The sequence below is a fragment of the Flavitalea antarctica genome (assembly GCF_054461535.1).
This window is the reverse complement of the sequence record NZ_JBTLQG010000003.1, coordinates 1-115,343: the sequence shown is the minus strand read 5'-3', so window position 1 is coordinate 115,343 and position 115,343 is coordinate 1. Positions and strand designations below refer to the sequence as shown.

The 115,343-nt window shown below is 44.7% G+C and carries 91 protein-coding genes (1 of these 91 running past the window's edge); 32 read left to right on the top strand and 59 right to left on the bottom strand.

What is annotated here, in order from left to right; genetic code table 11:
- Positions 1-926 carry the 5' portion of an aminopeptidase P family protein gene (locus ACX0G7_RS04925; RefSeq protein WP_458922318.1) on the bottom strand. 370 nt of this gene lie to the left of the window's left edge, so only the first 926 of its 1,296 coding nucleotides appear in the window; its start codon is at positions 924-926; its stop codon lies beyond the left edge, outside the window.
- A gap of 311 nt (positions 927-1,237) precedes the next feature.
- Between ACX0G7_RS04925 and ACX0G7_RS04920 the strand changes: the two genes are divergently transcribed.
- Positions 1,238-1,798, top strand: a complete 561-nt coding sequence (locus ACX0G7_RS04920) for a DUF922 domain-containing protein (RefSeq protein WP_458922317.1) — start codon at positions 1,238-1,240, stop codon at positions 1,796-1,798.
- A gap of 121 nt (positions 1,799-1,919) precedes the next feature.
- On the opposite strand, the gene ACX0G7_RS04915 is transcribed toward ACX0G7_RS04920, so the two are convergent.
- The 3 genes from ACX0G7_RS04915 to trpS all read right to left on the bottom strand — a co-directional run bounded on the left by ACX0G7_RS04915 (position 1,920) and on the right by trpS (position 5,224).
- Complete coding sequence (locus ACX0G7_RS04915) at positions 1,920-3,407, bottom strand: sulfatase-like hydrolase/transferase (RefSeq protein ID WP_458922316.1); 1,488 nt, start codon at positions 3,405-3,407, stop codon at positions 1,920-1,922.
- Positions 3,408-3,415: 8 nt separating this feature from the next.
- A complete protein-coding gene (locus ACX0G7_RS04910; protein WP_458922315.1) occupies positions 3,416-4,051 on the bottom strand; it encodes a deoxynucleoside kinase in 636 nt (211 codons plus the stop codon).
- A gap of 177 nt (positions 4,052-4,228) precedes the next feature.
- On the bottom strand, positions 4,229-5,224 hold the full coding sequence (gene trpS / locus ACX0G7_RS04905) for a tryptophan--tRNA ligase (RefSeq protein ID WP_458922314.1): 996 nt from the start codon (positions 5,222-5,224) through the stop codon (positions 4,229-4,231).
- Between trpS and gatC the strand changes: the two genes are divergently transcribed.
- Genes gatC through ACX0G7_RS04890 form a run of 3 tightly spaced genes read left to right on the top strand, consistent with a single transcriptional unit; the run spans position 5,223 to position 6,999 of the window.
- Positions 5,223-5,663 carry an Asp-tRNA(Asn)/Glu-tRNA(Gln) amidotransferase subunit GatC gene (gatC, locus tag ACX0G7_RS04900; RefSeq protein WP_458922313.1) on the top strand — a complete coding sequence of 147 codons (441 nt, stop codon included), beginning with the start codon at positions 5,223-5,225 and terminating at the stop codon, positions 5,661-5,663. The two genes, trpS and gatC, sit on opposite strands and share 2 nt — an antisense overlap.
- 54 nt (positions 5,664-5,717) lie before the next feature.
- Positions 5,718-6,422, top strand: a complete 705-nt coding sequence (locus tag ACX0G7_RS04895; RefSeq protein WP_458922312.1) for an ABC transporter ATP-binding protein — start codon at positions 5,718-5,720, stop codon at positions 6,420-6,422.
- 16 nt (positions 6,423-6,438) lie between these two features.
- Positions 6,439-6,999, top strand: coding sequence for a cob(I)yrinic acid a,c-diamide adenosyltransferase (locus ACX0G7_RS04890; protein WP_458922311.1), 561 nt, complete (start codon positions 6,439-6,441; stop codon positions 6,997-6,999).
- A gap of 5 nt (positions 7,000-7,004) precedes the next feature.
- Here the strand turns inward: ACX0G7_RS04890 and ACX0G7_RS04885 are convergent, their stop codons facing one another.
- The gene (locus ACX0G7_RS04885; protein WP_458922310.1) at positions 7,005-7,658 is read right to left on the bottom strand and encodes an ABC transporter ATP-binding protein; all 654 of its coding nucleotides are present in this window, start codon (positions 7,656-7,658) and stop codon (positions 7,005-7,007) included.
- A 182-nt stretch (positions 7,659-7,840) separates the two neighbouring features.
- Here ACX0G7_RS04885 and ACX0G7_RS04880 point away from each other — a divergent pair, with 182 nt between their 5' ends.
- Positions 7,841-8,062 carry a DUF2795 domain-containing protein gene (locus ACX0G7_RS04880; RefSeq protein WP_014221625.1) on the top strand — a complete coding sequence of 74 codons (222 nt, stop codon included), beginning with the start codon at positions 7,841-7,843 and terminating at the stop codon, positions 8,060-8,062.
- A 118-nt stretch (positions 8,063-8,180) separates the two neighbouring features.
- Here the strand turns inward: ACX0G7_RS04880 and ACX0G7_RS04875 are convergent, their stop codons facing one another.
- The 6 genes from ACX0G7_RS04875 to ACX0G7_RS04850 all read right to left on the bottom strand — a co-directional run bounded on the left by ACX0G7_RS04875 (position 8,181) and on the right by ACX0G7_RS04850 (position 14,819).
- A complete protein-coding gene (locus ACX0G7_RS04875) occupies positions 8,181-8,570 on the bottom strand; it encodes a VOC family protein (RefSeq protein ID WP_458922309.1) in 390 nt (129 codons plus the stop codon).
- A 42-nt stretch (positions 8,571-8,612) separates the two neighbouring features.
- Complete coding sequence (locus ACX0G7_RS04870; protein ID WP_458922308.1) at positions 8,613-9,425, bottom strand: enoyl-ACP reductase FabI; 813 nt, start codon at positions 9,423-9,425, stop codon at positions 8,613-8,615.
- A 96-nt stretch (positions 9,426-9,521) separates the two neighbouring features.
- Positions 9,522-11,180, bottom strand: a complete 1,659-nt coding sequence (recN, locus tag ACX0G7_RS04865; RefSeq protein ID WP_458922307.1) for a DNA repair protein RecN — start codon at positions 11,178-11,180, stop codon at positions 9,522-9,524.
- Between the two features lie 94 nt (positions 11,181-11,274).
- Entirely contained in the window at positions 11,275-12,777 is a 1,503-nt protein-coding gene (locus tag ACX0G7_RS04860; RefSeq protein ID WP_458922306.1) for a tetratricopeptide repeat protein, read from the bottom strand.
- A gap of 108 nt (positions 12,778-12,885) precedes the next feature.
- Positions 12,886-13,641 carry a zinc ribbon domain-containing protein gene (locus tag ACX0G7_RS04855; protein ID WP_458922305.1) on the bottom strand — a complete coding sequence of 252 codons (756 nt, stop codon included), beginning with the start codon at positions 13,639-13,641 and terminating at the stop codon, positions 12,886-12,888.
- A gap of 80 nt (positions 13,642-13,721) precedes the next feature.
- Positions 13,722-14,819 carry a Nif3-like dinuclear metal center hexameric protein gene (locus tag ACX0G7_RS04850; RefSeq protein ID WP_458922304.1) on the bottom strand — a complete coding sequence of 366 codons (1,098 nt, stop codon included), beginning with the start codon at positions 14,817-14,819 and terminating at the stop codon, positions 13,722-13,724.
- 147 nt (positions 14,820-14,966) lie between these two features.
- Here ACX0G7_RS04850 and ACX0G7_RS04845 point away from each other — a divergent pair, with 147 nt between their 5' ends.
- The 8 genes from ACX0G7_RS04845 to ACX0G7_RS04810 all read left to right on the top strand — a co-directional run bounded on the left by ACX0G7_RS04845 (position 14,967) and on the right by ACX0G7_RS04810 (position 24,595).
- Entirely contained in the window at positions 14,967-15,542 is a 576-nt protein-coding gene (locus ACX0G7_RS04845) for a hypothetical protein (protein ID WP_458922303.1), read from the top strand.
- A 61-nt stretch (positions 15,543-15,603) separates the two neighbouring features.
- Positions 15,604-15,945: a DUF3817 domain-containing protein gene (locus ACX0G7_RS04840; protein WP_458922302.1), complete on the top strand. Its 342-nt coding sequence runs from the start codon at positions 15,604-15,606 to the stop codon at positions 15,943-15,945.
- Complete coding sequence (locus ACX0G7_RS04835; protein WP_458922301.1) at positions 15,942-17,471, top strand: carboxypeptidase M32; 1,530 nt, start codon at positions 15,942-15,944, stop codon at positions 17,469-17,471. Before ACX0G7_RS04840 ends, ACX0G7_RS04835 begins: the two co-directional genes overlap by 4 nt.
- 17 nt (positions 17,472-17,488) lie before the next feature.
- Entirely contained in the window at positions 17,489-17,896 is a 408-nt protein-coding gene (locus ACX0G7_RS04830; protein WP_458922300.1) for a hypothetical protein, read from the top strand.
- 208 nt (positions 17,897-18,104) lie between these two features.
- Positions 18,105-22,433, top strand: coding sequence for a gliding motility-associated C-terminal domain-containing protein (locus tag ACX0G7_RS04825; protein ID WP_458922299.1), 4,329 nt, complete (start codon positions 18,105-18,107; stop codon positions 22,431-22,433).
- 34 nt (positions 22,434-22,467) lie between these two features.
- Entirely contained in the window at positions 22,468-23,520 is a 1,053-nt protein-coding gene (locus ACX0G7_RS04820) for a PorP/SprF family type IX secretion system membrane protein (RefSeq protein WP_458922298.1), read from the top strand.
- Positions 23,521-23,581: 61 nt separating this feature from the next.
- Positions 23,582-24,052 (top strand): redoxin domain-containing protein, encoded by a 471-nt coding sequence (locus ACX0G7_RS04815; RefSeq protein ID WP_458922297.1) that lies wholly within the window; start codon positions 23,582-23,584, stop codon positions 24,050-24,052.
- 198 nt (positions 24,053-24,250) lie between these two features.
- Positions 24,251-24,595: a T9SS type A sorting domain-containing protein gene (locus tag ACX0G7_RS04810; protein WP_458922296.1), complete on the top strand. Its 345-nt coding sequence runs from the start codon at positions 24,251-24,253 to the stop codon at positions 24,593-24,595.
- 22 nt (positions 24,596-24,617) lie between these two features.
- Here the strand turns inward: ACX0G7_RS04810 and ACX0G7_RS04805 are convergent, their stop codons facing one another.
- From ACX0G7_RS04805 to ACX0G7_RS04785, 5 genes are all read right to left on the bottom strand, one after another.
- A complete protein-coding gene (locus ACX0G7_RS04805; RefSeq protein ID WP_458922295.1) occupies positions 24,618-25,790 on the bottom strand; it encodes a class I SAM-dependent rRNA methyltransferase in 1,173 nt (390 codons plus the stop codon).
- A 48-nt stretch (positions 25,791-25,838) separates the two neighbouring features.
- Entirely contained in the window at positions 25,839-27,479 is a 1,641-nt protein-coding gene (locus tag ACX0G7_RS04800) for an FG-GAP repeat domain-containing protein (RefSeq protein WP_458922294.1), read from the bottom strand.
- Positions 27,480-27,500: 21 nt separating this feature from the next.
- The gene (locus ACX0G7_RS04795) at positions 27,501-31,067 is read right to left on the bottom strand and encodes a VCBS repeat-containing protein (protein WP_458922293.1); all 3,567 of its coding nucleotides are present in this window, start codon (positions 31,065-31,067) and stop codon (positions 27,501-27,503) included.
- A gap of 296 nt (positions 31,068-31,363) precedes the next feature.
- Complete coding sequence (locus ACX0G7_RS04790) at positions 31,364-33,100, bottom strand: RagB/SusD family nutrient uptake outer membrane protein (protein WP_458922292.1); 1,737 nt, start codon at positions 33,098-33,100, stop codon at positions 31,364-31,366.
- 20 nt (positions 33,101-33,120) lie between these two features.
- Positions 33,121-36,360, bottom strand: coding sequence for a SusC/RagA family TonB-linked outer membrane protein (locus ACX0G7_RS04785; protein WP_458922291.1), 3,240 nt, complete (start codon positions 36,358-36,360; stop codon positions 33,121-33,123).
- A 686-nt stretch (positions 36,361-37,046) separates the two neighbouring features.
- On the opposite strand from ACX0G7_RS04785, the gene ACX0G7_RS04780 reads away from it, so the two are divergent.
- Complete coding sequence (locus ACX0G7_RS04780) at positions 37,047-37,607, top strand: nucleotide exchange factor GrpE (protein ID WP_458922290.1); 561 nt, start codon at positions 37,047-37,049, stop codon at positions 37,605-37,607.
- Between the two features lie 26 nt (positions 37,608-37,633).
- Positions 37,634-38,797, top strand: coding sequence for a molecular chaperone DnaJ (dnaJ, locus tag ACX0G7_RS04775; protein WP_458922289.1), 1,164 nt, complete (start codon positions 37,634-37,636; stop codon positions 38,795-38,797).
- A gap of 1 nt (position 38,798) precedes the next feature.
- On the opposite strand, the gene ACX0G7_RS04770 is transcribed toward dnaJ, so the two are convergent.
- From ACX0G7_RS04770 to ACX0G7_RS04745, 6 genes are all read right to left on the bottom strand, one after another.
- On the bottom strand, positions 38,799-40,580 hold the full coding sequence (locus ACX0G7_RS04770; RefSeq protein WP_458922288.1) for a YfbK domain-containing protein: 1,782 nt from the start codon (positions 40,578-40,580) through the stop codon (positions 38,799-38,801).
- 5 nt (positions 40,581-40,585) lie between these two features.
- The gene (gene hpt / locus ACX0G7_RS04765) at positions 40,586-41,125 is read right to left on the bottom strand and encodes a hypoxanthine phosphoribosyltransferase (protein ID WP_458922287.1); all 540 of its coding nucleotides are present in this window, start codon (positions 41,123-41,125) and stop codon (positions 40,586-40,588) included.
- Positions 41,126-41,142: 17 nt separating this feature from the next.
- A complete protein-coding gene (locus ACX0G7_RS04760; RefSeq protein ID WP_458922286.1) occupies positions 41,143-42,141 on the bottom strand; it encodes a glucosaminidase domain-containing protein in 999 nt (332 codons plus the stop codon).
- A 5-nt stretch (positions 42,142-42,146) separates the two neighbouring features.
- Positions 42,147-42,788, bottom strand: a complete 642-nt coding sequence (locus ACX0G7_RS04755) for an O-methyltransferase (protein WP_458922285.1) — start codon at positions 42,786-42,788, stop codon at positions 42,147-42,149.
- Positions 42,789-43,080: 292 nt separating this feature from the next.
- Positions 43,081-43,779, bottom strand: coding sequence for an LOG family protein (locus ACX0G7_RS04750; RefSeq protein ID WP_458922284.1), 699 nt, complete (start codon positions 43,777-43,779; stop codon positions 43,081-43,083).
- Positions 43,780-43,956: 177 nt separating this feature from the next.
- Positions 43,957-45,477 (bottom strand): sodium:solute symporter, encoded by a 1,521-nt coding sequence (locus ACX0G7_RS04745; RefSeq protein ID WP_458922283.1) that lies wholly within the window; start codon positions 45,475-45,477, stop codon positions 43,957-43,959.
- Positions 45,478-45,605: 128 nt separating this feature from the next.
- On the opposite strand from ACX0G7_RS04745, the gene ACX0G7_RS04740 reads away from it, so the two are divergent.
- Positions 45,606-46,145: an LOG family protein gene (locus tag ACX0G7_RS04740; RefSeq protein WP_458922282.1), complete on the top strand. Its 540-nt coding sequence runs from the start codon at positions 45,606-45,608 to the stop codon at positions 46,143-46,145.
- An 82-nt stretch (positions 46,146-46,227) separates the two neighbouring features.
- On the opposite strand, the gene ACX0G7_RS04735 is transcribed toward ACX0G7_RS04740, so the two are convergent.
- The 4 genes from ACX0G7_RS04735 to ACX0G7_RS04720 form a co-directional block, all read right to left on the bottom strand.
- Complete coding sequence (locus ACX0G7_RS04735) at positions 46,228-46,815, bottom strand: hypothetical protein (protein WP_458922281.1); 588 nt, start codon at positions 46,813-46,815, stop codon at positions 46,228-46,230.
- Positions 46,816-46,982: 167 nt separating this feature from the next.
- Positions 46,983-49,076 (bottom strand): ATP-dependent DNA helicase RecG, encoded by a 2,094-nt coding sequence (gene recG / locus ACX0G7_RS04730; protein ID WP_458922493.1) that lies wholly within the window; start codon positions 49,074-49,076, stop codon positions 46,983-46,985.
- Positions 49,077-49,139: 63 nt separating this feature from the next.
- Positions 49,140-50,042, bottom strand: a complete 903-nt coding sequence (locus ACX0G7_RS04725; RefSeq protein WP_458922280.1) for a sugar transferase — start codon at positions 50,040-50,042, stop codon at positions 49,140-49,142.
- A 34-nt stretch (positions 50,043-50,076) separates the two neighbouring features.
- On the bottom strand, positions 50,077-50,457 hold the full coding sequence (locus ACX0G7_RS04720; RefSeq protein ID WP_458922279.1) for a response regulator: 381 nt from the start codon (positions 50,455-50,457) through the stop codon (positions 50,077-50,079).
- Positions 50,458-50,878: 421 nt separating this feature from the next.
- Between ACX0G7_RS04720 and ACX0G7_RS04715 the strand changes: the two genes are divergently transcribed.
- A complete protein-coding gene (locus ACX0G7_RS04715; protein WP_458922278.1) occupies positions 50,879-54,538 on the top strand; it encodes a gliding motility-associated C-terminal domain-containing protein in 3,660 nt (1,219 codons plus the stop codon).
- A 123-nt stretch (positions 54,539-54,661) separates the two neighbouring features.
- Complete coding sequence (locus tag ACX0G7_RS04710) at positions 54,662-55,813, top strand: PorP/SprF family type IX secretion system membrane protein (RefSeq protein ID WP_458922277.1); 1,152 nt, start codon at positions 54,662-54,664, stop codon at positions 55,811-55,813.
- 10 nt (positions 55,814-55,823) lie between these two features.
- On the opposite strand, the gene ACX0G7_RS04705 is transcribed toward ACX0G7_RS04710, so the two are convergent.
- The 11 genes from ACX0G7_RS04705 to ACX0G7_RS04655 form a co-directional block, all read right to left on the bottom strand.
- Positions 55,824-56,510, bottom strand: a complete 687-nt coding sequence (locus ACX0G7_RS04705) for an NUDIX hydrolase (protein ID WP_458922276.1) — start codon at positions 56,508-56,510, stop codon at positions 55,824-55,826.
- Between the two features lie 122 nt (positions 56,511-56,632).
- Positions 56,633-58,135, bottom strand: a complete 1,503-nt coding sequence (gene araA / locus ACX0G7_RS04700; protein WP_458922275.1) for an L-arabinose isomerase — start codon at positions 58,133-58,135, stop codon at positions 56,633-56,635.
- A gap of 14 nt (positions 58,136-58,149) precedes the next feature.
- Complete coding sequence (araD, locus tag ACX0G7_RS04695) at positions 58,150-58,857, bottom strand: L-ribulose-5-phosphate 4-epimerase AraD (RefSeq protein WP_458922274.1); 708 nt, start codon at positions 58,855-58,857, stop codon at positions 58,150-58,152.
- A gap of 40 nt (positions 58,858-58,897) precedes the next feature.
- Complete coding sequence (locus ACX0G7_RS04690) at positions 58,898-60,562, bottom strand: ribulokinase (protein ID WP_458922273.1); 1,665 nt, start codon at positions 60,560-60,562, stop codon at positions 58,898-58,900.
- 80 nt (positions 60,563-60,642) lie between these two features.
- Positions 60,643-61,296: an HAD family hydrolase gene (locus tag ACX0G7_RS04685; RefSeq protein ID WP_458922272.1), complete on the bottom strand. Its 654-nt coding sequence runs from the start codon at positions 61,294-61,296 to the stop codon at positions 60,643-60,645.
- 47 nt (positions 61,297-61,343) lie between these two features.
- Positions 61,344-62,189 carry a CvfB family protein gene (locus tag ACX0G7_RS04680; protein ID WP_458922271.1) on the bottom strand — a complete coding sequence of 282 codons (846 nt, stop codon included), beginning with the start codon at positions 62,187-62,189 and terminating at the stop codon, positions 61,344-61,346.
- A gap of 99 nt (positions 62,190-62,288) precedes the next feature.
- Positions 62,289-63,005 (bottom strand): head GIN domain-containing protein, encoded by a 717-nt coding sequence (locus ACX0G7_RS04675; RefSeq protein WP_458922270.1) that lies wholly within the window; start codon positions 63,003-63,005, stop codon positions 62,289-62,291.
- A gap of 64 nt (positions 63,006-63,069) precedes the next feature.
- A complete protein-coding gene (locus tag ACX0G7_RS04670; RefSeq protein WP_458922269.1) occupies positions 63,070-64,875 on the bottom strand; it encodes an STN and carboxypeptidase regulatory-like domain-containing protein in 1,806 nt (601 codons plus the stop codon).
- Positions 64,876-64,965: 90 nt separating this feature from the next.
- Positions 64,966-65,946, bottom strand: coding sequence for a FecR family protein (locus ACX0G7_RS04665; protein ID WP_458922268.1), 981 nt, complete (start codon positions 65,944-65,946; stop codon positions 64,966-64,968).
- Positions 65,947-65,956: 10 nt separating this feature from the next.
- Positions 65,957-66,529, bottom strand: coding sequence for an RNA polymerase sigma-70 factor (locus tag ACX0G7_RS04660; RefSeq protein WP_458922267.1), 573 nt, complete (start codon positions 66,527-66,529; stop codon positions 65,957-65,959).
- A 137-nt stretch (positions 66,530-66,666) separates the two neighbouring features.
- Positions 66,667-67,563, bottom strand: a complete 897-nt coding sequence (locus ACX0G7_RS04655; protein ID WP_458922266.1) for an aldo/keto reductase — start codon at positions 67,561-67,563, stop codon at positions 66,667-66,669.
- Between the two features lie 188 nt (positions 67,564-67,751).
- Between ACX0G7_RS04655 and ACX0G7_RS04650 the strand changes: the two genes are divergently transcribed.
- On the top strand, positions 67,752-69,140 hold the full coding sequence (locus tag ACX0G7_RS04650) for an amidohydrolase family protein (protein WP_458922265.1): 1,389 nt from the start codon (positions 67,752-67,754) through the stop codon (positions 69,138-69,140).
- Positions 69,141-69,362: 222 nt separating this feature from the next.
- Here ACX0G7_RS04650 and tamL read toward each other — a convergent pair whose 3' ends face one another.
- On the bottom strand, positions 69,363-71,636 hold the full coding sequence (gene tamL / locus ACX0G7_RS04645; RefSeq protein ID WP_458922264.1) for a translocation and assembly module lipoprotein TamL: 2,274 nt from the start codon (positions 71,634-71,636) through the stop codon (positions 69,363-69,365).
- Entirely contained in the window at positions 71,633-76,645 is a 5,013-nt protein-coding gene (locus ACX0G7_RS04640; protein WP_458922263.1) for a translocation/assembly module TamB domain-containing protein, read from the bottom strand. The genes tamL and ACX0G7_RS04640 overlap by 4 nt, the downstream gene beginning before the upstream one ends.
- A 157-nt stretch (positions 76,646-76,802) precedes the next feature.
- Between ACX0G7_RS04640 and ACX0G7_RS04635 the strand changes: the two genes are divergently transcribed.
- Complete coding sequence (locus ACX0G7_RS04635) at positions 76,803-77,438, top strand: VOC family protein (RefSeq protein WP_458922262.1); 636 nt, start codon at positions 76,803-76,805, stop codon at positions 77,436-77,438.
- A gap of 238 nt (positions 77,439-77,676) precedes the next feature.
- Here the strand turns inward: ACX0G7_RS04635 and ACX0G7_RS04630 are convergent, their stop codons facing one another.
- Both ACX0G7_RS04630 and hemH read right to left on the bottom strand, forming a co-directional pair.
- Positions 77,677-78,213 (bottom strand): CopD family protein, encoded by a 537-nt coding sequence (locus ACX0G7_RS04630; RefSeq protein WP_458922261.1) that lies wholly within the window; start codon positions 78,211-78,213, stop codon positions 77,677-77,679.
- A gap of 69 nt (positions 78,214-78,282) precedes the next feature.
- On the bottom strand, positions 78,283-79,332 hold the full coding sequence (hemH, locus tag ACX0G7_RS04625) for a ferrochelatase (RefSeq protein WP_458922260.1): 1,050 nt from the start codon (positions 79,330-79,332) through the stop codon (positions 78,283-78,285).
- A gap of 156 nt (positions 79,333-79,488) precedes the next feature.
- Here hemH and hemA point away from each other — a divergent pair, with 156 nt between their 5' ends.
- From hemA to ACX0G7_RS04590, 7 genes are all read left to right on the top strand, one after another.
- Positions 79,489-80,739, top strand: coding sequence for a glutamyl-tRNA reductase (hemA, locus tag ACX0G7_RS04620; protein ID WP_458922259.1), 1,251 nt, complete (start codon positions 79,489-79,491; stop codon positions 80,737-80,739).
- A gap of 3 nt (positions 80,740-80,742) precedes the next feature.
- Positions 80,743-81,672: a hydroxymethylbilane synthase gene (hemC, locus tag ACX0G7_RS04615; RefSeq protein ID WP_458922258.1), complete on the top strand. Its 930-nt coding sequence runs from the start codon at positions 80,743-80,745 to the stop codon at positions 81,670-81,672.
- Between the two features lie 227 nt (positions 81,673-81,899).
- Positions 81,900-82,931, top strand: a complete 1,032-nt coding sequence (hemE, locus tag ACX0G7_RS04610; RefSeq protein WP_458922257.1) for a uroporphyrinogen decarboxylase — start codon at positions 81,900-81,902, stop codon at positions 82,929-82,931.
- A gap of 74 nt (positions 82,932-83,005) precedes the next feature.
- Positions 83,006-83,938 carry an oxygen-dependent coproporphyrinogen oxidase gene (gene hemF / locus ACX0G7_RS04605; RefSeq protein ID WP_458922256.1) on the top strand — a complete coding sequence of 311 codons (933 nt, stop codon included), beginning with the start codon at positions 83,006-83,008 and terminating at the stop codon, positions 83,936-83,938.
- A gap of 11 nt (positions 83,939-83,949) precedes the next feature.
- Positions 83,950-84,933, top strand: a complete 984-nt coding sequence (gene hemB, locus ACX0G7_RS04600; RefSeq protein ID WP_458922255.1) for a porphobilinogen synthase — start codon at positions 83,950-83,952, stop codon at positions 84,931-84,933.
- Between the two features lie 24 nt (positions 84,934-84,957).
- Entirely contained in the window at positions 84,958-86,244 is a 1,287-nt protein-coding gene (gene hemL, locus ACX0G7_RS04595) for a glutamate-1-semialdehyde 2,1-aminomutase (protein WP_458922254.1), read from the top strand.
- 158 nt (positions 86,245-86,402) lie between these two features.
- Entirely contained in the window at positions 86,403-87,470 is a 1,068-nt protein-coding gene (locus ACX0G7_RS04590) for a helix-turn-helix domain-containing protein (protein WP_458922253.1), read from the top strand.
- Between the two features lie 22 nt (positions 87,471-87,492).
- Here ACX0G7_RS04590 and ACX0G7_RS04585 read toward each other — a convergent pair whose 3' ends face one another.
- The 10 genes from ACX0G7_RS04585 to ACX0G7_RS04540 all read right to left on the bottom strand — a co-directional run bounded on the left by ACX0G7_RS04585 (position 87,493) and on the right by ACX0G7_RS04540 (position 100,145).
- On the bottom strand, positions 87,493-88,392 hold the full coding sequence (locus tag ACX0G7_RS04585; protein ID WP_458922252.1) for a glycerophosphodiester phosphodiesterase family protein: 900 nt from the start codon (positions 88,390-88,392) through the stop codon (positions 87,493-87,495).
- Positions 88,393-88,582: 190 nt separating this feature from the next.
- Positions 88,583-89,344, bottom strand: coding sequence for an SDR family NAD(P)-dependent oxidoreductase (locus ACX0G7_RS04580; protein WP_458922251.1), 762 nt, complete (start codon positions 89,342-89,344; stop codon positions 88,583-88,585).
- 30 nt (positions 89,345-89,374) lie between these two features.
- Positions 89,375-90,466 carry a metallophosphoesterase gene (locus tag ACX0G7_RS04575; RefSeq protein WP_458922250.1) on the bottom strand — a complete coding sequence of 364 codons (1,092 nt, stop codon included), beginning with the start codon at positions 90,464-90,466 and terminating at the stop codon, positions 89,375-89,377.
- A 39-nt stretch (positions 90,467-90,505) separates the two neighbouring features.
- Positions 90,506-91,630: a formylglycine-generating enzyme family protein gene (locus tag ACX0G7_RS04570; protein WP_458922249.1), complete on the bottom strand. Its 1,125-nt coding sequence runs from the start codon at positions 91,628-91,630 to the stop codon at positions 90,506-90,508.
- A gap of 114 nt (positions 91,631-91,744) precedes the next feature.
- The gene (locus ACX0G7_RS04565; protein WP_458922248.1) at positions 91,745-93,271 is read right to left on the bottom strand and encodes a sulfatase family protein; all 1,527 of its coding nucleotides are present in this window, start codon (positions 93,269-93,271) and stop codon (positions 91,745-91,747) included.
- On the bottom strand, positions 93,271-94,695 hold the full coding sequence (locus ACX0G7_RS04560; protein ID WP_458922247.1) for an arylsulfatase: 1,425 nt from the start codon (positions 94,693-94,695) through the stop codon (positions 93,271-93,273). Before ACX0G7_RS04560 ends, ACX0G7_RS04565 begins: the two co-directional genes overlap by 1 nt.
- A 36-nt stretch (positions 94,696-94,731) precedes the next feature.
- Positions 94,732-96,279 (bottom strand): sulfatase family protein, encoded by a 1,548-nt coding sequence (locus ACX0G7_RS04555; protein WP_458922246.1) that lies wholly within the window; start codon positions 96,277-96,279, stop codon positions 94,732-94,734.
- 24 nt (positions 96,280-96,303) lie between these two features.
- Positions 96,304-97,674, bottom strand: coding sequence for a sulfatase family protein (locus ACX0G7_RS04550; protein ID WP_458922245.1), 1,371 nt, complete (start codon positions 97,672-97,674; stop codon positions 96,304-96,306).
- A gap of 27 nt (positions 97,675-97,701) precedes the next feature.
- On the bottom strand, positions 97,702-99,006 hold the full coding sequence (locus tag ACX0G7_RS04545; RefSeq protein ID WP_458922244.1) for a Gfo/Idh/MocA family protein: 1,305 nt from the start codon (positions 99,004-99,006) through the stop codon (positions 97,702-97,704).
- Positions 99,007-99,086: 80 nt separating this feature from the next.
- Entirely contained in the window at positions 99,087-100,145 is a 1,059-nt protein-coding gene (locus ACX0G7_RS04540; RefSeq protein WP_458922243.1) for a GDSL-type esterase/lipase family protein, read from the bottom strand.
- A gap of 218 nt (positions 100,146-100,363) precedes the next feature.
- Here ACX0G7_RS04540 and ACX0G7_RS04535 point away from each other — a divergent pair, with 218 nt between their 5' ends.
- From ACX0G7_RS04535 to ACX0G7_RS04515, 5 genes are all read left to right on the top strand, one after another.
- Positions 100,364-100,948: a TetR/AcrR family transcriptional regulator gene (locus ACX0G7_RS04535; RefSeq protein WP_458922242.1), complete on the top strand. Its 585-nt coding sequence runs from the start codon at positions 100,364-100,366 to the stop codon at positions 100,946-100,948.
- A gap of 171 nt (positions 100,949-101,119) precedes the next feature.
- The gene (locus ACX0G7_RS04530; RefSeq protein ID WP_458922241.1) at positions 101,120-102,385 is read left to right on the top strand and encodes a TolC family protein; all 1,266 of its coding nucleotides are present in this window, start codon (positions 101,120-101,122) and stop codon (positions 102,383-102,385) included.
- 17 nt (positions 102,386-102,402) lie between these two features.
- A complete protein-coding gene (locus tag ACX0G7_RS04525; RefSeq protein ID WP_458922240.1) occupies positions 102,403-103,659 on the top strand; it encodes an efflux RND transporter periplasmic adaptor subunit in 1,257 nt (418 codons plus the stop codon).
- A 59-nt stretch (positions 103,660-103,718) separates the two neighbouring features.
- Positions 103,719-106,913 carry an efflux RND transporter permease subunit gene (locus tag ACX0G7_RS04520; RefSeq protein WP_458922239.1) on the top strand — a complete coding sequence of 1,065 codons (3,195 nt, stop codon included), beginning with the start codon at positions 103,719-103,721 and terminating at the stop codon, positions 106,911-106,913.
- 139 nt (positions 106,914-107,052) lie between these two features.
- A complete protein-coding gene (locus tag ACX0G7_RS04515) occupies positions 107,053-109,728 on the top strand; it encodes a glycoside hydrolase family 3 C-terminal domain-containing protein (RefSeq protein WP_458922238.1) in 2,676 nt (891 codons plus the stop codon).
- Between the two features lie 74 nt (positions 109,729-109,802).
- Here ACX0G7_RS04515 and ACX0G7_RS04510 read toward each other — a convergent pair whose 3' ends face one another.
- The 8 genes from ACX0G7_RS04510 to ACX0G7_RS04475 form a co-directional block, all read right to left on the bottom strand.
- Positions 109,803-110,186 (bottom strand): hypothetical protein, encoded by a 384-nt coding sequence (locus ACX0G7_RS04510; RefSeq protein WP_458922237.1) that lies wholly within the window; start codon positions 110,184-110,186, stop codon positions 109,803-109,805.
- Positions 110,186-110,809 (bottom strand): hypothetical protein, encoded by a 624-nt coding sequence (locus tag ACX0G7_RS04505; protein WP_458922236.1) that lies wholly within the window; start codon positions 110,807-110,809, stop codon positions 110,186-110,188. Before ACX0G7_RS04505 ends, ACX0G7_RS04510 begins: the two co-directional genes overlap by 1 nt.
- Positions 110,787-111,425, bottom strand: coding sequence for a LolA family protein (locus ACX0G7_RS04500; protein WP_458922235.1), 639 nt, complete (start codon positions 111,423-111,425; stop codon positions 110,787-110,789). Before ACX0G7_RS04500 ends, ACX0G7_RS04505 begins: the two co-directional genes overlap by 23 nt.
- Complete coding sequence (locus ACX0G7_RS04495) at positions 111,418-112,191, bottom strand: polysaccharide deacetylase family protein (protein ID WP_458922234.1); 774 nt, start codon at positions 112,189-112,191, stop codon at positions 111,418-111,420. The genes ACX0G7_RS04500 and ACX0G7_RS04495 overlap by 8 nt, the downstream gene beginning before the upstream one ends.
- Positions 112,185-113,240, bottom strand: coding sequence for a beta-ketoacyl synthase chain length factor (locus tag ACX0G7_RS04490; protein ID WP_458922233.1), 1,056 nt, complete (start codon positions 113,238-113,240; stop codon positions 112,185-112,187). Before ACX0G7_RS04490 ends, ACX0G7_RS04495 begins: the two co-directional genes overlap by 7 nt.
- A 1-nt stretch (position 113,241) precedes the next feature.
- Positions 113,242-114,456 (bottom strand): beta-ketoacyl-[acyl-carrier-protein] synthase family protein, encoded by a 1,215-nt coding sequence (locus tag ACX0G7_RS04485; RefSeq protein WP_458922232.1) that lies wholly within the window; start codon positions 114,454-114,456, stop codon positions 113,242-113,244.
- Positions 114,456-114,719: a phosphopantetheine-binding protein gene (locus ACX0G7_RS04480; protein WP_458922231.1), complete on the bottom strand. Its 264-nt coding sequence runs from the start codon at positions 114,717-114,719 to the stop codon at positions 114,456-114,458. The genes ACX0G7_RS04485 and ACX0G7_RS04480 overlap by 1 nt, the downstream gene beginning before the upstream one ends.
- A gap of 100 nt (positions 114,720-114,819) precedes the next feature.
- Positions 114,820-115,343 (bottom strand): hypothetical protein (locus ACX0G7_RS04475; protein WP_458922230.1); only part of this gene is annotated, 524 nt, incomplete at its 5' end.

Genomic DNA, 115,343 nt, shown 5'->3' with positions numbered 1-115,343 from the left:
GGCTTCAAAATGCTTTTGGCATAGTTGTGCAGGTGCAGGCAGGCATTATATACCTCTTTCTGACGGGCACTAAACTTACCACTCACTGGTATAGTGCGCGTCAGGTCGGCATTGTAACCACCATATGATGCTCCAAAGTCCATCAGAATAAGTTCACCTTCTTTGCACTCCTGGTTGTTGGTGACATAATGAAGTGTCCTGGCGCGATCGCCGGATGCGATGATGCTTGAATAAGCCGGACCGTCTGAACGCTGAGATATAAAGGAATGATATATTTCCGCCTCGATTTCGTATTCCATAACACCAGGTCGAACAAATTTCAATACACGGTCAAAAGTATTTTTCGTTATATCAACCGCCTTTTGGACTACCTCAATTTCGAAAGACGATTTTACTCCACGGAGATCCTTTAGGAGGCGGGCACTGCGGCGGTAATTGTGCAGGGGGTATTTATCTCTCATTTCTTTGGCGAAACGGTAATCTCTCACCGGCACCGAGTTCGACTTCCTGTCGTTTTCATTAGAGTTGAGATAGATATTATCTGCCAGGTGGATCCACGTTTGCAGTGGTGCTTCCAGTACATCGAGCCACATTACACTTTTTATTCCTGATATGGCTTTGCCCTCATCTGCCCTTAACCTTTTACCATCCCATTTCTCTTTTAACTCGTTAGGACGGACAAGAACGAGCACCTCTCTGTACAAGGGATCGGGATTGTCAGGAAAGAGAATCAGCATCGTGTCTTCCTGTTCTATACCTGTAAGCCAGTATAGATCTGAATTTTGCTTAAACCGATGGAGCGCATCCCCGTTCATCGGTAATTCGTCGTTAGAATTGAAAATGGCTATTGAGTTTTTCTCCATCCTTTCGATAAAGCGCTTCCTGTTCCCAATAAATATCTCCGGATTAAGGGGCAAATGTCTCATCTCTTGATTTTCAAGGCTGCAATTTATCTAAAAAAATGTGGATCACAGGCTTTATGATGAGCCGGCCGGGCGTTTCAAAAATATAAATGATAGCAAATGCACCGAATTCCAGATTTTTTGTGGATATTAGACGCCAGTTTTAAAGTTTTTCCGGTCTCAACGATTTCTGCCATAGGAACTCCATCAATCTTTGATGGAGTTTTTTTGTTTTAAGGGGCGATGTTTGGGGTCGACATGGTCGGTTGTCAGAATAAATTTTGTGAAATCTTTTAATATTGATTAATAAATTTTGCCGTTAGTATTACACATCTATGAATAGTCTCATTATTTATCTCTTCCCCTTCCTGTTGTTTGTTTTTGGTGATCCTGATCAGAAGGACCTGATCGAATGGAATAGTGCGAAACGCCTTAACTGGACCGACTTCAAGGGACGGGTGCCGGCGAACGCCTCCAATGCGGCACTTACGAACACCGCCATCAATGTAGAATTTGGTTTTAGTAAGAAGGGCATGACTTATTCAATTAAATGCCGGTTTGACAAAACGAAATCATGGGTCAGGATCAAAAATGACCTGGTGCTGGGGCATGAACAAGGGCATTTTGACATTGCTGAATTGCACGCGCGGAAGCTGAACAAAGCGCTGAAAGAATACAAATTCAACAGCAAGACAGTTAGTGATGATGTGAATAAGATCTATGAAAATATAATGAAGGATCATCATAGTTATCAAAGCGAATATGATCAGCAAACTGATTTTTCGAGAAAAGTTGATAAGCAGATGGAGTGGTTAACAAAGATCGAGAAAGACCTGAAAAGCCTCGATGTCTACCGTGCCTATACGCAGGAATTAATGCAGGAATCATCTAAATAAAACATTGCCCCTTGCAATAACCGTTGGGCCTGGCGGCAATCTTCCACATCCGGGGTGACAGATTTTGACACGCTTACAACAATCTTCCTGCGGCTATTTGTCACTCCATTGCAACTACCACTTATCGCACTATACTGTCTTTTTGCAGAGGAACCTTCAGCCCAAACACTGTATTGAACAACAATGGAAACACATTTACATTGCTTAATGCAGGATACCAGGACTCATAACTTCGCGAAGGAAGATATATAGCCTGGAGATTATTATAAGCATAAAAAGGACTCTTCCTGGCGAGGTGCCTTGAGCCATGATCACTCAACAGCAGAATGATCGCGCTGTCTTTTGTATTAGCCTTCAGGGTATCTATAAAATGTCCGATTTTATTATTCGAATAAACGAGGTATTGGAGATAAGCCGAATCTACCTCTCCTGCTTCCCTGGCGCTCCCATAATTTGTAAGTCCTAAATAATTGCCCATGCTGTCGCGCACCAATGGATCATGGGGCATCATCAGGTGCAGATAAGTAAATGAAGGGGCCTCGTATTGGGTTGCCGACTGTTTCAACACTTCACTCATCATCAGGTTATTGTTTTCGTCTGCGAGCGCCGCATTTCTTTCGGCAATATCCCGCATTCCGAATTTTTCAGCCATAATATCGGGTAGCGCTTTTGCCACCCGGTAGTACATAGTCTGATGTTGTACCAGGTTCATTTTATCGGGCAGCAGGCCATTTGAGTAGGCCGGTGCCTGTCCACCGAAATAAAAAGGAGATTTGTTGATCACGCGGTAACCCATCCCTCGGAACATCTCACAGGTCCTGTTCTTATCCAACGCCTGAAGGGCCTGTTTATACGCGTAATGATTTGAAATCACCGCCGGCGCCGCATACGGGAGGAGTTCCATATTTAAGAGGGAAGCCATTGAATAGATGGTGAGCTGATAATTGCTGGACGGGTTGCTTGTTATATGAAAGTTATGACCAGCCAGTTTATCCCTGAACGCATTGTTTGGATATCGGTAATAGGAATTGAGGCCTTCATTGCCAACATATTCATCCAACAAAATAAGATATACAGAGGGCTTGCCTTTGCCGGTGGAAGCCGTATTGACCTGGTCGGTGATGCCCGAATTTTCAGGAGCCGGTCCGTTAATGTTTGTCCGTGCAAAACTGAACAGGTCCACGAACAAATAAATAAGCATAAGGATGGTAAGAAACATCCTGGACCTGCTGAAAGAGGACCGTGATCTTCGCACGAGGAAAAAACCGGTAATGAGAAAAACTATGCTGAAAGGAAAAAAGATGGTCAGTCTTCCCAGTGTTGCTATTGCTCTTTGACCGGAGACCATGTCCTGGAGCACTCCGAAGAAAAGTATGATCAATAACAGGAAAGCAGTATATATGGTTGCTTTGCCCTCGTTTTTGAAAACGAGATTAAACAAGCGTTGAAGGAAAAGCGAAACGGCAATCAATACCAGTGATAATAAAACCAGGCTTCCGGAAGGAACAGAACCAAAATGCACGACGTAACCATGAAATGCGAAGTAGATTACAATAAGAATGATCAGGCCCTGGTGAAGGAAAAACTTCGAGAATGTTTCCCGTTTCATTTCAAATATTAAAACAACCCGTAAATCTGCGCATCTATTTTGGAGATAATATCACCAAGATGCTCTTCATTTTCAGGAAACTTGTTTTTATCAACGTCGATCACAAGTAATGGACCTTCACGGTAACTCTCGATCCATTTGTTATAATAATCATTAAGACGTTTCAGGTAATCGAGTCGTATGTTTTCTTCATATTCACGGCCACGTTTCTGGATCTGGGCGACCAGCGTAGGGACAGAGGCTTTCAGATAAATCAGCAGATCCGGTGGTTGAACCATCGATTTAAGTGTTTCAAAAAACTGAAAGTAGTTGTCATAGTCACGTTTGTTCATAAGCCCCATCTCGTGAAGGTTTGGCGCGAAAATGTGTGCATCTTCATAAATGGTCCTGTCCTGGACAATTGTTTCCGTACCCCGTTGTATATCCAGCAACTGATTAAGGCGGCTGTTCAGGAAATAAATCTGGAGGTTAAAAGACCAGCGTGGCATGTCTTCATAAAAATCAAAAAGGTATGGATTATGATCCACGTCTTCGAATTGCGGGATCCATTTATAATGTTTACTCAGTAATTCCGTCAGCGTTGTTTTACCGGCACCTATGTTTCCTGCTACTGCTATATGCTTTGGTTTCTTACTTTTTGCCATTTTGAGCGCCTGTTTTCAATTTTGTTTTGTCAAGATATGAATTATTCAACCTTTACATCCAATTGGCAGAAACATATTCCTCCGGTAACAATTGGTCAATTTGTCCCCCCCACTTAAAAAAATCGGTCAGCTTGTTCTGCCGGCTTAGTAACTGATTGCTCGGCTTGTTCTACCTGATTAATAATAATTAAGTCCCATCGCTTCCCGCACGATTGACATAGTTGCGGCGGCGCTCTTAGTCGCTTTTTCGGCCCCTTTTTCCATCACTTCCCGGAGATATTTTTCATCATTGCGGATCGCGTCTGCCTTTTCCCTGATTGGCGAGATAAATTTTACCATGTCCTCTGCCAGTTGCTTCTTCATATCACCATAACGGATAGTGCAGTTATTGAAAGCCTCTTCAAAGCGGGCAGTTGTATCTGCATTACTTGCCAGCTGCATAAGCTGGAACAAATTCTTAATATAGGGTGGCTTTTCAGCATTCTGCTCCGTCGGGCCACTGTCAGTCTGTGCTTTTTTTATTTTATCTGTTATCACCTTGTCGCTGTCCGACAAATAGAGGGTTGCGTTCTGATTCTCACTTTTGCTCATTTTCCCCGTGCCATCCAGGCTTGGCACCTTCGTTAATTCAACGCCATAATTAAATGCAAGCGGTAATGGAAAAATTTCTCCATACCTGTGATTAAACCGGGTAGCAAAGGTCCTGGCCATTTCAAGATGTTGCTCCTGGTCCTTACCGACAGGTACATACGTTGCACGATGTAACAGGATATCTGCAGTCTGAAGCACCGGATAGGTCAGCAAACCGGCATTTGAATTATCAGGCTGCAATCTTACTTTTTCCTTGAAGGTGACCGTTTTTTCAAGCTCTCCTTTATAGGCAAGCATATTCAGATAGAGGTACAATTCAGAAGTCTCGACTATATGACTCTGGCAGTATAGGGCCGCTTTGTCGGGATCAAGGCCGCAGGCAAGATATTCAGACAAAACACGCCTGACATTAGTTTTCAACTCCCTGGTATCGGGATGCGTTGTGAGTGAATGGAGATCAGCGATCATAAAATAACATTCGAACTCATCCTGGAGACGAACGTAATTTTTTACTGCTCCGAAGTAATTTCCCAGGTGTAAAAATCCGGTCGGCCGGATCCCACTCATTACGATCTGTTTCATGCGTTCATTGATGTTTTATCCGAAATCCCTGTCCCGGATACGTCAGGGAAATCTCCTATTCTTCAAATGGACGGCGAAGATAGAGATAAAGCAGTTTTTTGTTATTTTTGTTTTCATGGAAGTGAACGACAAAATGATTGAAAACCTCGCTAACCTGGCTAGGCTTGAATTCAATGATCAGGAGAAGACAGATATCAGGAAAGATCTCGAAAAGATGATCAGGTTTGTAGAAAAACTCAATGAACTCGATACTACCGGCGTAGCCCCGCTGCTGCACATGTCCGGAAATCTTAACATATTAAGGGAAGATACGGTTAAGGGCTCCGTAAGTCTTGAAGATGGTCTGAAAAACGCCCCCGACCACGATAGCCGTTTTTTCCTGGTTCCAAAGGTTATCTCGAAGCCCGACAATGCCGAAATTAATTCGGATCAACCGTAATAATTGCTTTTCTTTACGACCCATGTATTGCATTAATCAAATCAAAAAGTCCTGATGACCCCGATCATACATCTTGAAGATATCCGCAAAAGTTATTACATGGGTAAACAGGCAATTTCTGTTTTGAAGGGAATAAACCTGGATATCTTCAAAGGGGATTATGTGGCTTTGATGGGACCTTCCGGCTCAGGAAAAAGTACACTGATGAATATCTTAGGCTGCCTTGATACTCCCACTGCCGGAACCTATATTCTGAACGGACATGATGCCAGTAAGATGGCTGATGATAATCTTGCCGAGATCCGTAACAAGGAGATCGGCTTTGTTTTTCAACAATTCAACCTCCTTCCACGCCTGACCGCTGCCGAAAATGTGGCGCTTCCACTGGTTTATGCCGGCATTCCGAAAAAACTAAGGACGGAGATGGCCATGGACGTTATATCCAAGGTTGGCCTGCAGGATCGTAGTCACCACAAACCGAACGAACTGAGTGGTGGTCAGTGTCAGCGTGTTGCCATTGCCAGGGCACTTGTAAATAGTCCCGCACTGATCCTTGCCGATGAACCAACGGGTAACCTCGACTCTAAAACTTCCGTTGAAATTATGGAGATCTTCAATGCGATACACGCCAGTGGTAACACAGTTGTACTCGTTACGCATGAAGAGGATATTGCGAATTACGCAAAACGCGTTGTAAGGTTAAAAGACGGGCTTATTGAAAGCGACCGATTAAATACTGAGAAATTGGTTCATGCATAAATAGTTCCTCCACACCATGGCATTCAAGATCTACACTAAAACCGGTGATTCCGGTACCACCTCATTGATTGGAGGAACTAAAATTTCAAAAGCAGATCTTCGGATAGAAGCCTATGGAACGGTCGACGAGTTAAACTCATATATAGGCCTTTGCCGGGATCTTATCGCTGATGAGCACTCTAAACTAATACTCCAGGAGATCCAGGACAGGTTGTTTACGATTGGTTCATCGCTTGCGGTCGATCCGGGGAAAGAATCCAAATTAATGATCCCTGACCTGCATGAAGCGGATATTAACCTGCTGGAACAGGAAATTGACGTTATGAATGAAGCCCTGCCAGCGATGAAAAATTTCATACTCCCCGGCGGGCACGTTACCGTTTCGAATATTCATATCACCCGTTGTGTCTGTCGTCGTGCAGAACGGCTAAGTGTAAGGCTTATAGATGTGACCCATGAAAATTACCCGCTTGTGATAAAGTACCTCAACCGGTTGAGCGACTATCTTTTTATCCTGGCGAGATTTATAGGGAAGGAACTGGGTGCTCCTGAGATCGCCTGGAAGCCAAGGGTCTAATAAATTTATTCGACAATTTTTCCATCTTTCATGTGCAGGATGCGGTCACTCATAGTGGCCAGTTCCTCGTTATGGGTAACCACCAGGAAAGTCTGACCCATACGGTTACGCAGATCAAAGAAAAGCTGGTGCAGTTCCCTGGCATTGCCAGAGTCGAGATTGCCCGTAGGTTCATCGGCGAAGATGATCGCGGGATCATTAATCAGTGCCCTCGCGACTGCGACACGCTGTTGTTCCCCCCCGGAAAGGCTGCCAGGTTTGTTTTCAACCCGGTGTTTCAACCCAAGCGTTTCAAGTAGTGAAACTGCTTTCTCCGCAACTTCCTTTTTCTTTCGTCCCGCCATCCAGCCGGGTATGCATACGTTTTCGATAGCGCTGAATTCGGGGAGAAGGTGGTGAAACTGGAAAACAAAGCCAATATGTTTATTCCGGAATGCTGCCACCTCCTTCTCGCGAAGGTAATTCACCACCTGCCCATTGATGACTACTTCCCCCGCCGATGGTGCATCCAGCGTACCGAGGATATGCAGAAGGGTGCTTTTACCTGATCCCGACGGGCCGGCTATGCTTACGATCTCGGACTTGGCTATCTCGAGGTCCACACCTTTTAACACCTGCAGCTTTCCGTAGAATTTTTGTATGTTGACAGCTTTTAACATAAGTCTTTATCAGCGGCGTAAATTACTACAAACCAGTCGGTTCAGGAGGCTAAAAGGAAAATTAAAATAAATATGATACCATTTTTCAATATTAGATTTGGTTATATCGTTTAGAAATTTACTTTTGCGAAAAAATTACGGGGAGAATTCAATTCCCGGATCAAATTAAAACGGGTATAATAATGTTTTGGACACTCGAATTAGCATCCTATCTCGAAGACGCACCCTGGCCTGCTACCAAGGATGAACTTATTGATTACGCGATCCGCAGCGGCGCACCCATTGAGGTGGTTGAAAACCTGCAAGAGCTCGAAGACGAAGGTGAAATCTATGAGGGCATCGAAGACATCTGGCCGGATTATCCCAGCCAGGATGATTTCTTTTTTAATGAAGACGAATATTAAGAAGCAAATTATCAGAATAACAAAAGCGGACCATTGAGTCCGCTTTTTATTTAAACCGTTATCTTGTTTACACCGTTTACTTGTCTGAACCGTTCACTTGTCCGAACCGTTTACTTATTCAGACAGTTATCTCGATCCTGTTCTTTTCGGGGTCCAAAAACACACATTCGTAATATCCGTCGCCCGTGATCCTTGGTCCATCCAGCAATTCAAACCCATCGCCGATTAACCTGTCTGCCATATCATCTACTGCATGCGCTGACCCAACAGAGATGGCAAAATGTACCAGGCCCGAGAACTGCCTGTATGGATCATTAGCGGAGGCAGGAATACCAGGCATTTTCATCAACTCAATCCGAGGGCCATGGCCGAAAGTCAGGAAAATCGACTGGAACTGCTTCACGGGGTTTAAGTAAACCGGGCCGGCAGTCGCGCCAAAATACTTGCAATAAAACGCTTTCATGCGCTCCAGGTCCGATACCCAGATCGCGAGATGTTCAATATGCATCTGGACAGGATGTTGATTAGAAAGTATAAAGTTGGATGGTGATTACTTTTCCATCTGTGTAATTACGCCTTCCGTTACGCCCATTGTCGAAAATCCACCATCATGAAATAAATTCTGCATGGTAACCATCTTCGTAAGGTCACTGAAAAGAGAAACACAATAATCTGCACACTGATCCGCTGTGGCGTTTCCAAGAGGGCTCATTTTCTCTGCATAACCAATAAATCCGTCAAATCCTTTAACCCCTGAACCAGCCGTGGTTTTGGTCGGAGACTGGGAGACGGTGTTGATCCGCACCTTTTTTCTTAACGCATAATGATAGCCAAAACTCCTGGCCACACTTTCAAGTAAGGCTTTTGCATCGGCCATTTCACTATAATCAGGAAATACACGTTGGGCGGCTATATATGAAAGAGCAACAACACTACCCCACTCATTGAGCATGTCCATGTCCCATGCAGTTTTCAAAACCCGGTGCAGCGACATTGCCGAGATATCAAGTGTTTTTTGATTGAATCCATAATCGAGGTCAGTATAACCACGTCCCTTTCTCACATTCAGGCTCATCCCCACGGAATGCAGGATGAAATCAACACCACCATTGAAATGAGCCGCTGCTCCTTCGAAAAGTTTCTTCAGGTCATCCATATTCGTCACATCGGCCCCGAATACAGGTGCGTTTATTTGCGCTGATAACTTATTTATTTCCCCCATACGAAGGGCAACCGGTGCATTAGAAAGTACGATACTCGCGCCTTCTTCATGACAACGCAATGCGGTTCTCCAGGCCATCGATTTTTCATCTAACGCTCCGAAAATAATTCCTTTCTTCCCTTTTAAGAGATTGTACGACATAGTGGATTTTTGATAGTGATTGAAATGTTGCGGTAAAAATAAGGGATTATAGCGAAGTAATACTTTCAGCAGACAGGCCTGTTATCCAGGATCAGATCAGTTGTTTACCATTTCACGTGCATTCTCCAACGCAGCTGCAGTTGGCTTTTCGCCGCCAAGCATTTTTGCAATTGCCGTTATCCGTTCTTCGTTGGACAGCATCCTGATATTGGTTTTGATCGTATCGCCCTTGATCTGTTTATAAACAAAAAAGTGTGCATCCGCCCGACTTGCTATCTGCGGCTGATGTGTTATCGATATCACCTGGCGTTTCCGTGCAAGGCCTTTCATGATTATGCCCACCTGTTTTGCTGCTTCACCGGAAATTCCGGTATCGATCTCATCAAATATCAAAGTCGGCAGGTCAAGTGATTCGGCTACCAGTGACTTAATGCACAACATCAGCCGGCTTAATTCTCCACCTGAAGCCACCTTCCTGATAGGTTCAAACCGGTTGCTCTTATTCGCATCAAACAATAATTCTATCTTGTCAAGTCCATCCTCCCCCAATGATGGCAGTGCAGAAATACGGACTTTCAGCCTTGCGTTTGGCATACCAACCTTTGAAAGCAGGTCGTTTACGTTTTTTTCAAGCGGAGCGACCTGTCTTGTTCTGTTTATGGTCAGGTCATTGGCAATACCCGTGGCCTCCTTTTGTAAATTATTCATCAGGACCTGGGTCGTGGCAATCGATTCATCAATATTCAGAACATCCTGGAGTTTTTCCTGCAATTCGTTTTTGATCATAAGGAGATCAGCAGTTGACTTGACCCCATGCTTTTTCTGCAGTTTATAACCCACCGCAATTCTTTCATTGAGTTCTTCAATCCGGCGGGGATCATATTGTACATGGTCACTAATGTTCTCTACTTCATCTGCAATATCCTGGAGTTCTATCTGGGCAGATTGGAGGCGACTAAGGATATCCGGCAATTTTGCATGGTACGATGAATAGGTCTGCAGCTGGCCGCATAAAGATTTCAGGGATGAGACTACAGGCTCCTCCCCCCCGGTCAGATCATAACTCAACTTGTTAAGCACGGCCTTTATGCCTTCTGAATTTGATAGGAGATTGAGCTCAGCGTCTGCTTCTTCGAGTTCATCTAGCTTCAACGCCGCCTCTTCCAATTCATCAAATAAAAATTTATTGTAATCAAACTCTTTGGTGAATTGTTCCTTTTTTGAGTTAAGCTCAGCGAGTTCCCTGACAGCGTTTGTCCATTGACGATATACTGCCGTATAATTGTTGAATACCCGCGCATGCCCAGCCAACGCATCAATCACCTCCAGCTGGAAATCGGCGTCACCAAGTTCCAGCGTATCAAACTGCTGATGCAGGTCCACCAACATAGAACTCAGCCTGCGGAGCTGTTCAAGATTTACGGGAGTATCATTTACGAATGCCCGCGATTTTCCGTTTATATTTATTTCCCGGCGGATAACAAGTTCGTCTTCGACATCAAGATCTTCGGCCTTCAAAAACTCCCGGATGTCCTTTTTTTTCTCCGTTGCAAAAACTGCTTCAACAAAACATTTTTTTTCCCGGTTTTGCAGGACAGTCAGATCTGCACGCTCACCAAGAATCAATGAAAGTGCGCCCATCAATATTGATTTTCCTGCCCCGGTCTCCCCGGTTATGATATTTAGTTTGCCGGAGAAATCAATTTCTATGTCATCTATGATTGCGTAATTCTGGATATGAAGTCTGTTAAGCATATATTTTATTCCTGCTGATCAATGCTCGCTGATAAAAACTGAAAATTAGCTATTTCGCCTTAGTAATCATGGTGAAAATGCGAGAAACCACAGGTTATTTTCCACCATCTTTCACCGCCACCCCGCATCTGTCAATACCCGCCTTGGCACGCTGGTCGATGCCGTTCTTGTAGTCGTGATCCTTCATCGCGATACAGGTTTTGAACCAGCCCAGTGCCTCTTCATAGTTTTGTTGTTTCTCGTAAATGAATCCAATCTGTAAGGCAGCCCTGGCCGCAAAATATTCCTGCCGGTCCTTGCCATCACGGATGGCAAGTTTATAAAAATTTATAGCTTCGGTATCTCTGCCCAGGTCATCGTAAATTCTTCCCGCACGATAATAGAACTCGGTTTTTTCTTCAGGTTTTTGAAAATCGGCGGCCGATTTTCCATGTAACAGGCGTAGTGCCTCACGGTGATAACCACCATCGCTATAAAGTCTTGCCTGCAACAACAGTTTGTTTGGCCAGGAATTCGTCTTCGCTTCTTTTTGTGCCTGTTTGTCGGCTTCACTGTCGGTGTTGCCTTTGGTAAGTATCAGTTTTCTTATACCATCCGCTTTCACCTGGTCACCTTTCATATAATACAGCCAACTGATTTTCTGTAGCGCATCCTTCATATAAAACCTGCCTTTGAAAGTTGCAGCAAAACGTTCGAGATAATACAGTGCTTCGGGGGAACCTTTGTACAGTAAGATGTAGCCTCTTTCGAGGTCCCAGACGGGTGATTGCAGGTATCCCGGCGCGGTACTTCTTTTATCAAGGATGTCGAGGGCAGTCTCCGCCTGCTGGTTATGTGTACTAAGGTTGGCCGCGAGATATGAAAAAAGATGATTGTTTACGAGATCAAGTTTCTGGCTGCGGACATATGCCAATACACCTTCCTTATCATTTTCGATATAGTATGAAAGATAGCAGTAATAAAATATTCCTTCATTGCGGTAAAGCAGGGCTCCGCGGTCCGGCGACTGAAGGAATGTTCGCAACTCCTTCATGCCTGATTGAATACTGCCGCGTATACCCATCATATTGGTGAGCCATCTGTAACCGTCGGGTATAGTGCCGGCAGCCACCTGCATGGCACCACGGTACATTTGATTAGGAAGGAACTGCGGATATCTTTTAGCGTTATCTTTTACCTGTATAAAAGAGCGACGGAATTCCCAGCCCGCATCCCAGTTATGGCCGAATTTAATTTTGATAACGGCCCATTGGAAATGGATTGTGGCTGTACTAAAAAGATAGTAGGGAGAATTAGTGGGACCTTTACCGAGCAGGGTCAATCGCTTATCGCGGTTTGACACGCGCCGGGTATACTCATCCGGATCTTCATTAAAAAACAGCGTAAAGAAATCAATGTAATTTTCAAGCAAATGCGGAATCAGGTTTTCCGGGTGTCTCTTTTTCTCCAGGTCGATAAGATGTTGTCCCGATTGCAGTCTGAGCCTGAGGATTTCCTGGTATGCCTCCTGACAATCCTTGTTAAAATCGAATATCTTTTCCGCGTGAAGCGAAGCCAGGTTGAGTAGCAAAAATAAAATGGAAAATATCCGCTTCATAAGGACTGCACCATGTTCTTTAATTCCATCTCTCAATATAAAAAATAAAGGTGTTCATTTTCACGAACACCTTCAGATATAAATTATGCCAGTATAGCTCCCTCAGGATCATTTAACATCAACACTGTCGAACAGGTCGCGATCAACCAATATACGACCGCAGTTCTCACACACGATGATTTTCTTGCGTTGTTTGATCTCGCTCTGACGCTGGGGAGGAATTGCGTTGAAGCAACCACCACAGGCATCACGTTCAACCGGAACAACCGCTAAACCATTGCGGTAATTTTTACGGATACGATCATAAGAATTCAGGAGACGCTCTTCCACTTTTTCACGGGCATCAGAAGAAAGTTTACTGAAATGTTTTTCTTCTTTTTCAGTGGATGCTATGATTTTTTCAAGTTCACCTTTTTTTGTCGCGAGCACGCCTTCTTTTGCAGCAATGTTCTTTTTCGCACGATCGAGCAGAATTACCTTTTCACCTATTTCTTCATTTGCATCTTTTATATGCTTTTCAGCAAGCTTCATTTCAAGCTGCTGCATTTCAATTTCCTTGTTAATTGCCTCGAATTCGCGACTGTTTTTTACATTCTCAGATTGTTTCTCATACTTTTTTATGAGAGCTTCTGCATCCTTTATCAGGTTTTTCTTGCTATTGATAAATTCCTGGATCCCGTTGATTTCTTCTTCTATCCTTGTTTGCCTGGCATTCAAACCGGTTATCTCATCTTCCAGATCACTCACTTCCATTGGTAATTCGCCTTTCAGGATCTGGATCTCATCGATCTTTGATTCTACCTTTTGCAGGGCTACCATGGAGGCTAATTTTTCCTCAACAGAATAATCTTTTACGTTGGCCATATTTTGATTGATGTTTTAGTGTTAAGGCCTGAAACAATTGGTGGATCAGAACCAGTTCCCCTGTCACCAGGTTATGGTGATCACAAAAAGTAATGGACCGGGTTGGTTTTTACTTTTGTTTTGAGGACGGCAAAGTTAGTAAATTTTTCGCGCAAAATATCATATAGGAGGTCAATCGTGTACTGCTCGCTTTCGAAATGCCCTATGTCGCAGATCATCATCCGGTCATTGGCGTCAAAAAACTCGTGATATTTTATGTCGCCCGTCAGATAAACATCAGCTTTCGCAGCTAATGCCTTATTAATCAGGAAGCTACCCGATCCACCACAAAGGGCGACCACATTAACGGCTTTGTCCGGTGCAGTTGTGTGCCTCAATACCTGAAGGTCGAAAGCCGCTTTAACTTTCCCTAAAAATTCCTGTGGCGGTACGGGAACCTCCAATTCGCCGATCAGCCCCGAGCCCACCCTGTCATATTCGTTAAGTAGCCTGACAACGTCGAACGCAACTTCTTCGTAGGGATGCACCGCCCTCATAGCCTTAAGGAGCCTGGCTTCCAGGTAAACCGGGAAGATAACCTCAATGCGGCGTTCGTCTTCCAGGTGGCGTTCGCCCGGTTTGCCCACGTATGGATCCGTGTCCTCGCCTCCCTTAAAACTTCCGGTGCCAGGCGTACTGAAGCTGCATTCGCTATAGTTCCCGATACTGCCCGCCCCTGCTTCAAACAAAGCATCTTTTAGTTTTTCTTCGTGGGCAGCCGGTACAAATACATACAATTTTGCCAGCTGGTCTCTTTTAGGAGAGAGCACTCTCCCGTTAACGAGCCCGAGTTTATCTGCCATTTGTTTGTTCACCCCGCTTATTATGTTGTCGAGGTTGGTATGAATAGCATAGATCGCTATATCATGTTTTATCGCGAGGATAATAGCCTTCCCTACATAATTTTCCCTATTCAGTTTTTTCAAACCCTGGAAAATGATGGGATGATGGGCCACTACAAGATTTGCACCGGCATTAATGGCCTCATTTATTACTTCGGCTGTTGAATCCAGGCAAACAATTACACCTGTACATGGTTGATTTGAATCACCGGTTATTAATCCCGCATTGTCATAAACTTCCTGCAAAGAAGGAGGAGCGATTGTTTCCAGGTGAGCGATAACTTCCTTGATGTTCATACCGTAAAGGTAAAGCCCTGAGCGCAATGCAGGAGCTGTAGCGGCAACAGTTTCTGTCTCTCCGATTCTTACCGCACACTTTTGAGAGAGCAAGATAACGGGTATTGTAAATATTGCCTAGATTTACGAGCACCTTCAACACTTAATATGCGCACAACCTGGATCATTTTGTTGCTGACCATTGCTGCCGCAGCTGGTTTATATTTTTATTTTAGCCGTAAACCCAAGCCTGCTGCATATGACACTATCGCGTTCAGGAACACGCCGGATTCTATCCTGCAAAAAGTAAAAGTGTATACGGCTGACCGGCCGGTAGAGGTGTTTTATAATGACAGTTCGTGGACATTAGCGGACAGCACGCCACTCACAAGGATAATGACGAATCGTACAACCGATTCAATCACTAAACGTTATGCAGAAAAAACGTTGATTGTCACTTATGACGAAAAGTTTTTTTATGACATGGACCTTCGCAAGGCAGATTCCAATGCCGCTTATACCATAAACCTGCAACTGGTGCCCGTGTCGGATAGCATGATGGTCTATGGCAGCATAGATCAAAAAGATGCCGGCGTTATCAATTTCCGGAATCCAATGGCAAGCATGTTCAGAGCATTTGTGATTACGTATAGTGACAGGGTACCCGACTCTCTTAAGACCGACACGGCCGGAGGGGGACCACAGACCAAAGCCACAAAGATCATAACAGTACTCAAGCCCTGAAATTCGTTGGGAAGAGGGAAATTGAATCGTCAACTTCGACATTCGTGGTTATTTTTGCCGGATGAACGGATCAAAAACCGGCATATTAAGTTTACTCAGGAAAATCGGTTTTGCTGAAGGCTTATCATGGCTTCTCCTCCTGGGTATTGCTATGCCATTGAAATATCTGGCGGGGCAGCCCTTACCAGTGAGAATTGTCGGGTGGATACACGGCCTTCTTTTCATTGCATATCTCGTTCAGCTTTACCGGGTCCAGCGGGCTTATAGATGGCCATTGAAAAAAACGATAGCAGGGTGCCTGGCAGCCTTTTTGCCTTTCGGCACCTGGGTCTTTGATGCTCAATTGAAAAAAGAACAGGATCCTTTACCCTTAATCGATTCAAAACCACGAACTTATTCATGACGCACCTGGATCAGAACGAATTATATAGTCAGTACAAAACGGCCATGAGCCGGATTGCCGACCTGCGCTTTTCTTCGGCATTGTTACAATGGGATCAGGAAACTTATATGCCGCCTAAAGGGGCCGCGTTGAGGGGCCAGCAGATCGCAACCCTCACGGAAATGGCCCATGAACTTTTTACAAGCAAAACATCCGGGGATCTTTTCACTCATCTCGTTGAATCGTCGGTTACTGACAACCGGGAGAAACGAAATGCGGAGCTCAGCCTGGAGGATTATACAAGGCTGCAAAAGATACCAGCAGCCTTTGTCCGCGAACTCTCGGAGACGGTTAGCCAAAGCTTCCACAGCTGGATGGAGGCAAGAAAGGCTAATGATTTCAACCTGTTTGCCGGTGATCTTGCGAAACTGGTATCACTCAAAAAGCAGGAGGCAGGCTATCTTGGTTACGACAACCATCCATACGATGCGTTGCTTAATGAACACGACAAAGGCACAAATGTATTACTTCTTGATGCGGTGTTTACACAGATCAGGGGGCCACTGAAAGATCTGCTGCAGCAAATTGTGAACTCCGCACCGGTAGACGATTCTTTCCTACGCCGGCATTATCCCCGCGACCGGCAGTGGGCGTTCGGGATGGACCTGCTGAAAAGACTCGGCTACGACTTTGAAGCAGGCAGGCAGGATGTTTCGGAACATCCTTTTAGTGTGAGTTTTAATAACCAGGATGTGAGGATAACCACGAGGATCGATGAAAATGATCTGTCGTCCATGACGTGGAGTTGCATACACGAACTGGGGCATGCGCTCTATGAGCAGGGTTTGCCGGGAGATCAGTATGGCTTGCCGGGGGGCGAGGCGGCGAGTTACAGTATTCATGAGTCGCAGTCGAGGTTGTGGGAAAACCATGTTGGTCGCAGCGAATCATTTTGCGCAGCCTTCTTTCCCCTGTTCAAACAATACTTCCCTGAACAGCTTGCCGATATCGAGGTCGAACAGTTTTACAAAGCAATCAATAAGGTGCAGCCTTCCCTGATTCGTACGGAAGCAGATGAACTAACCTATCATTTTCATATCATGATAAGATATGAACTCGAAAAAAAGCTGCTGGAAGGGAGTTTACAAACCGTTGATATTCCGGCATATTGGGCAGAACAATACAAGTTGTATCTCGGTGTGGATGTTCCTGATCACAAGCGGGGCTGCCTGCAGGATGTCCATTGGAGCCATGGAAGCTTTGGTTACTTTCCAACCTATTCGCTTGGAAGCTTTTACGCCGCCCAGTTTTTCCATTGTGCCATTGAAGGCGGCCAGGATAAAAACGAAAATAGTAAAACCATCCGGGAAGCGGTAAATTCGGGTAAGTATGAAGCGTTACTTGCCTGGTTAAGATCAAACGTGCACACAAATGGCAGATTGTATACCAGCGAAGCACTTTGTGAGGTGATTTCCGGGAAAACGCTGGACATCAATTATTTTTTATCGTATTTGCTTGATAAATACAGGAAAATTTACAACTTTTAAGGTCCAATCCATTTCCGATGATCAGATTTATCCCAATACTGCTTATATGTCTCTGCACGATCTCCTGTAAAAAGGCAATTGAGCAGAAACAGGAACAGATTGTGATGGATGCTATCACAAGCGGGCTTTGGATCGTAGATTTATATTCAGAAGATGGTGTGGTAATGACGGCGGACTATGCGGGTTACGAATTTAAATTCAATGACAATGAAACCCTGAATGCCCTGAAATCCGGGTCTACTGTATCGGGAACATGGAAACCGGATATTACTCAATATACTATCACCACTAATTTTCCTGGAGCTACTGTTCCCCTTGCCAAACTCAGCAGCACCTGGAAACTAACTGACAGCGACTGGGATTATGTCAAATCCGAATCATCCGTAACCGGTGTAAAAAGAATATTACATCTGCGCAAAAAATGATACACAATTGTTTTTTGAATCACGGATTGAAATTTGATAGTAAATACCGCCTGTAGACTTCATCCTAAAACCATGGTCCAAATAAATCCAACGCGGGGAGTATCCCTGACGTATCTAGTAATTCATTGCGATAAGCCAACGTTTCCGGCCATCCAACATTCCTGATGAAAACCGTAATGATCTGTAACTACAAAAGCATTTGGTTCTAATGAGGAAATTGTGGCTTTTTTATTTTTTGATTTTTGTCTCCCAGGTTCTGAGTGCCCAGAACCCTGTTGCTAATTTCACCGCTACGCCTCGCACCGGTTGTGCGCCACTAGTCGTCAATTTTGCTGATCAATCTACCGGGAACCCTACGAACTGGGACTGGGATCTCGGAAATGGCCAGCTCGTAACCGGACGGAATCCTGTAGTTGTTTATAATGTTCCCGGTGTATACACAGTTAAGCTGGTTGTCCGAAACGCGAATGGGATTGCCCAGGAAGTAAAGACCGATTATATCAGGGTCAACCCGGCACCTTTACCGGCTTTTACAGCTAGTACTACCACGGGTTGTGCACCAAATACAATAAATTTTACCGATAACAGTGCTGCTCCCGGTGGCACCATCACAGGCTGGTTATGGAACTTCGGAGATGGAGGAACTTCCACCGCACAGAATCCATCCTACACTTACGCTACCCCGGGATACTATGATGTTACCTTACAGATAACCAGCAACCAGGGATGTAAGGCCACGACGAACCGTTTACGTTATATCAGGATTGTTCCCGGTGTTGTTGCGAGTTTCAATGCTGTTCCGGCAAACACATGCCAGGCACCATTTAATGTTTCGTTTACCAATGAAAGTTCGGGGCCCGGCAACCTCAGTTATATCTGGGACATGGGAAACAAGGCGTCATCTGTTAGTCCGACCCCCTCCACCGTTTACAATGATACCGGCACTTACCGTGTATCATTGATAACAATTAGCGATTATGGCTGCTCCGACACGCTGGAGAAACTGATCCCGCTTAAAAACAATTCCACACAGTTCAGCGCGCCGGATACCGCGTGTCTGAACGTAGCAGTCAATTTCACAAACACTTCTTCCCCCGCCCCCGTTTCAAGCCGTTGGGAATTTGGTGATGGTGGCGTTTCAAGTTCGCGGTCGCCATCTTACACCTTTGATAGCGCGGGAGTGTATACCGTGAAGCTGGTTAACCGTTACGCGAACTGTACAGATTCTGTGACGAAGACCATTACAATCGGTCCGAAACCTTTGGTAGATTTTTCGTCCGTGAATCATGCCAGTTGTAAGGCTCCGTTTACGGTTGACTTCAAGGATCTCACACAGAATTCCACCGCCTGGTTCTGGGATTTTGGTGATGGTACCAACTCAACAGAAAAAAACCCTAAACACACTTATAACCGATTGGGTCAATACGATATTACGTTGACTGCTACCTTCGGTGGAGGATGCCAGAACACGGTTACGAAGCCGGTATTTGTACAGGTGGTTGAACCCACTATCGGCGTTTCGAATATCCCGGCCGGCGGCTGTATACCATATACCTTCAGCCCTGTTCACAGTGTGAAAGCGGTTGATGGTGTGGCAAGCTGGCTTTGGGATTTCGGCGATGGATCCACTAGTACGGTGGCCAACCCTTCACATGTGTATTCCACTGCGGGTAAATTCAATGTCAAGCTCAGGATAGTCACCAATTCCGGTTGTGTAAAAGATACCACCTTTATAGATGGAGTAAAGACCGGCTCACCGGTTACTGTTGATTTCGTGGCCGATAAATTTGATGTCTGCGCATCGGAAGCTGTACAATTCACAGAATTGTCAAATGGCGCGGATGAATGGTTCTGGGATTTTGGTGATGGTACAACTTCGATTGAACGCAACCCATCCCATGTTTTTGTGGATACCGGGTATGTGACCGTGACCCTGACAGCTTTCCGTAACCGGTGCCCAACCAATGTTATCAAAACAAGATACCTTCGGATCACTCCACCCGTAGCCCGGTTTTCTTATACGGTAGATTGCAACAATAAGCTGCAGGTAAATTTCAGGGATAGCTCTATCATAGATCCGGCGCTTGGAAACGTTTCCTATAGCTGGAATTTTGGAAACGGCGCGGGCACCTCCAATGCTAAAAATCCAACTTTTACATTTGGTTCATTTGGTTCACACCCGGTAACACTCACAGTTACCAATGGTCCGAAATGTACCTTCACATATGTGGGTTCTGTTTTGTTGCTTGATGAGCAGGCAGCATTTACCAGCTCAAAAACGAATGTTTGCAAGGATGAAGAATTTATCCTTACGGCTAATCCGGTAAATGCCAATAATATTAAATTTTATGAATGGACGGTAGGTAATGACCTGCCCATTATGGACACATTGCCGACACTGAAATACCGCTTGTCTGACAGTGGCTCATACAATATCCGGCTGGTTATTATCGATAGCAATTTCTGCCGGGACACACTCGTGCTCACCAATTATGTGCGTGTGGTGGGACCTGAACCGGATTTCGCCCCAAATGCAAAAGGTACATGTCCCAATACGCTTATAACCTTCACCGATAAAACTGTCACTGCTGCACCTGTTGTAAAATGGACCTGGGAATATGGCGACGGAACCGTTCAGGATTATACCGCACCCCCATTCAATCACCGGTACAAGAATGTAGGAGTATATTCTGTTAAGCTAACGGTCACGGACAACCGCGGATGTAAAGATTCCAAAACGATTACTGATACTGTTATCGTTACGGCACCAAAAGTGGGTTTCATTGCTGACTCCATTTATTGTCCCGCAGTTAACCTGCAGTTCGTTGACACATCATCAGGAAGGAACCTGAAGTATTTCTGGAACTTCGGTAATGGCAATACTTCTACAGCTCCAAATCCCACCCAGGCTTATGCGGGCGGTGATGCCAGTTATTCTGTTTCTTTGAAAATTACAGACGAGTTTGGTTGTTCAGATTCAGTGAGTAAGGCTTCTTATATAAAAATCCGTTCTCCAAAGGCTGCCTTTACCGCTGTTGATACAACAAGCCTTTGTCCACCATTGGAAACCAGGTTCACACTTGAAGCGAAAGATTATGCATCTTATTATTGGGATTTCGGCGACGGAACTTCTCAATCAACGGTGCCAAATCCAAGACACTTTTATAATGGCTACAACGTGTATACCGCTACGTTAGTGGCCGTGGGTTATGGCGGCTGTGTTGATTCCGCCACTCATCGTGTTACGTTGAGTGATCCAAACAGTACCAGGCTCAATTATACACCGCTGGAGGCCTGCAACACACTGACCGCCACATTCGACCTGAAACCTCCACCATATTCAAGGTATGTTTTCTATTATGGGGATGGACTCACCAACACATCACAGGATACGGCATTCTCACATTTCTATCGTGGACCTGCTTTTTTCTACCCCTCAATATTTTTAACGGACAGCTCTGGTTGCCAGTTCAGCCTGGCGAATTATCAGCCAATCCGTGTAATTGGGGCGAAACCATTGTTCGGAGCAGATAAAACCGAATTCTGTGATACTGCTAACGTAGCTTTTACCAATTTTACGATATTCAACGATCCGGTTGTTTCTTATAACTGGACCTTCGGCGACGGAGCCACATCAACAGCGTTGTCTCCCTCCCATTTCTACTCCCAGCCTGGGGTAAATCTGGTGACTTTAAAAGTGGTTACAGAACAGGGATGTACCGATTCTCTTACAGATACTATCCGTGCATACCGTACCCCCGTCGCAACTATAGGCACTCCCGACACGGTTTGTATAAATACGCCATTGTTGTTCAGGGGAATGCTTGCTGTGGCCGATACTACGGCTATCAACTGGCAATGGACTTTTGGGAATGGACAGACTTCAGCTTTACAGAATCCTTCAGCCACTTATAATACCGTCGGCAGTTATGTTGTCAACATGAAATCAAAAGTTCAGTTCGGTTGTGCCAGTGATACCTCGAAGCGGATTTATGTTGCGCCGGCCCCGACGGCAAATATTGGCAACGACATGCAGATTATTTCGGGTGGTGGAGTTTACATTCCCGCCGACTACACCGGAGATATCAGGGACTATCAATGGTCACCGTCACAGCGCCTCGATTGCGACGACTGCCCGACTCCATATGCGAACCCGGCAAAAACAACTAAATACAAGGTAACGGCTACAGACCGGTATGGATGTGTTGCCACTGCTGATGTTACGATTTTTGTAGTGTGTGCAGACCGGAATCTGTATATCCCCAATACTTTCTCTCCTAACAATGATGGCACAAATGATGTATTCTATCCGCGCGGGACAGGTGTATTCACGGTTAAGTCATTGCGCGTTTTCAATCGTTGGGGTGAAACAGTTTTTGAGAAAACAAATTTCAGCGCCAATGCTGCGTCTTCCGGATGGGATGGAACCTTCAAGGGACAAAAGGCACCGCAGGATACTTATATTTATACAATGGAAGTGGTGTGTGAGAATTCGGAGATCAATACTTTCAAAGGAAACGTGACATTGATCAGGTAAATCCAGGTAAGCGACAGACAAAATAAATTGAACAGTGAGTAATTTCAGGACATACAGATTTTTTCCACGGATGGGTGCAATTTCACTTTGCATGCTTGTTATGGCCCTGCAATCCGTGGCCCAGGATCTTCACTTTTCACAATTCTTTGAAGCTCCGTTACTACGTAATCCATCACTGGCTGGAATCTTCACCGGAGACTACCGGGTTCAGGGCGTTTACCGGGACCAATGGAACAGTTTCACCAATGCGTACCGGACCGGTTCACTAAATGCAGAATATAAAATGCCAGTCGGGAAAGGTGATGATTTTATTACAACAGGCATTCAACTGTTATTTGACAAGGCGGGCACCGTAGGCCTCACCACGACACAGGTTTTACCTGCACTGAACTACCATAAATCCCTCAGCGATCAGAAAGTAATGTATTTATCATTCGGGGTGATGGGGGGCATGATCAGGAAAAACGTTGACATGTCGAAAATGACCACGGATAATCAATACGGCCCCGGTGGTTTTGATCCTACCCTGCCAACAGGCGAAATGTTTATTGCTCCAAATTTCACTACCTGGGATGCCAGCGCCGGACTCAGTTTCAATACTACTTTTGGTGCGGGCCAGGTGAACAGCCTGTTTTTCGGCGGGGCATATCATCATCTGAACCGGCCCAAAAATTCTTTTTACAGGGATCCTGAGATCGAGTTAAATGCGAAGTATGTGTTTTCAGCAGGTGTAAAGTTGAATGTCGACGATTATTCTTATTTCAATCTTCAGGCTGACCATAGTATGCAGGGCAGTCATGTGGAAACTATCGCGGGGGCACTTTATTCTTACAAACTCGGTGATAGTCCTGATAACCCCATTTATACGGTACATGCAGGCGGATTTCTGCGATGGAAGGACGCGATCATCCCCGTCATAAAGATAGACAAGCATCCCCTTTCTATAGCCATCAGCTACGACATAAACATCTCTCCACTCAAAACAGCCAGCATGGGCAGGGGTGGAATCGAACTTTCTGTGTCATATATTGGTTTTGTAAAAAGAGACAACAGCAGCCAGTACAAAATGCTTTGTCCAAAGTTTTAATACAACCAGGCAGGGAATTACTTTTTACAAACAACATTCATCAATTCATCATTACTCAACTATGGCAATTTCAACAGGAGAGCAGGCACCTGATTTCGCTTTGTACAACACCGAAAAGCAGAAAGTGAGCCTTGAAGATCAAAAAGGCAAAAATGTGTTACTTCTTTTTTTCCCGCTTGCGTTTTCGAGCGTATGCACCGCTGAGCTTTGTGGTGTAAGGGATAACATCGCAGCTTATAATTCCGCAAATGCTGTAGTTTTTGGAATAAGCGTCGATTCTCACTATGCCCTTCGCAAGTTCAGGGAGGAACAACATCTGAACTTTGATCTGCTCAGTGATTTTAATAAAGAGGTCTCCACGAAATACAATGCGATCCATGAAACATTTGGAATGGACATGCGGGGTGTTTCAAAAAGAGCTGCATTCCTTATTGACAAGGCAGGAATAGTCCGTTATGCAGAAGTCTTGGAAAACCCTGGCAAAGTGCCCGATTTTGACAAAATCAACGCCACGCTTAAAAACCTCGATTGATTTTCCGGGCGAGGTGATTAGATCTCCGCGAGATTCAGACTTCACTTGATAATTAATAGTTTACAAAAGTTAATCAAATCAAATATGACTTGCATGAGCTAAGATATTTCCCTTAGTATTTGCATTAATATCTCAAATCATTTGTACATTTGGATTAATGGAAATATCTTGGCACATAATCGTAAAATATCATCTTGCATGAAGATTTTTTACATCCTGTGCATTACTCTTATTGTTTCATTGCAGGCGAACAGCCAGGAGCGTTCGAGGCAAACTCCTGCCCAGGAGCCTGCGGCCAGGATAGTTAAGTTTTATCCGAACCCGGCTACCTCCATTATTAATTTTGACTTCCAGAAAAACGCTGATAAAAATTACAATTTCCAGATCTACAGTCTTACCGGGAAAAAGGTATTTGAACTGGCAAAAGTGGATCAAAAGACCACTGTCAATCTCAGTGATTTTTATCGTGGTATCTACATCTTTCAGCTGAAAGATCAGTTTGGTAAGCTTGTTGATTCCGGGAAGTTCCAGGTTACCAAGTAATTTCTTCACCTTTCCTGACTCCTCACAGCACCTGCATGATCATAAACTTCAGGTAGTGGGTGTTTTCGAGGTCCCTTACAATTGGATGATCGGCAGATTGTGCCTGGAAGCAAACCTGTCTTAATTTTCGTTTCGCATCTTTTGCCGCCATTTGCATTATGTCCGCAAACAGGTCAGGAGGCACCAGGTTTGTACAGCTGGAAGTAACCAGGAATCCGCCAGGCTTCACAAGCTTCATTCCCCGGAGATTGATTTCCTTATACCCGGCAATAGCTTTTTGTATGTTTTCCCTCGATTTGGTAAATGAAGGAGGATCCAGCATCACCACATCGTATTGTCTGCCTTCTTTGGACCAGTTCTTCAGAACGTCGAAAGCATTAGCCACTTCGAACTTGCAGATATTCTCGTACCCGTTAAGGGCCGCGTTGGCATTTGCCTGCTCAACCGCATTTTCAGAAATATCGAGCCCTAGCACGGATTTCGCGCCATAGTGGGCGGCATGAATTTCAAAAGTGCCCGTGTATGTGAAAACGCCCAGGACCTCGGCTCCTTTTACAATGTGTTGAATAGCTCTCCGGTTGTCCTGCTGATCAAGAAAATATCCTGTTTTCTGGCCCTTGTCTATGTCGACCCAAAATTTGAGTCCGTTTTCTATGATTTGGATCCTTGTATCGAATGGAGCTGAAAGAAATCCTTTTTGTTGAGGCAATCCCTCAAGTTCACGGACAGGTACATCGTTCCGTTCATAAATACCTTTTGGAGAAAATATCGTCTCAATGGCCTTTACTATAGCGGGTTTCCAGACGTCTATACCAAGCGCCAGGGTCTGAATCACAAAGTAATCGTTGAATTTATCGATGATAAGCTGAGGAAGATCATCGGCTTCGCCGAAAATGAGTCTGCAGTTTTCTAAATATCCAAGCTGGCGGCGGTATTGCCAGGCGCTGAGAATACGATCATGAAAAAATGCTTCGTCAATTCCTGTATTTTTATCACGCGTAAGTAAGCGGATAACTATCTGGGACTTTGGGTTGAGATAACCCTTCCCAACAAATTTTTTATCATGAGTGTAGACGTCTACGATATCACCCGCCTTCGACTCCAAATCTATCTCCCTGACTTCATTATTAAATATCCAGGGATGTCCGTTGGGCACACGCTGGCTGATCTTTTTGTTTAAGAACACATTGGCCATAACCTGCAAAATTAATGGAATCGATCAAGCAAAGCCGGGTGTTTACTGTTAATCCCGGTTTATGTTTCGGAGCAGGATGAATGCCGGGCCCTTTTTCCAATCGTTTTTCGCTTGTATCTCCGTGGGCCTGATTGAGAAATTACCTAAAACAATATCTGTTTTGCCGTCCCCGTCTACGTCGCCGGCATCCATGGTGAGCCACCGGCCAAATTCGCTTTCCGGGAAAGTATATGCCTCGAAACCGTAGTTCCCCTTGTTTTGGAGATAAACAAAGCCTTCTTCAGGTTGATTGGCAAAGTCTGCAAAAAAAGCGATAGTGGCGAGATCCTGGTCGCCATCATTATCAAAATCCCTGGCGATAGCCTTGAAACAGCCATGAATAGGAAAGAAGTATTCCTGACGGAACTTGTTTTTACCATCATTCTCAAAAATGTATACACCATGATAGGGCTTAAGAACCATGGAAAAATCAGCATTGTCCCCGCAGGTATACACTATATCCGGATGACCATCTTTATTGAAATCAGCCAGTTCGAAATAAGATGAACCATAAACCGAAGGAAAACTCAATACTTTTTCCTCCTTGAAACGACCATTCCCGAGGTTGGTGTAAACAATAACACCTTCACTTCCCTGTGAAAAAAGCGCCCAGATATCGGGCAGTCCATCTTTGTTATGGTCAACGATATAGGCCTTGATGGCGCCGGGCAGAGGTTTTAAGACATGGCGGGCAAACTTCCCATTGCCCTTGTCTTCCAGCCAGGTAAGTGCGCCGGTAAGGTTGCCGAATTCGCAGACAACATAATCTGGTCTTCCGTCTGAGTTCAGGTCGCCGGAAGTAAGTGCTACCGGCCGGGCCAGGTTTGTTGCCACCTTCATTAAATGAGCACTGTCGCTTCTGAGAGTATCACCCGCACCAATAGATAGGGAGCCAAGTGAAGCATTGGTCGGATTCAACTGGCCGATATCACAGAACACAAATTTATCCCTCTCAACAACCATATCAACGAGATTACCTGGAGAGGGCAGAGACCGGGGTGCTGATACAGGATCAGTAACAAGGAAGAGCCGTTGTTTGATGATGTCGTTGAATGTTAATTTCGGACCCTTATCCTCATTAATTTTTATAAATGACAAAGCAGGTGTGTCCAATTTTATCGGAGACTGCAGAACAGAAAAACCAGGTAACTTCTTGTTAATTATGCTCTGCCTGTCCTGTGGTGGCAACGTATCGGGCGAGGTTGCGAGGTAATAATCCAATATCTGTTGCCACTGCCGGGCATCGATCAGTGGCTGTGACGGGTAATACCCGCCATCCAGGTTCGGATCATTTTTGAAGGAAGGATAATATTTGAAATTATGTTTGAATATGCCTAATCTAGGTCCCATCTGGGGCAGGACCCCCTCTTCCCAGCTGGTGACATCCAACAGCGAAGGATCTGGGAAATCATGACAGGATTGACAGTGTATCCGGGCAAGCTTTTCACCTGCCCTGATATTTGCCTCTGGGATATTTTTGTAAGATTTATTACGCTGATAATCTTTGCACGAGGTGATCGACACCACGGCTGAAAATATACAGCACAGGATCAATGTCCCGACCCTGGCCAGCTTTGGAATGGGCCAGTTGTGATCTGTTTCCTGATATTGGCTCTGCAGCTCCGGGGATGATTTTTGTTTTGAGATCATTTTGCTTTTCGGAATTCCAGTCTATTCAACAGGTATGGGTCTGACACTGCCCTTACTATCACTGATCTCAATACTCTGCACATTTGAATCAGTCAATAGAAATCTTGCAGATTGCGATAAAAACGAAGATCCGTAACTGAACTCGCACTTCCTTGTCTTTCCATTTTTCAATTTGATCAGAGCGGTGACATCTGTCGCAAGTGCTGGTATTAGTTTTCCTTTATTGTTCAACTCCAGGACCTTCAATGGTCCCTGGTTTTCACTCGCTGCCAGGAGGTATCGACCCTGGGTACTTCTCAATTTGACCAGTGCCTTTCCATTGCCTGGAAAATAGATGCCACTCTGCTGAATGGATAAAGGTGTAAAATTGCCAAGTCCGTCTCCCTTTAAAAAAATCCCATTTAAGGCATCGTATCTCCCCATGGCCAGTTCGGTGCCAAAATCATTACCCGTAGCAACAAGATCAAGGTTGCCATCATTATCAAAATCTTCAGCGACCATTCCATTGAGGACTGAGATCTGCGCCGCGGGCGGCAGTGGCTTTTGCCTGAATTTTCCTTTCCCGTCATTTTGCAGATAGTACGAACGCAGATCTGTCACGTGGAGTTTCAGTGCACCTTCCAGCTGTTCCGGGGCTAACAAAGTCTGCATTGTTGCCTCAGCATAATCTTTATAAGTATTAAATCTTGCCCTGGTTTTTACAATCTGCTTTATCATATCATCACGAAGGTGAACCGGTACTTCTCTTCTCTCCGGGTCCAGCGCAGACTGGGGCAGAAAAAATGAGGTAATTGCATCAAAACTGCCATTCCCGTCAAAGTCTTTTGCAACAATATTTACCGGGAAACGATCGCTTGGTTTGTAAAATGAGTTTGTTCCGAAATTTCCAACAACATAATCCATATCGCCATCATTATCGAAGTCGCCAGGCGTTATCGAGTTCCACCAACCATAGTCTGCAGCTGCCCCGGTGTTAGCGGAAACATCCTCGAATTTACCCTTGTTACTTTTTAAGAAAGTTACCCGCATCCACTCGCCAAGTAATATGAGATCCTGCCATCCATCATTATCGAAGTCAGTAAAAAGTGCATCACAAACCAGTCCGATCCCTGAAAGTTTGGGTGCAGCTGTATTGGAGATATCAGTAAACTTAACGGCACCGTTTTTTGAATCGTTACGGTAGAGAAAACTTGAAACTGGTACCGGGTATTTTCCCGGTTCAACCCTGCCCGCAAGAAACAAATCAATGTCGCCGTCCCTATCAAAATCTGCAGCCCTGGCGCAGGATTTACTGGTAAGATTCTGGGGGAAAGCGGTGGCGTTTTCAACGAAGTTGCCTTTACCATCGTTTAGATAAAATACATCCCGATACGAAGGTGAGTTTGCAGCTGCCTCAAAACCTCCCCTTGATATATATATATCCAGGTCGTTGTCACCATCAGCATCAAACAAAAGAACACCCATGTCTTCCGCATTTTTTGGAGCAACGTGTGACGATTGCTGGTTGACGACATTTGTACCTGCTATCGACGGTTTCTGGTCCACACCATTTGGGTTAGCAGTTGACGATTGCTGGTCCACACCATTTGGGTTAGCAGTTGACGATTGCTGGTTCACACCATCAGGAATGCTTTTACGGTTGAACTTACCGTCTGCCTGCTGCAGAAAGATTTGTGGATAGTAAAAAAATGAGCCCCCGCTAATAATATCGTCCAGGCCATTACCGTCTAAATCGCCAACTGCGAGAGCAGGACCATATTGTGAGAGCTTATGCGGTAAAAGATTTTGAATATTAAAATCAACAAAATCCTTGTCTTCATGAATATAATCAATACCTGCCCGCTCCGTTACTTCTGTAAACAATGGCTGCACATCCTGAAGATCTGAGCCAGGAGTGAACATCAGCTTCGCATCCGCTTCTTTCACCAGTAATGTTTTGTTAGCGGCCTGATCTTTTATAATCTGCATTCTCCCGTTTGGCCATTTGATCACCACTGAATCAACAGCTGTATTTTCCCCGATACCAAAATGCGCGAAATTGATCACCGATGAAAGATAACCACGGTAAGGTGTGTTTTCGTACACTTGTTTGTGGTTTGATCCAATATAAATCTCCGCCAAGGCTCCAACGCCATTCACATTTTTGGGGTCTCCCTGGAATTTGATGTCCAGGAAATTGCTTCCCTTGGGGTTGTTTTCCCGAAAATTGTTTCTGTATAGAAAAGCCTCGTCGTTGATATTGTTGATAACAAGATCAAGATCCCCATCATTGTCCAGGTCAACATAAACACCCCCGTTTGAGAAACCGGGAGTTAACATGCCCCAATCTTTGGTAACATTCCCGAAAGTCAGATCACCCTGGTTCCGATATGCGTAATTGGAAATTTTTACCTCGGGAATCTGATCAAGGATATCTTTTTTCGCTGACAGTGCTGAGGCCTGATTTCTGAAGGCCATAAAATCATGATCTGTCACATCTTTGGGAAAACCATTCGTAATGATAATGTCCCTGAAACCATCATTATCAAAATCTGCAACAATAGGAGCCCAGCTCCAGTCTGTCTCCGCTATACCAGCATAGAAACTAATGTCCGTAAACGCCGGTCGGCCTGTTGTATCGCTTTCACCCGCTACCGGTCCCTGGTTAATTTGTAACACGTTCCTCACGTACTGATATTGATACCCGAAATAATCGTTGTTGGTATAACGCTGATACCCTATCGGGTTCATCATCATCTTTTTCCGGTAATTATCCTCGGGATTCATGTCGAGTTCGATAACATCAGCCAGGCCATCGTTGTTTATGTCGATGACATCCTGGCCCATGGCATTCTCAGCAGTATGCTTGAAATAGGCATCAATTTCGTTTTTGAACTTTCCATTTTTCTGATTGATATAAAGCAGGTTGAGAGACAGGAAGTCGTTGGTCACATAAACATCTTTCCATCCATCGCGGTTTATATCCACGATGTTTACTCCATGACCGTAGCCTTCTATCGTGACACCCGACTCAAGGGAAACATCTCTGAACACACCATGCTTAAGGGTGTCATTCCACTCATTCCGGAAAAGTTTATCAGTGTTCCGGTGCTCGCGGTTCTTCAGTTGTGGTCTGAATGTATTTGGTGATTCATGTTTTACAATTTCATTGACCAGGAGATACATGTCGAGGTCACCATCATTATCATAGTCAAAAAATGCGGCCATGGTTGAATGAGAAGTATCCGCTAATCCGTATTCAACAGCCTTATTTTCAAACATGGGAATTCCGTCGGCATTATTGCCTTTATTGACATACAGAATATTCTCTCTTTTGCGCGGGTCCGGAGATAAAGAAGCCGACAGATAAAGATCAAGGCGCCCATCGTTGTTTATATCAACTACACTGGCACCTCTTGCCCAACGGCCATCACCGCCAGTATTGGCTGCCTCAGTTACATCATTGAAACGAAAATCACCCTTATTAATATACATTTTGCCCGGCACCATGTTGCCGGTGAAGTATAGATCGGTAAGTCCATCATTGTTGAAGTCGCCGACTCCTACCCCACCACCGTTATAAATGTTTTCGACATCAAGGATATTCATGGAATCACTCTCTGTAACAAGGTTGCTAAACTTTATGCCTGACTCTCCTGAATTGATTAGCTCAAAACCAGTTTTTGATCTGCATGAAATTAATAGGACAACAGTGGTGAAAAACAAAATAACCCGGGTCATAAGTCAAAAAGAAATAAGAAGGAAAAATTATGTAAGGGAAGCAATGGATCTCCCAGGGCGCTGGCAGGCAGCCTGGTGGGCCAAGGTACTAAAAAAGTAAACCACCTATTAAGGTGGTTTACTCAATTATTGCAATAATGTATGATTAGAAACCAGGACTCTGTTTAATAGCCAGGATTCTGTTTAAGTGTTTCCTTACCATCTTTTATACTCCTGGTAATAGCAAATTCAGGAATAGGAAGGTACTCATGTTTGCCTTTGGTAAAGACAGAACCTGCGAGTGCACTTGCCCTGCGGGCATTTTCTTTTGCAAAATACTCATTGTTAAGTACAACGTCTGCGATTCCCCATCTAACAAGGTCAAAGAACCTGTGGCCTTCCATGCCAAGTTCGAGCTTTCTTTCGAAACGCACGATCTTACGGGCATTTACCTTGTCACCAAGAGTGGTATAATTTGACACTTCATAATTTGCAGCAGGTGCTCCACCATTCAGTACCGGGGAGTTAGCCGCCCTGGTCCTTACCCTGTTGATATAAGTAAGTGCAGTCGTTAAACTTCCTACCTCGATCTCAGCTTCCGCAGCCATCAGCAACACGTCAGCAAAACGCATAGGAGTAAAGTTCAGTGCGTTGTTCGCGAAACCCCAACCCACAGTACCAGCTAAGGTTCCGATATCGGCTTTGTAATAAGTATTTTTCTTGGGAGAATATGGACCGCCATAGGAAACTACACGGATCCAGTCCCTGCCCGGGTGCAGACCCCAGTCATAATATGGAATACCCCTTCTGCCAACTGTCCAGTCAAGACGTGGATCTAGAGGACCAGAATAAGGCGTAAATGGCTGAGCTGAAGTAACATTTTCATCACTGGTAACATCAGTATTGTTGTAAGTATCCAGTTCCGGGAGACCAGCACTTGTTTTGAATGAATTCACAAGGTTCTGAGACGGCTGAAAAAATCCGCAACATGCACCTGGCTTGTCAGTCAAAGCACTACCTCCGTGGGGATAATTAAGCGTGTTGTCATAGTTACCATTTGTGTTTGCACCATCTCCGTAAGAAGCCTGGATAGAGAACACGGTTTCCGCATTGTTTTCTGAAGTAACGCGGAAGTTAGCATGGTAGTTTGGCATCAGGGTATATGGAACACCCTCGCTGTTCTTACCGTTCAGGATAATAGCATCAAACAATGCTTTAGCTTCTGTAAACTTATTCTGGAACATATACGCTTTTGCCAGGTAGGCAGCAGCAGCCCATTTGTTAACCCGTCCCTTGTTCGGACGTTTTTCATCCAGGTTGTCGTAAGCTGCTTTGAAATCCGCTTCAATTTGCGGCCAGATGTTAATATAAGCACCACCAGCGTCTGTGTTGGGAACTTTGAAGTCAGTGACTTTCTCATCAATGTATGGAACGTTGTTAAAGCCTTTTTTTGCTTCAAAGTGCATAAAGCCCCTTATGAACCTCGCTTCGTGCTGAATTTGTTTGGCATCTGCAGCAGAAATATCCTTTGCCATAGGGAGAACAGTCAGTACCGCGTTAGCAGCACCAACTCCATCCCAGATACCTGTCCATTTGTTTGTGAGCTGCCCGTTACTCGGGAGGATCTCAAAACGCATTACCGGGTTGGCATCCACCATATCTGAAGCCTCGGTTCCCTTATATGCATCACCCCCGCGGATACTGCCCCAAAGCCAGTTGGAAGCGCCTCCGTTTTGCTGATCCTGGCGACCATCCAATGTCGCATAAGCGTTGATCAGCAATCCATCAACACCCTTTTTATTGGATAAACTTGCAAGGTCATAAACACCCTGTGGCGGGAGCTCCAGGAATTCCTCCTTGCAACCGGAACCTAGTGTCGTGCCGGCGATTGCAGTGATTAATAATAAAACTTTCGTCTTCATATTTTTATTTTACTATGTAATTAAAAATTTGCAGTTAAACCAAAGATGAACTGCTGGGGATTAGGGAAACCGCCAAGGTCAACGCCCATGTAATAATCCCTTGCACCATTTGGATCTCTTGAAATAAGTTGAATGTCTGGATCAGCACCAGTATAGTTGGTAATCGTGAACAGGTTCTGAACCTGGCCATAAAAACGCACATTGCTTAGTTTTGCTTTAGTGCTGATTTTGGTAGGAAGTGTATAACCAAGCTGGATTGTCTTAGCACGGAAATATGAACCATCTTCAACGTAGTATGAATTTGAAGTACTTGTTGTAAATCCGGTAAATCCGTTGGTAGCACCTACACCTAACTGTGGAAGTTTGGCATTTGTATTTGTAGGGGTCCAGCTATCATTCAACACTCTTGTACTAACACCACCGATAAACACGCGCATGTCCGTATAGTACTTTGTATAGTTGAAGATTTCATTGCCCTGGTTCCAGAAAAAGAATGCTGTAAAATCGAAGGCTTTATAGTTGAATTTCAGATTAAGTCCCAATTGGAAATCCGGGTGTGGATTACCGATAAAGGTTCTGTCAAGATCTGTGATTTTTTTATCACCGTTAAGATCTTTGTATCTCCAGCTTCCTACAACTGCTCCGTTCATTGCAGGACCAGCAGCGATATCAGCAGCAGAATTAAAGAATCCATCAAGTACATATCCATGGAATGATGAAAGAGGCTGTCCGAGTTCTGATCTTACCACGTTGCTCAACCTTTCAAGACCGATAATTCTCGGAGCATTTTCATCATTCAATTTTGTCAGTTCGTTTTTGTAATGTGAGAAAGTAACACCAACTGAATAATTGAATTCCTGACCCTGGTTTCCGTTATAATTCAAACCAAGATCAAATCCTGTATTTCTCATGGTACCGATGTTGATATCGGGCTTTGTGATCTGGGGTTCAAGGCCATTTAACACACCTGCAACCAGGAGGTCTTTGGTATCTTTCTGATAAACATCGAAACTGAAATCAATCGCTCCGTTGAACAAAGTTGCATCCACCCCAAGATTGAGGGTTTCAGTAGTTTCCCACTTAGTATTTGGGTTTCCTTCGCGGTCTTGCCTGTAACCCTGTGCAGATGAAGTGTTAGCACCATTGATATCATAGTTTGTACGGGGAGGATTAGAGATGTAAGTAAAGAACTGGTTGTCCGCGCCAACGTTTGACTGGCTTCCCATCTGTCCCCATCCACCACGTAGTTTCAGGTCAGTTATCCATGAAATGTCTTTCATGAAAGTTTCATCCGAAACTCTCCATGCTAAACCGAAGGAAGGAAAGTTTGCATAGCGAACGTTAGGTCCAAACCTTGAACTACCATCACGACGAAAAGTACCTGTTAACAGGTATTTGCCTTTGAAAGCATAATCCAATCTTGTGAAATAAGAGAACAATGAAGAGCGACCAAGGTTATATGTTGTTATGGTCCTGTCACTCAAACTTCCGGCATTCGCTGTATTAAGCGTGATAAAATCAGGGGATGCGAGATCGAAGTTCTGACCAAATGCTCTTGTACCCCTTGAATTATTTTTAACTGCTTCAGTACCGGCGATCACCTTTAAATCATGATCTCCGAACACTTTCTGAAAATTCAATGTGTTTGTCCAGGTCCAGTTAGTATAATACCATGCTTCTTCAGTAAGCTGTGTATTACCCTGGTTTTCAGAACGCTCATATGTTTGGCGTGAAATATTCTTTACAAACTGGGTTCCTGCATCAATACCAAATGATGAACGGAAACTAAGCCAGTTCACGAATGGGATTTCTGCAAACACATTACCAAAAGCCCTGGTGAATCTATTGGTATTGTCTCCCTGGCGCTTAAGGTTAGCAACAGGGTTACTTCCGTTTCCTGATTCACCTACACCGTTACCGCCGAAACCACCTTTGATGTCATAAACGGGTACATATGGTACCATACGGAAAGAACTTGCCCATGCATCACCTTCACCGCGGTTATCACCGCCACGACGATCTTCATAACTAAACTGAAAATTTTCTCCTATACGAAGGAAACTAACAGGTTTAAAAGACGTGTTAACCCGTACGCTGTACCTTTTGTAGAAAGTTTCTACAAAAGTTCCTTCCTGGTCAAAATAGTTTAATCCGAGTGAATATGTTGATTTCTCACTACCCCCGCTGGCAGAAACCTGGTGATTTTGCTGAAGAGCGTTTTGGGTTACTTCCTTGAACCAGTCTGTACCCAGGCTTGTTTTTGAAATTTGATACAAAGGACCAGCGCCAACATTGTATAAATCAGGATTTGCCCTTGGATCACTTGCAGATACACCACCTTTGAATGGTCCGCTGGTGATATAAAAATCAGGAATGGCAAATGAACCTTTTGTTCCAAACACGGGGTGTCTGTATCCATCTGCAGAAGTTCTCTGCAGGTACTCCATGTATTGGGTAGTATTAATCATGTCGGGCATCATCTTGTCAGTGACTTTCTGAACCCCTACATATCCATCGTATCCAACACTTGTCCTTCCCGCCTTTCCTTGTTTTGTTGTAATGATTACCACACCATTCGAAGCTCTTGAACCATAGATAGAAGCCGAAGATGCATCTTTCAACACCTGCAATGATTCGATATCATTTGGGTTGAGTTTAGATCCATCATCAGTAGGTACTCCATCAATTACATACAATGGATTGTTGTTACCTGCAGAAGCGAATCCACGGATTCTCACTACCGCGCCGGCACCTGGCTGACCAGAAGATGTAACGGTGACACCCGCGGCCCTACCCTGCAATTGTACGGCAAGGTTAGCAGCAGGGGTGATTTTCAGATCTTCCGAGCTGACCACCGATACAGCACCAATAATGTCTTTTTTCTTGGCGCTTGTATAACCTAATACAACCACTTCATTAAGGTCTGAAGTAGCTGAAGCTAAATTTATATTGATTGTTGCCTGATCTCCCACTGTCCTTTCCTGTTCCTTAAATCCGACGGAAGAAATGACCAGGACGGCGTTGTTATTGGGAACGGTAATGGTGAAATTACCTTCAGCATCAGTCTGGGTTGCTGTGGTAGTTCCCTTGATGCTTACGGTAACTCCCGACACGGGAGCTCCAGCTCCATCCGTAATTTTGCCGGATACCGATTTTTGTTGAGAAAAGGCGAAGGTGCCGAGCAGCAGTAGCAAGGCAGTCCACACCGATCGTAATGCAGCTGTTTTGAAAATCATAGCGGTTAATTTTGTTTTTTTCATTTGTTTTAGCAGGAGAGAAATTTAAAAAAAGGCGTTTGATTCGTTTAATTCGTGTTGTTGCACTCTTTACATCGAAGTGATGTGTCGTATGGGTTGTTTGGGTTAAGAAAACGTTTTCGTAAACTCTATGCGAGAATACCTGCATAGAATTAACTAAGCAGGTATTTGCTTTTATTATGAGATGTTCAATGTAAAAAATGGAAATCTGGGCAGACCGGGGCTGACGCCGGTGTTGGTAAGGTGGCAAGTCTTAATCATAATCGCTAGCGTTTGGTTTGGCTTATTAATGGCTCGATAAATTTAACATTAAAATAGGGGTTATTGCAAAAAAAACTTTCATTTTTTAACGGTGGCACATCAAATGGATGGCATAGAAGCTAATATGTCGTTATATTGCATATATAGTCTAATGGTTTTTAAATTTTTACGATACCAAGCTGCATCATTTTTTCCATCTCCGGCAATGCAAATTTTTTTCAACACCAGAAATTAATTCTCCATTAAAAATCACGGTACTGTGTGGCCACCATGTTGCCGGTTTGACCTGTCAGGTATTACTTCCAGTCAGCCGATCCGGTCAATTAAGGACAATTTGACCTGTTAATACCGCTTGGCAATATTCTTGACATTGCTACCTTTGCCGACAATTTTTCAAGAAAAGGAATCATTTGTATAATAATATAAATATGACAGATCCAAGAGAACAACAGGACATGGACAGCAATTCATCAACGATGAATATTAATGCGGATGAAAACCAGGACGGATCAAGCCATCTTAGTGAGCCCTTGCAGGAAAGTGAAACTGATAAGCTAAGGGCGGAAATCCAGGAGCTGAAAGAGAAGTATATCCGGCAGGCCGCAGAATTTGATAACTTCCGGAAACGTAGCGCAAAAGAGCGGCTTGAGTTGATACAAACCGCTAACCGTGAATTGATGGTATCGCTACTGCCTGTATTGGATGATTGTGAACGTGCCGAAAAACAAATGGAAACCAGCACTGACGTAGCTTCGGTGAAGCAGGGCGTAAAGTTGGTTTTCAATAAACTGAAAAACACACTCACCTCAAAAGGGCTGAAACCCATGCAGAGCATAGGATCCGAGTTTAATCCTGATGAACACGAAGCAATTACTGAAATCCCGGCTCCTTCGGAAGACCTGAAAGGTAAGGTGGTTGATGAAATGGATAAAGGCTATTACCTGGGCGACAAAATCATCCGGTTTGCGAAGGTTGTGGTAGGTAAATAATGCAGTCTGACTATCAAATAAAATAAATGTCTAATAAAAGAGATTACTACGAAATTCTTAGTGTAACCAAATCATCATCTGCGGATGAAATCAAGAAAGCCTACCGTAAGGTGGCCATGCAATTTCACCCGGACCGGAATCCAGGCGATAAGGCAGCAGAGGAGAAATTTAAAGAAGCGGCCGAAGCTTACGAAGTGCTTAGTGATGCGGACAAGAGAGCCCAATATGACCGTTTCGGACATGCGGGGGTAAGCGGCGCTTCAAGGGGACAGGGTTCTGGTAACATGGATGATATATTCAGCCAGTTCGGGGATATTTTCGGAGATGACATCTTCGGTAATTTCTTCGGAGGAAATGGCGGTGGTCGCGGGGGCCGGGGTGGTCAGCGTACGAGGGGCACAAGGGGTAGTAATCTCAGGGTGAAGATCAAACTGAATTTTGAGGAGATCTCAAAAGGTGTTACCAAACAGATAAAAGTTAAAAAGCATGTGAGCTGCACCACCTGTAGCGGCTCTGGTGCAAAGGACAAAAACAGTGTGCAGAATTGCGGTACCTGCGGGGGAAGTGGCCAGGTGAGAAGAGTCACCAACACCTTCCTTGGCCAGATGCAAACTGTTACCACTTGTCCTACCTGTAATGGGGAAGGAAGTACGATTACTTCAAAATGTACGTCGTGCAAAGGTGAAGGAAGGGTTTATGGCGAGGAGACTGTATCCATAGATATCCCGGCCGGAGTTCAGGAAGGCATGCAACTGAGTGTAGCAGGCAAGGGTAATGCCGGCGAGAGAGGTGGTTCACCCGGCGACCTTATAGTGCTGATCGAAGAAGAAGCGCATAAGGAGCTGCATCGTGATGGGCTTAACGTGGCTTACGAACTATATATCACTTTCCCTGATGCCGTTTTTGGAACGAATCTCGAGGTTCCAACCATAGACGGTCGCGCAAAAATCAAGATACCACCCGGTACACAGAGTGGCAAGATTTTCAGACTAAAAGGCAAAGGTTTCCCGGCTATCAATTCATATGAAAAAGGAGATCAACTAATACATGTGAACATCTGGACGCCTCAGCAGGTTTCAGCAGAAGAAAAATCCATGCTGGACAAGATGAATGGCTCTGACAATTTTAAACCACATCCCGACAAGTCTGAAAAAAGCTTTTTCGATAAGGTGCGGGAAATGTTTACATAGTCTATTCCCTGCTCCGCTTCTTGTATTTACTGTAGATTTTTTTTGCCTTCTCTACCATGGTGATAAACTCCTTTTGAACCGCATCCTTGCGGTTATAGGAGTTATTTGCCAGGATAATAACGTCGTTCCAGCCAACCTGCCGGTAATACTTTGAATTTTTCAACAATGCACCAAACATCGTGACGGAAGCCGCGAAACGGTAGCATTCCGGTAGTTCGCTAAACTCATAAAAGGTATTAGCGGCTTTATATGAAGTTTGTCTCACAAGGGAATCTTCCGGGTTACGATAACTCAGCACTACATTGGCCAGTTCTCCTGAGCGGCTGAATTTATCCTGGAGCAGCCTTGCCGGGGAAATCTCGAACATCGCCAGCAGGGAATGACCAGATCCGATCTCCCCTCCTTCCAGGTGACTCGAAGAATCAGCCAGGGCTTTCATTTTGTTATCATAGCCTATCAGGCGGTAGTCCCTGACAGCTTCCGGATTGAACCGGATATTGAGGTATGCATCGTCTGCTACCGTGTACATAGTTTGTGTGAATTCCTTCACCAGGATTTTTTCGGCTTCCCTTTCATTGTCGAGGTATGAAAAATTGCCATTACCCTTTTTTGCCAGCACCTCGAGTTTCGAATCCTTGTAATTACCCATACCAACCCCAAGACAGGTGAGATAAATACCGGATTCCTGGTGCTTGGTGATCAGTTTTTCCAGCTCATCTTCCGAAGACTGGCCCACATTGAAATCGCCGTCGGTCGCCAGGATCACACGATTATTGCCGTTTTTTATAAACTGGCTCTTTGCAACCCGGTAGGCAGCAAGGATACCTGCTTCGCCCGCTGTGGCGCCCCCGGGATATAAGTCTTCTATGGCTTTCCGGATCTTTTCCTTTTCAATACCTGAGGTTGGTTTTAGCCACACACCGGTCGCACTGCCATAAACAACTATTGACACCGTATCTTTAGCCCGCAGATTTTCAATAAGTAATTTGAAAGCCGACTTTAATAAAGGCAGCCTGTTCGGCATATCCATTGAACCCGAGACATCGATTAGAAACACCAGGTTACTTGGTGGTATTTTTTCAGGATCAATTTTCCTGGCACTTACCTGGAGCATGAAGAGTTCATTATCTACGTTCCAGGCACACTCAGACACAAAAGAACGGAAGCAAAATGCGCTGTCTTTTTCCGGCTGACTGTAGCCGAAATTGAAATAGTTCATCATCTCTTCCGTACGAACCGCATCCGGGGGAACAAGTGTATTCATATTGAGAAACCGGCGGATATTACTGTAGGAAGCTTTATCTGAATGGATAGCAAATCCTGTTTCAGGATATTTCCTGGCCGATACCGGTTCGTTTTCGACCAAAATAGTATACGTTTCACCCTTGAGGGTCCAGTTACCCCGGTCTGTTGGCTTGAGATTTTTTGTGAGCGAGGAAAGATGATTCACGGGATTACTTACGGCCAGGTATAGCGATTTCAGTACATAGACCTGGTATTTGGATGACTCAGCCTTCACCGACAACGGCTGATAGCCCGTTAAACTGATAGTGATGGAGTCGGTTGGTTTAGGCAAAATGATACCAAATGAGCCACTGCTTCCCGAGAAATAGACATATCCGGTTGAACGGACAAGTATCCTCGCATTGGACAAAGTGGCCCCCTTCTCATCCCTGATTTCGCCGCGGAGATAGTTTTGAGCTTTCAGGGAAATGGAAGAAAACAGTAAGAAAAATATAATGGCAAGGGTTTTCAATGGGATATAAAGGGTGGTTGTTTTCAATCTCGTCAACTTTCCATCAGCTTATATATCTCCGGAATGTTTCTTCCGAGGCCGTCATAATCGAGCCCATAACCAACAACAAATTTATCCGGTATGGTAAAGCCGAGGTAATCGATCTTCAGGGGGAACAAGGTAGCTTCGGGTTTGTGAAGAAGTGCCACAATTTTCATGGAAGCGGGCTGCTGGTGCTGAAGCTGGGGAAGGAACTGGCTCAGGGTTTTTCCGGTGTCTACTATGTCTTCGATGATCACTACATCCCGGCCAATCAGATCGATGTCTAACCCGATTGCCGTAATAACGTGACCTGTTGACTTTGTACCCTTGTATGATGCGAGCTTAATAAAACAGATCTCAGCTTCTATTGTCAGTTCCTTAAACAGATCTGAGGCAAAGATAAATGACCCGTTCAGGATTGCGATAAACAAAGGTCGCCTTCCTTCGTACTCACTATTTAAAGATGCTGCAATTTTTTTGATTGCCTGGGCGATATCGTCAGCGGATAAGTATGGTTCAAAGTTTTTATCGTGTACCCGTATTACAGACATCAGGGGTTATTTATTTATTACTTGACAGCATTGTCATTCACCCTTGGACGGGACGGTGCAACTGACCTCAGATTTAATTTCTCACCAACTACGGGTTCATCATAAACTTTCAGATGGTTGTATTCGACAAGACTTTCAAGTCTTAGTCCTTCTACCTGGCACACATCATACAGCGTTTCTCCGGGTTGTACGATATGAACTTCATTGGCACCTGTCTTACGTTTCCGTTGAAGGTAAACAAGCTGATCTTTACCGAGAACATCAGACTTAATATCATTGAACTCGAGTAGCCTTGCCAAAGGAACATCATACTGCTGGGCGATGCTCAACAAAGCTGTTCCGCCTTCAGCAAAAACAACCCTGGTATTATTTATCATAAACTGACCACGGGGATAAGAAGGTTTCGGAGCAACATTTTCCTGCGGAACGTTAGCTGCTGCGCTTGCTAAGATTGACTTCGGTTTTGCTGTTGCTGCGAGGTTGGCATCCTGTTGGATCTTGCCCATTGCAATCAATGAATATTCCTGGAGATTATAGTCCTCGATGAGCTTTATAATAATTTGAGAATATTTAATGTTGGTTGCATAACCCGCTTTTTTTAGTCCATAGGCCCAACCTTTATAATCAGCCGGATCCATTTCAAACAAAAACGAGTAGCGCTGGCCACTTTTCAGAAAATCTGAATGATCCCTGTAAGAATCAATAGGTGATGCATAACTGCGAAAGCATTCACCGCGTGCATCATCATCATGATAGACCTTGTTACCGGTCCACACGGATTTGCATTTGATACCGAAGTGATTATTTGATTTAAGAACCAGGACACTTGTCCCAGCCATGGTTTCATGGATCCCCTGGGCGAGCTTGATAGACGCCGGCACCCCGGTTCTTTTCATTTCTTCCATGGCCAGTTCCTTGTATGCATTGATGTACTCCTGGATTACTCCGGCAGGCTGAGATGTTGCTACGGAGCAAACAAATAGTAAAAGCAGCGGTAATAGTCTTTTTAACATCATTGTACTTATCCCTTTTTTCTTATCAGCAAAAGTCCATCCCTGATGGTCAACAAAACGTTCTCTACCCTTTTATCCTGATCAAGATAATCATTAAATTCCTGGATAGCCTTTGCATTCTTCCCCTTAACCGGCTTTTCCAAAACCTGTCCGTGAAACAAAACGTTATCCGCCAGGATGATTCCGCCCGGTTTAACCGACGGAAGTATTAAATCATAATATGCGATATAGTTGGGCTTATCGGCGTCAATAAACACCAGATCCCAGGCCTCATTGAGCGTTGGAATGATGGTTAACGCATTCCCCTGGTGTAAAATTATCTTATCTGAAAGATTTGCCCGTTCAAAATTAGCTAAAGCAATGGCAGAATCGTCTTCCCTGAGCTCAATAGTATGCAGCCTGCCATCATTTAACAATCCTTTTGCAAGGCAGATAGCACTGTATCCTGTAAAAGTGCCCACTTCGAGGATACGTGAAGGTTGGAGCATCCTGCTTAATAATTCAAGAAACTTACCCTGCAGATGACCACTCAGCATATGAGCCTCTGAATGAGTCCGGGCGGTTTCCTCGGCTATTTGTTTCAACAGGGCATCTTCATTGGCAGAGTACCTTTCTGCATAAACCTGTGCAAGCGGGTTGATTATATCCAATGATGACTTTTTGCAAATATACACAAGCTATGAAACTTGCTCATTCTGCATTCGCTGCACAATCAAAAAAAAGCCCCTGGCCAATTGGCGGGAGCCGGGAAAAAATGATCCTTCACCTTCAAAGATTCCCAACCCTTCACCAATGACCAAGGGGCTATAACTATTGTAATCCGGAAAACCAACAATAAGGGTCCTATACATGGACCTTCTGAACCTCCCCTCCTCTAGTTTCAGTCACCTGATAATGTCAGAGTTAGTTTAAGTTAAGCAAAACGGATGAAAAAAACCGGGATTAGAAATTCGGTTGTAGCGGATTTTTGGAGTAAAAGTTCAAAACGTGCTGAGCTACCTCTTCTGCGGTATCTGCAATTTGCAGCAGGTTAATATCTTCAGGTGATACATATCCAACTCTTTCCATCATCACTTCCTGCATCCAGGTGACCAATCCCCGCCAATAATCATTTCCCACAAGTATCAGTGGCACCTGGAGCATTTTGCCCGTTTGTATGAGGGTTGCCACTTCAAAAAATTCGTCCATTGTACCAAAACCCCCGGGCATCATTATAAAACCCTGGGAATATTTGGTAAACATTGTTTTCCTTACAAAGAAATATTCGAAGTTGAGGTTGGCGTCACGGTCAATAAAAGGATTGGAGTGTTGCTCGAATGGCAGCTCAATATTTAATCCCACCGATTTGCCTCCTCCTAGCTGGGCGCCCTTGTTTGCGGCCTCCATTATCCCTGGACCGCCACCGGAAATAATACCAAATCCTTCTTCTGCCAGCCTTTTGGATATATCCACCGCAAGTTCATAGTGCGCATGTCCGGGCTGTGTACGGGCCGAACCAAATATCGAAATACATGGACCCAGCTTGGCCAAAGCTTCAAAGCCGTCCACAAACTCTGCCATTATTTTAAAGATCTGCCAGCTGGAGTGTCCCTTGGACTCTGACCAGCGGCGTTGTTTTGACATCCTGATTGATTCTTTCATTATTTCATTGATTTAGGGTACAGCAACCATTGATATTTTGCTTCTGCAGGCTGTTTCCCGCCAGCCTGGCAATCTATCAACCTCATGTTGAACAGCTGTGTTCATAGTTGCTGTAAGACAAGCAATGCCATCACGCAGATGGCATTATTTATTAAACGGAGAACATATTAATTTAGTTTACACTTTTTCGGGTTTTTTTGAAATCAATAACAAGCCAAGATAAGTGAGTATGCCGTTATATATCAGGAGCTCGTATCCTATCCTGAAAGACCCGAAGAAGGATGCAGAGAAGTTTTTAACACTGGCAAGCCAGTTGCCCGAAAGATTTAGTTGTTTAACATACCAGTCAACATTGTTCACGAAATCAATGCCAAGAATCAACAGTGGAGCAATCAGGCAAACCACCAGGGCATATTTATCATTAATAATCCGTTTCGTCAGAATGCCGAATGCAAACAAGCCAAGCAATGGTCCGTATGTAAAGCCCGCAACCTTCAGGATCACGTCAATGATGGATTTGTTGTCCATATATTTGAACCCAAGGACCAGCAGAAAAAATACAAATGCGAAAAGGAAATGAACCGTAAGCCGGATCCGTTTCCGTTTTTTCTCGTCCCAGTCCTCCTTACGTTTCAGACCGAGAATGTCAATACAAAATGATGATGTGAGAGCCGTTAATGCCCCGTCAGCACTTGGGAACAAGGCAGAAATTAAACCTATGATAAAGATAATGGAGACCCAGGTTGGGAGGTGATATAGCGCAATGGTCGGAAACAGATCATCAGCCGGAACGTTGATGTTTTGCCGCGCCGCATACAGATAAAGCAGACCACCCAACAACAGGAACAGGAAGATCACAATAGCCATGATTACAGTAAAAGTCATCATGTTCTTTTGGGAATCCTTAAGGTTTTTTACACTGATATTTTTCTGCATCATCTCCTGGTCAAGTCCTGTCATGGCCACAGTAATTGCAGCACCTCCAAGAATATGTTTTACAAAAAATGCAGAGCTGTTTATGTCAGTATTGAATATCCTGGAAAGCCCTTTCTCATTCAACTCACCCATCACAGATCCAAAAGATCCACCCATGTTCTGCATGATGTAAATGATGGTAACAATCAGACCGAGAAGCATGAATGAGGTCTGCAGGGTATCCGTAAATACAATTGTCTTAACACCGCCTTCAAACGTGTACAATAATATCATCAGCAGGATGATAAAGGTGGTAGCACCAAAAGGAATGTTTAGCTTATCCAGGATAAATATCTGAAGCACGTTTATAACAAGATACAATCTCGCTGTTGCACCAAGTGTTCTCGAGATGATGAAAAACAAGGCCCCCGTTTTATAGGAAACGATACCAAATCGTTGCTGCAGGTAATGATAAATAGAGGTGAGATTAAGACGGTAATAAAGTGGTAACAGCACAAAAGCGATGAGCACATAGCCGATAACATAACCAATCACCACCTGGAAATAAGCGAAACCGGAAATTCCAACTGTCCCGGGCACAGACACAAATGTCACTCCCGACAACGAAGTACCGATCATTCCGAATGCCACAAGCATCCAGTTTGAATTTTTGTTACCAATAAAAAATGAATCGTTATTTGAGTTTCTGGAGGTAAAATAAGCAACCACAAGCAGGATGAGGAAATAGCCTATTACAAATGAAAACAGCAAGGTAGCAGACATAGATAACTTTTAAAATACGATTCAGCAAGTTAAGGAGTAAAAAGTCAAAACGAAAAGCAAATTCATTTGTTGCTTTTGCTGCACTGCGTCCATTTGAATTTTCAGTGATTAGTTTCTACATTTAGCCAATGAACATAGATGCGGTAGCAGTATTCTGCGGGTCGAAAAACGGGGTCAATCCAATTTACAGTCAGCATGCTGCCGAACTTGGCAAACTGATCGCAGTTTTAAACCTGAAGCTGGTTTATGGCGGAGGTAAAAAAGGACTGATGGGGATAATAGCAGATTCGGTGCTGGAAAACGGGGGCCGGGCTACAGGCGTAATTCCAAAGGTTTTGATTGAATGGGAACAACAGCACGATGGATTAAGTGAACTAACGGTTGTACCGGATATGCATACCCGAAAAAAGATGATGTATGAACTTTGTGATGTGGCTATTGTAATGCCGGGAGGCTTTGGAACTATGGATGAACTTTTCGAAATGTTAACCTGGAACCAACTGAAGATTCACGATAAAAAAATATACATTCTCAATTCAGACGGATATTATAATCACCTGATGCATCATCTTCATCATGCGAGGAGAGAGGGCTTTCTGTATGAGTTACCCGAAGAAAGGATAATCTTCTGCAATTCGCCAATCGAGATCTTCAACAGGATTGAATAGCATGGCAGGTAACTGCAATTGCCAGGACACCTGCCATAATGAAATGATCAACTATTCTACGAATTGAACACAGAAAAATGTGTCAGAATCCTATATTATAACCGATACTGAAAAAGACTTTGTTACCGTAAGGGGTACGTTCGTTCTGCAATATGTCGTAGTGCCCCATAATGATCATAGCCCCGGCGCCGCCCATAGGTATTGCCCCCCCGGCACCGAGTAATATCGATGGAACTACCTTACCATCGAGTTTAAATTCCTGGGTGGGATCGTAGTATTTTACTTTACCCCACACATAGTTGCCCTCTGGCTGAACTTGCAGGATAACCTGTTCAATAGGGTAAAATCTACCGAAAACATTCAGACCTGCCACTCCGTATTCCTCCCTTGAAACCGTTGAACCATCATAACCATTGACAGTTTTGAAAGACGAGTACTGCCCGTTGACCCCAACACCTGCAGCAAGATAACGGTTGAAACGATAACCAACCTGGGGCGAAATATTGATGATTGTTATGTTACCGAAACTCAGCGCGAAACTACCCCCGCCAAACAAACGACTTTTATCAAAGCCTTGTTTTTCTACGGGTTCATCATACTGCGCTTTCGAAGCTCCCGCAAAAACACAGAGCAGAATGGTCACCATCGCAATTTTCTTAATCGCTTCCATGTGGATGATTTATGATTATTCCAAAAATACGTTTCTTTTGATTCGGGAGTTTGTAACAGGCAGTTTTAACAATCAGGAAATTTTGCGTCAGAGGTTTTACCAATTCAAAATTTTGCTCCAGACCATGGTGATAATTATCCAATCAGGCTTCGGGGCAATTTTCATAATTAGGAAATTTTACTCCAGGCCGTTTTTCCTGACACTGATTGAAGATATTCCCTGAGACCGCTATTTTCTGTTTTGCCCAGCACCGGGTCATCCGTCAGCAAACGCTCAGATATGTCTTTTGAAAGATCAAGCAAATGCTTGTCCTGGGTAATGTTGACCAATTTAAAATTCATCAGGCCACTCTGCCTGGTACCGCTGATATCACCCGGGCCACGGAGTTCAAGATCCTTTTCAGCGATCTTAAAACCGTCTGAAGTTGAGGCCATTGTTTTCAGTCTTTCCCTCGCTTCATTGCTGAGCTTCGTGCCCGTAAGCAGTATACAATAACTTTTATCGCTTCCCCTGCCTACCCTGCCCCTCAGCTGATGTAACTGGGAAAGTCCGAACTTCTCGGCGCTTTCGATAACCATAACGCTCGCATTGGGTACATCAACCCCAACTTCTATCACGGTTGTGGAAACCAGGATTTGAGTGTCGCCCTCCTTGAAACGCTTCATGTTGGTTTCCTTAACCTCATTAGGCTGGCGGCCATGTACCATGCTGATATAAAACTTCGGCTCAGGGAAATAAGCTTTTACATTTTCATAGCCTTTCATAAGATTTTCATAGTCCATCTTTTCGGACTCCTCGATCAGCGGAAATACAATATAGGCCTGCCTCCCAAGGGCAATTTCCGCGCGTATAAAACTCATTACCTGTGAACGCACGGTTTCGTAACGGTGTACAGTGATTATCGGTTTCCGGCCGGGGGGTAGTTCGTCGATCACACTATAATCAAGATCCCCGTATGCAGTCATCGCAAGTGTTCGCGGAATCGGAGTCGCCGTCATAACCAGTACATGGGGCGGAATTACGGACTTTGCCCAGAGTTTGGCTCTCTGCGCCACCCCGAAACGATGTTGCTCATCAATAACGGCCAGTCCGAGATTGGAAAATTTTACCGCATCTTCTATCACGGCATGTGTGCCTACGAGAATGGAGACAGTGCCATCTGCAAGGTCCTTGTGTAGCTGCTTCCGTGCTGCGGATTTTGTTGATCCGGTTAACAGGCGGCATTCAACCGGGAGATCTTTCAGCAGGCGCTGAAGATTTGCAAAATGTTGTTGCGATAGAATTTCGGTCGGAGCCACCAGGCAGCTTTGAAAGCCATTATCTGCCGCGATAAGCATCACTGCCAGCGCCACGATGGTTTTGCCGCTTCCGACATCACCCTGTAAAAGCCGGTTCATTTGTTTGCCGGCAGCAGTATCCTTCCTGATCTCCTTAATAACCCTTTTTTGTGCGCCTGTTAGTTCGAAGGGAAGGTTTTTTTCGTAGAATGTATTAAACAGCGATCCCACTTTTTCAAACACAACTCCCCTGGAGGAACGGTGGCGCTGGGACCTGATCATCCCTAACCTTACCTGGGCTATAAAGAACTCCTCAAACTTTAACCTGTTCAGCGCTTCCTCATGGGCAATTGCATCGGGAGGGAAATGTATATTGGAGAACGCCCGGAACCTTGGAATGAGCTGGAGTTCCTCTAAAACCGGGGCAGGAATGTTTTCGGGCACATCCTTTTCACTGATCATGGTAAAAAGAGCATAAACCAGTTTGGCAATTTGTCTTCCCCCGAGACCCCTGACCTTTAATTTCTCTGTGCTTGGATAAACCGGTTCAAGGAAGTTTTTGCCGGTGGCTGAAGGTTCAGTACTTGCTTCTATTTCCGGATGAGTGATCTGGGGTTTACCCTGGAAAAAACTCACTCTTCCGAAAATCATGTAAAGCTGACCGGTTACCAGCATCTTTTCAATGCCGTTAATACCCTGGAACCATACCAGTTCCATGATGCCAGATTCATCCCTCACCTGTGCCACGAGCCGCTTTGCCCTGTTTTCGCCCATGATTACGATACTCAGCAACCGCCCCCTGATCTGCACATAGTCGTTTTCAGGTTGGATGTCCCTGATAAGAATCACAGCGGTTTTGTCGATATGCCGGTATGGGAAATGTTCGAGGAGATCCCGGAATGTGTATATGCCAAGTTCTTTTTTGAGTAACTCGGCCTTATGAGGACCTACACCCTTCAAATATTCAATAGGGTTTGCTAATATCTTGGAAAGGTTACTGATGCGGTTTTTGCCGCAAAAATAGCTGAAAAATTACCATCTACCGGGTTAACGGTGCCTGATAAATGAGATATCACCTGCCAGGATATTGAAAAGAGCAGGCAATTCGTCAAGGTTCGTTGCCCGGAGGAATGAACCGACCTTACTCATCTGGTTTCCTTTTACCTGGTAAGATGCACCCTGGTCCTCAGAGAGCATATACTGGTTTATATGGCATAAGTCAGGGAAATGCTGTTGGTTGTAGTTTAATTCGGTGCGGAACCTGATATATCGGAAACTGCGGTAACGCAAACCACGCTCAGCACTGAATTCAAAAATGGTTGATCCGCCATCCAGTTTAACAAGTATTGCAAGCAGAAGCATAAGGGGAGAAAGCAATGCGATACAAACCGAAGAAAAAAACAGGTCGAACACCCGTACTAAGCCGTATGACTTTACCAGGTTCCAGCTTAATCCCTGATGAAGTGCCTTTTCCGCGCGAGGATCTTCTTTGCTGATCTTGTTATAAAACACGGCCTTTTCGAAAAGTCCGTTTTTCGTATCAATCTTCACCAGGTCGGTAATACGTGGTTCCTGGGAAAGCTGGGCAATCATATCCTGGCGACAATTTTTTACCTCTCCAAGTATGGTAAGGCCTCTATAAGCTTCATCTTCACTTATCCTGCTAAGGAATTTCCGGGTTGCGATTATGTCATTAGCCCCGTCAATAAGTATCACGGAAGGTAAATGACCGGCCTTTGCAAGCCGCTTAAGCAGTTTTAGTGCTTCATCAAATGAAAAAAGAAAATAACTGGTTTCAAACCCTTCGTGGAGGGCCAGCGATGCTTTGAATCTATTGCCGATATACAAATAAGTCAGACCAGCGGGAACCGGCGTTTTTTCTGGCGAAGCCGTTATCCGCCGGTAAGCGTAAACTTTTTTTGTTGAAACCTTGTTTTCAGTACGAACCATAAGGGTAGATTTGAGATGCAACGATCAGGGGTAACTAATATATTTTTTCTTTGCTCAGTAATTCATCAACTAATTCGATTAGTTCCACAGGATTGAATGGCTTGGAAAAAAAATAATCTATTCCGTAGGTTTTACATTTGGATTCGGTTTCTTCTGTGTCTTGCGAGGACAACACTATCGCAGGTATAGGTTGATATAAGAAACTGTTCTTCAGATTTGCAACGAATTCCCAATTATCTACATCAGGAAGCTGGGATTCCGTGATGATCAATTGTGGCATTTTTTTCTTTGACAGCCAGTACATCGCAGACGATGCATCGGAAGCGGTAACAACCTGGTATCTTTTGCCAAAAATTGACTGAAGCAGGAATCTTATAGCTTTGCTGTCATCCACAGCCAGTATTATTGGTTTCATTGCCTTTGAGATTAAGTAATAGAATGGGTATTTCAGGGGACTTAATCTTGGAACCAATTATTCAAAGGGATGGATAACAACAAGTAAAAAACCGGGTTGGATAATGGATGAGCTCGGTCTGTTTCAGGGGATAGAGGAAGGCTTGATAACGCCGGATAAACTTACTGCTAAGATAATCATAAAAGCCAGAAGTGCAAATGCCCGGAAACTGAATGTTATCCACCTCAAATCACAAAGAAAACGTAAAACTGCTGCTAACTCATATGACTGCCAACCACACAGGCAATGCACACGTAAATAAATTGTGCAATGATTGGTAACGGTGTGCAGGCTTTTTCCTGACCCTATTTAAATTTTAATTAAATTCAATACATACATAAAATCTACCCTTACCATTTGAGTACTTTGTAAAAAATATATATTGACTTACCGAAGAATATTTTTGTCTTTTTTCCTGCTGATAACCACCCTGACCATTACGGCGCAGTCAGAAATGACAACATTTGATTTTATTGAGAACAAAGGCCAATGGGATTCCCGCGTAAAATTCAAGGGGCCGCTTTCTGCTGGGACATTCTATCTGAACAATAACGGATTTATGGTAGTGCTTCATAATGAAGACGATCTCAGGCAGGTGATGGACCGGCACAGTAGCGTGGCTTCTACAAGCCGGGGCACCCAGAAACCATGGGAACCTGACAGCAACGCCACTAAGTTTCCCCAGCCGCCCGCTAATACCCTGAAATCTGTAAGGTCACACGCATACAGCGTCGAGTTTGTCGGAGGAAACACAAATCCCATGATCGTCCCGGACAAAGTGTTACCGACCTATAACAACTATTTTATAGGGAGTGATTCCACCAAATGGAAATCTCATGTCAGGATTTTCCAGGCTGTAGTATACAAAAATGTTTATCCGAATATTGATGTCCGGTATTATTCCGAAAACAGCCAGCTCAAATATGATTTCATCATCCATCCCGGTGGTTCTGTGAATGACATTGTGATGAAATTCCAGGGAGCTGACAAACTTTCGATCCGGAACAGGGAACTGATCATCAAAACTTCAGTCGGAGAAGTAAGAGAATTATCACCCTACAGTTACCAGTTTGACAATGTAAGAGGCAGGAAACCGGTAGACTGTAATTATGAGCTCACAGGTAATATGGTGCGCTTCAGGGTAAAAAATCATGATACTAAAACCACGCTGATCATTGATCCCACTCTCATATTTTCATCGTTCACCGGAAGCCGGGCTGATGAATATGGCTTTACTGCCACGCCGGGTCCCGACGGATCGTTATATGCCGGGGGCAGGGTTACAGGCACCGGGTATCCTGTTACTACCGGCGCCTACCAGGTAAACTTCGGCGGAGGCACAGGAAACAATGGTGTAGACATCGGGATCACAAAATTCAGCGCCACTGGTACACAGCGTTTATACGCGACCTATCTCGGGGGTACCGGAAACGAGTACCCGCACAGCCTCATTTCTGACCCGGCCGGTAACCTGGTGGTGATGGGCAGAAGTTATTCCGGCGATACGTATCCGAAAACGGTTCCTAAGGCCGGAACCGGCGGAGGAGCAGATATCGTGGTTTCCAAATTCACCTCGAACGGAGCTTCCCTGATCGGGTCAATGATCATTGGCGGAGCAGAAGATGATGGAGTCAACATCAACGATGTAGGAAATGGCGCCGCCGTCGGTCAGAGTTCCCTGTTAAGATTTTATGGTGATGATTCCAGGAGCGAAGTGGTAATGGATGCCCAGGGAAACATCTATATCGCGGCTCAAACCAAATCACTCAAATTTCCGGTAACACCGGGTGTTTTCCAGGGAACATTGGGTGGCGCACAGGACGGTGTTGTTATCAAACTAAATCCAAACTGTAATGCCATCACCTGGGCATCATACATCGGTGGAACCGCAAATGATGGCGCTTTCGTTCTTGAGATAAGACCTACTACCAACGAGATATATGTGGGGGGAGCCACTGCAAGCCCGAACTTCCCGGGAAATAAAGCCGGCAGTCTGACCGGAACATTCCAGGGCGGGGATTGTGATGGATTCGTGAGCGTTATCGCCAATGATGGATCATCTATTACCAAGACCACTTATCTTGGCACAAACACCCCGGATGTTGTTTATGGGATCAAATTTGACAAACTCGGTTTTCCATACGTTATGGGGATCACCGGGGGTACGTGGCCGGTAATTAATGCCACTGCGTTTACAGCGAATTCAAGCCAGTTTGTGTCCAAACTGCAACCAGATCTTTCAGCCTATATTTATTCAACAGTCTTCGGAACGGGCAACCGCAAGCCAAACATGTCGCCGGTGGCATTCCTGGTAGACAGGTGTGAAAACATATACATTTCCGGATGGGGAGGATGGATACAAACAGGTAATGACCCCTATCTGACTGCAGGAGTAGCGGGTATGCCGGTTACACCGGATGCAATAAAATCAGTTACAGACAACCGCGACTTCTATTTTATTGTACTTAAGAAAAATGCTACCGAGGTTTTATATGGTACTTTTTTCGGGCAGGATGGTGCCGAAGGTGAACATGTGGATGGCGGAACCAGCCGTTATGACCAGCAGGGTGTGATTTACCAGGCTATCTGTGCCAACTGCTTCCAGAATGGTCCCGGCCAGATTACCAAGCCCTACCCCGTCACTCCCGGGGTGATCGGCCCGGTAAACGGGGCGGGAAGGAATGGATGCAATCTTGGTGCACTGAAGATTTCCTTCAATTTCTCAGGAGTAGCAGCAGGACCAAAGGCCTTTGTGGGAAATGATCCTGATTCAACCGGTTGCGTGCCGTTCGCGGTTACTCTCCGCGATACGGTCCGGAATGCGAAACGATATATCTGGAGTTTTGGAGATGGTTCACCGGATGTTACTACAGACAGCTTCGAGGTAAATCACGTTTTTGGATCTGTCGGGAACTTTTTAGTAAGACTTATCGCGATCGATTCTTCGTCCTGTAATATTCGCGATACCGGGTACACGACCATTCGTGTAAGAACTGACCGGGCGAATATTGCCATGAACATAGCGAAGTTGCCACCTTGTGAGGACCTGAATTACCGCTTTGAAAACCGGTCAACCGCTCCCCCGGGCAAACCATTTGGACCCAATAGTTTTATCTGGGACTTCGGTGATGGGTCTCCGCGGGTCTCAGCAGGCGCAGCATCGGTGGACCACAGGTATCCCGCAGCAGGAACTTACTATGCCAGGCTGATACTTGTTGACACCAATTACTGCAATGCACCAGACTCGCTGATTGATACCCTTCGGGTCTCACCGCTTGTGAAGGCACAGTTCACCGTCCCTTCACCTGCGTGCGCGCCGTTTAATGCAGTGTTCGTTAATAACTCTTTAGCCGGTCAAACATTCTTCTGGGATTTCGGGGATGGAACAACCTCAACCGCCACTAATCCCGTCCATCTGTATCCTAATGTTGGAACGTATACCGTGAAGCTTATCGCCAGGGATCCCAACACCTGTAACCTCGTAGACTCCATTGTGCACACGATCAATGTGACGACGAAACCCACTGCTGATTTTAATTATGCGCCAAGTCCGCCCGAAGTAAACAAACCGGTGGTCTTTACAAATCTTTCAATCGGCGGGGTCCGATACAAGTGGTTATTCGGTGACGGCGACTCAACGGTTACCACCACGTTGAGCACAGTATCGCATCAGTATAATTCAACCGGCACATTTAACGCATGCCTGGTTACTTTTAATCAATACGGATGCACAGATACAATCTGCAAACCGGTTCAGGCCGAGGTGGTTCCTTTGCTTGATGTACCAAACGCTTTTACTCCAGGCCGGTTTGGAAAAAACAGTACGGTAAAGCCGGAAGGTTTCGGGATAAACCGGATGATGTTCAGGATTTACAACAGGTGGGGACAAATGGTCTTTGAAAGCAATGATCAGAGATTTGGTTGGGATGGCACATTCAATGGCAAACCCCAGCCGATGGAAGTATATGCTTATGTACTTGATGTAGAATTCAGTGATGGCACGAGAACGAGAAAAACAGGGGATATTACTTTGATAAGATAGATATTGAAAAGATTGAGTTTTGATAGGATAGCCTAAGCACAATAAATCAACGATTGTGTGTAATAACACACAAAGCCAAACCAAAACCAACTGCCGGAGAATTTATTCTTAACAGTAACTTACATGACGATGCTGACAATCCAGGGTTGGAAGAACAGGAACAAGCGCACTGCAATAGTAGCATCCCGAGGGGATGTTACCCCATCAAAACCAGGAGCCCGGCGTAAGATTGGGCTAACCATAACCGTTATCACGGTCTGCTTTGGCTCGATGCTGACTTATCAAGCCCAGGCACAGGACCTCCATTTTTCGCAGTGGTTCAACTCACCACTCACTACGAATCCTGCGAATACCGGTTTTATTCCTGATGCAGATTACAGATTAGGGGCCAATTACCGGAATCAATGGTCCAGTATCATGAGTGTACCATATAAAACTATGAGTGTCTGGGGTGATGCACAGGTATTCCGCGACCGGATTGAAAGCGGATGGCTTGGATTGGGCGGCGTCATACTTCGTGATGTGGCCGGATCTGGCAGCCTTACTTCTACCAAAGTGTATGGGTCAGTAGCTTATCACCAGATGCTGGGGGAAGCACACCTGCTTTCAGTTGGCTTCAATGTAGGCTGGGCCAATAAAAGGATCAATACAACAGATCTTATGTTCCCTGATCAGTTCGATGGTAAGTTTTTTGACAAAAATCTCCCTACAAGCGTCACCTTTAATTCAAACGCTGTTAACTATTTTGATATGCAGGTTGGGTTAAACTATGCATTTTTCCCAACGGAAAATTTGTATATCAATGCCGGTGTTTCTGCCCATCATATCAACAGGCCACGCGAATCCTTTTTTTCAACTGATCCGTCAAGCTTCGACAGTCTTAATTTTGACAGCAGGATAGCACCAAGATATACCGCCTTTGTGAATGCAAGTATCAAGATGAGCGATATGGTTATACTTAACCCGATGGCTTACTATACAAACCAGGCGAGTTCCTCTGAAGTGGTTGGGGGCTTGAATCTCCAGTACAATCTTTCCGGAGATGGGGAAATACAACTGGTCGGTGGACTTTACTACAGACCCGGGGATGCAGTAATACCCATGGTGGGTTTCTCGTGGAAAAATGTCAGGCTTGTATTTTCTTATGATGCCACTTCATCTTCCCTGAAACAATACAACAACTCCCGTGGTGCATTCGAATTTGCCCTGCTCAATCATGGATTTTACACAGACTATAACGGGAATAAAAGACAGTCCTGGTGTCCGACTTTTTAAGGAAAAGTGACTAAATAAATTTTAGTCCTTCGTTTTCAAGTTTGGTATATTTTTCTTTGTCAAACACATAAAGAAAAGCACCTTTTTTTGAAGTTGATTTTTCTTTTTCATCAAGTTTTTCGAGGATATCAAGTGATAGGATCTTTCTGGTAAAATTTCTTTTGTCTACAGGGTTTTCATAAATCGCTTCATATAAAGATTGCAGCTGTGGTAAGGTGAACTTTGCAGGGAGCAGTGCAAAACCGATCGGATGGTTGGCAACCTTTTGCTGTAACCGGCTTTTTGCATTTCTGACCATTTCTGCATGGTCAAAAATCAGGGGAGGGAAATTATCGAATGAAAACCATTCCGCCTGGTGCTCTTTAAGTAATTTGTCGTTATTATTTATGCTGATCAGCGCAAAGTATGCAACAGAGACCACCCGGCCCCCGGGGTCACGGGCAGGGTCACCGTAACAATGTAATTGCTCCATGTAGATATTATCCAGTCCTGTCAGTTGCTTAAGTACCCGCTTTGCCGCCTCGTCAACACTTTCGTTATTTTTAACGAAGCCACCCATAAGCGACCATTTACCAATCTCGGGCTCAAAACCCCGCTTGATCAGCAAACTTCTGATCCGTTGGCCGTCAAACCCGAATATAATACAGTCAACTGCCAGCAGCAGCCTGTCATAGTCTTTGTATTGGATGATACTCATGGGCACTTTGATTGGACTGGCAATATTTTACTAATAGATCTTTAGTTTCCGGCGATCGTTGAAAAACAGGTTGAATATAAAATAATTAATATTAATGAGCTATTAAAATCAAATCAATATGATCAATACCCTGACCCTATCTTAAAATAGACTTCATTCCATCTCAATTCATTTCTAAACGCATTCAGATTAGTTTCTTTATCAATTACCACGCACTCAATGCCGGCCATATCTGCAAAGTCGCGCATATGCGTACTGGTTAAATTCTGGCTATAGCAGGTATGATGTGCACCACCTGCATAGATCCAGGCTGTACAACCAGTTTTCATATCCGGCATTGGCTTCCACATTACTCTCGCTACGGGAAGTTTGGGCAGCGACTCGGGCGCAGTTACGGCTTCCACATCATTCACCAGTAAACGAAAACGATTACCCATGTCAATCATACAGGCATTAATGGCAGGGCCCGCAGCCACATCAAACACCAATCGCACCGGGTCGGATTTACCGCCGATCCCGAGCGGATGAATCTGGCAGGAGGCCTTTCCTTTGGCAATTGATTCGCAGATCTCGAGCATATGAGACCCAAGCACCATCCTGTTAGCCGGATCAAAATGATAGGTATAATCCTCCATAAACGAATTGCCACCATCCAGCCCTGCTCCCATCACTTTCATCGCCCGCACCAGGGCCGCGGTTTTCCAATCACCCTCTCCCCCAAAACCGTAACCCTCGGCCATCAGGCGCTGCACCGCTATACCCGGCAGTTGCGAGAGCCCATGCAAATCTTCGAAAGTGTCCGTAAATCCCTTGAAGTTACCTTCATGCAGAAAATACCTGAGACCCGCTTCAATACGTGCTGCTTCTTTCAATGACTCATAGCGTTCACCATCTTTTTTAAGGGTTGAGGTCAGTTCATATTTATCCTCGTAATCTTTGAGAAGGTTAGCAACCTCATTATCGCTGACAGCTGATATCACTTTCACGAGGTCCCCGATCCCGTACCCATTTACTGAATATCCAAATTTCAGTTCCGCCTCCACTTTGTCACCCTCGGTCACCGCCACCTGCCGCATATTATCTCCGAACCTTGCAAAGCGGGCCCCCTGCCAGTCGTTCCAACCGGCAGCAGCCCTGCTCCAGCTATTCACCTGGTTAATTACATCGCTATCTTCCCAATGACCGGTAACTACGCGCCGGTTAAGTCGCATCCTTGTCATAATAAATCCAAACTCGCGGTCGCCATGTGCACTTTGATTCAGATTCATAAAGTCCATATCGATATCGCCCCAGGGAATATCGCGGTTAAACTGTGTATGAAGATGAAGCATGGGTTTGCTCAAAACCTTTAGTCCGCCTATCCACATTTTAGCCGGGGAAAAGGTGTGCATCCAGGCAATGATGCCGATGCAGTTTTTTGCATTGTTAACTTCCTGGCACAGATGGTAGATCTCGTCGGGAGTTTTAACTACGGGCTTAAACACTATACTAACGGGAATGCTTATGTGAACGTTAAGCGACCTTGCAATTATATCAGCATGTTCACTAACTTTATTTAGAGTTTCCTCTCCATATAAGTGCTGGCTGCCGGTAATAAACCACAATTCAAATTGTTTTAGATCCATATCTGTCCATTTATTTAATTAGTAACCTGTCCGTAATATGAATCAGGACCATGCTTTCGTTCATAATGTTTCCTGATCAGTGACTCCTTCATGCGCTGAGCGCCTGGGTTTATTTTTTCGGTTATATATGCCAGTTGTGCGATCTGCTCCAGCACTGCGCTGTTATAAACAGCTTTCTGCGAAGTTTTGCCCCAGGTGAAGGGGGCATGATTTCCGATGAGAATCATCTCTACTTCCCGGTAATCAAATTCCAGCGATTGAAGGTGATTGATAATCTGGTAGCCCGTTTCGTACTCGTAATTTCCTTTGATATTACGATCGTCCATCGGCGGAGCACAAGGCAGATCTACCGAAAGATGATCAGCATGTGTGGTTCCATAGACCGGTATATCTCTTAATGTTTGTGCCCAGCTGGTAGCGTATAAAGAATGTGTATGACAAATACCGCTTATCGCCGGCCAGTTTTTGTATAACACGGCGTGTGTGAGTGTATCTGATGAGGGTCGCAACGAGCCGTCTACTACTTTGCCATCGAAGTCAACAATCACCATGCTCGCCGGTGTTAACTGATCGTAAGGAACTCCGCTTGGCTTGATCGCAAAAACTCCTTGTGACTGATCGGCGGCACTTACGTTTCCAAAAGTAAACACTACCAGGTTTAGCACCGGTAATTGCATATTAGCAGCATAAGCCTGTTCTCTCAGATCTTTAAATTCCATCATCAGTACATTTATTGTTGTGGCTTCGTATAGTTTGTTCCTATTAATTTTCTTCGATCAGTTTTGACAGTCTGGTAAACCTGGCAAAGCGTTGCTCCAGTAAAGAAGTTTTTGATGCCTGGGGTTTGTATTCGGTTTCGAAGCCACTACCCATTGCCAGCATTGCATCTTCCACTTTTTTATATCTGCCTGCTACAGTGGCAGCAAACATAGCAGCGCCCGTAGCACAAGCCTGTTCGGATCGGTGAATGCGAATTGGCATATTCATCACATTAGCCATCAGTTGCATGATGAAAGGCGACTTCCTGGCAACTCCACCCAGGCCAATCAATCCCTTCACCGGCACACCTTGTTCGTTGAAGCGATCAACAATCATTTTTGCACCAAAACAAGTGCCTTCAGCCAGCGCATAGAAAATTCTTGGTGCATCGGATGCGAGGTTCAGCCCCGTTATAACGGCCTTTAGTTCCTGGTTAGCGTCCGGCGTTCTGCGACCGTTGAACCAGTCAAGCGCGAGTTCCGAATCTTCATGAATAATTAATGCTTCGGCCTGTTCACTCAGGTGCGCGATCATGCCTGACCTCAGCTCTTCTTTAAGCAGCCTGGCCGTGTCCGGGTCAACCAACTTAGATTTCGTCAGAAGGGAATCAAATGGCCAGCTAAGTAGATCGCGGAACCATGCATAGGTATCGCCAAAAGCAGATTGGCCGGCTTCAAGCCCGGTCATCCCAGGGATTACCGACCCATTAACCTGTCCACAAATGCCCCTTACCAGCTTATTATCTATGTCGGCAGCGGGAGCCACGAGCATATCACAGGTAGAAGTTCCCATTACCTTGCTTAACTGGTATGGAGAAATCTGGCCGCCGACGGCACCCATATGAGCATCGAAGGCACCCACCCCTACTACAACAGCCGTTGATAAACCGAGTCGGTTTGCCCATTCTTCCGACAGGTTGCCGGCAGGCTGGTCAGCCGTATAAGTATCAGTATACAACCTGCAGGTAAACCCGTCGAGCAGAGGGTCCAGGGAGGCAAAAAAATCATTCGGGGGAAGGCCTCCGAATTCAGGTGCCCAAAGTGCCTTATGCCCCGCAGCACAAACCCCTCTTTTCATTTTATTAATGTCGTTGCCGCCGGTTAACAGGTATGGTATCCAGTCGCAGTGTTCAACCCACGAATAACAGGCATGCCGAACCGAGTCATCTTTGCGTAGAATATGTAATAGTTTAGCCCAGAACCATTCCGAAGAATAGATTCCACCCACATAGCGCAGATAATTTGTCGGATAATTTTTTGCGTGAGCGTTGATCTGGGCAGCCTCCGGCGTTGCACAATGATCTTTCCATAACACAAACATTGCGTTTGGATTATTTTCAAAACCTGGCGTGAGTGCAAGTGGCCTGCCTTCCTTATTAACGGCTACAGGAGTCGAACCGGTAGTATCAATCGAGATCGCGACGATATTTTTTATGACGGTTTCACCCGCCTCCCTTAAGCAACTAAGAATGGTTGACTCTATTCCTTCCACATAATCCAGTGGATGTTGCCTGAACTGGTTAATTGCGGGGTTACAGTATAACCCATCCCGCCATCTCGGGTATTTAAAAACTGCAGACGCAACGATTGTTCCATTATCAGCATTGAGTATTATGGTTCTCACGGAATCTGTACCGTAATCGACCCCGATAACAAAATGGTCAGGCATAAAATATGGCAGGCTTTCGGATGAACCTCCAATATACCGAAATTTTTAATTTAAGTGTATATCGTACATTTATCTGCCACTTAAAATAATTGTTCAAGCTGCGGATCATTGTAATCCCTGATGAAACATAACACGTTATCGTAGTCAGCAAATTCTTCTTTTTCATGAGCGCTCATGATAACTACCGCTTTCATTCCGGCGTTTAGGGCTGCCTCAACACCTTTGGGAGCATCTTCAAATACGATACAGCCGGCGGGTGGCACCTTCATTAACCTCGCACAGTTAAGGAATGTTTCAGGATCAGGTTTGCTGTTTTTAACGTCATCGGCACTAACTATTGCACCGAAGAATTTCCGCAGGTCAAGATTGTCGAGGATAAAATCAATGTTGAACATAATGGCAGCTGATCCTATCGACATGGGGATATTCCGGGCTGCAGCTTTTTCGAGGAAATTGTCAAGCCCGGCAATCAGTTCCAGTGAGGGTTTATAAGCCTGCTGATACCTTTTCTCTTTTTCAAAAGAATACCTGTCCATCTCATCGCCTGTAAATTTATCAGGGCCAAACACCCTTACCAGCAGCTCGCTGTTTTTGCCGTACATTTCCTTTTTTACCTGCTCCCAGGTCAGGTCAGCTTTCAAATCCTTTGTAAGAATATCAAACCATGCCTGGTTATGAAAATGCATATCATCGATGATCGTGCCGTTGAGATCGAATACAAAACCTTTTGTCATAAGCTGCAAATTACCAAAAGCCCCCCGTTTTTGGCGGAGGGCAGATTTTATGTTAATTCGTTTTCATCAACCAGTTTAATACCGGTTTTTGTAAATATAATTTTTCGTTCCTTGAATAACTTGCCGGTGGTCATTTTAAACGTTTTCTTACTCATCGAGAAAAATGAATAAATATCATCCGGGTCTGATTTGTCATGGTATGGCAGATAGCCATTATTTTCCTTCAGCAACCTCAGGATTTTACCGGTCTCGTCTTCCACTCTCTGGTAGCCGGGCCTGCCGGCAACCACATCGATCCTGTTATCAGGCCCTATCTTTTTTATAAAGCCCTCAAGCTTATCCCCGGTTTCGATAACACGAAACACCTCATTGAAATGAAGAACACCGGTATGTTTGTTATTGATGATGACAAGATACCCGATATCGGTACGCCTGTAGATGACAAGGTTCACAACATCCATTTCTTTAACGGTGAGCGTGTCGTTGCTCAGGAACTGATCAATCTTTTCAGTAGCGGCAATGCGACCCGTTCTTTCATCAATATAGATTTTCACCAGGTATTCACCGCCCGGTATCATGCGAAGCAACTGCTGAGACTTCGGAACAAAAATATCTTTCATTAGTCCCCAGTCAAGGAAGGCGCCTTGTTGTGTAACATCAACTGCCCTAAGTTTAACGATATCACCCACTACCCCTTTTGGCTCAAGGGTTGTTGCAATCATCCTGTCTTCAGAATCATGGTAAATAAACACGCGCAACTTATCACCTGCCTGAACGCCTTCCGGCACAAACCGCCGGGGCAGTAATATCCCTTCATTTTCGTCATCCAGGTATACTCCAAAGTCGACGATCCTTATTACTTCCAGCTCATTGTATTCTCCAACGCGAACCATTGTTTATCCCATTTGATTAATGATAGCATAAATGCTGTTATTAATCTGCAATAATAATCCTTATCCGATGAATGGGAGGCCAGAATTGTGAATTTCAGGCTACAATGGAATCACCCGACCTGAACCGGAGATGTTGGTGCTGACACGGGGATTGCCTTTGTACATAACCACGCCACTACCGGAGATCCTGCAATCGAGTGTCGAAGTCACATTTACCCGCATCGTGCCCGAGCCGCTTGTGTTAGTGCTTGCGTGACCCGCTGATAAAGCAGACAGGTCAATGAGACCGCTCCCGTTGATCGACAGACTTTCACTGGCAACACTGCCTTCATGAACCTGGATATTGCCGGAACCACTGATTTTTGCCTGCACCTGTTCAGACACTAATTTTGCAACAACTATGTTCCCTGATCCGTTTACCGATAACGTCGTGGCTGCGGGTTCAAAAGGCTCGAGTACCTTGATATTTCCCGAACCCTCAATTTCAAGAAGGCTAACCGGGGGTGCAGTTATTTTTATGGTCAGAGGATCGTGCGATTTCAGGTTTACGTTGTGTTTTACTTTTACGCGCAATATGTTTTCCAACACATAAGTGTCAATCACATCAAGGATATTTCGTTGACCCGTGATCTCAATCTTAAAAGTATTACCCTGGGTGTAATACAGGTCTGCCGGAACGCCCATCTCTATACCTGTAAAATTTTCAGTCGACCTGGTTTCGACGACAGCCGGACCTTCACCAGAAACTTTTCGACAGGAACTAAGGCTTATGACACAAAGAATAGATAATAAAAGTGCCAGGTTGATTTTTTTCATACAATGTTTTATTTTTTCATAATGACAACTTTCTTTTCCTTCACCCCTATGCGGGTTTAAAAAATTAAAACAAGCTGATTCCCGCATTCCATCCGAACCAGCCTGTGACGTACTCCCCGTATTTGTATGTTTTAGAGGGGCCGACTTCAAATTTGAAATCAGGGACAGAAGAAGGCTGGTTCGAATAATAAACATTGAATGCAGGTCCCGCGAAGATGGAAAAGTGTTTACCAAAACGAACGTTAAGATTAAGGTTTGCTTTATTTAAAAGGTTGAGATGTTCCCATGACCCAAGATAGAGGTACTGGGAGGTGATCTCAGGACTAATGCTGAACCACTTGCCAATGTATCTTTCAGTTCCCAGGCCATAACCAAATGAATAGATCAACTGTTTGTTGTCCGTATTCATGCCGCCCAGTAAAATGCTGTAGAGTTTCCTGTTACCTGTTTTGAATGCGAAGTTGGCCGTGATAACATCGTTGCTGGAAAATACCAGTTTATGATACCCTGTCCTGACGATATTGATGAGCCCAAGACTATACCCTTCTGATGTATCACATACGTTTATCAGACCAACCTGCAGACCGGTGAGTTTACGCGTATAATTGAATACCGCACTTACCTGCACCCCTTTTGTTTCTGCAGGCGTGATGTTAGCAATACTTGTGAGTTGCATTCCTCTCATTGTTTTATTGCTGTAGTTGGCAATTCCGCTCACCTGCATGCCATTCAGGCGACCACCTGCATGATTATATATGCCACTGATCTGTAACCCGGTGAAGCTTCTGCCAATCATATTGTTGATACCGGCCACCTGCAAACCATTACCAAAACCCATGGCGGAGTTGTGAATACCTGCCACCTGCACGCCGTCCATATCTCCGCCTCCAACGTTAAAGATCCCTGCCACCTGCACATATCTTACATCTTTCTTGTTGATATTAAATAAGCCGCCCAGCTCAAATCCATTTACTCCACCTGAGTACCCGCCGAACACGTTAAACGAAACGTTATTGATAACCTGGCTATTCAGTTTGCCGTTTGTACTCAGCCCCGGTGCAATAGAAACCTGATACGGTCGTGCAGTAAAAAAGCGGCTGAGATTAATCGTCTGGAACTTCAGTTTAGAACTGATGAGCCAGTCTCCCACTTTTGTTTTTTCTACCCTTACTGAGTCTGCTTTTTTATAAGTGTACAACCATTGAATACTGTCATTGGTACGAACAGCGATCACGATAGAATCCGGTGCTTCATAATTCTTAGGACTGATGATCACTGATTGCTCCGTAATTTCGACAGGCATAATGGTGATAGTGATCTGCTGGTTAAATCTTGGTTCTATAATAACGGTAGTATCTTCATAGAACTCTTTGCTAACAGTAAGAGAAGCAGTTTTGTACCTGCTCTTCAGCTTAATTTTGAAATAACCTTCTTCATTGGACATCGCTGAGGCAAGGCGTTCTTTTTCGTAGATACTGGCATAACTCACCTTTTCACCGGTCTGATCATCCACGATATAACCACTTACCGTATAAATCTTATTCTCGCTCACTGCCTTTGTCGTTACAAGTGTGAGCTTGATCGGGGTGCGCCTGATGATAATATAATTCCCACTTTCCCGGAACTCGAATCCTGCCTTAAAGATCATTTCCAATATTTGCTTTACCGTTTTGTTATTTTCCGAAAGGGTGATCAATGTATCACGGGGCACTATATTACTGTTATAGGAAAAGTAGAAATCTCCTTTATTGCTTAAGATCTCCAGTACCTGGTCAACAGGCTGTTTTGAAACTGTCAGTGCAATAGTTTTATTAAGATTGGACTGGCCGGACGCCGGGGCTGACAGCAGTGTAGTCAACAGAACTAACACAATACATATGCTGATTGATCGCTTCATTGGTGGTTGCTGGGATGTTAGGGATTTTTATCGTGATTTTATATTTAAAGTATAGCTCGAAACTTATCTTAAAATTATCTGGTTACCTTTTTTGGATACAGTAAGCTCAAAGGTTTCTGCGATAACGGAAACTATGTTTTCAATCGGTTCATTATAAAAAGTGGTGGTCAGCAGTTCTTTTTTAGCCGATTCATTTTCAATGATGATGGTTGTATCATATGCTTCGTTCAGCACCTGTACTAATTTCCATAACGGTGTTTTATCACAAACAAATTCGCGGCTCCTGTAATAGTTATATAACTGATCATCATTTTGTTTTTTGTCGGGTATGCTACCGGTACGGGGAATCGTCAACTTTTCACCCTTTTGAAGCGTCACCATTTTGTTTTCTTTTGAAACAGATACAACCCCGCTTTCAACGATGATCTCGGTTACATCAGCCAAACTCTTGATATTAAAAGAGGTACCCACAACTTTTACCTCTATACCATCTACCTCAACAAAAAATGGTTTTGACTTATCTGGTTTCACATTAAAGAAGCCTTCACCCTTTAGTATGGCTTTGCGATATGGTTTAATACCAGATTGCTGGTGGTAACTGAGGGTGGAGTTTTTGTTTAACGTGACCACAGAGTTATCAGGTAAAGTGTCACTTAGGATCACATCATTGCTGGCTAGTTCCAGTTGATTGTTTTTTGTATTGGTTGCCAGGTAGAAAACAGTGGCCACTGAAATAGTGATAATAAAGGCAGCGGCAACACGCAGCCAGTTGAACTTTTTCTTAAATGGAACTACAATCGCAGGTGCACTATTTTTTTCGACCCTTTTTTTAAATCTTTCCCAGGCGGCGTTTTCATCCATCGCCGTGGATGCTGCGAGGACCTTGCTTTGTTGCCAGATTAATTCAAAATGATTAAAGTATTTTTCATTTGCCGGCTCCAGGCTGATCCAGCCCTTTACCTTTACGCGCTCGTCCTCGGTAACCTCGTCAAGCAGGAACTTCACCAGCATCTCATCGTCCATATTTTGTAAAAATTCTTTCAATGAAGTCTGTTTATAGGTTAAGAAAACTTAAGATAGCTGCAGGCAAAAAGTCTACGAGTTTCAGCCTTAGCAGCTTCAGGGCTTTCCCCATTTGGTTTTCGATAGTTTTTATCGATAAGCCCATTCTATCCGCAATTTCCTGGTACTTCAACTCTTCGAAACGGCTCATCTGGAATATCGTACGGCATTGTTCGGGTAGTTCACTCAGCGCCTGGTTCAACCTGGATTCCAGGTCACCTAATAAGATCTTTTTTTCAGCATGATCAGTAGCATTTCTCATCTGTGATTGGGCGTAACTGCTATACGCCGCCCGCACTTTCAGGTGTTTCAGATAGTTAAGACTTTCATGGTAAACTGACCTGTAGAGATAGGCCGTGAGCGACACCTGGATCTCGACCCTTGATTTTTTCTCCCAAAGCCGGCAAAATACATTTTGAACGATCTCCTCCGCCATGATATCATCCCTTATTATGGTGCAGGCGTAAGCATGCAGGTTTTTAAAGTTGGCTTTAAAAACCTGTTCAAATGCTTGTTCCCCGGTTTCGCCCAGGGTGTACAGCCCTCTACTGTCTTTAACTTCCATTCTTAGGTTTTGATATCCTGTGCTGTATTTGAGGGCTTCGGCCAAATTTGGATTTTGATATAAGACATCTTCGGCGGAAGGAACCCCTATTTAAATGATTAATTTATTTTGATCCGCTGTTAGTAGTTGCCGGGCCCCTATCGGTGCTCTTCATAAAAATTCTGGTGGAGTATCTGGCCGAGGTACGCCAGCTCCTGGGATGTGAGGGGCAAGGTATCCGTAACCGCAAGCGCCTCATCAAGCTGGCTCATGGTCCTGATGCCTATCACCGCAGATGTAACCGCATGATTTTGAAGAACATATCTTACAGAGGTTTGCATTTCACTCCTTTGCTCGCTGCTGAGACTCCGGATTGCGGTCGCCAGGTTGTACACGTCAGCTTTATCATAATTCAAAAACTTATCAGCCGGTTTGCCACCGAGCAGCCCCTTCGCAATACTGCCACGGGCCAGGACACCGATTCCTGATGCCTCCAGTAAAGGCAGGCAAAACTCTTCGGGGCGGCGATCCAACAGGCTATATTGCATCATTACCGAAACAATGGACGAGCGTTGAACATATTCGCGGATAACATTAGGACGGATCGATGAAATTCCATAATACCTGATCTTCCCCTGGCTTTTCAGTTGTTCGAATGCAGAGATTGTTTCATCAATGGGGTCCCCGATAGTGCCTCCATGCAACTGGTAGAGATCGATATAATCAGTATCCAGTCTTTGAAGACTGTTTTCCACCTGGCTTATGATATACTTTTTTGAAGGGTTCCAGTCCCAGCCAGAATGATCAGGCCGCCACTGATTGCCGACCTTTGTAGCTATAAATACCGCTTTTCTGTAGGGTTTCAAGGCCTTTCCTACTATGAGCTCGTTGGCACCCTGGTTATAAAGGTCTGCTGTATCAAAGAGATTTATCCCTCCGGCTACGGCCTTTGACATTAATTCGCGGACGAGAGAATGATCGTCTGGTAACGACATGCAGCCAAAAGAAATCTCGCTGACTGCAAGCTCAGACTTGCCTAGTTTTCGATATTTCATCGTGCAATCTTCATAATGTTTTTCAATCAAGTGTTACCGATAATAAAAATCACATGAAAATCACACGCCCGGGGTTGTGCCTCAGGGACACCTTAGTTTGTCGGGCACTATAAAATTATTGTAAATTTAGCAGGTACAAGTTCTCCCGGCAGGTTCGTCATTTACTGTGTCCCAACAAATTAGCATATATGAAAAGGCCCTTCAAAGTATTTACAAACTCCGCGTTATTCGTATTGGTTGTTGTCCTTGGGCAGATTGCCCATGGTCAACAACTCATGGACTCCCGAAGCAGGGACCTGGTATTCAAAAACGTTAATGTGATTGCCATGGACAGCGACCGGGTGATCACCAATCAGACGGTGGTAACCAGGAACGGCAAAATCGTCTCCGTTTCAGACGGATCCAAAGCCAGGGTGGCGAAGAATGCTTTAATAATTGATGGTAAGGATAAATACCTGATGCCAGGGCTTGCAGAGATGCATGCGCATGTTCCGCCTGTTGATGACATTGAGCCAATGAAAAACGTACTAATGTTATTCGCTTTAAATGGAGTCACCACAATCCGGGGTATGCTTGGTCATCCCCGCCATCTTGAACTGCGCGCTAAGATCAGAAGCGGTGAAATTCCTGGCCCACACTTTTATACCTCGGGACCATCATTTAACGGCTCGACAGTAAAAACAAAAGAGGAGGCTACTGCACGGGTGAAAGAACAAAAAAAAGCCGGTTATGATTTTTTAAAGATTCATCCGGGTCTCACCCTTGAAAACTTCAATGCGGTTGCACGGACGGCGAAGGAAGAAAATATTCCCTTTGCTGGACACGTGCCATTTGCAGTTGGTGTTTGGAAAGCTATTGACGCGGGATATGCTACCATAGATCATATGGATGGATTTGTAGAGAGCCTGGTACCGGGACTTGATACTATTCCTGAAAACAGGACCGGCCTGTTTGGAACTTTTATTGGTTACAGGGCAGATACCAGCCGGATAAAAACATTGATAACGGGTCTGAAGAACCGAAGGATCTGGGTGGTGCCCACACAGGCTTTAGCTGAACGGTGGATTGCTCCCGGTGCAGAAGCCGATATGCTCGCCAATGCCCCTGAAATGGTTTACATGGATGAGCAAACGGTGAGCGACTGGGTGAAATCAAAAAAGAACCTGGTTGGCAATCCTGCCTATAACCCGGAGCAGGTAAATGAGTTTCTCAAAATAAGAAGGCAGATTATTGCGGCATGTAACCGGGGCGGAGCGGGACTCCTGCTGGGTTCCGACGGCCCACAGGTTTTCAATGTACCTGGCTTCAGTGTTCATCACGAGTTAAGATACCTTGTTGATGCTGGCCTGACACCTTTTGAAGCAATCAAAACGGGCACGGTAAATGTCGGACAGTTTTATAACGAACCGCTGCAGGGTACTATCAAGGCTGGTGCACCCTCGGACCTCGTATTACTTAGCGGAAACCCGCTGGAAGATATTGATCAGACCAAAAACATCGAGGGCGTGATGATTGGTGCCAGGTACATGAACAAGCCATATATAGAAGCTGGTCTTAAAAAATTAAAAAAACGGTAACGTATGGATGAACCTGAATTCGTCTTGACCTGATGTGAATGGTTAACCGGACAGAGCATTCTTGAATGAATAACCAGACACTATAATTTAAAGACGATAACCCATACCTCTGTTTAGAATGGATAACACAACAGCTCTGTTTAAATTGAATAACTCAATACCAACCTTTTTGAATAAATACCAGCAGCCACATTTTAGATGGGATAACGCAGTAGCAATAATTTAAAAAGGATAACCGATAGCTATGTTGAGGATGAGATTATCTTTCCTCCATTCGTTACTTCCAAAGGATATCTTGTCAATTACCCATCTTTCGTCCTCTGGCAACCAGGGCTTGCGCAATGGGAACGCAAGATCAAATCTGACAATGATAATAGAAGCATCGAAACGTAGACCAACGCCCGTCCCAACAGCGAAATCCTTCCAAAATCCTGAAAGACCACTACCTGGTTTCTGCGGATTTTCTTTCCTCAACCAAATGTTACCGGCATCTATAAATGCAGCCGCATTCACAATACTAAACAGCTTCATTCTCATCTCAGTGTTGATCTCGGCTTTCACTTCCCCGGCTTCACTCGCATAGCTCTGACTTATTTCAGAATAATAACTACCCGGTCCAAGGGTTCTTGCTCTGAAAGCCCTTATACTGTTGCTACCACCGATGAAAAATTGTTTGACATAAGGCATGAATTGCGAGTTACCATAGGCATAACCGTAACCTAATGATACCCGGTTGGCCCAGGTTAAACCGCGACCGGTAAGTTTCCAATAGTTACTGGCTTCCGTACTGAAGCGCAGGTATTGGGCAAATGGTATCCCGAGCAACGTTTTTGTTTGAGACCCCTGCTTAAATGCACCTGTTGCCAGACCAAGTATATTGCCTGCAACGTCAACATTGAACCTGATATTTGTTGCGTTCCATTTTTGTGTGGTCGTCGATTCATTATAAGTAAAAGTATAATTGCTACCAATAATGAACTGTTTCTCGAATGCCTGTTGAAGGCTATAGTCTTGTTTTAGTATAGAATCAAACCTCGGTGTAATATTCGATGGCTGCGTGTAGGTAAAGCCCAATAAAGACAGGTCGTGTTCGATTTTTCTTGACTCGCGCCACACATAGCCCAACCCACCACGTACTGCATCCAGCCGGTACAGATCTTTCCGGTTCAAAAATTCGAAGCCAAGATTGAACCTTGTGCGCGGGACGTATTCAGTACGGGGATTTATTATTCTGAAAGGCACTATGAAGCGCGGTACAAATAAGTTAATATCACCGGTAAGCGTCGTACCATTTGTTCCGTATTGTTGACCACCAACCTGTTTTTCGAAACCACCTGCAAGAGAAATATCGAGCAATTCAGCACCCCGCAAAAAATTGCGGTTTTTCATATTGATCTGGATCTGCGATCCGACAAAGTTGTTCGACTTGGAAGTGCCGTTCAGTTGAAACTGCAATGAACGTTTTTCAGTTGGAGTGAGATAAAATGAAGCGTTCAGCTTAGGCGTTGAATCGCGCAGCTTTTCAAAGGAAGCACGGATGTACTTAAAGGTACCCAGGTCAACCAACCTCTTCAATGAAACGTTGTGCGCTTCTCTTGAGTAGATGCTATCCTGGTTCAGTGTGACGATATTCTGAAATAATTTGGGTTTGAACAGCTTTTGCGTATCAATTACTTTGTAATTGGGATAATTGACCAGCTCTTTCCACGCAAGCAAAGTATCAACCGTTGTGCGATAGTTAGCGTAAATGTAAATATTCTTGATGTCGTATGGAACCAGGGCTGATCTCGGACTGCGTTCTTTAACTTTTACAAACAGATTCACATTACCTTTAAGAGTACTGTCAACCTGCACAATCAGGTAATCCGGATTGAAATAAAAATATCCATGATTCTTAAGTTCACTATCTATCCTGCTTCGTTCGTCTTTGATATCGTCGAGGTTGAAATATTTTCCGCGCTTTAATAAAGTACCTTTTTGTTGTGCCTTTATGAGCATTCCGAGTGCAGAACTGTCTTCAGGGAAACCAACCGTATCTATCTCGTACCTGTGCCCCGCACGCACATGATATTTTACTTTGGCGGTCTTCTCGGTTAAAATAGATTCCGCCTCTGTTACAGATTTAAAGAAACCATGGTTCCACATATAATTATTGAGAATCGTTGATGTATTCTCCGGTTTAACACGACTGTACAGAACAGGAGGTTCTCCCCACTTGTTTCTTAAGAGGTGATTCAACCCTTTCTTTTTTGTAGGCTTGCCCATGTTATAAAGCGAAAGCCGGATCCGCATTCCAAGGATCTTGCTGTTGGGCACGGGCCTGAGCAATTTTTCCAGTTCACCCTTTATTTCCTTTTTGTCCTTAACCGGCTCATCAAATACGATTGCTGCACCGGTATACAATTTTTCCCCGGCAGGCAACTTTTTAAGATTACTGCACGCGCCCAAAATCAATCCAGTGATTACAATTAATATCAGTTGATATCTTCTCTTCATTTCGTTGGTTGTGAAGGCGGTCTCGCAACTTGGTTCCGGTATCGCCGGTCACGCCTGCTTTTCTGAAATATTTCCTTGAACTCATTGTAGTCCATCACCAGGGTGAATCCGACACCGGTTTCGAGCACATCACCATCAATTATGCTTTGATTATCATTGCGTCGGTATATTTTTAGCCTGTACCTGCCATCCCGTGTGATTTTATAATCAATAGCAACGTTACCCGTAAGACCAGAGGAGTTTTCTGTCGATCCTTCAACAGGTATACCCGTTCCGACCGTTACCGTTGTGCGATCATTAAACAGGCTCTTAGACACGCCCACATTGAGGTTGGTGGAGTTTTGCTGAGTTCCGCTGGTATAATCTTCTCTTTGTTCAAAATCAAAATTGACATCTACGCCTTTGATTAGCTCTCCGGCAAGATTGTTTAGTTGCTGAGCCAGAATCTTACCTGCTGCACCTATTGCCATTGTTTCAGCACTCGTGCCTGAGGAAAGACTACTGAAAGGATTGTTGCCGATGAAGTTGTTTAATATCAGCAGGCCCATTACCTGTTTGTTCAATTCTGATTCATCATTATTTATGAGTTTGATCCTGTTATAGACCACTCCATCAAAAATGTTCCTTTCCCGTTCTGGCATATCAATCTTAAACCCAATGATAGGCTTGAGCATCTCACCATCAAGATTCAGGTAAACCAAAAACGGCAGCTTCTGCCTCAGGGCACCCGGAGGAACGCTGGTTGTTGCTGACAAGAGGGGTTCGGCGGTGGTTGTAGCAGTGTATAGCGCTGACAAGTCAACTGTTGCCGAGGTGGGATCACCGGTCCAGGTGATTGTACCGTCTTTGACAATATCAAATTTCCGCTTGATAAACTGGTTTAATGATAATATATAAGCCCCCTCACTTACCGTGTACCTGCCAGTCATGCTTGTCTTCCCGCTGGGGTCAATGGTCATATTTATTGTTGCTGCACCGTTAACTCTAAGACTATCCCCGTTGTCCTCATCAAGCACAATGGTTAGTGATGTTTCAGGGGTAATTTCAGCACTTATACTTAAGGAAAGCCCTTTGATCACATCTTCAGCAAGCGTATCTTCCGGGTTAATATTAGCAAGCAGAGAGGAATCAACCGGGTTAGAAAAATCCACAAACTGGATAATACCACGCCTGGTTTCAACCTGGGGATCTTTAGAAGGAAGCACAAATGTAATGGATGAATTATCTACGACCCTGACGCGGCCCTCGATCACGGGCAGGTTCATGTCGCCCTTTACTGTCAAACGAGCGTTAATGGACGCCGGACCATATATCATCTGTTCAGGCCTGAGACGGTTGTCAACAGCCCTGAATTCCCTGGCATTTAAACTGAGATCAAAACGGTATTCCTTATAATCAGTAGTGAAGACATTACCATCGATGATTGCTTCATGACCAAGTGAATCTGTAATAGTAAATTTATCGAGTTTGATTCCCTGTTCGTTAAATACAATTGTTTCATCAGGAATACGTAACGAAGTTCCATAATCGTTATAAACCAGTGACGCCTTCTGTAGCGAAAGTGAACCGCGTACAATGGGCTTAGAAGCACTTCCCCTCAGCGTTATGTTTCCATTTGCCATTCCCGACAAATTCGAGATTATATCTCTGACAAAAGGCTGAGCTGCGGCCAGGGAAAACCCGGGAATATCGATGACAAAATTCAGGTTATCATCACCCGTAGTTGTATAATCTCCCTTTACAGTAAGGTCAACGCTATCCCCGGTGAGCGCTGCATTCACATTAAACACATCCGGTGAGCTGTTGCTGGCATCCAGCTTGAGCGTGCCAATCTGCTGACTGAACGCTTTTATACTGTCAATGGAAAGATCGGCTACGAATGAAAACGGCGAAGCCTGCTTCAAAGCAATATTGCCATTGATCAGGCCATCGGCCACGAGGGTGTCACTCTGGACCATAGCAGCAATTGTTGCAATCGAAAAGTTCATAAACTGCAGGCTGATCGGATAGCCGCCGCCGGCACCGGTACCGTTCAGTTTCAACCCGCTATTGCCGTTCATGATCGCAAGGTTTGCAGACTTAATACCATTGCTATCTAACTGAACAATATTATTTTCATTTGTTGTCCAGGTTGTTTTATTGATCAGCAATTCAGGAAGTAGCCTTAGTTCGGAAACACCCTGTGTCGTGTTATAGGTACCCCCTAAGAAATATTTATCTTCATCCTGCTTGTCGTCAAGATCCACATTCCAGCCTACCTTGCCTTTGCGGAGACCGCCATATATTGTTGTTTTATACAACGGCGTCGTTGGATGAATCACCTGCTTCACCCTTATGCCATAAATAAGGCTGTCGTTTTGCGAATTAGCGGCAAGGTTGAAAGAGTCAATAATGTAATCTGCATAGCGTAATGTCTTCATACCTGCAACCACCTGCAACAGGTAGTTTTCGGAGTTCATATTAACCGCAAAATTCAGAGGAGTGAACCTGCGCATGTCAGGCACAAATGATCTTATGATCGGATGACTGGTTAAGGTCCCTGTGAGCCGGAACTGATTTGCTGGCACACTTGTATCGGAAAAAGAACTGTCGCTCATGTAATGCGCCATCACGGCCTGTATCGATTGACCCACAGTCGACACTTTGTATTGCCCCCGCATGTTGGCAACGAGCATCGGTGTCTCAACGGTTATATCTGCACTATCCCCTACCCTGCCTGCTATCACTTTCAACGAATCGAGCGGGTAAATTCTGTCTTTATGTGCAATCTGCAACCCCGTTATAAATACATTTCCATCGAGCTGATCAGGATCAGCATTTACAAGATCCACATCCATCTTTGCTTTTACGATGAGATGCTCGCTCGAAAAACCTAATTTCTGAAAGTTAATCCTCATATCATTTGAGTTAACCTTCAACTGGGGATTTGCCGGATCCATGTTATAACTTACTGCGAGATCGGCCAGCAGGTTTGAATCCGGTGAATTAAGATTTGCCTCCACCTTGTTATTTGCAAGCTTACCCTTCAATTTTACATTATTATAGGTATAGCCCTTAGCCTGCAGCTTATTCACCGTACCATCCAGGGTTATATCTGCTGTTTTTACTGCGTAACCGCGACCCCTGACCTTGAAATCAACCGATGCCATACCCAGCGACGTATCGTTCAAAAACTTGTTCAATTGAAGGTTCGTCGAGGTGATGTGTGCATCGTAAACGGCTCTTAAACTATCAGAGGCGTTTTTAATTTTACCCGCAACGGTTGCATTTCCACTACTGGTAAATACTTTAATATTCGCACGCATATTATCCGGAGTTCCATCATAGGTTCCACTGATCGTGAAGCTTTCCGGAATATGCACTGTTGATGGAATCAGATCTTTAGGTAATAAACTTAAGAGGCCCGAACGTGTGCCACTGAAGTTATTAAGCCGGAGATCGATCTTCATCTTTTTTGCGTCAGGCAGCCCAGTAACCTTTGCTGAAGCATTTAATGCTGTGGACCCCTGACGGATTACGAGTTGTTCTACATCAAGGTTATTCACTTTGCCTTTTACACTCGTATTCAACTGGATATTTTTGTTCAATAAAGGCTGAACATATTTATTAGCAGCAAGGGAAGGCTGAAAATACAGGAGGTCATTCAGCACAAGTGTTGTATTTGTGAAAGCGGCATCTAAGCCAACATCTCCGGGATTCTTCCCCGCCGCTTCCAATGATTCATATGCTGCCCTCAATGATCCGTTTATCAAAGTCCGGTTGGTCTGGATAACAATCTCATCGAGGATCACTTCCTGTTCACCATAAACCACGTTAGTACTGAACTGCTTTAGCCGGAAACCGCTTTTTTCATTAAACGTTAAAGACTCGATATCCGCTTTATAACCGGTGCCGTCAGAAGCCAGTTGTTTTATGGATGTGTTCAGGTTATTAAGTTTCATATGCGAAAAGTCCATCTGTGGTCCGCGAACCACTGGCCTGGCAACATCATCATACTGAACCGTATTATTTTCAAGCGCCAGGTTTTCGACAGTGAATTTGAACGGATCGGATTCGAGAGAATCTTTTATCTCGGCCACTTCCTCTTTATCGGGTCTTTTCGAATTTGTTGTGAAGACGGTGGAATGATCAGCCAGGCTGAGGCTATTGATATTGGCGTTATTTGTATTAAGATCTATTCTGAAATCAGAGATCCCCAGTTTGCCTGCAATGGTGTTGAGGTCAATAGCACTGTTATCATCTTTATAAATGATACGGGTGCCCGTAAGCAATATGCTGTCGGCCCTGATAAGAGGCATGGGACCAGCTGATGGCATGGTATCCTTTGCAGTAGTATGTTGTGAGGGCGTGAACCTGATACCCGCTGCAAGGTTCTGGGTATATAGATGACCGAGACGGAAGTCCATCGAATCAAGATTAAACTTGTCGATGCCAATGTCAATACTGGTAAAAGTTAAGGTAAAGTCCTGGCCGTTGTAAGCGTCATTATAATGAATGTTTGCCTTCGATAAGGCGATGTCACCCAGGTTAAACTTCATCGCTGTCCCGGAAGACAGCGTATCCACCATCTTTGTAGTATCTGCTGACGCAAATGCCTTGCTGATAAAGTCGTAGTTAAAGAGGCTGTCGGTTTCCGAATTGTGCACATTTAATTTGAGACTGTCTACCTGGAGGCTTGAGATAGTGAGGGTGTTATCAAGGAGATCGAGAAGTTTGTATCCTGCTTCCAGCTTTCCGATATACACAAGCGGTTCCTTTGCACGATCCTCCACATAAACCCCATCCAGTTCAAGATGGTAGAGGTAATTTATGGATAAGCGGGCGATGCTGACCCTGGTATCAAGTTTCTTTTCAAGAAAATTTACTATTTCCTTCCTGATAATATTCTGGGCCCATTTGGTCTGGAGCACGAACCACAGCACAACAAGCAGGAGAATGATGCTACCTATCACTATTCCCACCCACTTAAGAATGATCTTAACCCAGTTTTTCTTTTTTTGCGGCTCCATGCTTGTCGATCAACTTATTTGCTTCCCTGGATGAGAACGGTTTCGAAGTTCTTACAGTTAAATACTCGTAAACAAAATTTGCTCCAACCAGCGTCCTGATTGAAAATTTTGATAATTGTGGCTATTTATTATGTAAATACCACACATAGCTACATAAATGGGCATTCCAGGCGTCATTTATCAGCAACGAAATCAATTTTTTGGAAATGGCTCAGCCTTCGGAAAATACAAAGATGGCGTATTGTGGAGTAATCTCCACATCCATCTGGGGGAATATGCCTCGCCGTGGTTAAACTTTGAGTATGATTATAATCCTTTGTATCTTAAAGCCATGAAAAGGATTCATAAGATTGCATTATTTGCCACCTTCTGTATTGCCGGCCTTGCCAATACTACCTCTGCGCAGTCAAAAAAAGCTGCACTTAATCACATTGCGCTTTCAGTGGTGAACCTCAAGAAAAGCACGGCATTTTACATGGACGTCGTTCAACTGGATACTATACCCGAACCGTTCCACGACAACAAACATACCTGGTTCGCGATAGGGCCTAAAAGTCATCTTCACATCATTGAATCTGCCAAAGAGATCTCCAGCCACAACAAAAACACCCACCTGTGTTTTACGGTTCCTTCCGTTGATGAATTTGTGGCAAGGCTGAATAAGATGAAGGTACCATTCGTAAACTGGCAGGGAGAAAGCGGGAAAATAACCACAAGGGTCGATGGCGTTAAACAGATCTATTTTCAGGACCCGGATGGCTTCTGGCTTGAAATAAATGATGCGAGGGACTAAGGTTGTAAACCAGGCTCTTTGCATCCGTGAGCCTTCTTGCATCAGTGAGCCTTCTTGCATCCGTGAGCCTTCTCGTGTCAGTGAGCCTTCTTTCATCAGTGAGCCTTCTTTCATCAGTGGGCCTTCTTGCGTCCGTGAGCCTTCTCGTGTCAGTACGCCTCTCGTGTCCGTGAGCCTTCTTCCGTCAGTGAGTCTTCTCGCGTCAGTGAGTCTTCTCGCGTCAGTGAGCCTTTTTTAGTCAGTGAGCCTTCTTGTTCGTTCTAACCAGCTTATATATGCGCACAGCGCTCATCAACAGCAGTGCGAACGTTACCAGGCCCCCAAGTCCCCACCATAGACTCATGGCCTGCTTTACTTCTACAAGCATCACTATCGCAATCAGAAAAATGGTAGCAAGTTCGTTCCACAGCCGGAGTTGAGTACTGGAATATTTATAAATTCCCTTCATCTGTTGCCGGTAGATATTATGAAGAGAGAGATGATAGAGATAAAGACCAACAACAAATGCAATCTTAATTTCCAGCCAGCCGGGGACGGATCCAAACAGGTATAACATCCAGGAACCGAATACAAGCGTTAACACTGCTGAAGGCCATGTGATACCGAACCAGAGCCGCTTTATCATTATAGAAAACTGCCTGTTTAATATACTTTTTTCAGGTTCAGTTTTTTCCGATGCCTCCGTATTATAGATAAAAAGCCTGACGATATAGAACATGCCGCTGAACCAGGTAACAATAAAAATGATATGCAGGGCTTTGACGTATTCGTACATAGATGAGAAAGATAAACAATCCGTTCACTATTTCCGGCTATCCGGGCACATCCGGCGGCTATCCCGCTTTTATGCAAGAACCATTTCTTTGCTTCCGGATATTGACCTCTTCATCCAGCCCGCGATCGTTTCAATCAGCAGCGGATGAGTATTCAGGCAGGGAATCAATTGAAAACTTTCTCCCCCGGCATGCAAAAAGATCTCTTTGCCTTCCACTGCCATTTCTTCTAGTGTTTCAAGACAATCGCTCACGAAAGAAGGGCAAACCACTAATAGCTTTTTTATCCCTAAGCCCGGTAATTCAGCAAGGCGCAGAGCAGTATAAGGCTTGAGCCACTCTTCTCTGCCCAGCCTGGATTGGAAAGAAATATCATATTTCTCAGGAGGGATACCCAGCGCTTCGACAACTGCTTTAGTCGTTGATACACACTGGTGGCGGTAGCACTGTTTGTGGGCCGGCGAAGCAACATTGCAGCAGTCAGCCACCTTCAGACAATGGGAGCCGGTAATATCTCCTTTAGTAATATGCCGCCTGGGAATGCTATGGTAGCTGAACAGGATCTGGTCGTATTCCTTTTCAAGAAACGGCCGGATGTTCTCCGCCATAGCGTTAATATAATCGGTGTCGTTATAAAATGGCTTAATGAATCTCAGTTTGAAGGGATATTTGTTCTTTTTGTGCACTTCTTTGGCATATTCCACAGCCGTTTCATAGGAAGACATCGCATAGTGCGGGTAAAGCGGCAAAGCGATCACTTCTTCAAGCGCGGGATTACGTTTCATCAGGTTATCGAACGCCGTGGCCGGATGTGGTTTTCCATAACGCATCGATAGCTCAACCGGCTCCTCCATTACTTTTTGGAGAGCATCCCGCAATTGCTGTGACAAAACGATCAGCGGGGACCCTTCCGGAAGCCAGACAGATTTATATGCTTCAGCGGATTTTGGCGCTCGCCTGGGCGTGATGATCCATTCTATCAGTATTTTCCTGAACAGCCACGGATAATCTATTACCCGGCGATCCATCAAAAACTCGTTCAAATAACGCTGTACGTCCTCTACTTCCGTGGATTCCGGCGATCCAAGGTTCATAAGCATAATCCCCGTTCTGGTCATCATTTTAAATTGATTGGCGAAATTACATTTGTGCTTCAATAAACGCAGTCGGTTTCTTTTTGTTTGCATTTAAGGTGAATAATATGACATTACAATGACTTGGAAAATGTGGATTGAGGCTGACACCTAGTATTTTTGCAGTTGAACAGCAGTACTTTAATGAACGGAAACACGACAAGACAGATTTTCAAGTTTCATGTAGCAGGGATCAACTATAAAAAGACTGACGCTTCCATCAGGAGTCAATTCGCTATTGGTAAAGAACAATATGCTTCCATCCTGGATCTGGCACCTTTTTATGGCGTTGGAGAATTATTTATTTTGTCGACTTGTAACAGAACTGAAATCTACGGATTTGGCGAAACCGCCCAGGAACTCATCCAGCTACTCTGCACACAAACGGTAGGAGAAATTGAAACCTTTAATTCCCTAGCATATATCAAAACCGGTACGGCTGCCGTTCAGCATCTTTTTGAGGTCGGCGCAGGACTGGATTCACAGATCCTTGGTGACTACGAAATTATTGGCCAGATAAAACAGGCCGTGAAATTTGCCCGGGAACACGAACATAAATTTATAGGTAATTTCCTCGACCGTCTTGTCAATACGGTTTTGCAGGCTTCTAAAACAATAAAAAATCAGACCCAGCTTAGCAGTGGAACCGTGTCGGTTTCCTTTGCGGCAGTTCAATATATCAAGGACAAAGTTAAAGACATTGCACAGCAAAATATTTTGCTGATCGGTACGGGTAAGATCGGCCGGAATACGTGCAAAAACATTGTTGATTATCTTGGAACAACAAACGTTACCCTGGTAAACAGGACAGATTCGACCGCCAGCGATTTGGCGGGTGAGCTCGGCCTGAAATCGGGTAAACTAAGCGATCTTCAGCACCTGGTGAGTGAGGCCAATATCATCCTGGTGGCTACCAACTCCCAGACACCAACCTTACTCTATTCCCACCTCTCGCCAGGCGCGTCCAAACTGATCATTGATCTTTCGATTCCTTATAACGTTGAACCAAATGTATCCGAACATCCGGGTATCACGCTTATCAATGTCGATGAACTGTCGCGCTTAAAGGATGAAACCCTGCAGAAACGACAGGCAGAGATGCCAAAAGCAGTGGCAATCATCGAAAAACATATCGGGGAATTTCTCGAATGGTACCAGGTGCGTCGCCGGGTACCTATGCTTCGCGCTGTGAAGCTCAGGCTGGAAACCCTTCCTTCCTGCAGACTGTATACATCCTATTCATCGCTCCATAGTTTAACTTCGCCTATTATTCATTCTGACGAAAAAATTCAGCAGGTAATAAATAGTATGGCTCTTAAGATGCGTAGCCAGGATCTTCACGGCTGCCAATACATCGAAGCTGTGCACGATTTTATTTCCCGCCCCAAAAATTAAGGCATGAACAGATCTATCAGGATAGGCACCAGGCAAAGCGAACTAGCTACCTGGCAGGCTAAACAAGTTGCTGCCTTACTCGCGGAGAATGGTTATCAATCAGAACTGGTATTCGTGAAAAGTGAAGGTGATATCGATCTTCAAACTCCATTATACGAAATGGGTGTGCAGGGCATTTTTACAAGAACGCTCGACATTGCCCTCTTAAACGACAGGATCGACGTTGCAGTCCATTCCATGAAAGATGTTCCTACCCAATTACCGAATGGGATCCAGCAGGCGGCCGTGCTGCCAAGGGCTTCATGGAAAGACTTATTAGTGCTGAGATCCGACTCTTCGTTTATGGATGATCGTTACACCACCGCCGTCATTGCAACAAGCAGTATCCGTCGGCGTGCCCAGTGGCTGAATAAATACCCCAATCACACCCTCGTAAACCTCAGGGGCAATATCAATACAAGGTTAGCCAAGGTGAAGGAAAGCGAATGGCACGGGGCAATATTCGCCGCCGCAGGAGTTGACAGGATAAATATCCGTCCTGAGAACGCTCTCGAGCTGGACTGGATGTTGCCGGCACCTGCGCAGGGAGCCATCATGGTCGTCTGCCGTTCCGGAGATAACTTCACTGCTGCTGCCTGCGCATTATTCAATGATAAGGAAACGGAAATCTGCACAAAGGTTGAAAGAGATTTTCTCAGGCAGCTAATGGGTGGTTGTTCAACCCCTATTGCAGGGCTATGTGAAGTGGTGAATGGCGAAGCGCAGTTCAGGGGCAATATTTTATCTGCTGATGGCTCGAAGAAGATAACCATAGAAAAATCCGTAACCGTTGAGAGTGCCGGCGGGCTTGGGATTGAGGCGGGAAAAGAAATCCTTGATAACGGCGGCAAAGAGATCATTACAAGATTGATGGCCTCAAACAACCTGGCTTGATATTCAGGAATTAGCCTGACGTTCAGCAATCAAACTGACGTTAAGCAATCAACGTCATGTCAGCAATCAACGTGGTATTCAGCAATCAACCCGATGTTCAGCAATCGAAATGAAGAGTACTGATGTTCAGCAATCGAAATGAAGAGTACTTTTTTGATCGGCTTCAGCCGGAAGGACCTTCTTTTACAAATACATAAATACGTTATAAAAGTATAAGTTTAATTAGCATGGAAATGATCAAAAACGACCTGGTTCTGAAAGTGCTCCGTGGAGAAGAAGTAGACAGAACCCCTGTCTGGATGATGCGCCAAGCAGGAAGATACCTGCCGGATTATATAAAACTCAGGGATAAATATTCTTTTTTTGAAAGATGTCAACGCCCGGAACTCGCAACAGAGATCACCTTACAACCAATCGACCAGGTAGGGGTTGATGCAGCAATTATATTTTCGGATATCCTGGTAGTACCTCAGGCGATGGGTCTCGAAGTACAGATGGTCGAAGGCAAAGGCCCCTTTTTACCTCAGACCATTAAAACACAAACAGATCTCGAAAAATTGCAGATCCCTGATGTTAATGACAGACTTTCCTACGTTTTTGAGGCACTGACCATGACCAAAAAAGCATTGGCCGGACGGGTGCCGCTGATCGGTTTTGCCGGTTCACCGTGGACACTGCTTTGTTACATGGTTGAAGGCAAAGGTTCGAAAACGTTTGACCAGGCCAAGGCGTTTTGTTATACACAACCTCAGCTCGCCCATGCTTTGCTCAACATGATCACTGAAACGACGATTGCTTATCTGAAAGGGCAGGCAAAAGCGGGAGCTGATATACTTCAATTATTCGATAGCTGGGGCGGCTTACTCGGGCCGGAAGATTTCGAAAATTTTTCACTACAATATATGCGCAGGATCGTGGCTGCTTTTAAAGGCGAAGTTCCATTCATTCTATTTGCAAAAGGGGCATGGCACTCATTGAAGGAAATGGCCGACACCGGCGCAAATGGGCTGGGCATCGACTGGTGCATAAAACCTTCGTTAGCCCGGAACTTTGCCGGAAATAATGTTGCGTTGCAGGGTAACTTCGATCCGGCTAAATTGTTGTCGCCTATTCCGGTGATAGAAAGAGAAGTTAAGGCGATGCTGGCGGCTTTTGGAAAAGGTAAACACATTGCAAACCTTGGTCATGGCATCCTCCCGAACGTACCCGTGGATCATGCCAAAGCGTTCGTAGAAACGGTAAAAAGTTACCGGTGGTAGCTATCACAAGTTGTCACTGACCGGATTAACAAATTGTCACTGACCCGCTGGAGGGTTATAACAAAAACTCATTTATGAACACTATCCCGATCATTGATCACTCTTTACGAGATGCCTGGGTGGCAAACATTCATGATCTCCAGGATCTGATTTGTACCCAACTCGAACTGGCAGATGGAAAGGAAAGATTTATAGAGGATGCCTGGTCGCGCCCTGAGGGCGGATCAGGTAAAACAAGGGTGATAGCAAATGGAAATGTATTTGAAAAAGGCGGGGTAAATACCTCGGTAGTGTATGGCGATGTTACTCCCGCCATGCGCACCCAATTAAAAATCGAGGGAGATAAATGGTTCGCCTGCGGAATCAGCATAGTCATTCATCCTTTCAATCCATTCGTTCCAACAATACACTGCAACTACAGGATGTTTGAATTGTATAACTTTGATGGTATCCTCACAGACCGGTGGTTTGGCGGAGGAACTGACCTGACTCCATATTATCTCTTTGAAGAAGACGCAATTCATTTCCATAAGACTCATAAAAATATCTGCGATAAATTCAACGCCGCATTTTATCAGACATTCAAAGTTGAATGTGATAATTACTTCGTGAACTGGCACAGGGACGCTGAACGCCGCGGCATCGGAGGAATCTTTTATGATTATCAGCGCGAAGGAGAGATGGACGTAAACTCGTGGGTAAATTTTGGGAAAGCGTGTGGCGAAAACTTTTTAACCGCTTATCTTCCATTAGTTCAAAAAAGAAAGAACACACCGTTTACAGAGGAAAATAAAAAGTGGCAGGAAATCAGGAGGGGAAGATATGTTGAATTCAATCTTGTTCATGATCGTGGAACCTTGTTTGGCCTCAAAACAAATGGCAGGATTGAAAGTATACTGATGAGTCTGCCCCCTACTGTAAGATTCGAATATAACTATCATCCATTACCCGGTAGCGCAGAAGACAAACTGGTACAGGTTTGTCTGCACCCGAGGGACTGGATCTAAACTTTTTTATCATGCAACTTATAAGACGAAACAGGATACTGCGGCAATCACCGGCTATCAGGTCATTGGTAGCCGAAACCATTTTACACCCTTCCGATTTTATCGCGCCGTTATTCATAGACGAAGGAAATTCAACCCGTGTTGAGATCGCTTCAATGCCTGGATATTTCAGGATGTCGCTTGACCTCGCAATACTCGAAGTAAAAGAATTGTTTGACCTCGGCATCCGTAGCGTTCTTCTTTTTATCAAATGTGAAGATGCATTGAAAGATAACACGGGCCAGGAAGCCTGGAACGAAAACGGCCTGATGCAACGTAGTATCAAAGCTATTAAAGATGCCGTTCCTGAAATGATCGTAATGACCGACGTGGCGCTTGATCCGTATTCCTCATACGGCCATGACGGAATAGTTGAAAACGGGGAGATTGTAAATGATGCAACCGTTGAGGCGCTGGTTAAAATGAGCTTGAGCCACGCAGAAGCGGGTGCAGATTTTATGGCCCCCAGCGATATGATGGATGGTCGTATCATGGCAATACGACAGGGCCTGGAAGAGAGTGGTTTCACCCGGACAGGTATCATGGCCTATAGTGCGAAATATGCTTCCTGTTTTTACGGACCTTTTCGTGATGCCCTCGATAGTGCCCCGGGTTTCGGGGACAAAAAGACTTACCAGATGGATACTGCAAACCGCCGCGAAGCTATAAAAGAGGCCTTGATGGATGTTGAAGAAGGAGCTGATATTGTAATGATAAAACCGGCCCTTGCCTATCTCGATATCATTCGTGAAATTAAGGAACAGGTAGCCGTGCCCGTTAGTGCCTACCAGGTGAGTGGCGAATATGCGATGATCAAAGCCGCCTCACAACGTGGATGGTTAAACGAAGAAAAGGCAGTCATCGAAACCCTTACTTCTATAAAACGAGCAGGTGCGGATCTCATTGCAACATATTTTGCACGTGACGCTGTCAAACTTCTCAACCGTACCTTTTGATTTCTACCGACCGAATAATTCATTATGAATACCATAAAAAGTAATACCCTGTTTGAACGTGCCCAGCAATCCATCCCCGGCGGAGTTAATTCGCCGGTACGTGCCTTTAAAAGTGTTGGTGGAAACCCGATATTTATTGAAAAAGCGAAAGGCGCATACCTGTTTGACGCAGATGGCAATCAGTATATAGACTACATAGCAAGCTGGGGTCCGATGATTCTTGGCCATGCTTATGAACCGGTTGTAAAGGCAATTGCGGAAAAGGCCACTTTATCCACTTCGTTTGGTGCACCAACTTCGCTGGAAGTGGAGATGGCCGAGCTGATCAAATCAATGGTACCTAATGTGGACCTGGTAAGAATGGTGAACAGCGGCACAGAGGCCTGCATGAGTGCACTCCGGCTGGCCAGGGGTTATACAGGTCGTAACAGGTTTATCAAATTCGAAGGCTGTTATCATGGGCATGCTGATCCATTCCTGGTGAAGGCCGGCAGCGGCCTGGCCACTTTCAATATACAAACAGTGCCCGGAGTTACTGCCGGTGTTTCGAATGATACGCTCACCTGTGCTTATAACGACCTGGATGGGGTTGAGAAACTTGTGTCGGAGAATCCCGGTGCCATCGCAGCCATTATCATAGAACCCGTAGCGGGAAATATGGGTTGTATACTGCCTGAAAAAGGCTTCCTGCAATCGCTGCGAAGAATCTGCGACAGGGAAGGCATCGTTTTTATTTTTGACGAAGTAATGACAGGTTTCCGACTATCCGCAGGGGGCGCTCAGCAAACCCTGCATGTTGATGCTGACCTGGTTACCTATGGTAAAGTGATAGGTGGTGGTTTGCCGGTAGGGGCCTTTGGGGGGAAAAAAGAAATCATGCAAAAAATTTCTCCGTTGGGGAACGTTTACCAGGCCGGAACACTCAGTGGCAATCCCCTGGCCATGATTGCCGGTTTTACGATGCTGAATGAATTAAAGTCAAACCCTGCAATCTACCAGGAACTTGCTGATAAAACAGCTTACCTGCATCGTGGGCTTGACAAGGTTTTTGCTGCCGCCGGTAAGCCATATGTTATCAACCGGATCGGCTCTATGATCAGCGTACATTTCAGCAATGCACCGGTCACTAATTTCGAAGCTGCGGCCGCAGCTGATAATGAAAAGTTTAAAAGGTATTTCCATTTTATGCTCTCCAATGGTGTCTATCTGCCTCCTTCACCATTTGAAAGCTGGTTCCTGAATAATGCCCTCACAATTGCTGACCTTGACAAAACAATCGGCGTCACCGAACGTTTTGTTGTCGGGGAATGATCGGCTGCGCCTGAAAGGTACAAGCCTGCCCTGAATTCACGGTTTTTGAAAAAAATGAATTACAGGCAAAATAATGCCAGATTATCCTCATCTTTAAGGATAGATGATCCTGATAGATGCCGGGAATAAACCGACCGACACCTCAAATAAGCGTACATATGAATAAAGAAACAGTCACAATGAAGGATCATCTCCTTTCGCCGGAAAAAACGACAAAAGAAGCATCGCACTTCTTTCATGACTTTGCCGGTCTTTCAAACCAGCAATCTTATGAAAGGGGAGGCAATTTTCTTGTTGGCACAGACTGTGGGTACTTTCAAATGTTCGGTGCACACGGGCTGCACATCTGGGATGGAAATATTGAAATCACTTCAAACCGAAAGATCACCGTCCAGACCGCGAAAGCTGCTTTTCAAATGATCTTTTGTTTAGAGGGAAAGATCGGCCATCATCACGGATCAGAAAATAACAATCTCGAAAAATCCCATCATAACTTGTTTTATGCCCCTGCAGGCGAAACACGGCTGGACTGGCAGGTTACAAAATGTACCCGTCTTGTCGTTATATCATTAAGCGAAGAATTTTTTCTGAGAATGATTCATTTAAACGATGGAGAACTCTCAGAGATGCGGCAACGCGTAAAAAATCATAGTCCATGCTGGCTGTCCAAACACAATATGCATATCAACCAGCACTGCCTTCTTATTCTTCAGCACCTTGCCGGTGGGCGAAGTGAATCATCGCAGAGGAGGCTATTCATTGAAGCAAAAGTGCTTGAATTACTGGGATATCAGCTGGAGCAGTTCCAGGAGACGAAAACCAACGGGCATTCGAATATGCTAAAGGCAGCTGAAGTTGAAAAAATGTACCTGGCAAGGTCGATAATACTTGAAAATCTGTCTAAGCATTATTCTCTTGTTCAACTCGCCCACCAGGTAGGAACCAACGAATGTTATCTGAAAGACCATTTCAAAAAGGTGTTTGGTACTACCGTCTATGCATTTACTCAGCAAGCAAAGATGGATAAAGCCAGGGAGCTGATCATGGCTGGCGGAAAAAAGATCTCAGAAATAGCAAAATCAACCGGGTATAAGTATACTTCTCATTTTACAAGCAGCTTTAAGAAACATTTCGGTGTGTTGCCGAACAAGATCAAGCTGTTAATGTTCCTTTTTCAGGAGGAGCTTGAATGCGTGACTATGGTGATGTATGAAATGGCGATTTAATCTTCAGTTCATAGTCTGACTATCACTTACCAGCAGGAATAAGATCCGGGTAATCTGTAATTATCCCGTCCACCCCCAGCAGAATCAATGCATCGATTTCATTTCTTGTATTTACTGTCCATGGAACCAGTTTCATCTTGTGCTTCCTGCAGTCCGCAACAGTCTGAGCCGTTACCAGTTTATAATGTGGACTATATATTTCAGGCGTGTATCCCAGCTCCCGCAGGTTTTCATCCACAGACATTGTTTTTGAATCAACGAGGTAAGCAGTAACAACATCCGGATAAGATTTGTGGGTTTCCTGGATCTGCCTTTTATCAAATGACTGAATGTAGAATCTGTTGCCAATGTTTTTTGATTTTACAACTTCCATCACAGATTTTATAATAGTAGCCGCATCAGGCTGATAAATTCCGTCAAATTTTGGATTGGCCTTGATCTCAATATTATAGATCACCGGCTTTTTGCCGGCCCTGGTATAGGATTCGATCGAATCAATCAATTCTCCCAGCAACGGCATATAAGCAGGTTGCTTCACTTGCTGCGGAAATGCCGGATTGCCTTTGCTGCCGACATCTATTCTGCGGATATCAGTATAGTTCATCTGGTGCCAGGTATAGGCTTTTGCACTATCGGCACTGATTTCGTTTAGTCCCGGTATGGTGGAAATCGAACGGTTAACATAGGGATCATGCGCAATGAGGACCTGGCCATCCCTGGTGATATAAACGTCAACCTCAATTACATTTACCCCCAGGTCCACTCCCTTTTTCATGGAAGCAATTGTATTTTCAGGCACGTATCCCCTGGCGCCACGATGTCCCTCTTTCAGAAATACCGGATAATTGTCTATTGGTTTTGACATACGAGTAGTGGCACAAGCAGTAAAAATAAACATTGCAACAGCGAACAGCATTTTCATCAGCTCATATTTTTTATGGATGTTCTTCACTGATAGGTGTGTGTGATAATGATAAGTGTGTGTGATAATGATAATTGGATCATGATAACTGCATCTTTGATAAGGCTTGTCGCTAAACCGACATTTAGCCGGGGATTGATCAACAGGAGCTAACCAGGCTGATATCCTTTTTTGATCAGCGATAAAATGATCAGTACGGTGAAGGACTCACTGAGGTCCAACCGCCATCTACAATTAGGCTTTGCCCGGTAATGTGTCTTGCAGCGCGCGACACCAGGAAAAGCGCAGCCGAAGCAATATCGTTCACATCAGCGGGTCTGCCCATTGGAGTAATACGTGACCATGTCGACTCATAGTCTTTGTCTTCGATGGTCCGCTCGGTTTTGGTAGCGCCGGGTGCAATAGCGTTTATAGAGATTTTGTACGGTGACAATTCAACCACCAGCGTTTTTGCAAGCATTTCAAGTGCGGCCTTGGTCATTCCATATGCCGCCAGGTCTTTGTGAGCCTGATGCCCGGTCACCGACGACATTAAAAGGATGCTTCCTCCAGATCCCTGTTCTCTCATTTGAATGGCCGCTGCCTGGGTAAGAAAAAAACTACCTGCCAGGTTCAGGTTCATTACTCGTTGCAAAGCGTCGGGTTGGTAGGTGTAGAAATCACCGAAAAGGGTTATCCCTGCGTTCGCTATGGTCACATCGAGTCTCCCGTACCTGGCTTTGGCAAAGGCAACCAGATCTTTTATAAAAGACAAATCAGACGCATCGCCTGGCAGCGGCAAACATTCTCCGCCTTCATCTCTTATTTTGGCAGCAGCAGTATTTGCAAGTTCTGCATCGTAATCATTTAATACTACCGAGGCACCGCGCTGAGCCAGCTGACGGCAAATCTCAAAGCCAATGCCCTGGCCGGCCCCCGTAACGATCGCTACCTGTCCATTGAAATCATTCATAATAATATTTTTCCGGGAAAAGAGTTGCGGTTAGTCGAATGTAAAAGTAAATTCATTCCAGGTATCATGTTGCCATGCGAATTGTTGGGTAGTAGGTGAGATCGCAAAGAATGGCGAAAAAGTTTTGACTTTCACTGTTTTGTCATCCCCTAAAAATTCAAGGATCCTCAACCAACCGTCACCCCCGTTGCCGTTCCAGCCCCCTCCCATTGCCTGTGCATTAAAGGCAAGCTGGTTAACGGTTTTACCCCCGGCATTTTTATCTGTCCGGAAACCAACATGGGCCCTGAAGTCATCCGGCTCGCATATATGTCCTGACAGAACCAACTGTATGTTTGTTGAAGGCGCAATGAGTTTTTTCCAGATGGCTGCCGAAAAGTTACCATCAACCTTATAGTTTTCCTTTTCGGGGCGCTCATTTTTAGCATTAAGGTATGAATGGGTCAACACCACAACAGTGTAATCCTTATAAATTGGTCTGGCTATAAGCTTGCTGGCCCAGGAAAGTATGGTATCCCGGGGGGCAAACTCTAATGAAAGAATCAGGAACCGTCGGCCTTTTGGGGAAACGATCTCGTATGCGGCATTTTCAAGCGTTGGGATCCCTTCAGCATTATTTGCAACATCCCTTAAAACCTGTTGATTTTTGAGATTTTTGTTTACCGGGAAATAGGTATTCAGGTTTGACTTTCTGACGGGACCGGCGTTCACATAACCATAATCATGGTTACCCGCAGTAACCACATATGGAATCCGGCCATCAAGTCTTGAAAATGCGCCTGAAACAGATTTCCATTGCGCTATACTATTTTGGTTTCCGTTTTGTTGATCGGGCACCATAAGCTCGTTTTGTTCAACGAGGTCACCGGTGCAAACCGCCACCTTTATGTTGAGGGTGTCAATGTTTTCCTGGATCCATGCCGTCATCAACTCCAGGATAGGTTGATTGCGGCCGAACTTGACGTAGTTCTGTGGATCAGGGATCATAATCATTGACCACGAATCAGGACTGGTCAATGCCGGCTTTTTAAAAGTATTTTGTGCATTGACTGTGTTTACCGTTACTAACAACCATGCAAAAACAATAAACCTTAACCTTAAACCACCTGTATATTCCATCATTGTATCAATTCATTTCGGGGTAAAAATTATAAGTGGCGATTAGTTTGCAACGCATCTGAACCCGGTATGTTCGAGCCCTGTATCGGGGGACGTTTTCATCCTTGCAGATACCCGATAGCTTGCGCAATAAGAATCATGGCAAAGAAAGGAGCCACCACGGACCACTCTTTTTGGTACACCTGGTTCCTGCGGATCGTTACTTGACGCGGGTCCCCTCGGATCAACAGTTGTTCCTGCCGCAACGGCAGTATAATATGTTTCATCATACCAATCTGAACACCATTCCCAGACGTTGCCGGCAATATCATAAAGTCCATAACTGTTAGGCATAAACGATTTAACAGGAGCTGAGCCGGTGAACCCATCCTGGGCTTTATTATCATCAGGAAATCTGCCCTGCCAGATATTAGTTTTCTGTTTTCCCTGGTTAACGGGTTCATCACCCCAGGTATATATCTTGCCCTGCATTCCTGACCGGGCAGCGTATTCCCATTCGGCTTCAGTAGGCAATCGCTTGCCGGCCCACTTTGCATATGCATTCGCATCGTCCCATGAAATATGTACAACCGGATGGTTTTCTTTACCCTTAATATCACTTCCGGGTCCCTGCGGATGTTTCCAGTTTGCACCTGTGGTCCATCGCCACCATTGGGACGCATCGTGAAGTGGTATCGGCGTAGATGAAGCGGCAAACACAAGTGATGAAGGAACCAGCAGGCTGTCGTGTGGTTTAGGCGTGCCAGCCGGTACTTGTTTTTTTATCTCCTCCCAGTCAGGTTTTTGTTCAGCGGTGGTAATGTAGCCGGTTGCTTTCGTAAAAGCGGCAAACTGGGCATTGGTTACCTCGGTAACATCCATCCAGAAGCCCGCGACCTTAACCTGGTGCTGCGGATATTCATCCTGCCTTCCTTGTTTGTCGGAAGCACCCATCGTAAACTGTCCTCCTTCAATCCAGACCATGCCTTCCCTGGCCGCCGAATCTGCGCCCCGGAATGTGGTGTCCGAAGAAGCTGATGCAAACCGGGATGGCAATGGCGTCGCACACAGCGCAGCGCTATCTTTCGCAGCTATAAGCTTAGATTCCTCATCACTGCCGGTGGGTCCGGATCCACAGCCGATAAGCATCATTCCCGCACTGACAAGTCCCGTGAGACATTTTTTCATGACTACAAATTTAATCTTCCGGAAGGTTGAGTAACTAAATATAATTCAAACATCTGCCCGAACTTATAAAGCTGACCCTACCGCGGTCCGGGGGGTGTTCCCGATCAAATCAGGTTAGTAATAGCCCTGGTAAATATGATCATTTCGTTTCTCATAAATTTTCTTCAGGGGGATCTGAAGACCACCTGTTTGTTCCAGCCAGTCCCATAACTCTTTTTTAAGTTTGGCCGCTGTCTGCTGGACAGCCTGCTGCCGGATGAGATTATTCATTTCATATGGATCACTCTGCAGGTCATATAGCTCGTTTGCATCCCATACACCCTGGTTGAAGATATATTTATAGCGGTCCGTCCGTATCGAAAATATGGTTGGAGTCTGTGGAAACGAGTATTCCCAATAGTATTCGTAAAAGATCTTGTCCCGCCATTTCGAAGGAGTTTGTCCCTTCAGCAATCCAAGAAAAGAATTACCCTGCATATTTGCTGGTTTAGCAATCCCGGCAAGCTCAAGAATTGTCGGAGCTATATCAAGGTTCAGTATCATCTGATCAACAACAAGGGGCTTTCTGATAAGCGATGGGCTCCAGGCCAGCAGTGGTACGCGCATGGACTCCTCATATGCATGTCGTTTATCAATGAGACCATGTTCACCAAACGAAAACCCGTTATCCCCCATATAGATGACAAGGGTATTTTCCGCAAGCCCATTTTCTTCCAGCCATTTGGTGACCTTACCAATGCTTTCATCAACCGCGAGCAATGTTTCACAATAACGGCGGTAAAAGTTATCAAATTTAAACTCACCATGATACATATAATCCACCCCATGCCAGCTGTAACGTTGCTTTTCTACCCATGATGGCATGTCGGCTTTATTAACCGTGGTTGCAGGCTCAGTGATAGTGCCATATTTTTTGCTGCTGTCCGAGGCGGTGATATACATGGAAGGAGGCGAAACAATTTCGCGGTCAGCATACTTATTTTTATGCCGCTCAGCCGGTTCAAACATAGCATGCACCCCTTTATGCGAGAGATAGGTAAAGAATGGTTGATCTTTTTTCAACGACTTCATCCATGAGAGTGCGTAATCGGTCAGTTTATCCGTTGTATATACGCTTGCATCCTGCTTTTCCTGCTTTCCATTTACGTTGAAAGTGCAGCCATAATAAATGCCCTGTCCCTTAAAGCTAACCCACTGATCAAATCCTGGTTGCGGCGGGTCATCCGTATTCCCCATGTGCCATTTGCCAAAAAAGCCGGTTTTGTAACCTTTTTTCTGGAGGTAAGATGGGAAAAATTTCAGCCCGTCAGGCAAAGGTGCATTATTGTCAACCACGGTATGAGTATGTGCATACTGACCCGTGAGGATGGACGCCCTGCTGGGCGAACAAAGAGCCGTTGTTACGAAAGCGTTTTTTAGATGAGCACCCTCCGCCGCCATCCGGTCCATGTTCGGCGTTTCCAGCCATGGCACCTTTTTCATAAAACCCATGAAGTCGTACCTGTGATCATCGGCAAGTATGAACACAACGTTCATTGGTCTTATAGTGGTCTTTTGTTTCTTGTCAGCCTGTGCTGCTGCCGTCATGGAAAAAGCAATAAGCAGCATCGGGCAGAGGTACTTAAAGATTACCTGTTTCATTATTCTTTCTTTTTTGTAAGCGGAAAGTCATCATTTTCGACATGCTGCTGGTCAATAACCACGCGCATCCGGTTAACAATTTCGGGAAACTTTTTTGCAAGATTTGTTTTTTCCGCCGGGTCTCTTTTAAGATCGTATAATTCTATCGGGGGGTTCGGATCATTCAATACGTTTTGCCTCACACCTTTCCATTGATCCATGCGCAAGGCCTGCCGGCCACCTCCTTCGTGAAACTCCCAGTATAAAAATTCATGTTCGGGCTGTTTCCTGGCAATTAATTCGGGTAAGAATGAAACGCCATCAGTGTACTCATTCAATTTATAATTCGTTAATTCAGCGATAGTTGGTAAAATATCCCAGAATGCGCCGATATGCTGAGATGTTGAACCTTTTTTTATGACAGGAAGCCAGCTCACGATCAATGGTGTACGAATACCACCTTCATAAAGATCTCTTTTATATCCACGGAACCCCATGTTGCTGTTGAAGAAGTCAGGATCATTTCCGCCTTCACGATGGGGGCCGTTATCACTGGTAAACATGATGATCGTATGCTGATCAAGCCCCCTTCTTTTTAATTCATTCACTACTTCACCAACATACCTGTCCAGGGTGGTGACCATGGTGGCATAAGCAGCACGTGGATATGGCTGAGGCGCATAACCTTCCCCGGTCCAGGGAGTCTTAACCGCAACGGGGAAGTTTGCCTTGTATCGGTCAAACGTCGCAGTGTCTTTTACCTGCAGCGCGGCATGGGGCAATGTGTAGGAAAGATACAGGAAGAACGGTTTTGCCGCATTCCGGGCAATGAATTCAAGCGCCTTTTCCTGGATTACATCAGGCGCATATACGTTGAAGTTGTTGAGGCTATTTCCTGCAAACTTAACCTGCCGGTCCTGGTCCCACAGATGGTCAGGATAATAGTTATGTGATTGTCTCTGGCAGTTGTAGCCAAAAAAACTGTCAAACCCCTGTTTCAACGGATCACCGGTTGAACCTACCGGGCCAAGACCCCATTTACCGAAATCACCTGTGACATATCCTGATTTTTTGAGGAGCTCCGCAATCGTAAAAGCATTGGACGGCAGTGGGAACTGGCCTTCTGGTTGTAATTCCTTGTTACCCCTTACGGCAGTATGACCGGTATGCAAACCAGTAAGCAATGATGCCCGTGAAGGAGCACAAACTGAAGTACCGGCATAAAACCGGGAGAACTTCATACCATTCGAGGCAAGCGCGTCGATGTTTGGAGTTTTGATTTTTTTCTGACCATAACAACCCAGATCCCCGTTACCAAGATCATCGGCAACGATCAGCACAATGTTCGGAAGCCGGTTACCCGTGCCATCCTGGGCATACATGAAGCTGAATGAATAACCAAAACAGACCAAAGCAAGTAATCCTCTAATCAGACCAAATCTCATATACATTATTTCAGGAACAATAGAACAAGCACGAAACTAACGATTCAATTTCTGGTCGCGGATCTCCTGGAGTAAAACTGATAATTCCTTAACAAGTTCCGGCCTGGAGGCCGCGACATTATTTTTCTCTCCCGGATCACTTGCGAGGTTGTATAGCTGGGGGACCGGTTTGTTGCCGGTTTCAATATTCACCTCTTTGCTCAATGCAGGACCGGAAGATGGTTCAATATATTTCCAGTTTCCCTTTATAACCGAAAGACTATTGGCGTGTTCCACCAGGAAAGGACGCGCCACCCGTTTTTCGCCGGTTAATGTCATTGATAAATCATAACTATCAGGAGCCTCATCATTTTTAAGTGTTTCCCCGGTGATCTTTGCCAGGGAGGCAATAAGATCTATATGACTGAACAAAAGATGTGATGTTCCCCCGGATTTTATCCTGGACGGCCAGCTGATCAAAAATGGCACCCTGGTGCCACCATCAAAGGAACTGTACTTTCCCCCGCGAAGGTGGCCTGCAGGTTTGTGTCCATTGAGTTTTTCAACAGCATCATCACGGTAACCATCGTCCACTACCGGGCCGTTATCACTTGTGAAAATGAATATTGTATTTTTTGTTAATTGCAAGCTGTCAAGCTTTTCAAGAATTGTTCCTATTGCATCATCCAGCTGGAGAATAACATCACCACGGGGTCCCATCATAGACTTTCCGGCAAAACGGGGATGCGGAACCCTCGGTACATGAATATCATGAGTTGTGATCAACAGGAAAAATGGTTTGTTTTTATTTTCGTCTATAAATTTTAAGGACCTCGAGGTGATGACGTCAGAAATGTCTTCGTCCGACCACAAAGCGCTTTTTCCTCCTGTCATAAAACCGATCCGGCTGATACCATTTACTATCGTTTGATCATGACCGTGAGAAGGGAACATTTTTAGCAATTCAGGATTTTCTTTTCCTGTTGGCCAGTTACCAATCTTGTTTTTGTAACTGACCGTAATTGGATCCGAACTATCCAGGTTTAATACGTGATGGTTTTCGACATACACACATGGCACCCGGTCTACTGTGGCAGGAAGTATAAATGAATAATTAAACCCGATCTCTATCGGCCCTGGCTTTATTTCTTTATTCCAATCGGGACCTCCCGTTGGACCCAGACCGAGATGCCATTTACCAACCACCGCGGTTGTATAACCGGCTCTTTGCAGCATTGAAGGCAAGGTCACTTTGTCTGTTGGAATTATCAATGCAGCGTCGCCAGGGGCAATACCCGTTCCCTTTTTTCTCCACGCATAGGTTCCGGTAAGCAACGAAAATCTCGACGGGGTACAGGTAGCAGAGGTTGAATGTGCGTTTGTAAACCGGGTTCCTCTTTTTGCAATGCGGTCTATGTTGGGGGTATTGACATTTTTTGCGCCATAACAGCTTAGGTCACCATAACCGAGATCGTCGGTATACACAAGTACGATGTTGGGCTTTTGCTGTGCTGTAGCGGATAAACCGGTTACAATCATTATATGGAGCAATATTGCCCGAATAAAAACACTTCCCGAGATATGTTGAATTGAATTGTTACCCATGTATTACTGATGATTGCATTTTTTTCATTGTTTCTGGTTTTCTGGTAGCCATATTTTTTCCTCGGGTTTTTGGCCCAGATCGCCGGATTTTTTGATCCAGTCGTCCAGCAGTTGCCTCATGTGAACGAGCTCTTTCTGATATTCCTGAACAGAGGCAAGATTATTGAGTTCTTCCGGGTCCCGCCCGATTGCATATAACTCTTCCTTTGGTTTGGTGGGAGCACAGAATAAAGCCTGTTGGCTGGTAAGCTTACCCGTGGAGTAAAGTTCCTTCATAATATTCCAGGCAGGGTATTGCGTTTCCTTATACTTATTTGCCTGCATATACGGCCTTTCAGGATAATAATTCCTGATGTATTTATATTCTTTCGTTCTGACGGCTCGCATCTTATCAACTGTTTCATCCATCCGGTCCCGCGCAGCTATAATATGATCACGTATAACAGGCTTGGAGTTGAACAGCGGGCGGCCTTCCATATAAGATGGAATTTTTATCCCGGCAAAGTCAAGTATACTCGCGGAGATATCAATCATGCTTACCAGTCTTTCATCTACCGTTCCTGGTTTGAGTTTACCGGGCCAGCGTATCAAAAATGGAACATGAATGCCACCTTCATACAGGAACTGCTTATCCCTGATCATACACCGTCCGTTATCACCGGTGAAAATCACGATAGTATTGCCGGCTAATCCTTCTTCTTCAAGTCGTTTGAACAGTTTACCAACATAGCTGTCCATTAACTGGATCGATTCAAGATATGTTGCCCAGTCCTTTCGTATGACCGGATGATCCGGGTAATAAGAAGGCAGTTTGATCTTATCGGGATCAATACGAGGCTGATGAGCCGGCACAACGGTTTCCCATTTCTTACTGCGATGAGTTTCATCTATAGTCAGCTGAGCGAAAAATGGCTGACCGGTCTTTCTCTTATTCCAGTCGTTGCCGTCAAAGACAGGATGATCTGGTTGAAAATTAAAATCTGTCTTTGCCGGCTCGGTCACGCCCTCGGCCACAGTTGTCAGGTTCACGGTAAAGTAACCTGCCTGCCGAAGATAATCGGTGATGGGCTTGATACCCCGCGGCAGTTTGTATCCATCATCGCGGTGGCTACGGTGATTATGCGCGCCGATAGTTGTCTGGAACATCCCGGTAATAATCGCCGAACGACTCGGCGAACAAACAGGTGCAGTGGCATACGCATTCGTAAATCGAATGCCAGCTTCAGCCATCGCATCAAGATTAGGCGTCTTTACCAGAGGTGTGCCATAACAGGCAAGATCAACCGAAATATCCTCTGATAAGATCCAGATGATATTAGGTTTCTGTTGAGCCCCTGCTGCAAGACAACCCACGTAAAAGGAAAAAACGACAATGAATCCGAATCTTTTCATCATATACATCCACGTATCCTGACTGGAAATTTACATAGCGATCGCCCATTCTTTTTTCAATTTCCTGCCCAGCATTTCGTTTGCTTCCTTATCATTTTTAAAGGTTTCTTTTTTCGGGTTCCAGGTTAACGGGCGTTTTAATTCATAAGCTATGTTACCAAGATTGCAAACGGTAGCAGAACGATGGCCCGTTTCAATATCGCAGATTGGTTTTTTTCTTGATTTGATAGCATTCGTGAAATCCCGGTAGTGATTTTCACTTTTATAAACCCTTTTTTCATTGTCACCTATTACCCTGGTGGCTAATTCCGGTTTCGACGTCTCCAGTTTTGTACGTTGCACATCAAGCTCACCTTCTGTTCCGATAAATCTTATTGCATGATTTTTCCCAAAGTTTTCGTGGGTCATCGTAATACCATTTGAATACCGGTAAGTCAGGAACTTTATATCATTGCCATTTGGCGGGATAATTTCAGTTGGTCCGCTTTCGTCCATATCCAGCGACCATTGAACGATGTCGAACATGTGTGCGCCCCAGTCGGTAAGGTCGCCACCTCCCAATCCTTTATAATAACGCCATTTTGCCCAGATGTCAGCTCCGGGAGCGGGCGCTATCAGATTGTTGTAGTGAACATATTCATTCGGACCAAGCCAGAGATCCCAATTCAATCCCTGCGGAAGCTCTTCCTTTGGCAGATCATAAGGTAACGGGCCACCGCCGATGCTGACTTTTATTGTTTTGATATCACCCAGGTATCCGTTGCGGATCAACTCCGCTGTCTGCCGGAATTCAGGAGCAGATCTTTGCATACTACCTGTCTGAAATATCCTGTCGTGTTTCCTGGCAGCCTTTACCATTGCCCTCCCCTCTTTTATCGTCAGCGATAACGGTTTTTCGCAATAGATATCTTTTCCTGCTTCCGCGGCCCGTATGGCATGTACAGAATGCCAGTGATCCGGAGTGGCAATTACAACGGCGTTTATATCTTTCCTGGCAAGAAGTTCACGGAAATCTTCGTATGGTTTGCAACCGTCATAAGAAGACTGCCCGGTTTTATCACCGTAAAATTTATTTGCTTTCGTGGTGAAGTTGTTCAGCTTGGAAGCATAAACGTCAGATGCAGCTACAACGTAGGCTTCGTCCAGTTTCAGAAAATTGTTCAGCAGGCCCGAGCCCTGGCGACCGGTGCCAATAAATCCCAGTGTAATTTTATCACTCGGTGCAGTGTATCCTTTGCCGCCAAGTACGAAACGTGGCACTATAACAATTGAAGAAAGGATAGCAGCCTGGTTAAGAAATTTTCTGCGGCTTAGCGTGTTAGTATTTTTTTGCATGGCAAGCTTCAATAATTGATGAGTAATGAATGATGAGATCCCTGATGAAATTAAGGTTTATATCAATGAGAAAATCTGATTTACCAGGCCATTATTTGTTTCAGATAAGCAGTCACCTGCGATGATATCTCAAGATGTTCTTCCATGGAAGGCAGTTTGTTGCAACCCTTATTATAGGTACCTGATATGAGCAATTGCTTAACTCGCTGATCCCCGCTTTTTTTTGCAGCAGCCACAACTACCGGAACCATATTCCTGAGTCTCGCAGATTTTGCATCTCCTCTCGAAATACTCAAACACACAATCTGTGATGCAGGACATTGCATACGAAGCTTCTTAAGAAATGCAACGTAAGCATTAACGAAAGATGAAGAGTCAGTAAGCGGATCATTGTTCCCGATCATAACAGTGACAACATCCGGCTGATATTTTTTTGGATCCCAATCCACAGCATTTTTATGCAGATCAATTTTATCAGCCACCTGCATAATATTGCCCCCCGGGTCCCCGGCTGGTTTGGTAATCCCGATTCCCGAAACGGCTGTAAGATAATACTGGGCATTGAGGTCGCGGGCGGCGATAGCCCCATAAGCGTTATAGGCATTGCTCTGATCGTACCATTCAGCACTGTCACAAGGCATAAACCTCGAGTCGCTTCCTGCCCCCGCTGTTATGTCGTCTCCGATAAATTCTATCTTTCTTGAAGGAACCGGTGGCGGCGGCAACAGGCTATTGCATTTGAAGCCAATCATCTCCAGGTAGCCAACCGAAGCTTCTGTATTTTTTGTGATCGTCACGGTATGATCGCCACCCGGCAGGTCACGCGCTATCTGTATCCTGTTTGCCCTGGCCCTTAACTGAATCCTCACCGGATCAATATTATCAACCTTTACCTCTATATAGTTGTGGGAGCCTTCAGACACCTGGTCGTTTATGAATATCTCGCAATCAGATCCGGAAAACCTCGTAGTGATGTAGGCACCCGGTGCCCAGAATCTTGGCTTTTTCGGGTCGGTTTTATCAAACCTGCCATAATACTGAATGTACTGATGATCGGCCTCTATAATTTTTATGATATCCTGGGCACTCACACGTAATACCGCGAAAAAAGCTAGAAAACTAATTAAGGCCTTAAACATATATTGTTTATTTAAATAGCAACAGCGACGAAATCTTCGTTAGACAAGGCGTCAATAATACACCATTTTATGGTTTGCCCACATCATGTCCCGCCTGTTTATGAACAAAACTTCATTAAAATTGTATCCTATCGTATAAGCATAAATTGCGATATTAATAAATATTAATCCGGGTTCCTTCAACTCGCAATCAAAAATCCCGTTACCTTGCAGACCGAATGAACGTTCAATCGGAAGAAATCTCAACAAAGAAACAGGCCATTCTTAAAAGCACGCTCAAGCTGATAGGCGAAAATGGCTTTCATGGTGTACCCATGAGCAAGATATCGGCGAATGCGGAAGTAGCCGCCGGAACCATTTATCATTATTTTGAAAGCAAGGATGCGATAATTCGGGAACTTGGCGCGCAGATTAAGAAAGAAATGGCGGAAGCCATGTTTAGCCCCGGTTACGCGGATAAGGATTACCGGGAACAGTTTTTTATCGGGTGGATAAATGTTTGCCGGTATTTTATCCAGAACAAAGACGCATTAACCTTTATAGAACAATATAATAGTTCTCCCTATTCCAAGTTGCCATCTGAACCTGTCAGTCCCTTCAAGGAACGTTTCAATGCGTTTTTTCAATTGGGAATGGACATGGGTTTTGTGAAACAGATGGAACATAGCCTGATTGCTGCCATAGTATTTGGATGTATCACGACCACTGCGAAATTTCATACGCAGGGGAAACATGAATACTCCGATTCCGATTTATGTAAAATTGCTACTGTTATATGGGACGGTATCAAAGTACCGGATTAGGGTATTTGCCTGAATCCGGACAGTACGCACCTTTGCCACCGTCCTGACCAGTCGTCACCGAATTATCAATAATGTTATAGTATCTATATGCGAATAAGACCAGTTGTTTTTTTTGTCACCCTTTTAATGATTAACAGCAGTATCTATTCCTTCGGTCAAACAGTTCAGCCTATGGGTGATAGCCTGACCCTGGAGGAGTGCATACAATATGCGATGAAAAATCAGCCTTATGTACAACAAGCTCTTATCGACCAGGAAATAGCGGAACGTGACATCAGGATAGGCTTGTCTGGTTGGTATCCGCAGATCAATGCAACAGGTAACTACAACCATTATCTGAAGTTGCCTGTATTTGTGTTGCCAAACTTTACTGATCCGACACAGCCTCCACAAATCATCAGGAACGGGTTGAAGAATACATCAAACGCACTGTTCCAGGCCGATCAGACGATTTTCAGCAATAGCCTGCTACTCGCCACGAGAGCACAGCGCTATGTAAGGCAGCAGGGAGTACAAAACGTCGAGGTAAATAAGATCAATACCACTGTTGATGTGAGTAAAGCTTTTTATGAAATACTTACAAACCTCCAGACTTCGAAAATTTTACGCGAAAATATTGCCCGGCTTGAGAAGCAGTTGCGTGACGCAAAAGCACAGTATGAAGGTGGACTGGTCGACAAAACGGATTTTAAACGAGCAACTATTTCCTTAAGCAACGCATTTGCGGACCTGAGACGAAGTGATGAACAGCTTAAATACAGGTACGCCTTACTTAAACAATTGATGGGATATCCGTCCGAAACACCTATCAAACTTTCGTATGACAGTGCAACAATGGAAAGGGAGATGCTGATCGATACACTGCAGCCGCTGAGTTATGAAAAAAGAATCGAATACCGTCAGCTGGAAACACAGAAGCAGTTACAAGGCCTCAATATCGATTATTACAAGAGGGAATTTCTGCCAACTGTAAGCGGCTTTATAAATTACAATTTTGTTTACCAGAACAATGAATTCGAAAAGCTTTACTCCCAGGCCTATCCCAATTCCATAGCGGGTCTTTCTGTTAAACTTCCCATATTCCAGGGCACCAGGAGGTTGCAAAATCTGCGAAGAGAGCAGCTGGAGTCCAAAAGGCTTGATATGGATGTTGTGAATCTAAAGAACCAGATCAGCACTCAATATCAGCAAGCCCTCTCTTCCTACAAAAGCAGCCTTACTGACTGGCACACGGCGAAAGAAAATGTGAAGCTTTCCGAAGAAGTATATAATACTATCAAACTTCAATACAACGAAGGCATTAAGAGTTATCTCGAGCTCATGACAGCGGAAACTGATCTGAGAACCTCCCAGGTAACTTATCTCTATGCCCTGTTAGGCGTATTATCCAGTAAACTGGATGTTGAACAGGCGCTTGGAAACATCAATATCAACTAATACAACCCAACACAATTATGAATAGCAAGATTACCGGGATATTCACTGTTTTATCCGTTGCAGCACTGTTAATTTCATGCGGCAATAAAGATGCGAAAACACCGCAACAGGCCGCACCCCCACCTGTCCCTGTTACTGTATATGAAGTCACTTCAGAATCAGTAAGAGGTCTCGATCGTTACCCCGGAACCATTGTGCCACTTGTAGAAGTTGAACTACGTGCAGAAGTAAATGGTTATATCACCGGTATATTCGTGAAAGACGGACAGTCAGTACGAAAAGGACAAAAGTTATACGAGGTCGACCAGAGCAGGTATGCAGCTACCTATCGTCAGTTAAGTGCCCAGGTCCAGATTGCAAAAGCTAATCTTGAGAGAGTTTCCAAAGATGTGGAGCGTTACACGAGGCTTAGTGAGCAGGATGCGATTGCCAGGCAGAGGGTTGATTATGCAAATGCAGACAAGGCAACCGCAGCCGCCCAGGTTGCTGCTGCCGAAGCTAATCTTGCCAACGCTGCTACGGACCTGGCGCGTTCCGTTATCAAGGCTCCTATGAACGGAACAATCGGTATAGCAGCGGTACGACTTGGTTCATTGGTTTCTGCCGGTTCAACGCTTATTAACTCAATATCTGCGCCGGATCCGATTGCTGTTGACATTGCGATAAGTGAAGGCGAAATTCAACGCTTCGTAAAACTTCAACAGGCAACCCAGGTTAAGAAAGACTCTACCTTCAGTTTGATATTACCCGACCAGACAACTTATACATTACCCGGAAAAATAACAGCTATCGATCGGGCCGTTGATCCGCAAACCGGCACTTTGAAAGTGAGGATCAGTTTTCCTAACCAGGGCAACAAACTCAGGGCAGGGATGAACACCCTCGTAAGAGTTTCTAACACTGATGAAGGTAATCAACTCGTAATTCCAACGAGGTCGCTCACTGAACAGTTGGGCGAGTTCTATGTGTATGTGCTTGGAGATAGTAATAAGGTTAGTCAGCGAAGGGTTACGATAGGCACCCGTGTCCAGGACATGGTCGTGGTACGTGATGGTTTGAAGGCCGGGGAAAAAATTGTGAGCGACGGTGTGCAGAACCTTCGCCAGGGTGCGGTGGTAAATCCCTCTCCTGCCGCCCCGGCACAAACCAGTGCCGGCATTCCACCGGCTACCCCTGCTTCGACCGACGCTGCGAAAAAAGATGCCGGTGAATCTATGGCTTCACCGGCCGCTGGTGCAGCGGGTAACTCGCAGAGTGATACTACAAAAAGGTAAACAGCTTCAACAGGTACGGCAGATTTGACCAAAAATAATTTTCACCTCAAGACGATATAATGATCTCAGATGTATTTATAAGACGACCGGTCACCTCTATTGTTATTTCAGTCGTTATTCTTTTGATCGGCACAATTTCCATTATCAATCTACCCGTTAGCCAGTATCCCGACATCTCGCCCCCTGTGGTAAGTGTGGCAGGTATCTTCACCGGTGCTGATGCACAAACGGTTGAACAGACGGTTGCCACCCCCATTGAGACCCAGGTGAACGGTACACCTGGCATGGCTTTTTTGCAATCCAACAGCACCAGTGACGGCCGTATGTCTCTGAACGTCACATTTGAAGTCGGCACCGATGTAAACATTGCCGCACTTGATGTGCAAAACAGGGTAAGTGTGGCCGAGCCGGTATTACCTGAACAGGTACAGCGATTGGGCCTAACCGTTAGAAAGAGAAACCCGACTATCCTCATGGTGGCCGGTATCTTCTCACCACAGGGTTCACATGATATCAAGTTCCTCGACAACTATGCGAATGTTTATATCAGGGATGCCCTCTTACGTGTTCCGGGTGTGGGAGATGTGGTGTCGGTTGGGCAGGATTTCAGTATGCGCGTCTGGCTGAACCCACAGAAACTTTCCCAGCTCGGCCTGACTGCTGATGATGTGGGGGCTGCAATACGCGAACAAAACGTCCAGATTGCCGGTGGTAGCGTTGGTGGTTCACCGCAGTATAGTACCCAGGCTTTCGAATTCCCGATAACACTTAACGGAAGACTGGAAAATGAAGGGGAATTTGCAAATATCATCATCAAAACAAACCCTGCTGATGGAACAGTTGTTTATCTGAAAGACGTTGCGAGGATAGAACTTGGCCAGTTCAGTTATGGCCGTGCAGTACGGGTTAATGGCAAACCTGCAAACATCCTGCTGATCTACCAGACACCCGGATCAAACGCGGTGACTACCGGCCAGGGCATCTATAAGGCGCTGGATGAACTCAAAAAATCATTCCCACCAGACACAGATTATGTGGTGTCGTTTGAATCTATTACAGTAGTAAATGTATCCATCGAAGAGGTTGTTCATACCCTGGTTGAAGCCCTGGTGCTGGTGACCCTTGTGGTGTTCCTGTTCCTTCAAAGCTGGAGAGCAACCCTGATCCCGATTCTTGCAATCCCGGTTTCTATCATCGGAACTTTTATATTTTTTGCCCCGCTCGGATTCACCATCAATACACTTACACTTTTTGGATTTGTACTGGCAATAGGTATAGTAGTGGATGATGCTATCGTGGTGGTTGAGGCGGTACAGCATTATATAGATCACGACAAATTATCACCGAAAGAAGCAACTAGAAGGGCGATGAAAGATATCACAGCTCCGGTTATTGCCATTGCTTTGATACTTGCTGCCGTGTTTGTACCGGTTGGATTTATTCCCGGTATAGTCGGAAGGCTTTACCAGCAGTTTGCGATAACCATAGCAATATCAGTGGTGATCTCTGCATTCATCGCCTTAACGCTTACCCCTGCGCTTTGTGCCCTGTTATTGAGGCCAATGAATCTTACGAAAGAATCAAGAGGTCTGAATAGTTTCTTTTACAGATTTAATACCTGGTTTGCGAGGGTCACAAGATCCTATTCCAATGGTGTGAAATACTTTATCCGGAAAGCTCCGCTGGCTATGATCATCCTGGCTTGTATCTATGTCGGAACGATCGGGATGTTTACTTCAAAACCAACCGGTTTTATTCCTACCGAAGATGAGGGCCGCCTCATAATTTCCGTGAACCTTCCTGAGGGCGCATCAAGTGTTCGTACCCAGGAAGTGTTGGGACAAATGATCGACATAATCAAAGAGAAAGCTCCTGCTGTAAAAAACAGCACATCTATATCTGGTCTTAATGCGATCAACTTCAGTTTCAAAACAAACAGTGGTACTTTCTTTCTCCAGCTAAAACCCTGGGAAGACCGTAAAGAAGCGTCGCAACAGCTGTTTGGTGTGATCGGTTTGTTACAAAAAGAGTTCTCTGTTATCAAGGGAGCAAATATCATCATCATACCACCGCCCGCCATCCCGGGTCTCGGCAACACCGGTGGTTTCAGCTTTACACTCGAACAGCGTGAGCGGGCTTCTGATATCAAGGCATTTGAGGCCGTGGTGTTTAAGTATATGGGAGCGGTGAACCAGCGTCCGGAGATCAGGGGCGCTTTTACCTTCTTTAATGCAAAGACACCGGGGTATCATGTAACAGTTGACAGGGAAAAAGCGAAAAAGCTTGGCGTTCCACTGAGTTCTGTTTACAATACCATTTCCAGTTATATGGGAAGCGCCTATATAAATGACTTCACCCGGTATGGTAGAAATTTCCGGGTGGTAACGCAGGCGGACACCACTTACCGTAAAGACATTTCCGATATTAATAATTTCTTTGTGAAAAACCAGGCGGGCGAATCCATACCACTGAGTACAATAGTCTCAGCAAAGCTGACGGAAAATGCGGCGCTTATCTCCCACTACAATCTTTATCGTTCCGCGGAGTTCAACGGAAATGCTGCTCCCGGGTATAGTAGTGGTGAAGCCATCCAGGCCTTACGCGAGGTTGCGGACCAGGTTTTGCCTGCAGGATATGGATACGACTTTTCCGGATTGAGCCGCGAAGAAATTGCATCGGGTAATAGTACCACTGTGATTTTTGGCCTGTCACTCCTGTTCGTGTTCCTGCTGCTGGCTGCATTATATGAAAGCTGGTCGGTTCCGTTTTCTATCCTGCTTTCTATACCGCTGGCTGCATTCGGGGCAATTCTTGCCCTGGTATGTATTCCGAGACTGGACAATAATCTTTATGCGCAGATCGGATTGATTACCCTGATCGGACTTGCGGCAAAAAATGCGATCCTGATCGTGGAGTTTGCTAAAGAGAGGGTGGATTGGGGTATGGAACTGGTCGCGGCTACCATCGAAGCAGTGAAACTGCGATTGAGACCGATCATCATGACATCTCTGGCATTTATTCTTGGTGTTACACCACTCGTTTTTGCTTCGGGTGCAGGCGCAGTAGCAAGGGAAACGATCGGCTGGACGGTGCTGGGAGGAATGTTTGCTGCTACACTTTTTGCGATATTCCTTGTGCCGGTGTTGTTTGTTTTAATCACCAGGCTTGCTTACGGCAAAAAGAAGCTTGCCGAGTTACAGGGTACCTATAATCCCGATGACCATAAGGATACCCTGCATGCAGATGAGGATTAATTTTTTTCGATAAACGTAATTAAGAGGCTGTCTTTTGGCAGCCTTTTTTTTTACGATTCATGTCTGTAACCCACATATCAATAGTATTACGGTTCCTTCCATTTTTGTTTAGCCCACCGATCTGCAATAGTTTTGAGGCATGCGAGTAAAAGCCGGTGTATTCTTCCTCAGTATTCTCTTACATGTTAGCCTGTCTGCCCAACAGGTAGTTCCGTATAAAAATGCATCATTGCCCATCCATGAAAGGGTCATCGATCTTTTAAAAAGAATGACTGCCCAGGAGAAATTCTGGCAGTTGTTTATGATTCCGGGCCAGGTTGATTCATCCAATGAATCAAAATTCACGAATGGCATCTTTGGTTTTCAATTCAGTGCTGAGTCAGGTGGAACCTTAAACACCACCCAGATATTGAAATACAACACAAGCGAATCTGCCTTATCACTTCTGAAAAAGATAAACTCAACCCAACGTTATTTCGTTGAAAAAACCCGGCTAGGCATTCCCGTTATAGCTTTCGATGAAGCTTTGCACGGCGTGGTTCGTGATGGGGGAACTGCGTTTCCACAGGCAATAGGATTGGCGGCCAGTTTCAATACCGGTTTAATGACAGAAGTAGCCTCTGCCATTGCAACTGAAGCTAAGGCAAGGGGGATCAGGCAAATACTTTCGCCGGTAGTTAATATCGCCAATGATGTGCGTTGGGGCAGGGTCGAGGAAACCTATGGTGAGGATCCAATGCTTTCTGCTGAAATGGGTGTTGCTTTTGTAAAAGCGTTTGAGTCAAAGAATATCATTACAACACCAAAACATTTCCTTGCCAACTCGGGTGATGGTGGGCGTGACAGCTATCCCATCCATTTCAATGAACGGCTCTTGGAAGAAACATATCTGGTACCTTTTAAAGCCTGTATAGAACGCGGTGGTTCACGATCCATAATGACAAGTTACAACTCTCTCGACGGCTCGCCTGCTTCTGCCAATAACTGGCTGCTCAATCAAAAACTAAAAAAAGATTGGAAATTCAGAGGTTTCGTCATTTCTGATGCCGGCGCCGTTGGTGGAGCAAATGTCTTACACTATACAACCAAAGATTATCCTTCCTCAGGTGCCGAGAGTGTGAAGAATGGACTTGATGTTATCTTCCAGACAAACGAGGAGCATCATAAACTATTCGATCCGCATTTTCTTGATGGTTCCGTTGACCCGGCTATTATTGATTCAGCTGTTGGCCGCGTGCTCAGGGCAAAATTTGAACTGGGTCTTTTTGAGAATCCCTATTTACCGGAAACGGAAGCGCAGCAATTACTCGCAAATACAAATCATAAGGCCATAGCTAATAAAGCTGCACTCGAGTCTATCGTATTGCTGAAGAATGAAAAAAACATCTTACCATTAAACCGGTCAGTCAGGTCAATTGCCCTGATTGGCACTGATGCCACCGAAGCAAGATTGGGTGGATACAGCGGACCAGGAAACAACAAGGTGAGCATCCTTGAAGGTCTTAAACAAAAACTTGGAAAGGGGACGGTGATCAACTATGCACCGGGTCCTGGAATACATAATATTGAGCCTGTACCCGTTGCGGATTCTTTTTTATCTCATACTACCGGACAAGGCAGCATTCAAAAGGGATTAAAGGCAATTTATTTTGACAATGTATCTCTTGAGGGCAAGCCTGTACTTGAACGGGTTGACCAGGTAGTTAATTTCAAGTGGACGTTTATGGCCCCTGCTGAAAATATCAGGACCGATAATTATTCAGTAAGGTGGACCGGCAACATAACTTTCCCACGCACCGGGAATTACCAGCTTGGCCTTGAAGGCAATGATGGCTTCAGGCTGTATATAAACAATAAACTGGTAATTGACAACTGGCATAAATACGGTTACCATACCCGGACAGTCAGGTATTCTTTTGAAAAAGATAAACCAGCTTCAATCAAAATTGAATTTTACGAACCGGTGGCTAATGGTACCATCCGGTTGGTAACCGATTATGGAACTCCACAAAATGAAACGCAACTAATAAACGCGGCCACTGAACTTGCAAAAAAATCTGATGTTGCAGTGATTGTTGCCGGCATTCATGAAGGTGAATTCCAGGATCGCGCCTTCCTCGACTTGCCTGGAAAACAGGAATTACTGATCCGCCAGGTTGCTGCAACCGGAAAGCCAGTTGTGGTTGTACTTGTAGGAGGAAGCGCTATCACCATGTCATCCTGGATTGATAAGGTGCCCGGCATCATTGATGTATGGTACCCCGGTGAAGAAGGAGGACATGCTATAGCTGCTGTCTTATTTGGTGATTATAATCCCGCAGGACGATTACCCATTACCTTTCCTGCAGCAGTGGGACAGGTGCCCCTTGTATACAACCACAAACCAACGGGCCGCGGTGACGATTATTATGATCTCACCGGCTTGCCATTATTTCCGTTTGGTTTTGGACTCAGTTATACAAAATTTGAATACAGCAACCTGCAATTAAGCAGGAACAACATCACGGGTACAGATTCAACGAAGGTAAGTTTCACACTGAAGAATACAGGCAGTCGCGCCGGCGATGAAGTCGTACAATTATATATCAGGGACGAACTTGCTTCATTGGCAAGGCCGGTTATGGAACTCAAAGGTTTCCAAAGAATTTATCTTAAACCCGGAGAAAATAAAACGATCAGTTTCAATGTAGGTCCTGAAGCATTGTCAATGCTGGATATAAATCTCAAAAGAATCGTTGAACCTGGAGAATTCCGGATAATGTTGGGCGCATCTTCCAGGGATATCAGGCTGAAGACCACCCTGGTGGTCAAATAACCGCCTGACTAAAAAATCCCTTAAGCGTTGATGTCTGAATCCCTGGTGCATAAAACCTTCATATCCGAAGTCTCTCAACGGCGGGGACCATAAGCAGCCGTGGCGACTCCCTTGAACTTGTAGTACACTGCACCATCATCCAATAAGCTTGCTGTTAACTGGTAGCTTTCAGCATCAATAGAGGAATAGAGAAGTTCAATTCGCACTGTTGGATTTTGCAGCGGATTTATCAGGCGCAGAAACTTCATCAGCGCCACCTTTGAAAGCCTTACAGTTTGTTGACTATGTTTTTCAAACATCTCTTTTACAATCTGCATCATGCAAACACCCGGCACCACGGGCACCCCGGGAAAATGCCCTTTGAATATGGCATGAGCAGGATTAAATTCCAGCACAGCTTTCAGTGAAGAATCTGCGGCCTCGTAGTACCTGATCGTGTAAAAGTCATCAACTAACATCAGCGTTGTATATATTTTAGCCCGATATCAAAATTGAAATTCCGGTGTGTAATGCCAATGGTATCAGGAACTCCATTGTGGTAATCCAGCATTACGATCTGAACCTTCGGTTTACGTTTCATAGCGTTTTCAATCCGCACAAGGCTGTCACAATCCCGGCTCGTTATGTAATACCGGGTTTCTGTTGCGCCGGGAAATCCATACCACGTGTTGACACTGTCCGACTTAATGACAACTTTATCGGGGTCAAGGTTTTGCATAAGTATCAATTCAAAATCGCTTTTAAGCGTTTTGATGACTGATTTTTTATCAAGCTGCTTCATAACCTGGTGAACCTTGAAAGATCCACCCGGTGCAAATTCAAAATCAAAAAACTTGACACCCATTTCACTTGAAAATACTATGCGCATACTACTGTCGGGCATCGTTTTGAAAAGCAACAAACCACTGAGATGTTTTCCGACAACGTTTACCTGGGTGTTGTATAAAGCTGAACTAAACCGGGGTTTAAACTTTTCGATACAGGATGCATCGCCGGAGGCAGGATATAGCGACTTATAGGCTGATGAACAACCTGTAGCACTGATCGTAAAAATAAAACTACTTAATAGCAAAAAGCGCATCAGCTACAGGTATATTTATTTGCTTGTTCGTAAACCTTATAATTGTATTATCTCCGCCCGCTTCTACCATCTCCATCCGTAAAATAGTATAATCTTTTTTATCCACCACCACGTTAATATTAGTAAAAAGATCCTTCATTGCCTTTGCCACCGGTGAAAGATAGATCAGGAAGCCGTCCTTACCTTCAAGCGTTTTAACTGTGAAGTCTTTGTTATCCAGCGCAGTTCCCTGTACACAATCGACGATGATGCGATTGATTTGCTGAAACATTTTGTTTGACCTCGCAGATATTTTATTTTCTTTCTGATCATCTTTAATAAACACATTGTTTTTATTGATGATCATAAGGTACCTGAAAGGGCTGGTATACTCCATTCTTACCAGGTTTTCCTTTTTGAACCAGAACTTCCCACTCGAAGAGATTTTTTCCGAAAGCATTGCCAGGTTTTTCTCCTGGATAAAATCACTTTGGATTGAATTCAATTTTTTGGCTGCAGCAGAAAACTGCTGTTTAAATGAAGTGTTATCTGTGATAATTTTATAGCCGGCCGGTTGCGCGTGGGCCAGCCCCCCCAGCATTAAACAACACAATAACAATCTGGATAACTTATACATAGGGATCTGTGTTTGTAAGGATGTCTAATCTCACAAATTCGTAACCACGTTCTCTTGCACCTTCTATAAATGCCTTCAGCATCAAAAAGGTTGTCTCGCTGGTATCATGAAACAGGATTATTGCACCAGGTTTAACAGCCCTGAGCATTTTATGGAGCAGTTTTGCCGGATCTTTAACAACTGTATCCATAGACCGGATATTCCATCCCACGGGTAAAAGGTTGGTTCGGGACACAGCCTTAGCCAGGTTTGGATTTGTGACACCATAAGGGGGGCGGAACAGGCGTAGTCTGAGGCCCGTTACCTGGTGTACTGTTTCATTCATCAACTGCAGATCATCCTGCATTTTTGCTGCACCATACATGTCGAACCAGAAATGGTGGCTATGACTATGATTGCCTATAATGTGCCCGGATGAAACCATCTTCCTGATGATATCTTCCCTTCCTGGTATATTCTTTCCTATACAAAAGAAAGCTGCCGGAACCTGTTTCTCTCCGAGCAGGTCCAATATTGCATTAGTGAACCTGTCGGCAGGTCCGTCGTCAAAGGTGATAGCGATCTGTTTCTTATGCTGAGGTCCGCTGCTGATCACATTCATATAGAATCCTGAATCCACGGTGGCGCTTCCATAAAACAACACTAATGTATAGACTAATATCACAATGAGATACCAATACCAATCAATATCAATATAAAAATCTACAGCAATGAGTATCATTACAAGCAGACCGAAAAAAAACGTTGTGTTTTTAAAGGTCAGCATGACGAAAGCAGAAAGATTGAATGGTGGATATTCTTGTAATTATTATAAATAAGTACATGTCTCCTTTTTCCCGGACTAGCATCACCTTGTTGTACATCATCAATATTACCTGCTTTCAGCTTTGTAGCAGCATACCAGAGTGCAAAGGCCGACGAAGTCGGATACTCTCCGCAAAGGTGTTTGTATGAAACATTCCTCGTTCCGCTGAAAATGGTTTTGTTAAGTTCAACATACAGCGCATCATTAACAATGTCGCCATTCATGCCGTTTATTACGAGGTCAATTTCGCTGATACTTAAGGATTGTGCCTGCAGGAATAAGTTTATCTCTTTGGAAACATCATCAACATTCGCGGGTTTATAGAATGTATGGATGGCATCAAGTACAGCACTATCGCTGGCTGAAGGTTCACTGGCCAGCAAAAAAAACGTTGATCCCTCACCGGCAATTGTTCCCTTACCGGGATTGGTGATCAGATCCAGGTTTGAGACCGGCTCGCTGCGATAGATGCCAAACCTGTTTAAGATCGCATAACTGATATTGGTTATTTCATCTGCCGCCCCGACAAGTACATTTGAAACTTCTTTATCTTTTAATAAAAGGATCCCGTCCAACAAAGCATTTTCAAATGAAAACCCGCGGTGGGCAAACGTATTATTGTACCCATAACATTTCACCTGCAATGCTATCTGCGCGCCGACTGTATTATGGGTCGATTGTATAAAGGAAGTCGGGTTCAGCATTTCTTCTCCAAACTCATTCATCCTGTTCAGGAATACGCCGGTATCTTCCAGGCATCCATATGCACTTCCGGTAACGATGGCTTCCGGGGCGTCCAGGCCCGCCTGCTTCAGGCAAAGGGATGCGGTAGCTACCCCCATTTTAATGATTCGGCTCATACGCCGGATCATTTTCGGATCGATCCAGTTTTTATACTCAGGTTCAATGCAGCTCAGCCTGTTTGTCATGTACTCAACCGGATCAGCAGGAAGCTGGTCTGAATCGAAAGATGGTTGAGGGGATATGCTGGCAAGCGCCCGGATAAACATATTAATACTGAGGTTTTGAAAATATCAACGAAGAGCAATTGCCACCAAAGCCAAATGAATTTGACATTACATGATTGATATCCTGGTTTACCAGGTAATCGGTTTCCGGAACAAAGGAGAGTTCCTTCATCGGGGTGTTAAATCTGAGATTCGGGAATATAATACCATGACGGATAGCGAGGCATGAAAACACGGCTTCTATACTACCACTCGCACCCAAGGTATGGCCTGTAAATGTTTTGGTAGAACTCATTGGTGGAAAATCCGGGGCGAAAAGCCGCTGGATAGCTGTTCCTTCTGCTACATCGTTATTTTGTGTACCTGTTCCATGCAGGTTAATATAATCGATATCCGCGGTGCCAAGACCGCTTCTTTTTAATGCCCCGGTCATCGCAAGCCATGAGCCTGTACCTTCCGGGGAAGAAGCTGTCTGGTGATAAGCGTCGTTTGCATTGGCATAACCCGAGAGAAAAGCATATGGCTTTTTTCCGAGTCCCTTCATCAATTCCTCAGAAACCAATACCACATAACCGGCACCTTCGCCGAGATTAAGTCCCTTACGGTTCTCATCAAAAGGCCGGCAATATTCTTTGTCAAGGATCATCAATGTATTAAACCCGTTGATCGTAAATTTTGTAAGTGCATCTGTACCACCGGCTATCACCACATCAAGCATGTTGTGTCGGATAAGTCGTGCCCCGAAAAAAATTGCGTTTGCTGAAGAAGAACAGGCGGTGCTTATAGTGGAAACATAATGTTTTATGCCGAGTGCATCCGCAACCAGGTCCGTAACTGCACCGCATTCATGATGAATTACATCGCGGAGATGACCGGAAGCAGGGTCGTTGCGGAAACCAGCGAAGAAGTTTTCAGTGAGATCCATCCCCCCGGTAGTGTTTGCTGAAATAAAGCCACATCGCAGAGAACCGAGCTGGCTGAGACCGGCATCTGACAGGGCTTCCCGGGCCGCTACCATGCTAAGTAACGCCGTCCGGGGTATCGAAGGGGAAGTGTGAGCGACCTCCGCAAGTTGCTGATTGGTGAGTTTTACTTCCGCACCCGGTAATTGCCCGCGGTGAATGGTGTTCAGCATCGTGATGTCCGACATTCCCGCATGCCTTTTTTCAAAGGATAAGAGGGATTCAGCAACATTGTTACCAATCGCCGAAATAACTCCTAAACCCGCAATATATACCACCGGGTCAGTTTGACTCATTATACCTTTTTACCTTGATGTTCAGTAATATATTCAGCCATTGTTCTCACAGAACGAAAAACTTTAGGTCCATCCTCGGCATTGGCAAGTTTGATTTTATAGTTTTGTTGTAGCAAAACAATCAGTTCCAACGCATCGATCGAATCAAGGCCAAGTCCTTCTTTGAATAGTGCTTCGTCGTCGCCGATATCTTCCGGCTTTTTATCCTGGAGATTTAATTGCTCAATTATCTGGCTCTTCAGATCGTACATTAATTTATCCATCGGCAAAATTTGATCAGTGTTGTAAAGTTATATAAAATCGTATTCTGTTACCTGTCTAAAGAATCGCTCGGGATGGGAAATTTCAAACCATCATCATCTGTCAGGGATTAAACAATTCACTCATATTATCAGCTGTAAAAGGCTTCCCATTTGGTTTTTCCTCTACCAGGAATACTGCGGCTTTGTATTCATCGGCAAGGATTTCGATCCACCCACAAATAGAGGCTTTGATTATGCCCGCCTCCAGGATGCTACTGGTATATTTGTGCAGGAACCCTGGCTCAAACTTCCCGAATACAAAAAATGCATTTTCTCCCTGGATTTTATGCCTTATACAAACTTCACCTATAACTATGTTTGGCAGCGTATAAACGAACAGTGAGGGGCTTGGATAGCCGCTGACTGTTTGAAAATACCTTAGATCAGTGTCAAGGCTTGCATTGGAATTTGAAAACACTATTCCAATTTCGTCAGGGGCATATTCAGTATTAACAAGACTCTCCTTTAATAAAATCTCTGTTGCAAGCCAGCCAAGCTTACTCAGATTATCCATCTTGTAAAACTTTGGATAATCCGGTGCAAGAAATTCATACAAAGCAAGCATCAGGTCAGACACCCTTGAAC

Excerpts from the sequence above, each read along its gene's own strand:
- ACX0G7_RS04745 (WP_458922283.1), bottom strand. The coding sequence starts at position 45,477 with ATGTCTGCTACCTTGCTGTTTTCATTTGTAATAGGCTATTTCCTCATC.
- hemH (WP_458922260.1), bottom strand. The coding sequence starts at position 79,332 with ATGATGACCAGAACGGGGATTATGCTTATGAACCTTGGATCGCCGGAA.
- ACX0G7_RS04545 (WP_458922244.1), bottom strand. The coding sequence starts at position 99,006 with ATGCAAAAAAATACTAACACGCTAAGCCGCAGAAAATTTCTTAACCAG.
- ACX0G7_RS04860 (WP_458922306.1), bottom strand. The coding sequence starts at position 12,777 with ATGAAGCGGATATTTTCCATTTTATTTTTGCTACTCAACCTGGCTTCG.
- hpt (WP_458922287.1), bottom strand. The coding sequence starts at position 41,125 with ATGTCTGTAATACGGGTACACGATAAAAACTTTGAACCATACTTATCC.
- ACX0G7_RS04510 (WP_458922237.1), bottom strand. The coding sequence starts at position 110,186 with ATGTTAGTTGATGACTTTTACACGATCAGGTACTACGAGGCCGCAGAT.
- ACX0G7_RS04650 (WP_458922265.1), top strand. The coding sequence starts at position 67,752 with ATGAAAAGGCCCTTCAAAGTATTTACAAACTCCGCGTTATTCGTATTG.
- ACX0G7_RS04500 (WP_458922235.1), bottom strand. The coding sequence starts at position 111,425 with ATGTATAAGTTATCCAGATTGTTATTGTGTTGTTTAATGCTGGGGGGG.
- ACX0G7_RS04725 (WP_458922280.1), bottom strand. The coding sequence starts at position 50,042 with ATGGTTCGTACTGAAAACAAGGTTTCAACAAAAAAAGTTTACGCTTAC.
- ACX0G7_RS04840 (WP_458922302.1), top strand. The coding sequence starts at position 15,604 with ATGAACGGATCAAAAACCGGCATATTAAGTTTACTCAGGAAAATCGGT.
- ACX0G7_RS04630 (WP_458922261.1), bottom strand. The coding sequence starts at position 78,213 with ATGTACGAATACGTCAAAGCCCTGCATATCATTTTTATTGTTACCTGG.
- ACX0G7_RS04690 (WP_458922273.1), bottom strand. The coding sequence starts at position 60,562 with ATGCCTGACCATTTTGTTATCGGGGTCGATTACGGTACAGATTCCGTG.
- ACX0G7_RS04520 (WP_458922239.1), top strand. The coding sequence starts at position 103,719 with ATGATCTCAGATGTATTTATAAGACGACCGGTCACCTCTATTGTTATT.
- ACX0G7_RS04870 (WP_458922308.1), bottom strand. The coding sequence starts at position 9,425 with ATGTCGTACAATCTCTTAAAAGGGAAGAAAGGAATTATTTTCGGAGCG.
- ACX0G7_RS04825 (WP_458922299.1), top strand. The coding sequence starts at position 18,105 with ATGAGGAAATTGTGGCTTTTTTATTTTTTGATTTTTGTCTCCCAGGTT.
- ACX0G7_RS04565 (WP_458922248.1), bottom strand. The coding sequence starts at position 93,271 with ATGAAACAGGTAATCTTTAAGTACCTCTGCCCGATGCTGCTTATTGCT.
- ACX0G7_RS04880 (WP_014221625.1), top strand. The coding sequence starts at position 7,841 with ATGTTTTGGACACTCGAATTAGCATCCTATCTCGAAGACGCACCCTGG.
- ACX0G7_RS04485 (WP_458922232.1), bottom strand. The coding sequence starts at position 114,456 with ATGAGTCAAACTGACCCGGTGGTATATATTGCGGGTTTAGGAGTTATT.
- ACX0G7_RS04705 (WP_458922276.1), bottom strand. The coding sequence starts at position 56,510 with ATGAGTATCATCCAATACAAAGACTATGACAGGCTGCTGCTGGCAGTT.
- araA (WP_458922275.1), bottom strand. The coding sequence starts at position 58,135 with ATGGATCTAAAACAATTTGAATTGTGGTTTATTACCGGCAGCCAGCAC.
- trpS (WP_458922314.1), bottom strand. The coding sequence starts at position 5,224 with ATGAAACAGATCGTAATGAGTGGGATCCGGCCGACCGGATTTTTACAC.
- dnaJ (WP_458922289.1), top strand. The coding sequence starts at position 37,634 with ATGTCTAATAAAAGAGATTACTACGAAATTCTTAGTGTAACCAAATCA.
- ACX0G7_RS04675 (WP_458922270.1), bottom strand. The coding sequence starts at position 63,005 with ATGAAAAAAATCAACCTGGCACTTTTATTATCTATTCTTTGTGTCATA.
- ACX0G7_RS04810 (WP_458922296.1), top strand. The coding sequence starts at position 24,251 with ATGAAGATTTTTTACATCCTGTGCATTACTCTTATTGTTTCATTGCAG.
- ACX0G7_RS04580 (WP_458922251.1), bottom strand. The coding sequence starts at position 89,344 with ATGAATGATTTCAATGGACAGGTAGCGATCGTTACGGGGGCCGGCCAG.
- ACX0G7_RS04575 (WP_458922250.1), bottom strand. The coding sequence starts at position 90,466 with ATGATGGAATATACAGGTGGTTTAAGGTTAAGGTTTATTGTTTTTGCA.
- ACX0G7_RS04535 (WP_458922242.1), top strand. The coding sequence starts at position 100,364 with ATGAACGTTCAATCGGAAGAAATCTCAACAAAGAAACAGGCCATTCTT.
- ACX0G7_RS04655 (WP_458922266.1), bottom strand. The coding sequence starts at position 67,563 with ATGAAATATCGAAAACTAGGCAAGTCTGAGCTTGCAGTCAGCGAGATT.
- ACX0G7_RS04830 (WP_458922300.1), top strand. The coding sequence starts at position 17,489 with ATGATCAGATTTATCCCAATACTGCTTATATGTCTCTGCACGATCTCC.
- hemA (WP_458922259.1), top strand. The coding sequence starts at position 79,489 with ATGAACGGAAACACGACAAGACAGATTTTCAAGTTTCATGTAGCAGGG.
- hemL (WP_458922254.1), top strand. The coding sequence starts at position 84,958 with ATGAATACCATAAAAAGTAATACCCTGTTTGAACGTGCCCAGCAATCC.
- hemB (WP_458922255.1), top strand. The coding sequence starts at position 83,950 with ATGCAACTTATAAGACGAAACAGGATACTGCGGCAATCACCGGCTATC.
- ACX0G7_RS04735 (WP_458922281.1), bottom strand. The coding sequence starts at position 46,815 with ATGGAAGCGATTAAGAAAATTGCGATGGTGACCATTCTGCTCTGTGTT.
- araD (WP_458922274.1), bottom strand. The coding sequence starts at position 58,857 with ATGATGGAATTTAAAGATCTGAGAGAACAGGCTTATGCTGCTAATATG.
- ACX0G7_RS04550 (WP_458922245.1), bottom strand. The coding sequence starts at position 97,674 with ATGATGAAAAGATTCGGATTCATTGTCGTTTTTTCCTTTTACGTGGGT.
- ACX0G7_RS04915 (WP_458922316.1), bottom strand. The coding sequence starts at position 3,407 with ATGAAACGGGAAACATTCTCGAAGTTTTTCCTTCACCAGGGCCTGATC.
- ACX0G7_RS04875 (WP_458922309.1), bottom strand. The coding sequence starts at position 8,570 with ATGCATATTGAACATCTCGCGATCTGGGTATCGGACCTGGAGCGCATG.
- ACX0G7_RS04785 (WP_458922291.1), bottom strand. The coding sequence starts at position 36,360 with ATGAAAAAAACAAAATTAACCGCTATGATTTTCAAAACAGCTGCATTA.
- ACX0G7_RS04540 (WP_458922243.1), bottom strand. The coding sequence starts at position 100,145 with ATGTTTAAGGCCTTAATTAGTTTTCTAGCTTTTTTCGCGGTATTACGT.
- ACX0G7_RS04570 (WP_458922249.1), bottom strand. The coding sequence starts at position 91,630 with ATGAAAAAATGTCTCACGGGACTTGTCAGTGCGGGAATGATGCTTATC.
- recN (WP_458922307.1), bottom strand. The coding sequence starts at position 11,180 with ATGCTTAACAGACTTCATATCCAGAATTACGCAATCATAGATGACATA.
- ACX0G7_RS04640 (WP_458922263.1), bottom strand. The coding sequence starts at position 76,645 with ATGGAGCCGCAAAAAAAGAAAAACTGGGTTAAGATCATTCTTAAGTGG.
- ACX0G7_RS04710 (WP_458922277.1), top strand. The coding sequence starts at position 54,662 with ATGACGATGCTGACAATCCAGGGTTGGAAGAACAGGAACAAGCGCACT.
- ACX0G7_RS04910 (WP_458922315.1), bottom strand. The coding sequence starts at position 4,051 with ATGGCAAAAAGTAAGAAACCAAAGCATATAGCAGTAGCAGGAAACATA.
- tamL (WP_458922264.1), bottom strand. The coding sequence starts at position 71,636 with ATGAAGAGAAGATATCAACTGATATTAATTGTAATCACTGGATTGATT.
- ACX0G7_RS04855 (WP_458922305.1), bottom strand. The coding sequence starts at position 13,641 with ATGGCCAACGTAAAAGATTATTCTGTTGAGGAAAAATTAGCCTCCATG.
- ACX0G7_RS04780 (WP_458922290.1), top strand. The coding sequence starts at position 37,047 with ATGACAGATCCAAGAGAACAACAGGACATGGACAGCAATTCATCAACG.
- ACX0G7_RS04835 (WP_458922301.1), top strand. The coding sequence starts at position 15,942 with ATGACGCACCTGGATCAGAACGAATTATATAGTCAGTACAAAACGGCC.
- ACX0G7_RS04850 (WP_458922304.1), bottom strand. The coding sequence starts at position 14,819 with ATGAACATCAAGGAAGTTATCGCTCACCTGGAAACAATCGCTCCTCCT.
- ACX0G7_RS04490 (WP_458922233.1), bottom strand. The coding sequence starts at position 113,240 with ATGTTTATCCGGGCGCTTGCCAGCATATCCCCTCAACCATCTTTCGAT.
- ACX0G7_RS04495 (WP_458922234.1), bottom strand. The coding sequence starts at position 112,191 with ATGCTGACCTTTAAAAACACAACGTTTTTTTTCGGTCTGCTTGTAATG.
- ACX0G7_RS04515 (WP_458922238.1), top strand. The coding sequence starts at position 107,053 with ATGCGAGTAAAAGCCGGTGTATTCTTCCTCAGTATTCTCTTACATGTT.
- ACX0G7_RS04815 (WP_458922297.1), top strand. The coding sequence starts at position 23,582 with ATGGCAATTTCAACAGGAGAGCAGGCACCTGATTTCGCTTTGTACAAC.
- ACX0G7_RS04560 (WP_458922247.1), bottom strand. The coding sequence starts at position 94,695 with ATGAGATTTGGTCTGATTAGAGGATTACTTGCTTTGGTCTGTTTTGGT.
- ACX0G7_RS04685 (WP_458922272.1), bottom strand. The coding sequence starts at position 61,296 with ATGACAAAAGGTTTTGTATTCGATCTCAACGGCACGATCATCGATGAT.
- hemC (WP_458922258.1), top strand. The coding sequence starts at position 80,743 with ATGAACAGATCTATCAGGATAGGCACCAGGCAAAGCGAACTAGCTACC.
- ACX0G7_RS04660 (WP_458922267.1), bottom strand. The coding sequence starts at position 66,529 with ATGGAAGTTAAAGACAGTAGAGGGCTGTACACCCTGGGCGAAACCGGG.
- hemE (WP_458922257.1), top strand. The coding sequence starts at position 81,900 with ATGGAAATGATCAAAAACGACCTGGTTCTGAAAGTGCTCCGTGGAGAA.
- ACX0G7_RS04635 (WP_458922262.1), top strand. The coding sequence starts at position 76,803 with ATGGGCATTCCAGGCGTCATTTATCAGCAACGAAATCAATTTTTTGGA.
- ACX0G7_RS04895 (WP_458922312.1), top strand. The coding sequence starts at position 5,718 with ATGACCCCGATCATACATCTTGAAGATATCCGCAAAAGTTATTACATG.
- ACX0G7_RS04680 (WP_458922271.1), bottom strand. The coding sequence starts at position 62,189 with ATGGTTCGCGTTGGAGAATACAATGAGCTGGAAGTAATAAGGATCGTC.
- ACX0G7_RS04530 (WP_458922241.1), top strand. The coding sequence starts at position 101,120 with ATGGGTGATAGCCTGACCCTGGAGGAGTGCATACAATATGCGATGAAA.
- ACX0G7_RS04590 (WP_458922253.1), top strand. The coding sequence starts at position 86,403 with ATGAATAAAGAAACAGTCACAATGAAGGATCATCTCCTTTCGCCGGAA.
- ACX0G7_RS04720 (WP_458922279.1), bottom strand. The coding sequence starts at position 50,457 with ATGAAACCAATAATACTGGCTGTGGATGACAGCAAAGCTATAAGATTC.
- ACX0G7_RS04800 (WP_458922294.1), bottom strand. The coding sequence starts at position 27,479 with ATGATCTCAAAACAAAAATCATCCCCGGAGCTGCAGAGCCAATATCAG.
- ACX0G7_RS04790 (WP_458922292.1), bottom strand. The coding sequence starts at position 33,100 with ATGAAGACGAAAGTTTTATTATTAATCACTGCAATCGCCGGCACGACA.
- ACX0G7_RS04920 (WP_458922317.1), top strand. The coding sequence starts at position 1,238 with ATGAATAGTCTCATTATTTATCTCTTCCCCTTCCTGTTGTTTGTTTTT.
- ACX0G7_RS04585 (WP_458922252.1), bottom strand. The coding sequence starts at position 88,392 with ATGAAAATGCTGTTCGCTGTTGCAATGTTTATTTTTACTGCTTGTGCC.
- ACX0G7_RS04555 (WP_458922246.1), bottom strand. The coding sequence starts at position 96,279 with ATGGGTAACAATTCAATTCAACATATCTCGGGAAGTGTTTTTATTCGG.
- ACX0G7_RS04760 (WP_458922286.1), bottom strand. The coding sequence starts at position 42,141 with ATGATGTTAAAAAGACTATTACCGCTGCTTTTACTATTTGTTTGCTCC.
- gatC (WP_458922313.1), top strand. The coding sequence starts at position 5,223 with ATGCGTTCATTGATGTTTTATCCGAAATCCCTGTCCCGGATACGTCAG.
- ACX0G7_RS04750 (WP_458922284.1), bottom strand. The coding sequence starts at position 43,779 with ATGAAAGAATCAATCAGGATGTCAAAACAACGCCGCTGGTCAGAGTCC.
- ACX0G7_RS04885 (WP_458922310.1), bottom strand. The coding sequence starts at position 7,658 with ATGTTAAAAGCTGTCAACATACAAAAATTCTACGGAAAGCTGCAGGTG.
- ACX0G7_RS04740 (WP_458922282.1), top strand. The coding sequence starts at position 45,606 with ATGAACATAGATGCGGTAGCAGTATTCTGCGGGTCGAAAAACGGGGTC.
- ACX0G7_RS04805 (WP_458922295.1), bottom strand. The coding sequence starts at position 25,790 with ATGGCCAATGTGTTCTTAAACAAAAAGATCAGCCAGCGTGTGCCCAAC.
- ACX0G7_RS04525 (WP_458922240.1), top strand. The coding sequence starts at position 102,403 with ATGAATAGCAAGATTACCGGGATATTCACTGTTTTATCCGTTGCAGCA.
- hemF (WP_458922256.1), top strand. The coding sequence starts at position 83,006 with ATGAACACTATCCCGATCATTGATCACTCTTTACGAGATGCCTGGGTG.
- ACX0G7_RS04845 (WP_458922303.1), top strand. The coding sequence starts at position 14,967 with ATGCGCACAACCTGGATCATTTTGTTGCTGACCATTGCTGCCGCAGCT.
- ACX0G7_RS04480 (WP_458922231.1), bottom strand. The coding sequence starts at position 114,719 with ATGGATAAATTAATGTACGATCTGAAGAGCCAGATAATTGAGCAATTA.
- ACX0G7_RS04505 (WP_458922236.1), bottom strand. The coding sequence starts at position 110,809 with ATGCGCTTTTTGCTATTAAGTAGTTTTATTTTTACGATCAGTGCTACA.
- ACX0G7_RS04795 (WP_458922293.1), bottom strand. The coding sequence starts at position 31,067 with ATGAATATCCTTGATGTCGAAAACATTTATAACGGTGGTGGGGTAGGA.
- ACX0G7_RS04890 (WP_458922311.1), top strand. The coding sequence starts at position 6,439 with ATGGCATTCAAGATCTACACTAAAACCGGTGATTCCGGTACCACCTCA.